Source organism: Klebsiella sp. ME-303 (assembly GCF_007910085.1).
GTDB lineage: Bacteria > Pseudomonadota > Gammaproteobacteria > Enterobacterales > Enterobacteriaceae > Klebsiella > Klebsiella michiganensis.
Genome location: NZ_VOJB01000057.1, coordinates 209,263 through 324,605 on the forward strand (window position 1 = coordinate 209,263; position 115,343 = coordinate 324,605).

The following is a 115,343-nucleotide window of genomic DNA, read 5'->3' on the forward strand; positions in this document are numbered from 1 at the left end:
TGCTCGGCGATTTTAATTGCGCCAGGACAGGCCCCATCGCACGCAGGATCCGCCGCCAGGTGAATAATCCCCGCCCGCGGCATCTCCCCGCGCTTAAAGACCTGCGTCTGCATCATAAAGTCGAGGATGTTTATCGCGCAGCGCTGAAGCTCACCGAGCGTTAGCTCGCCTGTCGCCAGCGCCGCCAGGGTATTATCTCCCCCCGCATTAACTTCCGCGCCGTTATTATTGACCACCATATAAAGGTCGTTCTGCGCGCGGATCATCGCCGCGGTGTTGTGGGTGCTCGCCGCGCCGCCATCGACGGGATCGTTCATCGTTGCCCACCAGTCGGTCATCACGATCCCGCGAAAGCCCCACTCCTCGCGCAGGACGGTGGTGGTGAGATCGTAGTTGGATGCGGCATGGTGGCCGTTGACCGGGTTATAAGCGGTCATTACCGCATTTGCGCCGCCGGATTTCACCGCATACTCAAAACCTTTGAGATAGATTTCACGCAGCGCGCGCTCTGACACCACCGAATCCGCTTTGGCTCTGGCGAACTCCTGATTGTTGCAGGCAAAGTGCTTGAGGGTGGCAATCCCGCCGCCGCTGCGAATGCCGCGAACCACCGCCGCCGCCATCATCCCGGTGAGCAGCGGATCTTCGGAAAAGTACTCAAAATTACGCCCGTTCAGCGGATGGCGCTGGATGTTCATCCCCGGCCCTAACAGCAGGTCGATACCGTTGCGCAGCAGCTCTTTGCCTTCCATCACGTATAAGCGTTCCACGAGGATCGGGTCCCAGCTGGAGGCCAATAATGTTCCGCTGGGAAGCAAAGTGGCCTTTGCGCCGTTATCCATGCGAATCCCGGATGGGCCGTCGGCGGTCGATGCCAGAGGAATACCTTTTTCCAGCAGGCTGTCGGCCACGCCGCCAAAAGCCGACGCGACGCCGGGCGTCACTTTGTGGCTACACATGCCTTCTCCGCGCACCAGGCAGGCCAGCTCCTCAACAGACAGCTGAGCAACAAAGGCATTCATCGTGGTACGCCCTTCAGCCACGTCGTTGAGGGTCAGTCCCTGGTTACCGGTAAGGGTGATAGCCTCTGGCAAACGCTCCTCAATGCGCGCGCGCAGATTAATCTCCCGCCGCGGCACGTCCTCCCACTCGATCTGATAGCGCCCATCATCGCCGTCCGCGACCGGTTTTATACGTACGAAAGGCACCGTCGGCGCCAGCACCTGCTGATGGCAGGAGAGGATCCGCAGCGTTTTCTGCGCGTACCCCGCCTCGCCGTCAACCGCCAGCGGCTGTACATCGCGCACGCTGTTACCAAGCAGCAAACGATAAAGCCCTGGCTCCATCACGTAACAGTGTGGATGCCCGGTCGCTCCGCTATCGTCCAGAGAAGCAAAGCGCTCCAGCGGAATTGATAACGTTAAGGTTTCGCTTTCCCCAGGTCGCAGCAGGCGAGTTTTGGCAAAAGCCACCAGCGCTTTGGCCGGTTTGCCGAGCGCGCCCTGCGGCGCCTGGAGGTAGATTTGCACCACTTCTTTGCCCGCGAAGCGCTCCCCGCGATTGGTCACGGTGACGGTCGCCTTGATCAGGTCGCCAAAAGTCTCCGCCCGCGCCGATTGCAGGGTGAAAGAGGTGTATGAGAGACCAAAGCCAAAGGGGAACTGCAGACGCTGCGGACAAAAGGTTTCGAAGTAGCGATAGCCGACGTAAATATCCTCCTGATAGAGGCTTTGCGCTTCCGCCCCCCAGCAGGGCGATGCCGGATGGTCGTCGAGAGAGATCGCGATGCTGCCTACCAGCTTGCCGGATGGCGTCACCTCACCATAGAGCAGCGAAGTGGCCGCCTGAGCGCCGTCGGCGCCGCCGTGCCAGACGTAGAGCAGCGCGCGAATGCGTTGACGCAGCCGCGGATCGTCAGCCCATGAGAGATCGATAAGCCCGGCGGTATTCAGCACCACCGCCACGTCATCAAATTCGCCGCAGACCTGATACAGCAGGTTCATTTCGTCGGCGGTGAGCCGATAGCCACCTTCCACGTCGGCGTTGTCCCGATCCTCTCCCGCGGTACGCCCAAAAACAATCACTGCCTGGCTGGAGAAAGCGCGCGCCTGACGAATCTGCTCATCGCTCAGCGGCATCTCCTGCTGGCACCAGGGTTCCGCTGCCCAGCCCCCTCCGCCGTTGTCGAAGGGGTGTTGTTCAACCCAGCGTTCGTAGAGTCCGGCCAGCTGCGTATTCAGCCTCATCCCGTTTCGCGCACGCATCGCCTGCAGCAAGGTTGTGCTGCTCACCACGTTAACCGCCCCACCGGAACCGGTACCGCTGCGATAGTAGTCAATCTGCGTTCGGCCAAATAACGATAGCGGCCGTTCGGGAGCGAGCGGCAACATTTGGCCATCGTTTCTCAACAGCACCGCGCCTTCGGCAGCGGCGGCGGCGGCAAATTCGGCAAACCCTTCCAGCGGCGTCCCCGCTTGACTGTCATACATGGTGTTGTCCTGTTAACTCATGCCCCGACAGGAGGCTTAATAGCATAATGAACAGAGCCCGCGAAATGCGGGCTCCGCTGTGCTCAGAAGAAATACTTGAAGCGCAGCCGGCCGCCGTAGCGGGAGTCTTCCTGGCCGTCGCCGTTGTTCGGGTGGGATTCAATCCAGGATGCGTAGGCGCCCAGATAGATGTTGAAGTTCTTCATATTCATCACGTTCGGAAACAGATACGACGCATGAATGGTGTGGATATCATATTTTCCCGGATCGGCGATCCAGCAGTTATCGTCGCAGTTAGCGATAAAGTTAGCGGTATTAAAGCTTTCAATCTTGTTATGCGCGTAAATGTAGCCCAGCTCAACACCGTGCCACAGGGAGTTCACCCCGGCGGTAAAGTCGGTTTCATCTTCGGCATCCATATAAGCGACGTTAAGGTTGGTCACCACGCCATCCAGCGGATCGGTTTTTTGCCCGTTCCACGTCATCGTATAGCCATAGCCGGTGCGGCTGGACTGGTCGACCCAGCGCCCTTTCGCATCGTGATAGCCATAGGCGTTATTCACCACGTTGCTCTCCATGGCGATGGCGGTGGAGAAGCGTCCGCTGTTCCACGCAATAACCGGGCGTAAATAGGCGACATTTTTCTCATTTTCCAGTTCAGTACCGTGATACTGCTGGTCCTGGAACAGCGTGCTGCCGTTTTCCAGCAGGGTATTGAGTTCAAAATACCAGTTATCAAGGGTTTTGCTCATCAGGAAGTTGCCGCCGCTGCTGCTGCGGCCGCGCCCTTCCTTCATCATGTAGATATAGCCGTAGCCGTCGCTGTAGAGATCGTTGGCGGTGTTCCCGGAGTATTCCACGAACGTATCCTGATTCAGCGGGAACATATCGTAGGCTTCGAAACGGCCGACCTTCACCTTCCAGTCGTTCTCCTGGCCAAAAAAGAATACCGCATCATCAAGATTCATTTTGCCGTTCAGGTCAGCCAGCGGCTGGACGGAAAAACCGGCAAAGCTGCGGTTATCCATTTTGCGCATACCGTCAAAACCTAGCAGCAGGCGGCCATTAATATCCCAGCGTTCGTTATTGCCCGGCGCCCAATCTTTATTCGCCGTGGTTTTTACCGAAGTCAGGCTACCGCTGCTGCTGGCGCCATCCATATTGAATTCCACATCGCCATAAAATTTGATATCCCCGTAGCCGGACAGCGTCAGTTTCGTCGGCTCCGCGCCCGGTGCGACGGGCTCGGCGGATTCCACTTTTACGGTTGGCGTACTTTTCGCCACAGCGGCCTGCTGCCGGGTTAAGGTCTGAATTTTCGCTTCCGCATCGGCCGCCCGTTGCTCAGCATTTATTAAGCGCTGTTCCAGCTGCGCTAAACGCTTTTCAATATCCGCAGGAGCATTATTTGTCGCTGCCCAAAGGCCAGAGGAGAACAGGCCACTAATAACCAGAGCTATATACTTTACTTTCATTATTAACATCCCTAATTACATTATTATTTGTTTCATCCAGGGTAAAACCAGGGCTATCCAGAGAAATAGTCTGTACAGCCCTTTAAATACGGTGTTGAATAATCAGGATTCAGCGAAGGTTCCGTGGTTTAAATCATCGACGATGCCGTTCATTCTCTTTTCCGTTAAGCCGTAGAATTTAATAGAGACGGCGGTAATAACATAAAAAACAGAAGGAACCAGGGTGAACAACAGCACCACGCCCTGCACCGCTGAAGCTGGCTGCACCGCGGTGTTAGCGGCGTAATGGTAATAGGCCAATATCCAGCCGAGGATCGCCCCGCCAACGGCGACGCCCAGCTTGATAACAAAGATATTTGCCGCAACGTTCATACCGGTAATACGCCGCTGGGTTTTCCATTCGCCATAGTTATTCACGTCGGTAATCATCGACCACTGCAGCGCGCCGTTGCCGCCCTGAATAATAGAAATCAGAATATGCACGCCGAGCACCGCAATCCAGAATTGCACCGGAACGATAAAGCAGACCACGCCCAGCGCGGCGGTGAGCAGGTTAATCCAGAAAGAGAGTCGGACCTTACAAAAACGCGTCCCGAAGGGCTTGGCCAGCACCGAACCCAGCATGGAGGCAAACATCCCGCCGAGCATGAATATCGTTATCACGTCGGCGCCTTTATGCAGCACGCTATTCACATAGTAGACGACGGCGCCACCGCGAATCACTACGGCGACCAGCATCATAAAATTGTAAACGGAAAGAATACGCCACTGATCGTTACGAAACAGTATTTTCACGTCCCGCGCTACGTTCAGGTTCTCTTCTTTAATCGGCTGCACGCGCTCTTTGGTGGTGGCGAAGCAGGTGATAAACATCAGGCAGCCGATAACGCCAAACAGGGCCATCGAGACCTGAATGCCGGTCGCGCGGTCGCCGGGATAGAGAAAGTCAGCCAGCGGTAAAATAAACGCGGTACCGAGCGCGCCGCCGATTGGGGTGATAGCGAAACGCCAGGACTGCAGCGAGAGGCTTTCGCGCGGATCGGAGGTCAGCGCCGCGCCCAGCGAGCAGTAAGGAATATTAATCGCCGTATACATCAGGGTCATAAATATATAAGCCGCCACGGCGTAGGCAATTTTTCCGGAGTCGGAGAAAGAGGGAATGGAATACACCAGCACGCAGCTCACCGCAAAGGGGACGCAGATCGCCAGCAGCCAGGGGCGGAAACGGCCCCAGCGGGTTGAGGTGGCGTCAGCAATCGCGCCCATAATCGGATCGGTAATCGCATCCAGCAGACGAACCAGCAAAAACATCGTCCCCATCACGGCGGGCGGCAGGCCATAAATATCGGTATAAAAATAAGCCAGAATAGCCACGGACGAGTCAAATACAATGTGACTGGCCGCGTCCCCCAGGCTATAGCCTATTTTCTCTCTGACAGAAATTTTGTCGCCAGCAGACATACACCACTCCTTTATGCAAAATGAAACCGGTTTCTGTAATGTCTGCATTTTTTACTTATCCGCTATGCGGGCGCCATTATGTTTTTTAATTAATTATTTATGTTTTTTAATTTATGTGATCCTGTCAGCCTTCAGTCATATTAATCCCGGGAATTCTGTCTGACAGATCACAGGTTTTCATCCTTTGCGCAATTTTTAAAAGGCGATAAATATGACCATTATTGTCACAGATAAACATCAGTTCCGTTTTCTATTTACTGGCATTACTATTGAACGGTGTTTTTTATTTGCGCAAAAACATTCATAACACAAATAACATCATGCCAGTTTCATATGATTAAGATTATAATATTGTGCTTAGCACAATAGTGCCGGTTGGCTGCCGGCCAGTGGGCGGTAAATACTCTGTTTTCACGTAAAATGTTACCTCGGACACGCGCAGCGGCGGATATTCGTCTAAGGTTTTCTGATGGCCGAATGCAGTGGCACATAGTCTGCAATGATAAGGAGAACAATCTATGACGAGTCCCGTTTCCCGTCGCCCCGCTACCCTGCCTTTTGCTCTTCGTCTGGCGCTAGGGGGCGCGTTTGTCGCCCTGGCGACGTTGACGGCTCAGGCTGAAGAAACCCGTCCCACCCCGCAATCACCCGATATCCTGCTCGGTCCGCTATTTAACGATGTGCAAAGCGCGAAACTTTTTTCTGACCAGAAAACGTTTGCTGACGCCATTCCGAACGGCGACCCGCTGATGATCCTTGCCGATTATCGTATGCAGAAAAGCCAGACCAGCTTTGATTTGCGGCACTTCGTCGAACTCAACTTTACCCTGCCTCGCGAAAACGACCAGTACGTTCCGCCAAAAGGACAAACGCTGCGCCAGCATATCAACGGATTATGGCCCGTACTGACCCGCAGTACCGTCGACGTCGAAAAATGGGATTCGCTGCTGCCGCTGCCAAAGCCCTACGTGGTGCCCGGCGGACGCTTTCGCGAAGTCTATTACTGGGACAGCTACTTCACCATGCTCGGCCTGGCTGAGAGCGGCCACTGGGATAAAATTGAAGATATGGTGACCAACTTCGCCGCGGAGATCGACGCCTGGGGCCATATACCCAACGGCAACCGCACCTACTATCTGAGCCGCTCGCAGCCGCCGTTCTTCCCGTTTATGGTTGAACTGCTGGCCACGCACGAGGGCGATGAAGCGCTCAAAAAATGGCTGCCGCAAATGGAGAAAGAGTACCAGTACTGGATGGATGGCGCTGAGGCGCTTGAGCCCGGCAGCGCCAGTAAGCGCGTGGTGCGGATGGCCGACGGCGCCCTGCTCAACCGCTACTGGGACGATAACGACACGCCGCGTCCGGAATCCTGGCTGGACGACGTCACGACCGCCAAAAACAATCCCAACCGACCGGCCACGGAAATCTACCGCGATCTGCGCTCCGCCGCGGCATCCGGCTGGGACTTCAGCTCCCGCTGGATGGATAACCCGCAGCAGCTCGGCACCATCCGCACCACCTCGATTGTTCCGGTCGATCTGAACTCGCTGATGTTCCACATGGAAAAAGCCATCGCCCGCGCCAGTAAAGCGGCAGGGGATAGCGCTAAATCCGCGCAGTATGACGCCTTAGCCAACGCCCGTCAGAAAGCGCTGGAGAAATATCTGTGGAACGATAAAGAGGGCTGGTACGCCGATTACGATCTGAAAAGTCATAAGGTGCGCAATCAGCTGACCGCCGCGGCGCTGTTCCCGCTGTACGTTAACGCCGCGTCCAGCGAACGCGCCGCGAAGGTCGCCGCCGCCACCGAAGCGCGACTGCTCAAGCCCGGCGGCCTGACCACCACGACCGTCAATAGCGGCCAGCAGTGGGATGCGCCGAACGGCTGGGCGCCGCTGCAGTGGGTCGCCGCTGAAGGCCTGCAAAAGTATGGCCAGCAGAAAATCGCAATGGAGGTGAGCTGGCGGTTCCTCAGCAACGTTCAGCACACCTACAACAGCGAACAGAAGCTGGTGGAAAAATATGATGTCAGCTCGACCGGAACAGGCGGCGGTGGCGGAGAGTATCCGCTACAGGACGGCTTTGGCTGGACCAACGGCGTCACCCTGAAGATGCTGGACCTGGTGTGTCCGAAAGAGAAGCCGTGTGACTCCGTCCCCACCGCGCGACCGGCGGCAAATGACGACAACGGCAAAGCGGCGGACGTCTCGGCGCAGCCTGCCGCTCAGCAGCCGGCTGCGGTAGAGGAGAAAAAAGTCGCGCCGTAAACCTCCGCGCGGCGGGGGCCCGCCGCGCGTCTTTATCAATTTGCAGTTCCAGAATCGGCCGGGCCGACGGCTCCCCGGCAAGTTGAACCTGCGGGGAGCGCCCTTTACATGGCGTCCAGCGCCTTCTGCAGCTTCCAGATATAGCGCGGCGCCTGCGGTGCCGGATGCTTTTTCACCACGTGCTCAAAGAAATCATCGGCGTCCATATCGTTAATCTCTTCAATCGCATCCTGGCGATTGGACGAGAATGTCCGCAGCAGCGCGCCCGCGCCGTTGGCATAGGAGACCACCACCGCATAGCGCATCACCTGCGGGTCTTTAATCCCCGCCAGCGGACCGTTTTCGAGGATGCTGAGGTAGGCCGCCCCCATCGAAATATTGCGCTCGGGATTCTTCAGCTCGCTCACCGAAGGATCCCCGCTCCAGCCCATCCGCCGGTAAACATCGCGACCGGAGGTCGAGGGCTTCAGCTGCATCAGGCCAACCGCGCCGGATTTGCTGACCACCGTCGGGTTACCGCCGGACTCAATGGCGATGATGGCGGTAATCAGCTGGGGATCGACGCCCCACGCCGCACCGGCTTTTTCGCTGATTGGCATCCACTGCATCGCCCGCTTAACCGGGACTTCCGGGTTCCACGGCGGGTTACGATAATCGTGTTTTGAACTACAACCGGCCAACAATACACATAAAAAAACACACCATCTCAATTTCACACATCTATCCTTATTGGCTGAAGTTTGCCGCACGGAGATGACAATAAACGCTCCAGGCGGCATGATAACCCTTTCATTCTTAGCAAGGAATTGTCATGTCTCAGTTTTATCTCGTCGCCCCTTCCGGTTACTGCATCAACCAGGAAGCGGCGTATCGCGGCGTGCAGCGTCTGCAGGAGGCCGGGCACCAGGTCGCACACCAGGAAGTCATTCCCCGCCGGGCGCTGCGCTTTGCCGGAACTGAGAATGAACGCCTTGCCGATATCAACCAGCTCGCCGCCCTCGCCGGTAAAAACCGCATCGTGCTGGCGGTACGCGGCGGCTACGGCGCGACTCGCCTGCTGCCGCAGATTGACTGGCAGGCGCTGATCGCGCGCCAGCAGCAGGATCCGCTGCTTATTTGCGGCCACAGCGATTTCACCGCCATCCAGCTGGGGCTGCTGGCAAAGGGTAGCATAATCACTTTTAGCGGGCCGATGCTGGCGGGAAACTTCGGCGCTGAAACGCTGAACGAATTTACCGAGCACCATTTCTGGCAGGCGCTGCGCAACCCGGCGTTTACGCTCGAATGGCACGGTGAAGGCCCGGACTGTCGCGCCGACGGCACGCTGTGGGGCGGCAACCTGGCGATGCTGACCTCGCTTATCGGCACCCCGTGGATGCCGCAGATTAGCGACGGAATTCTGGTGGTGGAAGATATTAACGAACACCCGTTCCGCGTCGAACGCATGCTATTACAGCTGCTCAACAGCGGTATTCTCGCGCGCCAGCGGGCGATTATCCTCGGCAGTTTTACCGGCGCAAACGCCAACGACTACGATGCCGGATACGATCTGCCTATGGTATACGACTACCTTCGCCAGCAGCTTAACATTCCGGTCATCAGCGGCCTGGATTTCGGTCACGAGCAGCGTACGGTCACCCTGCCGCTTGGCGCCAGAGCATTGCTGGTAAACAACGCATCCATCACCACGTTAAGCATCAGCGGCCACCCGGTTCTGGCGGAATAAAAATTCCTCTAACGCATATCCCGATCGGCGTCAGATTGTTAAAATGGTGTAGTTTTTAATTTATCTTCACGCCGGTAAGGAGTACGTCAACATTGGACGCCGCTGCGGTCATTAGTCTGTTTATCCTGGGTTCTGTTTTAGTAACCTGTAGTATTTTATTAAGTTCCTTTTCCTCACGCCTCGGCATCCCGATTCTGGTTATCTTCCTGGCGATTGGGATGCTGGCGGGCATTGACGGTATCGGCGGCATTCCGTTTGACAACTACCCTTTCGCCTACATGGTGAGCAACCTGGCGCTGGCGGTTATCCTGCTTGACGGCGGGATGCGCACTCAGGCCAGCTCTTTTCGCGTGGCGCTGTGGCCCGCCCTCTCGCTCGCCACGGTCGGGGTGCTAATCACCTCGGCCCTGACCGGACTGATGGCGGCCTGGCTGTTTCATCTCAACCTGATTGAAGGGCTGCTGATCGGCGCTATCGTCGGCTCAACCGATGCCGCGGCGGTGTTCTCACTCCTCGGCGGTAAAGGGCTGAACGAACGCGTCGGCTCGACGCTGGAAATTGAATCCGGCAGCAACGATCCGATGGCGGTGTTCCTGACCATTACCCTTATCGAGATGATTCAGCAGCACGAGACCGGCCTGAGCTGGATGTTCGCGGTGCATATCGTGCAGCAGTTCGGGTTGGGTATCGCTATCGGCCTCGGCGGCGGCTATCTGCTGCTGCAGATGATTAATCGCATTGTGCTGCCGGCCGGGCTTTATCCTCTGCTGGCGCTGAGCGGCGGGATCATGATTTTCGCCGCCACCACCTCGCTGGACGGCAGCGGCATCCTCGCGGTCTACCTGTGCGGATTCCTGCTCGGCAACCGGCCGATTCGCAACCGCCACGGTATCCTGCAAAACTTCGACGGCCTGGCGTGGCTGGCGCAGATCGCCATGTTCCTGGTGCTCGGCCTGCTGGTCACCCCGTCCGACCTGTGGCCTATCGCCATCCCGGCGCTCATTCTGTCGATGTGGATGATCTTTATCGCCCGTCCGCTGTCGGTGTTTGCCGGTCTGCTGCCGTTTCGCGGCTTCAACCTGCGCGAGCGGATATTTATCAGCTGGGTGGGCCTGCGCGGCGCGGTGCCGATTATTCTCGCCGTCTTCCCGATGATGGCGGGCCTGGAGAATGCGCGGTTGTTCTTTAACGTGGCCTTCTTCGTGGTGCTGGTCTCGCTGCTGTTACAGGGGACCTCGCTCTCCTGGGCGGCGAAGAAAGCCAAAGTGGTGGTGCCGCCGGTCGGCTCGCCCATCTCCCGCGTCGGGCTGGATATCCATCCGGAAAACCCGTGGGAGCAGTTCGTGTACCAGCTTAGCGCCGAAAAATGGTGCGTCGGCGCGGCGCTGCGCGACCTGCATATGCCGCCGGAGACGCGGATTGCCGCGCTGTTTCGCGACAACGTACTCCTGCACCCTACCGGCAGTACCCGGCTGCTGGAAGGCGATATTCTCTGCGTGATTGGCCGCGAACGTGACCTGCCCGCGCTGGGTAAACTGTTCAGCCAGTCGCCGCCGGTGGCGCTGGATCAGCGCTTCTTCGGTGATTTTATCCTCGATGCCAGCGCCAGATTTGCCGACGTCGCGCAGATTTACGGCATTGACGGGGGAGAAGAGTTTCGCGATCGCCAGCAGTCGCTGGGTGACGTCATACAGCACCTGTTAGGCGCCGCCCCGGTGGTCGGCGACCAGGTGGAATTTGCCGGGATGGTGTGGACGGTGGCGGAAAAAGAAGAGGATCACGTACTGCGGGTCGGCGTACGGATGGCGGAAGATGAGGCGGAGTGATCCGCCTCAGGCTAAGTTACACCGTCACAACCGGTACGCGCGGCGCGAGCGCGCACATTAATTCATATCCGACGGTGCCGCAGGCGGCCGCGACATCGTCAATTTTGATCTCTTTGCCCCACAGCTCAACCGGCGCGCCGATCCCTGCCTGCGGGCATGGGGTTAAATCCACGGCCAGCATATCCATTGAGATGCGCCCGACCGTCACGGTGCGTACGCCGTCAACCAGCACCGGCGTACCGCTCGGCGCCAGCCGCGGATAGCCATCGGCATAGCCGCAGGCAACGATGCCGATACGCCGCTCCTCCGCCGTGCGCCAGGTTGCGCCGTAGCCGACCGCTTCACCGGCTTTCAGGTTCTGTACGGCAATAATTTCGCTGCTTAGCGTCATCACCGGTTTCAGCCCGGTGTTGGCCACGTCCTGCCACAGGCCGGAAGGCGAGGCGCCGTACAGCACGATCCCCGGCCTCACCCAGTTAAAATGCGACTCCGGATGCCACAAGGTTGCCGCCGAGTTCGCCAGCGAGCGCGGGCAATCCAGCCCTTCCGCCGCCTGCTCAATGCGCCGCATCGGCTCGACAATGCCGTCCGGGTTTTCCGCTTCGGCGAAATGCGACATTAACGTCATTTCGCTGACGTTACCGAGCGCTCGCAGCTGCTGCCAGACGATGTGCAAACGGTCCGGCATAAAACCCAGCCGATTCATCCCGCTATTCACCTTGACGTAAATATCGAGGGGCGCGTGCAGCTTCGCCTGCTGCAGCGCCTTGATTTGCCAGTTACTGTGCACGCTGGTAGTCAATCGGTATTTATCAAACAGCGCCAGCTCATCGGCATGGAAGAAACCTTCCAGCATCAGTATCGGCCCTTTCCAGCCGAGCTCGCGCAGCAGGATCGCCTCTTCAAGATTGAGCATCGCGAAACCGTCCGCGGCGCTCAGCGCGTTCCAGACCCTTGCCAGGCCGTGGCCATAAGCATTGGCTTTGACCACCGCCCACAGGCGCGAGCCGGGCGCCGCGCGGCGAACAATGTGTTGATTCTGGCGTAAGGCTGACATATCAATGCTGGCCTTTACAGGACGAGACATGAAAGCTCCTTGTTAATTGTGAACGCCATGCAGATGCTGAGCGCGGGCCGGCGTAAAGCCGCGGCCGTAGCGGGCGACGGCAAGATCGTCATACGGGATCGCCGGCGTACGCCCGGAGATCAGATCGCTGATCAGCTGGCCTGAACCGCAGGCCATGGTCCATCCCAGCGTGCCGTGGCCGGTGTTGAGCCACAGATTTTTATACGCCGTGCGGCCCACCACCGGCGTACCGTCCGGGGTCATCGGACGCAGTCCGGTCCAGAAGGTTGCCTGTTCAACGTGGCCGCCGCGCGGGAACAGATCGCGCACCACCATCTCCAGGGTTTCACGCCGCGGCTGCAGCAGTTCTTTATTAAATCCAACAATTTCCGCCATTCCGCCAACGCGAATACGCCTGTCGAAACGGGTGATGGCGATTTTGTAGGTTTCATCAAGGATAGTCGAAACCGGCGCGCCGTCTTCTTGCGCGATCGGAATCGTCAGCGAATAGCCTTTCAGCGGGTAGACCGGAATATCCACCAGCCCTTTCAGCATGGCCGTCGAATATGAACCGAATGCCATCACGTAAGCGTCGGCTTTGATGATTTCAGCGCCGCACTTCACGCCGGAGATGAGATCCCCTTCATAGAGCAGTTCATCCACCGGTGTATTAAAACGGAAAGTCACGCCCGCCTGTTCCGCCATCAGGGCCAGACGCGTGGTGAAAAGCTGGCAGTCGCCGGTTTCATCATTGGGTAAACGTAAACCGCCCGTCAGTTTATGGCTCACTTCCGCCAGCGCCGGTTCAACGTCCAGCAGGCGGTTTGCCTCCAGCAGCTGGTAAGGCACGCCCGCCTCCTGCAGTACCGCGATATCGCGGGTCGCGTTTTCGAACTGCTTGTCGGTGCGGAAAAGCTGCAGCGTGCCGCCCTGCCGGCCTTCATACTGGATACCGGTGCTCTCGCGCAGCGCCTTCAGGCAGTCGCGGCTGTACTCCGCCAGGCGCACCATACGTCCTTTGTTTTCCATATAGTGGCGAGTGTCGCAGTTGCGCAGCATCTGCCACATCCATTTCAGTTGGAACGGCGTGCCATCCAGCCCGATAGCCAGCGGCGCGTGGCGCTGGAACATCCACTTAATCGCCTTCAACGGTACGCCCGGCGCCGCCCACGGCGCAGCGTAGCCGGGAGAGATCTGCCCGGCGTTAGCGGCGCTGGTCTCTTCGGCCGGCCCCGGCTGACGATCGATAACCGTCACTTCATGTCCTGCCTGGCTTAAGTACCAGGCGCTAGCGACTCCAACTACCCCACTTCCCAGTATGACGACGCGCATAGCGGCTCCGTAATCGTTAAAGAACAATCATCTGATTACAAATTGATAACTCAGATGAAAATATTATTCAACATACGCTTTATTTATGGTGACTTATCTCACAGGGTTCTGCGCCAGCTCTGCCCCCGTCGGTTTACCATCTCCTGCTGCGCCTCATTTTTCTACAGAATAAAATCCTGTTTAAACCGCAAAAAAACGCCTATAAGATTGTGAAATCGCGAAGAAAAGAAAATGTGGATGCACGCAGTTTGCGACGCCGTGTTCTATGCTTGTTAAGAGGTTTTCCGTACAGAGAGAACCATCAACAACGAGGGCGCGCTAATGGCTACGATTGATTCCATGAACAAGGACACAACCCGTTTAAGCGATGGACCCGACTGGACTTTTGAGCTGCTGGAAACCTATCTGGCAGAAGTCGATCGGGTGGCGAAGCTGTATCGTCTTGACACCTATCCGCACCAAATCGAAGTCATTACTTCCGAACAGATGATGGATGCCTACTCCAGCGTCGGGATGCCGATTAACTATCCGCACTGGTCGTTTGGTAAAAAATTCATTGAGACCGAACAGGCCTATAAGCACGGGCAACAGGGGCTGGCCTATGAAATCGTCATTAACTCCAACCCCTGTATCGCCTATTTGATGGAAGAGAACACCATCACCATGCAGGCGCTGGTGATGGCGCACGCCTGCTACGGGCACAACTCGTTTTTCAAAAATAACTACCTCTTTCGCAGCTGGACCGACGCCAGCTCCATCATCGACTATCTCATCTTCGCGCGTAAATACATCACCGAATGTGAAGAGCGCTACGGCGTTGATGAAGTCGAGAAGCTGCTCGACTCCTGCCACGCCTTGATGAACTACGGCGTTGACCGCTATAAACGCCCGCAGAAAATCTCGCTGCAGGAGGAAAAGGCGCGGCAAAAAAGCCGGGAAGAGTATCTGCAAAGCCAGGTGAATATGCTGTGGCGCACCCTGCCGAAGCGCGAAGAGGAAAAGACCATTGAAGCGGCGCGCCGCTATCCGTCTGAGCCGCAGGAAAACCTGCTCTACTTTATGGAGAAAAACGCGCCCCTGCTGGAGCCATGGCAGCGTGAGATCCTGCGTATCGTGCGTAAGGTCAGCCAGTATTTTTATCCACAGAAGCAGACTCAGGTGATGAACGAAGGCTGGGCGACCTTCTGGCACTACACCATCCTGAATCATCTTTATGATGAAGGAAAAGTCACCGAGCGCTTTATGCTGGAGTTTCTGCACAGCCACACCAACGTGGTGTTCCAGCCGCCCTATAACAGCCAGTGGTACAGCGGCATTAACCCCTATGCGCTGGGTTTTGCCATGTTCCAGGATATCAAACGTATTTGTCAGTCGCCGACGGAAGAGGACAGGTACTGGTTCCCGGATATTGCCGGATCCGACTGGCTCGAAACCCTGCACTTCGCCATGCGCGACTTCAAGGATGAAAGCTTTATCAGCCAGTTCCTGTCGCCGAAAATCATGCGCGATTTCCGCTTCTTTACCGTGCTCGATGACGATCACAACAACTATCTGGAAATATCCGCCATTCATAATGAAGAGGGATATCGTGAGATTCGTTCGAAGCTTTCAGCGCAGTACAACCTGAGCAACCTCGAGCCGAACATTCAGGTATGGAATGTGGATCTGCGCGGCGACCGTTCGCTCACCCTGCGCTACGTGCCGCACAACCGCGTGCCGCTGGATAAAGGCCGCCGCGAGGTGCTGAAGCACGTCCACCGCCTGTGGGGATTTGACGTTCTTCTGGAGCAGCAAAACGCCGATGGTAGCGTTGAGCTGCTGGAACGCACGCCGCCGCGGCCCAATCCGCTGTAGCGCGTAAAAAAGCAAAACGCCCGGTGACAGAACCGGGCGTTGTTTATTCGTGGGCGGGGTCTAGCGCATATTAATCGCCAGGTCACCCGGCAAATTCTTCTGCATACGATGCCAAATCTCCCCGCTGTCATGCCCGTAGCGGCGAACGATTTCATAAACCTGTTCATGAAGCCCTTCTTCACATACTTTCGCCAGCTGATGATAGAAGCCGAGCGCCAGGCTACGCGCTTCCGGGTTGGCAAAATAGTGACGACCTATGCGGGTGTACAGACCTTTCATCCCGTTGAGGATCAGGCCGTAGATGGGGTTACCTGAAGCAAAGGCCAGACCGCGGAAGATATTATAATCCAGCTCGGCAAACGCATCGGCGTGGTCTTCAATTTCACGCGCGCTCGCCAGAACCTCCAGCGCTTTATCCGGGTGCTGACGGAAAGCGGTGCGGATAAAAATAGTCGAAATATTGGTACGCACGGACAGCAGATTATCAATCAGCTGCGGAACGCTGTCGTGATCGAGACGCGCGAGGGTTTCGAGAATATTCAGACCTGACGTTTCCCAGAAGTTGTTCACCCTGGTAGGCTTACCGTGCTGAATAGTTAACCAGCCATCGCGGGCCAGACGCTGCAACACTTCACGTAAGGTTGTACGGGTAACACCAATCAGTTCAGAAAGTTCACGTTCAGCGGGAAGAATTGAACCAGGAGGGAAGCGGTTATTCCAGATACTTTCAATGATGTACTCTTCAGCGAAACCCGCAGGGCTTTGCGCCTTAATGACCATAATAAGATTTCCATTACACAGCGTTGCTATTCGACTCATCATACCAGAGCGACCATAAGGCAGATAGCGCCAGAAAGTAATTAAAAAGGGATCGCCGTTTCATTTTCAACTTTTCATTTCACACTTTCTGTGGCTAAAGAACGTGATGCGAAGAAAGTTGCGTCTCGTTTTGCGCAACTGGTAATCTTGCGTATAGTTACGCATAAAATCATGTTTCAGAATTTGACGGAGAAAGGATGTCTGTCGTGGAAATGTCGTATGGCCGCGCCCTGTGGCGCAACTTTCTTGGTCAGTCCCCGGACTGGTACAAACTCACTCTCATCATTTTCTTGATCGTTAATCCGCTGGTCTTTTATCTTCATCCGTTTATTGCCGGATGGCTGCTGGTTATCGAATTTATCTTCACCCTGGCGATGGCGCTTAAATGTTATCCGCTGCTGCCGGGCGGCCTGCTGGCTATTGAAGCGGTATTTATCGGTATGACCACGCCCGGGCATATTCGCGAAGAAGTGGCCAGTAATCTTGAAGTCCTGCTGCTGCTGATGTTTATGGTGGCGGGTATCTACTTCATGAAGCAGCTGCTGCTGTTCATCTTCACCCGTTTGCTGCTCGGCATTCGCAGCAAGATGCTGCTGTCGCTGGCGTTTTGCGTCGCGTCCGCTTTCCTCTCCGCCTTCCTCGACGCGTTGACCGTTGTCGCCGTCGTGATCAGCGTAGCCGTTGGCTTCTACGGTATTTATCACAAAGCCGCTTCGGCGCGGCCGGACGATGACAACATGCTCGACGACAGCCATATCGAGCAGCACTATCGCGATGTTCTGGAGCAGTTTCGCGGCTTCTTGCGCAGCCTGATGATGCACGCCGGGGTCGGCACCGCGCTCGGCGGCGTAATGACGATGGTCGGCGAGCCGCAGAACCTGATTATCGCCAAAGCCGCGGGCTGGCACTTCGGTGAATTCTTCATGCGCATGCTGCCGGTAAGCTTACCGGTGCTGGTATGCGGCCTGCTCACCTGCCTGCTGCTGGAGAAATTCCGCCTGTTTGGCTACGGCGAACCGCTGCCGCCAACGGTGCGCAAAGTGCTGCAGGAGTTTGACGATCGTAGCCGTCAGAGCCGCAGCCGCCAGGATCGCCTGCGCCTTATCGCCCAGGGGATTATCGGCGTCTGGCTGATCGTCGCGCTGGCGCTGCATCTGGCGGAAGTCGGCCTGATTGGCCTGTCGGTCATCGTTCTGGCAACGACTTTTTCCGGCGTCACCGACGAACACGCCATCGGCAAAGCGTTTACCGAAGCGCTGCCGTTTACCGCGCTGCTGACGGTCTTTTTTGCCGTCGTGGCGGTGATCATCGATCAGCACCTGTTTGCCCCGGTGATCGAATTTGTTCTCCAGGCCTCGCCGCACGCCCAGCTGTCGCTGTTCTATCTGTTTAACGGCCTGCTATCATCGATTTCGGATAACGTCTTCGTCGGCACCGTGTACATCAACGAAGTGAAAGCGGCCCTGGAGCATGGGACGATCGGCCTGCCGCAGTTTGAGCTGCTGGCGGTGGCCATTAATACCGGTACTAACCTGCCATCCGTCGCCACGCCGAACGGTCAGGCCGCGTTTCTGTTCCTGCTCACCTCCGCGCTGGCCCCGCTGATTCGCCTCTCCTATGGCCGTATGGTGTGGATGGCGCTGCCGTATACTCTCGTCCTGACCCTGGTGGGCCTGGCGTGCGTCGAGTTTACCTTGATGCCGGCGACCCAGTGGATGCTGGAGCAGGGTTGGCTGGTGACGCCTCAGCTGCTGAAATAAAAAGCAATACCCGGATCAAAAATCCGGGTATTCCATATTCGCTTACGTAATATTTTCAGACTAGCTGCTGGCGTCGCATCGGTTTTCGTTTACACTGCCATGATTTAGCATGTTCCAGGGAAATGATTATGTTGCGATATTTAAACCAGTGCTCAAGGGGACGCGGTGCCTGGCTCCTGATGGCGCTTACCGCGTTTGTTCTTGAATTGGTTGCTTTGTGGTTCCAGCACGTCATGCTGCTGCAACCCTGCGTACTCTGTATTTACGAACGCTGCGCGCTTTTTGGCATTATGGGTGCCGGTATTGTCGGCGCCATTGCGCCAAAATCGCCTCTGCGCTATGTGGCGATTATTATCTGGCTCTACAGCGCCCTGCGCGGACTGCAGCTGGCATGGGAACACACCATGATTCAGCTTCACCCATCCCCCTTCCAGACCTGCGATTTCGCCGCTCGTTTCCCCACGTGGCTGCCGCTGGATAAATGGCTGCCTCAGGTATTTGTCGCCACCGGTGACTGCTCCGTACGCCAGTGGGAATTCCTGACGCTGGAAATGCCGCAGTGGCTGGTCGGGATCTTCGCCGCCTATCTGGTTGTCGGCGCGCTGGTGCTTATCGCACAGCCGTTTAAACCTAAAAAGCGCGATCTGTTTGGTCGCTAAGAACGATTGCTGATAAAGCGCTCCTCCGGGAGCGTTTTTTTTGCCTGCACGTTGACGTCGGTCACATAAAGTTGCATATTAAATGCAACTTATCGATGTTAACTAAGGAGCACATGATGTCTCATTTGCGTATTCCCGCTAGCTGGAAGGTAAAACGCTCCACCCCATTCTTTACCAAACAGAACGTCCCTGCCGCTCTGCTGACGCACCACAACACCGCTGCGGGTGTTTTCGGCCAGCTTTGCGTGATGGAAGGTACGGTAACCTATTATGGTTTCGCCGACGAACAGGCGACAGAGCCTGAAGCAAAAGTCGTTATCAACGCCGGACAGTTCGCGACCAGCCCGCCGCAGTACTGGCACCGCATTGAGCTTAGCGACGACGCGCAGTTCAATATTAACTTTTGGGTTGCAGATGACGCCGACGGTGAAAGCGGGCTATTTCACGCGAAGAAAGGCTAACTGAGCGCCTACTGCGCCCAGTCTGGTTTATTCAGGATATGATCCTGCCAGTCAACCACCGTGGATTCTTTCACAGCAATATGGCGAACCGAGATGCGTTCGCCATGCATCGCCGCCTTCGAACCGGTTAACAGCGGGTGCCAGTGCGGCAGCGGTTGACCTTCCGCCAGCAGACGATAGGCGCAGGTCGGCGGCAGCCATTCAAACGTAGGCAGGTTGTCGCGGGTGAGCTTAATGCAGTCCGGTTCATATTCGAAACGGCGCTCATAGTTACGGCACTGGCAGGTTTTGATATTAAGCTGACGGCAGGCGACGTTGGTGAAGTAGATTTCGTCGGTATCCTCATCCATCAGCTTATGCAGGCAGCACTGTCCGCAGCCGTCGCAAAGTGATTCCCACTCCGCATCGCTCATTTCATCCAGTGTTTTGTGTTGCCAGAAAGGTTGTTCGCTCATTGGGATGTCCGTCATTGCAGTTCAGGGTGCACCTTATAACCAGTCTGGCACGCCGATGCAAGTTTTGCCGCCCGGAGAAGGCGGCAAGCGGTCGTTACAGCACGCGGGTGGTCAGCGAAAACCCGTTAAAACCGACTTCCAGCTCGTCGCCGCTGGCGAGCGGCCCCACGCCTTCCGGGGTGCCGGTCAGCACCACATCACCGGCTTTCAGGGTGAAGAAGCGCGACATATAGGCGATCAGCGGCACAATTTTATGAATCATGTCGGCCGTCGTGCCCTGCTGGCGCACCTCGCCGTTTACCTTCAGGCTCAGCGGCGTATTCTGCGCGTCGCCGTGAAATTCGCCGGCGGGAATAAACCCCGAAATCGGGCAGGAGTTATCAAAGCCTTTCGCCTTTTCCCACGGCTGCCCGGCTTTTTTCATTTTGCCCTGCAGATCGCGCAGGGTGAGGTCCAGCGCCACGCCATAGCCGGCGATGGCTTTGAGCACATGATCGTCCGTCGCCTGACGCAGCGTGCCGCCAATCAGCACCGCCAGCTCAACCTCGTGGTGCACCGACCCCAGCCCCTCAGGAAGCACCAACGGCTGGCGGATATCGCATAGCGCCGTCTCAGGTTTAATAAACAGCACCGGCTCTTCCGGCGTCGCACTGCCCATCTCCTTGATGTGTTTTGCGTAGTTGCTGCCCACGCACACCACTTTGCTTACCGGATAATCCAGTAGCGCACCCTGCCAGTTATGATGTTGGTACATTGTTTTCCCTCTGTGGGTTAATCAGATTTATTCCCCTGTTCCGCCAGGTGTTTCTTGAGTAAATTTTCAGACGGAGGAGGGAGCTGAAGGTAATAGCCCTGATCGGCCAGCGCCTGTTTCACTTTATCCAAATCGGCGTGGATGAGTTTTTTTCGCCCATCGAGCGGTAAAATCATTGCCAGTTTAGGCGTACCGAAGCTATACATTAATTCGTCAGGAACGCGGGAGAAATCGTCCTTTTTTTCGACATATAAATAGGTTTGCTCACGTTTAGTACTTCGATAGATCACACAAAACATAGTTTTACTCGGAATTAGACCTGTGGTCACTTGCCTCTATATATGAGTGACTATAACATGCCTTTTAGTCTTCGGAATATCACCGCACTTCAGCGAGTGATAAACAGCAAATTGAGTAAGGCCAGGATGTCAAATACGCCAATCGAACTTAAGGGCAGTAGCTTCACCTTATCTGTGATTCATTTGCACGATGCAAATCCCGAGGTTATTCGTCAGGCGTTAGAAGACAAAATCGCCCAGGCTCCCGCCTTTTTACGTCATGCCCCCGTGGTGGTGAATATCAGCAGCATTGAAGATGACGTCGACTGGCGCCCTCTTCATGAGGCTATCGCGGCTACCGGTCTGCGTATTATGGGCGTAAGCGGATGTAAACTTCCTCGGCTGAAAACCGAAATTGACCGCGCCGGGATCCCTTTATTAACCGAAGGGAAAGAAAAAATTACCCGTCAGGCCGCGCCAGAACCCGTTGCCCCGCCGCCAGCTGTTAATCAGATCACAAAAACGCGCTTGATCGATCAGCCGGTACGTTCCGGTCAGCGTATTTATGCGCCACACTGTGATCTAATTGTTACAAACCATGTGAGTGCCGGGGCTGAACTTATTGCCGATGGTAATATCCATGTATATGGCATGATGCGGGGACGTGCGCTTGCCGGCGCCGGCGGCGACAGAGACGCCCAAATATTTTGCAGCAACCTCTCGGCGGAACTGGTTTCCATCGCCGGGGAATACTGGCTGAGTGATAACATTCCGGCCGAATTTTATGGCAAAGCGGCCCGTCTACGTTTAGACGACAGCGCTTTGACGATTCAATCGTTGAATTAATCCCTTTTTAACAAGGAATTTCTATGGCACGCATTATTGTTGTGACTTCGGGTAAAGGAGGCGTTGGCAAGACCACCTCCAGCGCGGCCATCGCTACTGGTTTGGCCCAGAAGGGAAAGAAAACGGTCGTTATCGACTTCGACATCGGCCTGCGTAACCTCGATCTAATCATGGGCTGTGAACGCCGGGTCGTTTATGACTTCGTCAACGTCATCCAGGGCGATGCCACGTTGAACCAGGCGCTGATTAAAGACAAGCGCACGGAGAACCTCTACATCCTTCCGGCCTCCCAGACGCGTGACAAAGACGCCCTGACCCGCGAAGGCGTAGACAAAGTTCTCGAAGAACTGAAAAAAATGGATTTTGATTTTATCGTCTGTGACTCCCCTGCAGGCATCGAAACCGGTGCGCTGATGGCGCTGTACTTCGCTGATGAAGCCATCATCACCACCAACCCGGAAGTCTCCTCCGTTCGCGACTCCGACCGTATCCTCGGCATCCTGGCCTCCAAATCCCGCCGCGCGGAAAGGGGCGAAGATCCGATTAAAGAGCATCTGCTGCTGACGCGCTATAACCCAGGCCGCGTAAACAAAGGTGACATGCTGAGCATGGAAGACGTGCTGGAAATTCTGCGCATCAATTTGGTGGGCGTGATTCCGGAAGATCAGTCCGTGCTGCGCGCGTCTAACCAGGGCGAACCGGTTATTCTGGATGACGCCTCGGATGCGGGTAAAGCCTATGCCGATACCGTTGAACGTCTGCTCGGAGAAGAACGCCCTTTCCGCTTCGTAGAAGAAGAGAAGAAAGGTTTCCTCAAACGCCTGTTCGGAGGATAAATTATGGCATTACTCGACTTTTTTCTCTCGCGGAAAAAGAACACGGCCAACATTGCGAAAGAGCGCCTGCAAATTATCGTCGCGGAGCGCCGCCGCGGCGACGCTGAACCGCACTATCTTCCGCAGCTGCGCAAAGACATTCTCGAAGTGATTTGCAAGTATGTGCAAATCGACCCGGAAATGGTCAGCGTACAGCTGGAGCAGAGGGACGGTGATATTTCGATTCTGGAGCTGAACGTGACCCTGCCGGAAACTGAAGAGTCGAAGTCCTGAGCCTGAAGGTATAAAAAAACCGGCAACGCTGTGCGAAGCCGGTTTTTCACTATGCCGTTCGGCGCTAGCGCGGGTAGTCGCTCAATAGCGCATTCAGGCGATCGGCCATCAATTCTCCGCGCCAGCCGGAAACCAGTTCAGGCTGCCCGTTGCCGTTTTTAAGCCCCCAGTGCCAGTTCAGCAGCTGGTTAATCTGTCTTCTTGAGGCCAGCAGCTCCGCGCTGACGCCCTTCTCGGCGCTCACGGTCTGCACAAGCGCTTTAATATCCTTAAACAGCTTGCGGTAGCCCGGCATGTCGATCAGGTTCTGCAGCGGCTCTGGCAGCGCCTCTTCCGGCAGCGCCTGCGCTTTCTCGACAAGGCCGATCAGCGTCTTGCCGTGGAAACGAATTTCGCTGCCCGAGAGTCCGAGGCTGTCAAGCTCCCCGAGGCTGGTGGGCATATAGCGCGCCACGTTCCACAAATGCTCTTCCCGGATCACAAAGTTGACGGCCAGATCGCGCTCGCGCGCTTTGCGCAGACGCCACTCCGCCAGCAGCTGCAGGCTGCCCAGCTGACGAGTACGCAGCTGCCAGGCATTACCGATATCGCGCCACGCCTCGGCGGGATCCTGAATCTCCTGACGCCGCTGCTGCATCAGCTGACATTCATCCAGGGCGGCGGAGAGCCAGCCTGCGCTGTCGGTCTCAGCCATCAGCTTTCCGGCAATCGGCAGCAGGTACCAGACGTCGGCGGCAGCATAAATGCACTGGCGTTCGGTCAGCGGGCGCGCCAGCCAGTCGGTGCGGGACTCGCTCTTGTCCAGCGCCACGCCGGTAAACTCTTCCACCATCGACGCAAAGCCCCACGACATCGGGCGGCCGCAAAAAGCGGCGAGAATTTGCGTGTCGATCAGCGGCTGCGGCATCAAATGAAAAGCATTGAGGAATACTTCCAGATCTTCACTGCCGGCGTGCAGAAATTTGGTCACATCTTTATTCAGCAGCAGTTCACGCATCGGTTCCCAGTCGGTGATGACCAGCGGGTCAATCAGCGAAACCTGGCTGCCGTCGAACAGCTGGAGCAGACCGAGCTGCGGGTAGTAGGTACGAGTACGGACAAATTCCGTATCCAGCGCGATGGCGGAAACCGCGCTTGCCGCGTCGCAGACGGCGCGAAGGCCATCGTTGGTGGTGATCATCTGATAGTTCAAATCATACTCTCTTAACTTGCGCCCATAAAAAACGCCGGCTTAGCCGGCGTCTGGCGATTCACTCTTAGCTCAGGCTTTATTGTCTACTTTAGCACGGGCTTCGTCACGCAGTTCTCGACGTAAAATTTTCCCGACGTTGGATTTCGGCAGCTCATCGCGAAACTCCACCAGCTTCGGCACCTTGTAGCCGGTTAGCTGGCGACGGCAGAAAGCGATCAGCATCTCTTCCGTCAGCGCCGGATCTTTCTTGACCACGAAAATCTTCACCGCTTCACCGCTGCTGCCGGACGGCACGCCGACCGCGGCCACTTCCTGAACCCCGGCGTGCTGCATCACCACATCTTCGATTTCATTCGGATAGACATTGAAGCCCGAGACAAGAATCATATCTTTTTTGCGATCGACGATACGCAGGAAGCCCTCTTCATCCATCACCGCGATATCGCCGGTATGCAGCCAGCCGTCCTTGATAATTTCAGCGGTCGCGTCCGGACGCTGCCAGTAGCCCAGCATCACCTGCGGCCCTTTCACGCACAGCTCCCCCGGTTCTCCCGGCGCGACTTCATTATCGTCATCATCCACCAGCTTCGCTTCGGTGGAGGGCACCGGCAGGCCGATACTGCCGCTGTGATAATCGATATCGTGCGGATTGACGCTTACCAGCGGCGCGCACTCCGTCAGGCCATAGCCTTCCAGCAGATACTGCCCGGTCAGCTTAACCCAGCGCTCCGCCACCACCTGCTGTACCGGCATTCCGCCGCCGGCGGAGAGATGCAGTGAAGAGAAATCGAGCTGCTGAAACTCTTTGTTATTGAGCAGCGCGTTAAACAGGGTGTTGACCCCGGTCATCGCGGTGAAGGGATATTTCGCCAGCTCTTTGACCAGGCCTGGAATATCGCGCGGATTGGTGATCAGCAGGTTCTGCCCGCCCAGCTCTATAAACAGCAGACAGTTCATGGTCAGGGCAAAAATGTGGTACAGCGGTAGCGCGGTAACAACCAGCTCTTTACCGCGGTGCAGCAGCGGCCCGTAGGTGCCGTTGACCTGCTCAAGGTTCGCCAGCATATTACGATGAGTCAGCATCGCCCCCTTCGCCACGCCGGTGGTCCCGCCGGTGTACTGGAGAAAAGCGAGATCCTGAGAGACGATTTCCGGCTTAATGTACTGCATACGGTAGCCGTGCTGCAGCGCGCTGCGAAACGAGATGGCGTCCGGCAGATGATATTTTGGCACCAGCCGTTTGATGTACTTCACCACAAAGTTAACCAGCGTCCCTTTCGCCGTGGAAAGCTGATCGCCCATGCGGGTTAAGATCACGTGCTTGACCTGGGTTTTATCAACCACCTTTTCAAGGGTATGGGCGAAGTTGGAAACGATCACAATGGCGGCGGCGCCGCTGTCGTTGAGCTGGTGCTCCAGTTCGCGCGGGGTGTAGAGCGGATTAACGTTCACCACGATCATGCCGGCACGCAGGATACCAAACAGCGCCACCGGATACTGCAGCAGGTTAGGCATCATCAGGGCGACGCGGTCGCCTTTTTGCAGGCCTAACCCTTCCTGTAGATAAGCGGCGAACGCCCGACTGCGCTCCTCCAGCTTACGGTAGGTCATCACCTCGCCCATATTGATAAAGGCCGGCTGATCGGCATAGCGGCGGACGGCGTGTTCAAACAGTTCAACCAGGGATTGATAGCGGTCAGGGTTTATCTCCGCAGGAACGTCCGCGGGATAACGGTTTAGCCAAACCTTTTTCACTGCATCACCTCTGAAATAGTTATTCGTCGTCATCACAGCCCCTGATCAACAAACATTTTGTTAACATTATATTAACTCAGCGTACCAGTTTATTAATTAGCCGTTGTACAGGTTGCGAAGCGCGTCACTATTTATTTTTCTTATTTGACTGAAAACGAAGAAACAGCGGACCAGCCGCTGTTTCTTTTTGCTTACAAAGACTACAAAATCATTCGGTTACAACGTTTCTGACTTCGGCAGGACCGGGGTTATACCAGCCCCAGCCGCCGTACCCGTAGCCCCACGGACGCGGGCCGAACATCCACGGGTCCATCATCGGCTGCGGCGGCATGACCACCTGCTGGACTACGTTCCAGCGTTTGTAGCCGGTGGCGTTCATCAGCATGAATTTATACGGCGTATTGCCCACTTTACCGTCGACGACGCCGACGATCGGGCCAACCACGGTAACCAGCTGTCCGCGAAAATCCACCGGGTCGATAAAGCCGTTCACGTCGGCAAAAATACGCCCGCGCGACGCTTCGCCCAGCTCCGGACGCGCGGCGTCGTCAAGCTGAACGGTGGCAATTTCCAGGCGAGTTTTACCCTGCTGATTCTGCACGCTGACGACCTTACCGCCAAAACGCGCTTCCTGACCGACATACAGCTGCGGCGCGTTCATCACGCGGACTAAATCCTGCTGCGGCGTCGGGGTGGTGCCCTTAATGGCATCCGGCACCGAAGCGCACCCGCTCAGCGCAGCAACGACTGCTGCCGCGACTAACCAACGCACTACCCTTTTTTGACCCGCCATGACGCGACTCCTTCCTTCTTCTCAGACATATAGTTACTGAGATTCACTCGCGGCCAGGAAGTTTCTTCCACGCCACTTCATTACGTAAATAAACTGGCTCAGCGTGTTCGACGGCCACGGTTTTTCCCGCCGTAAACAGGTGGCAGGCCAGCGGCAGCATATCCTGCGCTTCAGGCAGCTGAATGTCGCCATCGACGAGCGTTAAACCGCAGTCGCGAGCCATATCCGGCCACGCCTGCCAGCCGGTGCCCACGGTGGCCCACTCGCCTTCCAGCCGCTGAAGCCGCTCGCGAACCGCTTCCGGCTTCAGCACCGCCTCGCTCTCTTCGCCGTGCCAGACGCCCTGCTCATCGCGCTGATATTCCGCCCAGTAGACTTCGCCCATTCTGGCGTCGATGGCCGCCAGCACGCGGGTGGCGCCGTTTTTCCGCCACGCGCCCTGCGCCATGGTCGCCAGCGTAGATACGCCGATCATCGGCAGCCCGGCCCCCAGCGCCAGCCCCTGCGCGATACCGATGCCGATACGCACGCCGGTGAAGCTCCCCGGCCCGCGGCCAAAGGCCAGCGCATCAAGCTCGGTCAATAGCGTTCCGCTTTCATTGAGGACATCCTGCACCAGGGGCAGGATACGTTGGGTATGTTCACGGGGGCAGATTTCAAAATGAGCACTGAGGGTGCCATCATTCCACAGCGCCGCGGAGCAGGCCTCCGTGGCGGTATCGATAGCTAAAATTCGCATGGGTTGTCGCGCTCTCGCTCTAGCAGATTGACAAAATGGCGCGCAGCTTACCACACTTTGCGCCGGATTACCTCGCCGGCGGCACCGCAAGAAAACGCACCGCCCGGCGGATATCGCGCGTGCGCGGCGCAGGCGGAAGGCTAGCGAGGAAGACCGCGCCGTAGGGACGCATCACCAGACGGTTGTCGCAGATAACCAGTACCCCGCGATCGTCGATGTCGCGAATCAGGCGCCCCACCCCCTGTTTAAGGGTAATCACCGCGTCCGGTAGCTGGACCTCGTCAAAAGGATCGCCGCCGCGCAGGCGACAATCTTCCATCCGCGCTTTGAGTAGCGGATCGTCCGGCGAGGTGAACGGCAGCTTGTCGATAATCACCAGCGAAAGCGCATCGCCGCGCACGTCCACCCCTTCCCAGAAGCTGCTGGTCGCCACCAGCAGCGCATTTCCGGCGCTGACGAACTGCTGTAAAAGCTGACCTTTGCTGGTTTCTCCCTGCAGGAGCACCGGCAGCGTCATGGTGGCGCGGAACTGTTCCGCCAGATCGCGCATCATGGCGTGCGAGGTGCAGAGCATAAAGCAGCGCCCGTCGTTGGCCTCAATCAGCGGTTTGAGCATCGCCGCCAGATGGCGCGCCGCGCCGGGCTGGTTCGGCAAAGGTAAATTGCGCGGTACGCACAGCAGCGCCTGATGGGCATAATCAAAGGGGCTGGGCAGCAGCAGCGTTTGCGCTTCGCCAATCCCCAGGCGATCGGTAAAGTGGTGCAAATCGTCATTGACCGAGAGCGTCGCCGAGGTAAAAATCCAGCTCCCCGATTTTTGCGCCATCACCTCTTTAAACTTATCCGCCACCGTCAGCGGAGTCAGCGCCAGAGTAAAATTACGCGAAGTGCACTCATACCAGTAGCTAAAGCCGGGCTGGTTGGTCTCTTTGAGCCGCTTCAGGCGGCCGCGGTAGACGGTGGCCCGCTCAAAGGCGGCGTCGAGCAGCGCCGAGCGCCCCAGCGACAGCTTTGCCACGTCGTAACAGAGTTCGAGCGCATCATCAAGCAGCAGCAGCGCGCGCTGAATGTTGTTATCCGCCAGCAGCTCGCGCAGGTTGCCGCGATAGCCGGGTTCCCCCAGCTGCAGGCGAAAATCCTGCGCGCTCTGGGCCAGTCGGTCGGCGCACTTCTGCAGCTGCTGGGTGTCTTTGAGTTCGGTGCGATAAGCAATGGTGATATCTTTCGCCAGGTCCAGCAGCTGGCGGCTGGAGAGCGACTGGCCGAAGTACTGGCTGGCGATATCCGGTAGCTGATGCGCTTCGTCGAAGATCATCACTTCCGCTTCGGGAATCAGTTCGGCAAAGCCGCTCTCTTTGACCACCATATCGGCGAGGAACAGATGGTGGTTGACGACGACCACGTCAGCATCCATCGCCTTTTTCCGCGCCTTCACCACAAAACAGTCTTTATATAACGGGCAGTCGCTGCCGAGGCAGTTATCGTTGGTACTGGTGACCAGCGGCCAGGCCTGGGAATCTTCGGCCACGCTAACGCAGGTGCTGATATCGCCATCGACGGTCTGGTTAGACCACGAACGCAGCAGAATGACATCGCTGAGGGTTTGCACCGGCAGGTCGCCGCCGGCGAGCGCCTGCTGTTCCAGCCGCTCCAGGCACAGGTAGTTCGAACGCCCTTTCAGCAGGGCCAGCTTACCGGTGTACTTCAGCGCTTTAGCGACAGTGGGTAAATCCCGACTGTAGAGCTGATCCTGTAGCGCTTTCGAGCCGGTGGAGATAATGACTTTCTTATTGGCGCGGAGCGCAGGCGCCAGGTAGGCGTAGGTTTTCCCGGTCCCGGTCCCCGCCTCAACCACCAGCGGACGGGTTTCTTCAATCGCGCTGGCGACGGCGAAAGCCATCTGACGCTGCGGCTCGCGTGGTTTAAATCCCGCAATCGCGCTGGCCAGCTGGCCGTCTGCTGCAAAATCGTCGATCACATTACCCCCTGGTTATTTGGACAGTGATTATGTCAGGGTGGAGTCGTTTTCGCCAGTGCGGGTAGTGACGCAGGTGAAACATTATGGCAGTCTTGCCGCAGCTTAATGAACCGGAACAAAGAGGAAATAAACATGACCATTACGCGTATTGATGCCGAAGCCCGCTGGTCTGATGTGGTGATTCACAACCAGACGCTGTACTACACCGGCGTGCCGTCCAACCTTGATGCCGATGCCTGCGCGCAAACCGCCGATACCCTGGCGCAGATTGACGCCGTGCTGGAGAAACAGGGCAGCAGCAAGTCGCGTATTCTTGATGCGACGATTTTTCTTGCCGACGGCGCAGACTTTGCGGCGATGAACCAGGCCTGGGATGCGTGGGTCGTCGCCGGTCATGCCCCGGTGCGCTGTACGGTGCAGGCGAAGCTGATGAATCCGAAGTACAAAGTCGAGATTAAAATCATCGCCGCCGTGTAAGACAGCCGTGGCCCCGTAGCCCGGGCACGCGCAGCGCCGCCCGGGAAAAAGCCGCGCCAAAGCCGTTATCCGGCGCATTCCCCGGATAGCGGCGTAAACGCCTTATCCGGCTACATAGCAGCCAGGCAGATCGGGCACAGCGCCGTCGGGAGGCAAGAAGCATTGTTCTATCAGCCCGGACACCACATCAGCTGTTCCTTCAGCTGCAGCGTCTCCTGCGGCACACATTTCAGCGCTTCACGATAGCTGGCAGATTGTTTTGCATAGCCCCGCACTGACTGCAGCAGCACGCGCAGCGCGCTATCCCACACGATTCCCTGCAGGTCGCTGTAGGGCCAGAGATCCGGTTCCCGGATAAACGGCACCAGGTAATCAATCCCCTGCTTCACGCCTCGCCCATCGCGGATGGCGTTCCAGCGATCGAACTCAACGTGTTCGGCGTAGCGGTTGAGCAGCAGATGCGCCTCCAGATTAAACAGCGAGTAGTGGAACGGAATGGTACGTTCCAGCTCCATCGTCTGCCTGCCGTCCTGGTCAATCTGCGCCGCCATCCGCTGGGTGATCCCCTGCTCGATGATCCGCGCCGCCAGCCCTTTATCGCCATAAAATAGCGCGTTAACCGTCCGCTGAGCGTCGTACCAGGTGCCGTGGTTGTTGTGCCAGACGTACTCAGAGTGGCCGATGTCGCTGTAGTACATCCAGTGGTTAAAGTCGCGGAACCACTGGTGCAGGCCGATGATATCGTCGGTATCAAGCACGCTCGCCGCGTTAATCAAACCGATGGTGTCCACCACCATCCACATTAAGCGGGTATCAATAAGCCCGGTACCGCGACCGGAAACAATCCCCGGGATCGCCTGGCCATAGTTCAGATGCGGGTTCATCCGCGTTTCCGCATCAAGGAACCAGCAGCGGATCTGCGCAGCCGCCGCCTGCGCGTACTGGCGCTGACCGGTGAAGTACCACGCCAGCCCGAGGGTCAGGCACCGTTCGCACATGCGGATAATGCGCGAGGTATCCGTGTCGTTGTTCTCACACTGCGGATTAATATGCCCGTCGCGGCGAATATAGGGCAGCCCGTTGGGCCGCCGCGGGTTTGGCCACCAGTAGGTCCCCAGGCTGTAGTAATCGTGCGCGTCGCCGCTCGCCGGGCGCAGCTTTTTATGTACCACGCTTTCCGGCGCTTCCCGACGCAGGATATCCGCCTCCGATACCAGCTTGCTTAGCGCCAGCTGCAGCGGCGAGAAGGGCTGCTTCAGGCCCGCCCGGGCGTTTTCCAGGCAGGTTTCGTCAAGGGTGTACAGCTTCATCGCCACCTTAATTTCCCTCCCGGCAGGCTATGCGCTGGCCGCTTTGCGCATCGAACAGGTGCACGCCGGCGAGCTTCGGCTGCAGCCAGATCTTATCGCCCTCTTTTACGGCCAGACGCTGTTTGAACACCGATGTAAACGCCCCGCCGCCGGTATCGCAGAAGAGCTGCATATCCGAGCCGGTGTTCTCCACCGCCGTCACCTTCGCCGCCAGCGCATCGTCCCGCGCTTCATGAACCACGTTGACCTGTTCGGGGCGAATGGCGTACACCACCTGCTGGCCGTCGGTGACCCGTAAACCGGCGGGCAAAGCCAACAGGGAGCCATCTTTCAGACGCAGGCTGGTGGCGCTACCGTTCAAGACCACGACGCCCGGCAGCTGGTTAATCTCCGGCGAGCCGATAAACCCGGCGACAAACAGATTCGCCGGCCGGTCGTACAGTTCCAGCGGGGTCCCCGCCTGCTCTATTCGCCCGTCGCGCAGCACCACAATCATCTGCCCCATGGTCATGGCTTCAATCTGATCGTGGGTGACGTACACCGAGGTGGTTTTCAGCCGACGATGCAGTTCGCGGATCTCGCCGCGTACCTGGGTTCGCAGCTTGGCGTCAAGGTTGGAGAGCGGTTCATCGAACAAGAACACCTGCGGCTTACGCACGATCGCCCGCCCCATCGCCACGCGCTGGCGCTGGCCGCCGGAGAGATCTTTGGGCAGGCGCTCCAGCAGCGGCTCCAGCCCCAGTAGCGCCGCCGCTTCATTCACCTTCTGGCTGATTTCCGCTTTCGGCAGCTTAGCCATCTTCAGGGCAAAGCCCATATTTTCACGCACGGTCATCTGCGGGTAGAGCGCATAGCTCTGGAACACCATCGCAATGTCGCGCAGCTTCGGCTCCACCTCGGTAACGTTACGCTCGTTGATATGCACTTCGCCGCCGGAGATCTCCTCCAGCCCGGCAATCATGCGCAGCAGCGTGGATTTGCCGCAGCCGCTGGGGCCAACGAGGACGCAGAACTCGCCGTCCGGAATCGTCAGCGACACATCTTTAATGACGTGGGCATCCCCGTATGATTTGCGCACGCTATTTAATACAACCGATCCCATCGTTAACCCCTTATCCTTTGACCGCGCCGGACATAATCCCGCGATTGAAATGTTTTTGCAGACCCAGATAGACGATGATGCTGGGCAGCATCGCCAGCAGCGTAATGGCGATAAAAATGTTCGGCGTGATGCTCTCATCGGTACGCAGCGTACCGAGGATCACCGGAATGGTATTCAGGCTGTCCTGGTTGACCACAATCAGCGGCAGCAGGTACTGGTCCCAAATCATAATAAAGCCGAAGGTCACCACCGTGCCGAGCGCCGGTTTTACCAGCGGCAGAATGACGTGGAAGAAAATCTGCCATTCGTTGGCGCCGTCAATCCGCGCCGCCTCCTCCAGCTCTTTCGGTATCGCTGACATAAATTCGGTCAGGACAAAGATGGAGAACGCCCAGCCGACGACCGGTAAAATCATTCCGAGATAGCTGTTGTAGAGCGAGGCGTCGATCAGCGGCAGCCGCCAGTTGATAATCATGTACAGCGGAATGGCGATGACCTCTTCCGGCAGCATCATGGTGGACAAAATCACCAGGCTCACCAGCGCTACGCCGCGAAACTTCTTCCGCGCCAGGGCGTACGCCGCCAGCGCGCTGACCGACACCTGCAGAACGGTGCCGAAGAACACCACCAGAATGGAGTTCAGCAGATACTGCCAGACGCCGATATCCATCCACGCGAAGATGAAGTTTTCCAACGAGAACTGATGCGGCCAGGCCAGCAGCTCGCCCGGCTTCACAGGCGCGCCGCTGAATGCCGTGGCGACGATGCCCCAGAACGGCCCGACAAAGACAATCAGCAGCAGCGCGTAGATGCACCAGCGCCCTGCTGTATCCCAACGTTTGCTTAACATCGCGGCTCCTTAGTAACGGGCGATACGTTTTTTCAGCGTCAAATGACAGATGGTTAAGATTACGGTGAAGGTAAACAGCAGGAACGACACCGCCGAAGCGTAGCCATAGTCAAACTGCTCAAAGCCCAGCTTGTAGATGTGGGTCATGACCATTTCCGTGGCGTTAGAAGGTCCCCCGCCGGTGGTGGCGTACACCTCGGCAAACACGCGGAAACCGCGAATGAAGGAGAGCATCAGTACCACCGAGAGCGCCGGGATCATGCCGGGCAGCGTGACGTAGCGCAGGCGGTTCCACCAGCTGGCGCCGTCGACGTTCGCCGCATCGTATAAATCGCGGCTGATTCCCGCCAGGCCGGCAATAAAGATCACCATGTTGTAGGGCACCGCTTTCCAGATATGCAGCAGCATGATGACGCCCAGCGCCTGATCGGAGCTGGCAAGAAAGCCCTGGTCGGCGACGCCAAACCAGCTGAGGATGTGGTTAACCACGCCGTTGGGCGTCGGGTTAAACAAAATGCGCCACATTTCGGCGACGATCGCCGCGCTGGTAACCGCCGGTAAAAAGATGGCGGTTCGAATAAAGCGCAGATGGCGCGCCGGGCCTTCCAGCAGCATGGCGAGGAAAAACGCCAGGATAGCCGCGGCGAACATCGTTACCACCACGTAAAGCAGGGTATTCACCACCGCCGCGTGCAGCTCTGCGTCGGCAAAAGCGCGGGTGAAGTTATCGAGCCCCACCCACTCGTTGGGCTGATTAAAGTTAACCTTGTAAAAGCTCATCACCAGACCCTGAATCATCGGGATAAACTTAAACCAGCTAAAGATAATCAGCGCAGGCGCTAAAAACAGCCACGGGATCAGCGCCCGCTTACGCTTTGCGCTCAGCCATCCGGTCGAGTCAGGCGAAGCGGCCTGCTTTATCGGCGAGGACTTCGTCTCATGCAGCGTCATAACCTATGTCCTCAGTTAGCCAGCACATTTTGTTTTTTCAGCTCAGCGTTCACCTTGCCGTCGAGCGTCTTCAGCTCGCCGGGAATATCGCTGCCGCAGTCGGCAAAAATCCGGTTAAAACCGTCGGCGGCCACCTGACGCACCGGCGTCCAGTTGGGAATTTGCGGCACGTAGCGTCCCTGTTCATTGTAAAGTCTGGCGAAAGTTTCCCAGCGCGCGTCCTGATACACGGCTTTGACGTCGACGTTCTTATTCACCGGCAGACGCACTACCGGAATATGCTGACTGCCTTTACCCATGCCGATCTCCTGGCCTTCCGCAGAGATCATAAATTCGATAAATTTTCGCGCCGCCTCTTTCTGTATGCTGCTCTTCATCATAAAGACCGTGGTGCCCTCGGCGAGGGTGGCTTCGCCTTTCGGCCCCGCCACCGGGATCACTTCGAAGTTGTCTTTACCGGGGTCTTTATCGAACAGCGCGATATGGTACGGCCCGCTGAAGAACATGCCGCTTTGCCCGGAGCGGAAGGAGGGAATAACGTCGGCGGTGGTGGCGTTAATCGCGCCCGGCTGGGTGACTTTGTCGCACATCATGGTGCGCATAAAGGTCATCGCCTGAGCCACTTCCGGCGTATTGAGCGAAGCGCTGAATTTTCCGTTCTCTTCTTTAACGAAATCACCACCCGCCTGCCAGATAAAGCTGCTCATAAACCAGCTGGCGTAGCCGCGCGTCGTGGAAGCGGGAACGATAAAGCCGTAGGTATCATTTTTGCCGTTACCATCGGGATCCTGAGTGGTGAAGGCTTTCGCCAGCGTCTGGATATCATCCCAGCTCTTAGGCTGCGGTAGCCCCAGTTTTTCACGCCAGTCTTTACGCACGAAGAGCGCGAAAGTTTGCGCCGAGGTCGGCACGCCGTAGTACTTACCGTCGATATAGCGGGTACTCTTCCATGCCGTCTGGAATAGCTGGTCGCCGCCCGCGATCGTCTGCGGGTCAATTTCTTCGGCAATACCCAGCTGGATGAACTGCCCCAGCGACGCCGCATCGTTAAAAATCAAATCGGGTAAGGCGTTGCCCGCCGTGGCGCGCGCCAGCCGCTGTTCAAAGTCGGTGGTGGCGTTGAAATACGCGATTTTGATACCGGTTTTTTCTTCAAATTTTTCCGCCTCCTGTTTGTAGATATTCTTCGAGTCATTGCTGGCGCGGATCCAGACGTTGAGAGTGGTGGCGGCGTAACTTTGACTAACGCCGAGCCCGAGTGCGGTGAGAAGTAACAGTGAACGTAATTTACAGGCAGACATGATGGCATATCCTTTATTGTAGGGCACAAAGGTAATTAAATTCTCAATTAATACACGAAAAAGAATTTGAATATCGCTCAGGCGTTAATACAGCTGGCGCAAGAATTATTTCCATTCATTAGATAGAAATGTATTTCCTAATACAACCGTATAAAAAAGAAATTGCGTTTCAAAAACAAGAAAATTGAGACAGATCACACATGGAAGTGACAAAAAAAGTGACAAAAAATAAATAACCATATAAATCAATTGATTATAATTTTACTAATTTTGTTAATAGATTCAAAAAACAGAGAAAAACGGCAAAAAACGTGATGTACGCTGCATTAAAAGCGTCATTATTTATCCAAAACGTTAAACTTGAAGGACATCACAAAAAAAATCACTTTGTCTTTTACACTGCTCGCCATCGAATATTTAAATATATTGTTTTTAATTACACCGCCTGTTTCACGCGTTCTTTAAATACGCGTCAGGTATAATTCTGTTGTTATCTTTTCTCATATTTGCAGAAGGGTTATCACGATGAACTCAATACCTCGCCGAGGTTTGTTAGGCATTGCGCTGTTTTGTTCCGGCCTGAGCGCCGCCTCGTATGCCGCCGAGCCATATACGCTAGACGGAAAGGATTTAGCCTTTAGCCGGCAGCAGATCGCCGCGAAAGATCCGCTATTTGTTCAGGCGCAAGCGGCGCTGCTAAAAAAAGCCGATCTGGCGCTCAATCATCCGCTGTTCTCGGTGATGGATAAAACGCTGGTCGCCGCCAGCGGCAATAAGCACGACTACTACAGCTTTCCGCCTTACTGGTGGCCGAATCCCGATACCAAAGACGGGCTTCCTTATATTCGCAAAGATGGGCAAACCAACCCTGACGCCAATAGCGACGCCACCGATAAGAACCGGCTGGTGAAGATGAGTAACGACGTGTCAACGCTGGCGCTGGCGTGGTACTTCTCTCACGACGAACGCTACGCGCAAAAGGCGGCGGCGCAGTTAAAGACCTGGTTCCTCGATCCCAAAACGCGCATGACCCCCAACCTGCAGCATGCCCAGGCCATTCCCGGCATCAATACCGGACGCGGTATCGGCATTATTGATAGCCGCGCGCTGGTTGACGTCGTTGACGCCATCGCCCTGCTGCAATCCTCCGATGCGCTGAGCGAAAACGACGTTAGCGCATTGAAGCAGTGGTTTGGTGACTATTATCACTGGATGACCACCAGCCAGAACGGCTTTGAAGAAGAGAACTGGCATAACAATCACGGCAGCTATTTCGATATGCAGGCCGCCGCCTTCGCCCTGTTCAGCGGGAAAACCGACGAGGCGAAAAAGCGCCTGTACATCACCCAGCTGCGGCGTATTGCGGGACAATTTGATATTGAAGGCCGCCAGATGGCCGAACTGGAGCGCACGCGCCCGTGGCACTACAGCAATTTTAACCTTGAAGCCTACAACCGCCTGGGAAGGCTCGGCGAGAAGGCGGGCGTCGATATCTGGAACTTCACCCTCGACGACCATAGCCTGCGCAAAGGCTATCAATACATCGCCGGGTTTATTAACAGCGATACGCCGTGGCCCTGGAAGGACCTGGATAAAATGGATGACAAGAAAGCGCTGCGCAATATCGCCACCGCCGCGCACGCCTGGCCGGAAGATCCGCTGTTCCGTGACAAAGCGCAGTGGCTGCGGGCGAAATACCCCGACGATATCACTACGCTCATCGCCCCGCTTTCCGCATCGTCAGAGGTCAGGGATAACCGCTAATGAAACAATTCTCCGGGCTCTGGCCCGACATTGTCGGACGTGCAGCCGCGAATAGCGGACTGCTTGAACGGCTGGTGAAGGATGCTCAGCCGGTATTAGATGCAGCGGTTCGCATTCCGCAGTCAGGGATCGCCAGCTGGAATCTCTACTACTTTTGTCCGCGCCACGGCGTGCGCCTGGCGTGGCGGGCGGATACGCCCCACCAGCATGCCTGCCCGGTCGATGGGGAAATATTTAGCGGTGAACCGTGGGATGGCGCATGGTGGCGCGAGATGAATGGCCGTAACGCCAGCGCCTGTCAGCAGCTTGGCCTGTTATGGCGGCTGACCGGCGAAACGGCGTATCGCGATAAAGTTCGCACGCTGCTGATGGGCTACGCGGATGTCTATCCCGGCTATGAGATCCACGGCGATATTCCCAACAACGGACCGGGCAAGATGAACGCCCAGACGCTGTGCGAAGCCAACTGCATTCTGGAAATGGCGCTGGGTTATGACTTCATTCGCGACAGCCTGGCGCCCGGCGAGCAGCGGCACATCAGTGAAAACCTGCTGCGCTGCGCGGCAGCGTTTTTGCGCAACCATCGTAGTCCGCAGATCCATAACCATGAGGTTAAAATCAGCGCGGCGCTTGGCGTACTGGGTTTCATCCTCGAAGATGAGACGCTGCTGGAGTTTGCCGTGAACCAACCGTACGGCCTGCGCTGGCAGCTGGAAAATGGCCTGCTGGCGGAGGGGCTATGGTTTGAAGGCTCCGTTCACTATCACTACTACGCGCTGCAGGGCTTTCTGGCGTTTGAGAAGCTGGCGCGCGGCACCCGCTGGAGCCTGCTGGACGGCCCGTGGTATCAGGCGATGCTGACGTTCCCGCTGTCGCTGCTGCTGCCGGACGGCACCTTCCCGCGGCTTAATGACTGCCTCGCCGGGCAGGAGAAGCTCAACCATCGGGATCTTTACGAGTTCGCCTGGTTTATCTGGCGTGACCCGCAGTACGCCGCGGTGCTGCAGTTTACCGAAACGACGCCCGACGAGCGTGAAACCTTACTGTGGCGCGAACACCCCCTGCCGGAAACGCCCCTGCCGCTGATCCCGCAGCAGTCGCTGTTTGCGCCCGGCGCCGGCCTGACGTTATGGCGGCGACCGCAGCAGGCGCTGCTGATTAAGCACAGCCCCTGGGGCGGCGAGCACGACCATTACGACAGGCTGGGGCTGATGCTCTGGCATCGCGACGGCTGGCTGCTCACGGATATGGGCACCACCGGCTACGGTGCGAAAATGCACTATGACTATTACAAAAACAGCGCCACCCACAATACGCTTTCGGTCAATCAGACCAACCAGCCTCCGGCCAATCCGCAGGTGCTAGGCTGGCATATGGATAGCGACTCTCTGTGGCTGGATAGCGAGGTTGACTGGGGGAAGCCGCCGCCGGAGCTCAACAGCCATAGCCGCGTAGAGTGGGACGCGGCGGCCTGGCGAGGCGTGCGCTTTCGCCGTCGCCTGCTGTGGCTTGAAGAGGTACTGATCGATCTCTCTACGGTGGAAAATCCGCATCGCCAGCAGCTTGACTGGACACTGCACCTGGCGGCGCGGGCGCTGGACCAGAGCGGTACGCCGCAGCCTTTTTCGCTCAGCGGACCGCTGCGGCATATGGCCAATGCCACCATGACCCCGCTGAACGGCTGCCAGCCGCGCCACTTTGCGCGCGACAAAGACACCGTTGCGCTCTGGCTTTCCGGCGATGGTGAACTCTGGCAAGGGCTGGCGCCCGATAACCCGGCGATTCGCGATCTCAGCTATCTGGTGATGCGCAATCACCTGCCGCAGGCGCGTTTCGTCTGCCTGTGGGATTTCGCTAACCGCGCGCCGCTGACGGAGGTGAATGTGCACCATACGCCAGCCGGTACGCACATTACCTTCTGGCGCGGCGATCGCGTCACGCACGTGACGCTGTACGACGATCCCGGGAAACGACCTGATGCGATCCTTCCGCTCCCGGAAAGCGGCATCTGATCGCAACGGGGGATTTACTCGTCTTCATCCTCAAAGCGCGCCACAATCCGATCCCCGGTATGCGAGGCGCGCAGTTCATCCGCCACTAAAGCAATCGCCTGGCCGCTGCTCATGCCCTGCGACATCAGCTCCTGAATTCGTTCCACTGCTTTTTGCTGCTGCTCGTGGCTCAGCGAAGGTAAACCTGCAAACATGACTGACTCCTGCTACATTGTGGGGCGTAATTATTTCACGCCGTCCGCGCGTATACCAGCGGACGGTAACGATCAGGATTGAAGAAGACGATGTTGTCCCCCGCAATGATTTCCCTGCCCTGGCGCCCGGATGCCGCTGAATACTATTTTAGCCCGTTAAGTTCCCAGCCCTGGGCGATGCTGCTGCATTCCGGTTTTGCCGAACATGCGCATAACCGTTTTGACATCATTGTCGCCCAGCCGCGCGCCACGCTGGTGACTCACGGTCAACTAACCACCCTACGCGAAGGGGAAACCGTCTCAACCTCCGCCGCCGATCCGCTTACGCTGGTGCATCAGCAGCTGGCGCACTGTAACCTGCAGCCGCAGCCTCATCCGCATCTGCCGTTTCTCGGCGGCGCGCTGGGACTGTTCGGCTACGATTTGGGTCGTCGTTTTGAACATCTGCCGGCGCGGGCCGACGCGGATATCGAACTGCCGGATATGGCGGTAGGTATTTATGACTGGGCGTTAATCGTCGATCATCAGCGCCGGGAGGTATCGTTATTCAGCTATGACGATCCGCAGGCGCGCCTGGCGTGGCTGGAAGCACAGACTGCGCCTGTCGCTGCAACCTTTACCCTGACCTCAGCGTGGCGCGCTAATATGAGCCGCGAGGAGTATGGCGAGAAGTTCCGCCAGATTCAGGCTTATCTGCACAGCGGCGACTGCTATCAGGTCAACCTGGCGCAGCGGTTTACGGCGAGCTATCGCGGGGATGAGTGGCAGGCCTTCCGTCAGCTTAACCGCGCCAATCGCGCGCCGTTCAGCGCCTTTATTCGCCTGGATGAAGGGGCCGTATTAAGCCTGTCGCCCGAGCGTTTTATTCAGCTCCGGCAAGGCGACATTCAGACCCGGCCCATCAAGGGGACATTACCCAGGCTGGCCGACCCTGAGCAGGACGCGCTGCAGGCGCAAAAGCTGGCGAACTCGCCAAAAGACCGCGCCGAAAATCTGATGATCGTCGATTTAATGCGTAACGATATTGGCCGGGTTGCGGAACCCGGTAGCGTTCGCGTTCCTGAGCTGTTTGTGGTGGAGCCCTTCCCCGCCGTGCATCATCTGGTGAGCACCGTCACCGCCAGGCTGCCCGCTCATCTGCACGCCGCCGACCTGCTGCGCGCGGCCTTTCCCGGCGGCTCAATCACCGGCGCGCCGAAGGTCAGAGCGATGGAGATCATCGATGAACTGGAACCGCAGCGGCGCAACGCGTGGTGCGGCAGCATCGGCTATCTCAGCTTCTGCGGCAACATGGATAGCAGTATCACTATCCGTACGCTGACGGCCTGGCAGGGACACCTCTACTGCTCCGCCGGCGGCGGAATTGTGGCCGATAGCGAAGAGGCAGCGGAATATCAGGAAACTTTTGATAAAGTTAATCGTATCCTGCATCAACTGGAGAGCTAGAACATGGCGGACAGCGCCCTCGAACTTGACGATTTCCTCTCGCGTTTTCAGCTTCTGCGTCCGCAGCCCACGCGCCACGCGCTCAACCAGCGCCAGGCCGCGGTGCTGGTACCGATAGTTCGCCGCCCGCAGCCGGGGCTGCTGCTGACCCAGCGTTCGCCGCTGATGCGCAAGCATGCGGGTCAGGTGGCCTTCCCCGGCGGCGCGGTAGATAACAGCGATGCAACGCTAATCGCCGCCGCGCTGCGTGAAGCGCAGGAAGAGGTGGCGATCCCGCCGGAGTCGGTTGAGGTGATTGGCGTTCTGCCGCCGGTCGATAGCGTGACCGGCTTTCAGGTTACTCCGGTGGTAGGGATTATCCCACCCAATTTGCACTATCACGCCAGCCAGGATGAAGTGGCCGCGGTCTTCGAAATGCCGCTGGCCGAAGCGCTGCGCCTGGGGCGCTACCATCCGCTGGATATCCATCGCCGCGGCAATTCGCATCGCGTCTGGCTCTCCTGGTACCAGCATTATTTTGTCTGGGGAATGACCGCCGGCATTATTCGCGAGCTGGCGCTACAGATAGGCGCCCGTCCTTAGCTATACTCAAACTGAGACGGCGTTCTCAGCATTAGTAAATCCGCGGTTATCCATTAGTTTAATTCATGTGAATAGATAAGCTGATGACCCGGTTCCCTCTTACACTATGCGCAGTGATTACATCGTTGTCGCACCCGCGACAACCCTGTCAGGAGTGTTAGCGTGATTAGTATATTCGACATGTTCAAGGTGGGGATCGGCCCCTCATCTTCCCATACTGTAGGGCCGATGAAGGCCGGTAAACAGTTCGTCGATGACCTGGTCGAAAAGGGATTGCTTAATGAAGTGACGCGCGTGGCGGTTGACGTCTACGGCTCACTGTCATTAACCGGCAAAGGCCACCATACGGATATCGCCATTATTATGGGACTGGCGGGCAATCAGCCCGATACGGTCGATATTGACGCGATACCGGCATTTATCCGCGACGTTGAAACGCGCGGTCGCCTGCTGCTGGCCCAGGGGCAGCATGAGGTCGACTTCCCGCAGAATGACGGTATGCGTTTTCGCAGCGACAACCTGCCGCTGCATGAAAACGGCATGACCATTCATGCCTGGGCTGGCGAGAAAGAAATCTACAGCAAAACCTATTACTCCATCGGCGGCGGTTTTATCGTCGATGAAGAGCATTTCGGCAAAGAGAGCGCCAGCGAACTCGCCGTACCCTATCCGTTTAAATCCGCTCAGGAAATGCTGGGCTACTGTAAAGAGACCGGCATGTCGCTCTCCGGCATGGTGATGCAGAATGAGCTGGCGCTGCACAGCAAAAAAGAGATTGAAGACTATTTTGCCAATATCTGGCAGACCATGCGCGCCTGTATCGATCGCGGAATGAATACCGAAGGCGTTCTGCCCGGCCCGCTGCGCGTGCCTCGTCGCGCCTCGGCGCTGCGGCGGATGCTGGTTGCCAGCGATAAACTCTCCCACGATCCGATGAACGTGGTGGACTGGGTCAACATGTTCGCGCTGGCGGTCAACGAAGAAAACGCCGCCGGTGGCCGCGTGGTGACGGCACCGACGAACGGCGCCTGCGGCATCGTACCGGCGGTGCTGGCTTACTACGACCACTTTATCGAGTCCGTCAGCCCGGATATCTATATTCGTTACTTCCTGGCGTCAGGGGCTATCGGCACGCTGTATAAAATGAACGCGTCCATTTCCGGCGCGGAGGTGGGCTGTCAGGGCGAAGTGGGCGTGGCCTGCTCGATGGCCGCTGCGGGCCTGGCGGAAATCCTTGGCGCCAGCCCCGAGCAGGTCTGCGTGGCGGCGGAAATCGGCATGGAGCACAACCTCGGCCTCACCTGCGACCCGGTGGCCGGCCAGGTACAGGTGCCGTGCATCGAACGTAACGCCATTGCCTCCGTCAAAGCGATCAACGCCAGCCGGATGGCCATGCGCCGCACCAGCGAGCCGCGCGTCTCGCTCGATAAAGTCATTGAGACCATGTACGAGACCGGTAAAGACATGAACGCCAAATACCGGGAAACCTCGCGCGGCGGCCTGGCGATTAAAGTTCAGTGCGACTAATCCGTGTCCTACAGAATGCGCCCCCGGGCGCATTCTTCTTTTTCCACGCTATATTATTATCTGCGCCCACTACACTTGCTCTATAACGGCTGTTACTCTCATTAACACTTTTAGCCGACAGGGCGTCGCGCATGCAGACTGCACAAAAAGTTATCACAACCTACCGCAGGAAACGTATCCTGGTTTGCTTGCTGGTCGCGCTACTGACCCTGACGACAACATTAGTGATACGATTTATTTCGCAGCGTAGCTTAAATCAGCAGCGCGTCCAGCTCAGCACCAATAAAATGGTGGCCGCAATGGATAATATTCTGCGGCCCCTGGCGGCCCAGCACGCCACGCTGCTGCAACTTGTGAACCAGCCCTGTCAGGACGTCCACCTCACGTTACGTAAGCTGGCAGCATCGCTGCAAACGGTACGTTCCATCGCGCTGGTCCAGTCTGACCTGCTCTATTGCTCGAGTATTTTTGGCCAACGAAATATTCCGGTTCACCAGTTACAGCCGGCGCTCCCCGCCAACCACGCCCTGCTTACCTTCAGCTACGACGCATCGCTGCTTAAAGGGACGCCGGTACTTATCCAGTGGTATCCCGCTTCGCTTAGCGGCGCCGACGGTGTGCTGCTGGTGATCAATATCGAGCTGCTGGGCGAGTTAATTTTTAACGCAAAATCGCCATTAATTACCGGAATTGGCCTCAGCGTTGGCGATAAAAGCTTTATTAGCGGTTCCGGGCTGATTAAACAGGAATCCTTGCCTGGCGAGCAAATCATCTACCGCCAGTCGTCGACGCAGTTTCCCTTCACCATTAACGTCAGCGGGCCGGGCGCCTCAGCGGTCGCCCTCAATGAGCTACCGGGCGAACTGCCGCTGGCGCTGATAATCAGCCTGTTAATGACCGGCATCGCCTGGCTGGCGACCGCGGGAAGAATGAGCTTTTCCCGGGAAATTAATCTCGGTATTGCCGCCCACGAGTTCACGCTTTGGTGCCAGCCCCTGCAGGACCTGCGCACCCGTCAGTGCTGCGGCGTGGAAATACTGCTGCGGTGGAATAATCCACGCAGAGGCGCTATTTCGCCGGAGGTGTTTATCCCCATAGCCGAAGGTTATAATCTGATCGTTCCCCTCACCCGCTATGTCATCTCCCAAACGGCCCACAAATTAGCCCTTTTTCCGCAGGACACACATTTTCACATCAGCATCAACGTCGCCGCCCGCCATTTCGCCAACGGCGAACTGCTGCGCGATCTGCATCACTACTGGTTTAGCGCCCATCCGGTACAGCAGCTGGTGGTTGAGCTCACCGAACGCGACGTACTCCAGGATGGCGATCACCATATGGCCGAACATCTCCATTTTAAGGGAGTAAAGCTGGCCATCGACGATTTCGGCACCGGCAACAGCTCCCTTTCCTGGCTGGAAAAGCTGCGTCCTGACGTATTGAAGATCGATAAATCCTTCACCAGCGCAATTGGGATTGATAGCGTCAACGCAACGGTGACCGACATGATCATTGCTCTCGCCCACCGGCTGAAGATTGTGACGGTCGCGGAAGGGGTAGAGACCCGGGATCAGGAAGAGTATCTGCGCGGCAACGGCGTCGATTTATTGCAGGGATTTTACTACGCCCGGCCGATGCCGGTAGAGGACTTTCCGCAGTGGCTGGCGGCGGAAAAGCATCGGGAGCTGAACGCTTAAAAATGCCCGGCGGCCCGAGGGCCGACGGGCATCAACCGTTACTCTTCTTCGTCGTTATACTGTCGCAGCTTGACGACCCGTACCAGATCGACGCGATAGTCGTTGGCTTCAACAATCGTGAACTGCAAAGGTGACAGTTCAAGCACGTCGCCCGGACGCGGAATATGGCCGTTGACGGCAATCACCAAGCCGGCAACCGTGGCAATATCTTCGTCCTCATCGACCAGATCGTCTACCCCCAACGCCTGCTGCAACGCATGCACGTCGGTTGAACCTTTCACCAGCCAGCCGTCGCCGTCGATGACAATTTCCGGCGTTTCGTCAGCGTCCGGGAACTCGCCGGCAATCGCCTCCAGTACGTCCAGCGGCGTAACCAGCCCCTGTACGACGCCAAACTCGTTAGTCACGATGACAAAGCTACCGCGGGCGCGGCGCAGCACGCCCAGCAGATTGATCGGGTCCAAAGTTTCCGGGACCACAATCGCCGGCGAGGCGGAAGCCAGAGCGGCAACGTTGTCACCCGCTTCCAGCGCCACCAGCATCTCTTTCGCCCGCACGATACCGATGATTTCATCCAGCTCGCCGCGGCAGACCGGGAACAGGCTGTGCGGTGAAGAGAGCAGCTGACGGCGAATTTCCTCTTCGCTTTGCTCGGCGTTTACCCAGCTAATTTCCCCGCGCGGGGTCATAATGCTGCGCAACGAACGCTGGGCCAGGGTCAGCACGCCGTTAATCATGTAGCGCTCTTCTTCCGCAAACGCGCCTTCGGGGATCGGCACGACGGACGCGCTATCGCTATCATGCGCCGCGGCGCTTTGCTTACGCCCGCCCATCAGACGGAGGATCGCATCGGCAGTGCGCGCGCGCAGAGGCAGGGTCGATTGATGACGAATAAAGTTACGGCGCGCAATCTGGTTAAAGAACTCGATGGTTATCGAGAAGCCAATCGCGGCGTACAGGTAACCTTTCGGTATATGGAAACCAAAACCTTCAGCCACCAGGCTCAGGCCGATCATCAGCAGGAAGCTCAGACAGAGCACTACCACCGTCGGATGCTGGTTGACAAAATTAGTCAACGGCTTCGAAGCCAGCAGCATCACCGCCATCGCGATCACCACCGCCGCCATCATCACCGGCAGGTGGTTAACCATCCCGACCGCGGTAATCACGGCGTCCAGCGAGAACACGGCGTCCAGTACCACGATTTGTAGTACCACCACCCAGAAGCTGGCATAGCCTTTACCATGACCGGAGTCATGCTGGCGGTTCTCCAGCCGTTCATGCAGTTCGGTGGTCGCCTTAAACAGCAGGAATATCCCCCCGAGCAGCATGATCAGGTCGCGTCCTGAAAACGAGAAATCGGCAACGCTGAAAAGCGGTTTCGTCAGGGTCACCATCCACGAAATAACCGACAGCAGACCCAGGCGCATAAACAGCGCCAGCGAGAGGCCGATCAGGCGCGCCTTGTCCCGCTGCTTTGGCGGCAGCTTGTCGGCAAGGATGGCGATAAACACCAGGTTGTCGATACCCAGTACGATTTCAAGGACGACAAGCGTCAGCAAACCGGCCCAAATAGAGGGATCCATTAAGAATTCCATGAGCAGCTCCAGTTAACGGCAGGCGTAGTCATCGCTGTGTCATGCACAGACGAGACACTTGTTGCTGGTGAAAAGACGTAGCAGGTGGCGGCGGCAAACGCGTGCCGGAAGGTGAAAAGACGTCGGTGACGGTCCATATAGCGGGCTATGCCCTATACTCCTGAGTAATTAAACGGAACGTAAACATAGCAAAATATAGAGCATAATTGGAAAAAATTTACCTGTCTTTGCAATAGCTAAGAGTATTTTTTGCGCTGCAAAATAATTACCAACAGATGCATAATTAGCGGAGCTTCATCACATTAATTATTTTTTCACTGTCTAAAATAATTCGCTGTAGTAATTACTTTATATCTTACACCCTTACTGAATCGATTTTGTTCGCAAGAGTGATTCAGGATGTATCAGAACAGATGATGCATTCACGATTATAAAGGAGGTAGCAAGTGACGATTGCTATTGTAATAGGCACACATGGTTGGGCTGCAGAACAGCTGTTAAAAACGGCAGAAATGCTGCTGGGCGAACAGGAAAACGTTGGCTGGATTGATTTCGTCCCTGGCGAAAACGCGGAAACGTTAATCGAAAAGTACAACGCTCAGCTGGCAAAGCTGGATACAGCAAAAGGCGTGTTATTTCTCGTCGATACATGGGGAGGCAGCCCGTTTAACGCGGCCAGCCGCATTGTCGTCGATAAAGAACATTATGAAGTCATCGCGGGCGTTAATATTCCGATGCTGGTCGAAACGCTGATGGCGCGTGACGACAACCCGTCGTTCGATGAGCTGGTTGCCCTGGCGGTAGAAACCGGTCGCGAAGGCGTTAAGGCGCTGAAAGCGAAGCCGGTGGAAAAGGCCGCCCCTGCTCCGGTTCAGGCGGCTGCCCCGAAAGCGGCTGCGCCATTGAAGCCAATGGGTCCAAACGACTACATGGTTATCGGGCTTGCGCGTATCGATGACCGTTTAATCCACGGCCAGGTCGCCACTCGCTGGACTAAAGAAACCAACGTTTCCCGCATTATCGTCGTCAGCGACGAAGTTGCGGCGGATACCGTACGTAAAACGCTGCTGACTCAGGTTGCTCCTCCGGGCGTTACCGCCCACGTTGTAGACGTCGCGAAAATGATCCGCGTCTATAACAACCCTAAATACGCAGGCGAGCGCATTATGCTGCTGTTCACTAACCCAACGGACGTTGAACGCGTGGTTGAAGGCGGTGTGAAAATCACCAGCGTCAACATCGGCGGCATGGCTTTCCGCCAGGGTAAAACGCAGGTGAACAACGCCATTTCGGTCGATGAGAAAGATATCGAAGCGTTCAAAAAGCTGAATGCCCGCGGTATCGAACTGGAGGCCCGCAAAGTTTCCACCGACCAGAAACTGAAAATGATGGATCTGATCGCCAAGGTGAAATAAGTCACCCCGCGGATCGCAACGCAATTTTCAACTTAAGACTTAATCAACAGGAGAAGTACAATGGAGATTACCTTTCTTCAGATTGTGCTGGTGTTCATCGTCGCGTGTATTGCGGGTATGGAGTCGGTACTTGATGAATTTCAGTTCCACCGTCCTCTGGTGGCCTGTACGCTGATTGGCGCCGTTCTCGGGGATATGAAAACCGGTATTATTATCGGTGGTACCCTGGAAATGATCGCCCTGGGCTGGATGAACATCGGTGCGGCCGTTGCGCCGGATGCCGCCCTTGCTTCCATCATCTCTACCGTTCTGGTTATCGCCGGCCATCAAAGCATCGGTGCCGGTATCGCGCTGGCAATCCCGCTGGCCGCGGCAGGCCAGGTTCTGACCATTATCGTTCGTACCATCACCGTTGCCTTCCAGCACGCGGCGGATAAGGCCGCGGAGAATGGAAACCTGACGGCCATATCCTGGCTGCACGTTTCATCGCTGTTCCTGCAGGCCATGCGTATCGCTATCCCTGCCGTTATCGTGGCGATTTCCGTCGGCACCAGCGAAGTACAGGGTATGCTGAACGCCATTCCAGAAGTGGTTACCGGCGGTCTGAACATCGCGGGCGGCATGATCGTGGTCGTCGGTTACGCGATGGTCATCAATATGATGCGCGCAGGCTACCTGATGCCGTTCTTCTACCTGGGCTTTGTTACCGCCGCGTTCACCGATTTCAACCTGGTTGCTCTGGGTGTAATTGGTACCGTGATGGCGGTGCTCTACATCCAGCTGAGCCCGAAATACAACCGCGTAGCGGGTGCGCCTGTGCAGGCTGCTGGTAATAACGATCTCGACAACGAACTGGACTAACAGGTGAGCGAAATGGTTGATATGACTAAAAATACCACCGAGAAAAAACTGACTCAGAGTGATATTCGTGGCGTGTTCATTCGTTCTAACCTGTTCCAGGGTTCATGGAACTTCGAACGTATGCAGGCGCTGGGCTTCTGCTTCTCCATGGTGCCGGCTATTCGTCGCCTGTATCCGGAGAACAACGATGCGCGTAAACAGGCGATTAAGCGTCACCTTGAGTTCTTTAACACCCATCCCTACGTTGCGGCGCCGGTTCTCGGCGTAACGCTGGCGATGGAAGAGCAGCGTGCTAACGGCGCAGAGATCGACGATGGTGCTATCAACGGTATCAAAGTTGGTCTGATGGGCCCGCTGGCCGGCGTGGGCGACCCTATCTTCTGGGGTACCGTTCGTCCGGTGTTCGCCGCGCTGGGCGCAGGTATCGCCATGAGCGGCAGTCTGCTCGGGCCTCTGCTGTTCTTTATCCTGTTTAACGCGGTGCGTCTGCTGACCCGTTATTACGGCGTAGCGTACGGTTACCGTAAAGGTATCGATATCGTTAAAGATATGGGCGGCGGCTTCCTGCAGAAACTGACCGAGGGGGCGTCAATTCTCGGCCTGTTTGTCATGGGGGCATTGGTTAACAAGTGGACGCACGTGAACATCCCGCTGGTGGTTTCCACCATCACCGGTCAGGATGGCCAGACGCGCGTGACCACCGTGCAGACTATCCTTGACCAGCTGATGCCGGGCCTGGTGCCGCTGCTGCTGACCTTCGCCTGTATGTGGCTGCTGCGCAAGAAAGTTAACGCCCTGTGGATCATCGTTGGCTTCTTCGTCATCGGTATCGCGGGCTACGCTGTCGGCCTGCTGGGCCAGTAATCTACACGCTGTGCGCCGGGGGCTTGCCCCCGGCTTTTTTATTTGGAGGATGGATGACAATCACGGACCTGGTGTTAATCCTGTTTATTCTCGTTCTGCTCGCGTTTGCGATTTACGATCAGTTCATCATGCCGCGCCGCAATGGCCCCGTTTTGCTGGCTATCCCCCTGCTCCGCCGCAATCGCGTCGATGGCATTATCTTCGTCGGCCTCATTGCTATCCTGATTTATAACAATATTGCCAGCCAGGGCGAACTTATCACCACCTGGCTATTATCTGCCCTGGCCTTGATGGGGTTATATCTTTTCTGGATCCGTTCACCCAAAATCATCTTCAAAAAAGAAGGCTTTTTTTTCGCCAATATCTGGATCGAATATAAGCGTATTAAAGAGATGAATTTATCGGAAGATGGCGTGCTGGTCATGCAATTAGAGCAGCGTCGCCTGCTAATTCGCGTACAAAATATCGACGACCTGGAAAAAATATACAAACTTCTCATTTCAACTCAATGAGTTACAAATATAGCCTGCGCTATATTTTGTCATTCCCCGGCGAATGGAATATAGCCGCGGCTATATTCCATTCGTTTAATTCGCCGATATTTATTAACGAATTATTCACTTCTAAATTTAAATGAAAATCGTTATCATTTGGTTAGCAAAATAACCTGACTCCGTTATTGTTTTATATTCTAAAATTATGTTAAGGTTGCGCCCGTCGTTGGGGAGTAGCCAATTTTCTGCCTGCCAGAAAATGTACGTGTCAACATACTCGTTGCAAAACGTGGCACGTACGGGTTGAAGAAGAACGTCTTCAATCAGGCGAGACCATAGACGCATCGCTGCTGTACGCGGCGCCTCATCTTCAGGATGGGCTGCGTATTTTTACTGGGGGCGGCGATGTGTCATATGGATTATCCCCGGTCAGGACGCTCTCATGAATGTATCCGCTACAATTCTTCTTGCCTTCGGCATGTCCATGGACGCCTTCGCGGCCTCTATTGGCAAAGGCGCCACTCTCCATAAACCTAAATTTTCTGAAGCCCTGCGCACGGGTCTCATCTTTGGCGCTATCGAAACGCTCACGCCGCTGGTCGGTTGGGGAATGGGGATGCTTGCCAGCCAGTTCGTTCTCGAGTGGAACCACTGGATTGCCTTTGTGCTGCTGGTGTTTCTCGGCGGTCGAATGGTTATCGAAGGGTTTCGCGGCGGCAACGACGACGACTGCGAAACTCCGCGACGCCACGGTTTCTGGCTGCTGGTGACCACCGCATTCGCTACCAGCCTTGACGCCATGGCCGTCGGCGTTGGCCTGGCGTTTCTGCAGGTCAACATTATCGCCACCGCGCTGGCTATCGGCTGCGCCACGCTGATAATGTCGACGCTCGGTATGATGGTGGGACGTTTTATCGGCCCGCTGCTCGGCAAACGGGCGGAAATCCTCGGCGGTATCGTGCTGATTGGCATCGGCGCCCAGATCCTCTGGAGCCATTTCGCCGGCTGATCCTCAGGCGTCGCGCTGCCAGCAGTGAATGGCAAAATCGGTCTGGCAGCCGAATCCCACCTGTTGACGCAGCGCTTCCCGAACCGGCGGCTTAGCCCGCCACGCAAACGGCGTCATTTGCAGTAAAGCTTCCGCCTCGCTGCCGTTAAGCTGCATCGGATAGGCCAGCTGCTGCTGGTGACGTAGCGTAAACCCTGCCATCTCTTCCGCGTTTTGCTCGTGCAAACGCACTTCGTCGTATATCAACCCTTTCAGCTCCATCAGGTGACGAGGCCCCGGCGTCGCGGTGATGACCCAGCCGCCGGGGCGGACAACGCGCGCCAGCTCAACGGCATTGCAGGGGGCGTAAATACGTACTATCGCATCCAGGCTTGCATCCTCAAACGGTAAACGCTGGCTGGAGGCGACGCAAAAGTTGACCTGCGGGTACCGTTTTGCCGCCGCGCGGATAGCGGATTTCGACACGTCCAGACCCCAGCTGCGGCTGGCGATGGCGGCAAAAGCGTGCGTGTAGTAGCCTTCCCCGCAGCCGATGTCCAGTAAATCGGTCGGAGCGAAAGTGTGCAGATAAGCGCAGATCGCGTCGCGAAGCGGCTGATAATGACCCGCATCGAGAAACGCCCGCCGGGCCTGCATCATTTCAGCGCTGTCGCCCGGATCGCGGGAGCGCTTAAACTGCACCGGCAGTAAATTGACGTACCCTTCCTTCGCCAGATCGAACTGATGCCGCTGCGGGCAGATAAAGCTATTATCGCGGCGCTCAAGCGGCGCGTGGCAAAGTGGGCAACTGTAAGACATGGCAACTCCGGTGTGCTGAAAGGGCGAAAGTGTAGCGCTATTCGCCCCTCCAGGCCACCGTTACAGCGCAGGCGGCAGCACGCCGTCATGATGCATGACGATCAGGTTTTCAGAACCCTGCGGCATCCCATCTGGCATCACGTTTTCCAGGCGCAGGACATCGCCCATGATCTGGCTGAATACCGGCGCCGACACTGCTCCACCGTAATACGAACCGTTGCTGGGGTCGTTCATCACCACTACCAGCGCAAATTTTGGGTTACTGGCGGGCGCCACCCCTGCGGTATAGGCCACGTATTTGTCGATATATTTCCCGTCAGGGCCAATTTTCTTGGCGGTACCGGTTTTTACCGCCACCCGATAGTCGCGCACCGCCGCTTTGGTGCCCCCGCCGCCCGGCAAAGCAACGCTCTCCATCATATGTTCGACTTCATGCACAATCTGCTCCGGCATCACTCGGGTGCCCATGACCGGCGGATCGATACGCGTGATCGATAGCGGACGCTCAATACCGTAGCTGCCGATAGTTGCGTAAACGTGCGCCAGCTGAAGCGGCGTAACCATCAGGCCGTAACCGAAGGCGAATGTCGCCCGGTCCAGCTGTCCCCAGTAGCGACGCTGCGGCATCAGCCCGGCGCTTTCACCGGTTAATCCCAGACCGGTAGAGTCGCCGAAACCGAACGCTTTATAGGTATCGATAAGATGTTGAATCGGCATGGCCAGCGACAAATGTGAAACGCCGGTATCGCTGGATTTTTGCAGAATGCCGGTGAGGGACAGCTCAGGGTAGTAACCGACGTCGCGAATACGATGACCGTCGAGGGTAAACGGATGGGTATCCACCACGCTATCCGGCTGAACAATGCCCTGCTGGAGCGCGGTCATCAGCACCAGCGGCTTAACCGTCGACCCCGGCTCGAAAGTATCGCTAATCGCGCGATTGCGGAAATCATCCAGCTTCGCGTCATCGCGATTGTTAGGGTTGAAATCGGGGTAGCTGGCCATCGACAGGATTTCCCCGGTATCAATTTTAATTAATACCGCCGCCCCTGATTCCGCTTTGTTCCAGCGCACGGCGTTATCCAGCGCGTCCTCGGTCACCGTTTGCAGACGCTCATCGATACTGAGCTGCAAATTGTGGGCCGGGACCGCCGGGACTTCGGTGATATTTTCGATGACGTTGCCGTGCCGGTCTTTGCGCACCAGACGGCGCCCGGGCTGACCGGTTAGCTGGGCATTAAAGCTTTTCTCTACCCCCTCGATCCCCTGATTATCGATATTGGTAAAGCCCAGCAGATTAGCCGCAACGTGCCCCGCGGGATAAAAACGACGCGACTCATCGCGCAGATTAATCCCCGGCAGGTGCAGCTTGTCGATCCACTCCGCCTGCTCCGGGTTTATCTGACGCGCCAGATAGAGAAAACGCGCATGAGGATGCGCCTGCACGCGATGGGCAAGCTCGCTAAGGTTGAGGTGTAAAGCTTGCGCCATCGCCTGCCAGCGCGGGCCATACCCGACGCCGCCTTTTGCGAGAGTTGTTTGCGGATCGATCCAGATGGCGCTCACCGGCACGCTAACCGCCAGCGGGCGGCCCTCGCGATCGCTAATCATGCCGCGCTGCACGTCGATAGGCTCTTCGCGCAAGGAGCGCATATCTTCTTGTTTAACCAAATTGTCGGGAGAGACAATTTGCAGCCAGCCTACCCGGGCCAGCAGCAGACCCATACAGCAAAGAATGGCCACGCATAACAACCCAAACCGTAAAGGGGTAAAGTTAGCGGCTGACTTAAGTTTGTTCTTTTGCACCTTAGCTCCATCATTATTTTGCAACCACCTGATTTAACAGATATATACAAAACAGGTTGCTAAACAGTGCTAATAAGGATGTTGTTTTGCAACAAAGCGCAACAGAGGGAGGAAAAATGACATGATTTGCAATAAAGACTAAAAAGCCCCGCGGCTGCGAGGCTTTCTTACAAGATTCAGTGGTCTAAATCAGATAGCAGTTACGTTAACTGCAGCTGGACCTTTCTGGCCGTCCTGAATTTCGAACTCAACGTTCTGGCCTTCAGCCAGAGTTTTGAAGCCGTTACCCTGGATAGCGGAGAAGTGTACGAACACATCTTTGCTGCCATCAGCCGGAGTAATGAAGCCAAAACCTTTAGACTCGTTGAACCACTTAACTTGACCTTTAATCTTTGCCATTTGCAAAATTCCTTAGACTGTTTTCTTCGCCCGTGGGGCACTTACATAGATAAAACTGACACATGACTGCATGAGGCACTAATATAAGGTTCGGCAGAGAAGCGGTATTCAACGACAACGTGTTTACTCAGGACTTCTTTACTGAAAATGCCACACATAAACAGAACTGTACCTCGTTTAACCCGAAAGGTGTTATCACATACTACGTAAATAATGGCAAGCCATTTTTAGACGGCTCTCGATCGCTCGCACAAATTATAAGGGAATCATTTGATCACCTGCACATTTATGCGACTTTGCTTCCTCTGGCTTATCCTTCTCCCTCCGCGCTGGCGCCGCTGAGACGGCCCCCTGCCTGGGAGTTTATCCGCCATTGCTCAATGACTTCAGCTTGCCGGGCCCCGCGTAGAGCCAAACTGCCAATTTTAGGGGGAGTCAGAAATCATTGCATAAAGATGCATTTAAAAGCTCATATCGATAGTTGAAAAATTGCTTTACCGGCCCATGGCATAATATCGAAGCGCGTTAATTGAAGTACTTAAAATATTGTCTATACTTCACGGCAATAATGAACGCCTGATGACAGTCAGGTCTTTCCTGTTCTTTTATTTGATGAATTAAACAAACTAATTAAAGAGAGCATAAACGCGCCGCCTCCGCTTGCCGGTGGGCAGGTTTACGGTCGGAAGAGAATTTATCGATAAGGATACGTTATACACCGGGGGAGATACAGGCGCACACCGTCACGATGTACACCTGACAATCAGATTAGCGCTCTGCGACCAGACGAATGAAGTCGTCGTCGCCTTTCCCCTTCTCGGCGATGGAAGGTTCTGCGGCACTCTCCTTCTCTGGCTCATTGGCCTCGCAGAGACGGCGCAGCAGCGCGTTTTGCCGCTTTTGCTGATCCAGCAGCGCCTGCAGCAGCGCTATCTGCTCATTAGCGCGCGAGCTGGCGCGATTAACAAAAAACCATAACAACAGGCCGACAAGCAACAGCACAACTGAAAGCGCCACGGATGCCAGGCTTACAATCCCAGGATTTAGTAACTCACTCATTTCACCACCTCAAAGAGAAGGCGTTTATTCTACCACCCGCGCGGCAGAAGAAAATCAGTCATATTAAAAATGTCTTACCAGGGAATAAATTTATTGATAGTGCAGATGCCGCTGAAGAACTGTACATCCTGATCGCACATTACGTTAAGCATCTGAGTCCATAGCAGTAAACAACCTGCGATGATGACTATCAGCAAAACCCAGCGTAATTTTTTCACTCCACACTCCGCATCAGTACCAGATGTCGCCAGGATAACATGACCTTCTTAAACCGCGGCTAACTGTAATACGAAAGGCAAGTTTAGGAATCATAGACTTGTTTCAAACGATGTTCATGCCAGAATGGACGCAAGGATAATACAAATAATGAGGCAACAATGCGATTGATCATTCGTACCATTGTGGTGCTGGCTATCTTGTGGATTGGCGTATTATTAAGCGGCTACGGCGTATTAATGGGCAGCAGTGAGAATGCCGGGGGGCTGGGATTGCAGTGTAAATATCTCACGGCTCGCGGCATCAGTACCGCACAATATGTTCATTCCAGCAGCGGTATTATCGGCATTACCGATTGCCCTATCCTGCGAAAAAGCGCCACGGTAGTCGATAACGGCTAGTCACGATCGGGCTACAGACGCTGTAGCCCGATTTACGCACAAGGTCAGAACGGATAATCGTTGTAGCCCATCTGTTCTGAAATTTTACGCGCCGCCGTGTGCAGCATCGCCACGTACTCGTTCAGGCGCTCCTCCGAGAAACGCAGCGTCGGGAAAGAGATACTCAGGCCCGCGATAACCACGCCGAAGCGGTCGAAAACCGGAACCCCGATGCAGCGCAGCCCCTCTTCCTGCTCTTCGTTATCTTCGCCATACCCCTGCTCGCGGACCTTATCGAGAACCGCCAGCAGCGCTTCGGTGCTGGTGATAGTTCTGTCGGTGCTGCGTTTGTACTCCACCCCTTCCAGAATCTGCTCAACCTCGGCACGATCGCGCCAGGCCAGCAGCACTTTACCGATCGCGGTGCTGTACAGCGGGTTACGACGCCCGATGCGCGAATACATGCGCAAATTGTACATTGAGTCGATTTTGTGGATGTAAACAATACTGTCTTCATCCAGGGCGCCCAGGTGGACGGTCTCTTTCGTCAGGCGTGAAAGCTCGCGCATCTGAATATCAGCGCTGCGCACCAAATCAACGTTCTGCAAAGCCCGCGCGCCAAGTTCGAAGAGTTTCAGGGTCAGAGAATATTTCTCGGATTCGCCTTCCTGAGCTACGTATCCCAGCGATTTCATGGTCTGCAAAAAGCGATAAACGGTGCTTTTTGACATCATGACGCGCTGGGACAGTTCGGTAATGCCAATTTCACGCTCTTCGCCAAGCGCCTGCAGAATGCCAAAAACCTTCAATACCGAAGAGACAGAATCTGGCTGTTTATCCAAATCTGCAACTGCCATTTATCACCTCATCGCAACTGTTTTATAAAAATTAGAACCGGTTTTTATTATAAATTCGCATCCCGTTACCCGCAATCGTTCTTCTGCCGATTCGTTACAAATCTGCGACATGCCGCTGAATAATCAATGCTAAAATTATTAACCAGTTAATAGTTCCCGATAAGATACAGACTTCACATGGATAAAAACATCTCCGATGGGCTGCCTTTACCGCAGCGTTACGGCGCCATTCTGACCATTGTATTAGGCCTGGCGATGGCGGTGCTGGACGGCGCTATCGCCAACGTCGCCCTGCCGACCATCGCCAGCGATTTAAACGCATCCCCGGCCTCTTCAATCTGGATAGTCAATGCCTACCAAATCGCTATCGTTATCGCGCTGCTGCCGCTCTCTTTCCTCGGCGATATGGTCGGCTACCGGCGTATTTATAAAATCGGCCTGGTGCTTTTTACCTTTACCTCACTGGCCTGCGCGCTCTCCAGAAGCCTGGAAATGCTGACCCTGGCGCGCGTGGCGCAGGGGCTCGGCGGCGCGGCGCTGATGAGCGTGAACACTGCGCTGATTCGCCTGATTTATCCTCAGCGCTTTCTCGGCCGCGGGATGGGGATCAACTCTTTCGTGGTGGCCGTCTCCTCCGCGGCGGGGCCGACCATCGCCGCCGCGATTCTCTCAATGGCCTCATGGCAATGGCTGTTTCTGATTAACGTTCCGCTGGGGATTATTTCACTGCTTCTCGCGATGCGCTATCTGCCAGCTAACACCGGCCGCAGCAAGGTTACCCGCTTCGACCTGCCGAGCGCCATCATGAATGCCCTCACTTTTGGCTTACTGATTACCGCCCTCGGCGGGTTCGCTCAGGGCCAGTCAGGCGCGCTGGTTGCGGCGGAGGTTATGGCCATGCTGGTTGTCGGGTTCTTTTTTGTCCGCCGCCAGCTCAAAATGCCGGTCCCCCTGCTGCCGGTTGACCTGCTGCGCATTCCGCTATTCTCTCTGTCAATTTGTACGTCGATATGCTCTTTTTGCGCCCAGATGCTGGCGATGGTTTCGCTGCCGTTCTTCCTGCAGTCAATGATGGGGCGTAGCGAGGTGGAAACCGGTCTGCTCCTGACGCCGTGGCCGCTGGCCACTATGGTGATGGCGCCGCTGGCGGGATATTTGATTGAGAAAGTTCACGCCGGGCTGCTGGGCGCGATGGGTCTAATCATCATGGCCTGCGGCCTGTTCGGCCTGGCTTTACTGCCCTCCGCGCCGTCGGACCTGGATATTATCTGGCGAATGGCGCTCTGCGGCGCGGGCTTTGGTCTGTTCCAGTCCCCCAACAATCACACCATCGTCTCGTCAGCGCCGGCTCATCGCAGCGGCGGCGCAAGCGGCATGCTGGGGACCGCGCGCCTGCTTGGACAGAGCACTGGCGCCGCGCTGGTGGCGCTGCTGTTTAACCTGCTGGGCGATAGCGGAACCCACACCGCCCTTTTGCTGGCCGGAACGTTTGCCGTCGTCGCGGCCGCCGTCAGCGGGCTACGCGTCACGCAGCCGCGCGTCAGGCTGTAACGCAAAACCGGCATAAAAAAATCCGCAGCCCGAAGGTTGCGGATTTTTGTTTTCAGGGCCAGACGCGACGGTTATTTCAGGTATTCGCCGCTGCGCAGGGCTTCAATACGTTTATCCAGCGGCGGGTGAGTCATAAACAGCTCGCTCATGGATTTCGCTTTGCCGTTAATGCAGAACGCCATCATGCTGCTGGCCTCCTGCGGCTCATAGCTGGTTTTCAGACGCTGCAGCGCGGCGATCATTTTCTCACGCCCTACCAGCTTCGCTGAACCGGCGTCCGCATGGAACTCGCGGTAGCGGGAGAACCACATGGTGATGATGCTGGCCAGAATACCAAATACCAGCTCCAGCACCGTGGCTACCGCAAAGTAGATCAGCGGGTTGCCGTTGCTGCTTTCACCTTCATCGCGGTTGCCGCCGAGGAAGCCCGCCGCAATCTGCGCGATAACGCGCGAGATAAAGATAACGAAGGTGTTCACTACCCCCTGGATCAGCGTCATGGTGACCATATCACCGTTGGCGATGTGGCTAATCTCATGGGCGATAACCGCTTCCGCTTCATCACGGCTCATGTTCTGCAGCAGCCCGGTACTGACCGCCACCAGCGACGCATCGCGGCGCGCGCCGGTCGCGAAGGCGTTAATATCCGGCGCATGGTAGATAGCGACCTGCGGCATAGCGATACCCGCCTGGCGCGCCTGCTGCGCGACGGTATTCATCAGCCAGCGCTCGGTTTCGTTACGCGGCTGCTCAATGACTTCCCCACCCACCGATTTCAGCGCCATCCATTTCGACATCAGCAGCGAAACGATTGAGCCGCCGAAACCAAACAACAGGGCCATGATCAGCAGCCCGGTCATGCTGCTTGACTGAATTCCCGTCAGGCTCAGCACCAGCCCGAACACCACCATCACTGCCAGGTTGGTCAGCAGGAAAAGCGCGATTCGCATCATAATTTTCTTTTAACCTCGATTTAACAAAACGCACTATGCGATTACCCACATGGTATGGGTAGAACGCCAATTTTCAACCATCAGGCCCTGCTAAGTCACGAGAAAGACACAACTTTACATTTTGTAGCATATTGCTGACGCTGGGCAAAAGCGTTGACATTTTGTTGAAATCAGGCAATGAACGTTGGGAAAGGCGAGAAAGAAAAACGGGCACAACTTAGTGTGCCCGTTGGGGGATTATTTACTGGCCGGAGGCTCTACCGCAGGCCGATCCTTTTCCTCATGGGCCAGGTCGAGCGCAATATGAACCGTTTCATCAAGATACGGGTCAGGCTCCTGGTAATCCTTCGGCAGATCTTCCAGTTTTTTCAGTAGCGGCTTGCCTTCGCGTTTCAGGCGATCGTTAACGCGGGCCAGACGAATCGCATCATCTTCTTCATTCTCCTTTTCACGCTGCGCGTAATTCAGGGAGACGATGTTACGTTTGTCTTTCATCGCGTTATAGCGAGCAATGTCCTTCATGATGTACTGGAACTCAGGATCCTTGGCGATACGGGCATCGTGGCGCTTCAGCAGCTCGGGTCCGAACGGCGTCAGGTCACCATACTTCACGAAAGTTGCCGCATTGACGCTATCCCACGGCAGCGCGTTATCTTCATACTGCTCGCCGGTTTCACGCTCTTCGGTTCCGGTCGGCATCATGATGTCTGGCGTCACACCCTTGCGCTGAGTACTGCCGCCGTTAATACGGTAGAATTTCTGGATGGTGTACTGTACGGACCCCAGCGCCGGCCAGTCAGGGCGCAGCATCTGATCGTAAATGCGGTTCAGCGAACGATACTGCTGGACGGTCCCCTTGCCAAAGGTCGGCTCACCGACGATCAGCGCTCGGCCATAGTCCTGCATCGCGGCGGCGAAAATTTCAGAAGCCGAGGCGCTGAAACGGTCGACCAGCACCACCAGCGGGCCTTTGTAGTACACCACGCCGTCGGTATCGCTGTCTTCACGCACCTTACCGTTATTATCGCGAACCTGGACAACCGGGCCGGATGGAATAAACAGGCCAGAAAGCGAAACCGCTTCGGTCAGCGCCCCGCCGCCGTTGCTGCGCAGATCGATAACGATGCTGCTAACGTTCTGTTTCTCCAGTTTCTGCAGCTGAACCTTGACGTCGTCCGTCAGGCCAACATAGAAACCCGGAATATCCAGCACGCCAACCTTCTCTTTGCCGACGGTTTTGACTGACATCTTAACCGCGCGGTCTTCAAGACGAATGCGTTCGCGCGTGAGGGTCACAATCCGCGTTTTCGCGCCTTTACCCGCCGGGAGAATTTCCAGACGAACCTTGCTGCCCTTGGGACCTTTAATCAGCGCCACGACATCATCAAGACGCCAGCCGATGACATCAACCATGCCTTTACCCGGCTGCCCAACGCCAACGATACGGTCGCCCACGCTGATGGATTTACTCTTCGCCGCAGGACCACCGGCCACCAGTGAGTTGATCACCGTGTAGTCGTCATCCATCTGCAGTACCGCGCCGATACCTTCGAGAGACAGGCTCATTTCGGTGTTGAACTGTTCGGTATTGCGCGGAGAGAGATAGTTCGTATGCGGGTCGATTTCACGCGCAAAGGCGGTCATCGCCAGCGAGAAAACGTCTTCACTATTGGTTTGCGCCAGACGGCGAATGGCAAACTTGTAGCGACGGGTTAGGGTCTCGCGAATCTCTTTATCATCTTTGCCAGCCAGCTTGAGGCTGAGCTGATCAAACTTCACCTTGGCATCCCACAGCGCATTCAGCTCGGCCTCATCTTTCGGCCAGGGAGACTTGCTGCGGTCAAGGTTGAAGTTGTCATTGCCGGTAAAGTCCATCGGACGTTCCAGCACTTTCAATGCATATTGATAACGCTCAAATCGACGCTTCTGCGCCAGGTTATACAGGTCGTAAAAAACGTCCAGCTTCCCGCTGCGCAGCTCATCGCCGATTTGATTCTTTTTCGCGGCAAACTGGGCCACGTCGCTGGCTAACAGCACGTTATGGCTGTAGTCGAGCAGGTTCAGGTAGCGATCGAAAATTTTTGCCGAAAAGGCATTATCAAGATCGAACTGCCGGTAGTGAGAGCGGGTAAAGCGCGATGTGACGCGCTCGCTCACCGTCGCGTGCTGCGGCTCTTCTTTCAGCACGGGGATTTGATCGATCCGGGTGATATCGTCCACGGCGAATGACTGGCCTGCGATTACCAGCAGGCCCGCCAACGCGGTGAGCTTAAAGAATTTGTTCATGCCTGGCCCGGCCTCCGTTTCAGAACACCAGGTGTTCTGCGCGTACAATCATTGACATACCAGAAGTCAGCTGTACACGAACGCCATCTTTGGTGATTTCCAGGACGGTGGCGTCCATTGCATTATTGCCTGCTTTCACCTTCAGTGCCTGGCCAACGGTCAATACAGACACATCTGATACAGGGGTATGACGCTCTTCGCGCGGCGCTTTGGCTGCTGCTGCCGGGCGAGGTTTACGCTGCTCAGCGCCGTCTTTACGACGCGCCTGAGGCTGAGGACGTGGTTTACGCTCGCGACGTGCCCCCTCTTCCGGCTGGCCTGCTGCGGCAGCGGCTTCGCGTTTTTTGGCCTGCTGCGCTTCGCGCTGCGCCTGGACGCGGGCTTTTGCTTCTTCAAGCTGCTGACGGGCATGAGCGACGTGCTGCTCTTCCAGTTCGCCGCACGGGTTGCCGTCAAGGTCAACGCGGACTGCGCCAGGCTTAACGCCGTACAGGTAGCGCCAGCTCGAAGTATAAAGACGCAAAGCAGCGCGAAGTTGGGTTTTGCTGAGATTCATCTCTCCGCCAACGCGCTCAACGAGATCCTGAAAAATACCGACTTTCAGGGGGCGAGCTTCGCCTTCAGCGCTAAAACACTGAGGGAAACGTTCGGCCAGAAACGCAATGACTTCTTTACTGCTATTCAACTTAGGTTGATTTTCCATGAAATTTCCTGATTACAACGGACGTAGCCAACAAGCCGCAGGCATGAACAGGCGTCATTATAATGACGTCATCGGTAAATGCTACGTTATCCGTTGATTATCCTGCGACGCGGGTGAATATTTTTTGATAATCAGTCGCAGAAATGAGTTTTTCCAGATGCGCGACCAGTTCTGCCAGTCCCTGCTCATCTTCAGCGGTGAAGCGGGAATGCGCCGTGCTATCGATATCCAGGACGCCGATAGTTTGATTGTTCACCCGTAACGGGAAGACAATTTCCGAATTACTGGCGGCGTCACAGGCGATGTGCCCATCAAACGCGTGAACATCCTCTACCCGCTGCACGCGATTCTGCGCGACGGCAGTCCCGCATACGCCGCGTCCGACCGGAATCCGCACGCAGGCCAGCTTGCCCTGGAACGGGCCAAGCACCAGCGTGTCACCTTCCAGAAGATAGAAACCGGCCCAGTTCACGTCGGTCAGCCGCTCGAACAGCAGCGCGCTGGTATTTGAAATCATCGCCAGAAAACTGGTTTCGCCTGCCATTAACGCCTGAAAATCGCGGTTCAAATCCGCGTAGAATTCTGATTTGTTCATTATTTGGTCGCTTAGTTGTCTTACTACCTTACACTTACAGCCTAATAAAATAAGCTTTAAATGCATTCATGCTCAAGATGAATTCATTCCTGAGTTAAGATAGAGAGATACACTCATTTCTGTAAGCTATAAATGCCACTAAAAACACCCAGGATTACGCCAGCAAAAAAAATGATCGTCTACTCGGTCAGCGCCCCCGTTGAGCACGCTCACTATCAGCGCTGTCCGCAGTGCGACCTGCTGTTTCGTTTACCGGTCCTTAAAAAGAATCAAAGCGCCTGGTGTCCCCGCTGCAACGCCAAAGTGCGCGATGGCCGCGACTGGTCGCTTACCCGGCTGGGCAGCATGGCAATCGCGATGCTGCTGCTGATGCCTTTTGCCTGGAGCGAACCGCTGCTGCGTTTGCATCTGCTGGGCGTGCGTATCGACGCTAACGTCCTTCAGGGCATCTGGCAAATGACCGGCCAGGGCGATCCGCTCACGGCGGCGATGGTGCTATTTTGCGCGGTCGTGGCGCCGGTGCTGCTGGTGGTCTCAATCGCCTATCTGTGGCTGGGCAACGTGCTGGGCATGAATCTGCGCCCGATACTGCTGATGCTGGAGCGGCTCAAAGAGTGGGTGATGCTGGATATTTACCTGGTCGGCATCGGCGTCGCCTCCATTAAGGTGCAGGATTACGCCTTCCTGCAGCCGGGCATCGGGCTTATCGCCTATATCTCCCTCACCCTGCTCAGTATCCTGACGCTTATCCATATGAACGTGGAGGAGCTCTGGGAGCGTTTTTACCCCCAGCGCCCGGCGCTGCGGCCGGATGAAAACCTGCAGGTTTGCCTCGGCTGCCATTATACCGGCCATCGCGATTCGCGCGGCCGCTGCCGTCGCTGCCACACTCCCCTGCGCCACAGACGCCGCCAGAGCCTGCAAAAGAGCTGGGCTGCGCTGATTGCGTCAATGGTTTTCCTGCTGCCTGCCAACCTGCTGCCGATCTCGATTATCTACGTCAACGGCGCGCGTCAGGATGACACCATCCTTTCCGGCATTATGTCGCTGGCCAGCAGCAACGTCGCTATCGCCGGCGTCGTGTTCATCGCCAGTATTCTGGTCCCATTCACCAAAGTAATTGTATTGTTTACGCTGCTGGTCAGCATACAATTCAAGTGTGAACAGGGGTTACGTACCCGCATCCTGCTACTGCGGCTGATTACCTGGATCGGCCGCTGGTCTATGTTGGATCTTTTTGTCATCGCATTAACCATGTCGCTGATCAACCGCGATCAGCTCCTCGCGTTTACGATGGGGCCCGCCGCGGTCTATTTTGGCGCCGCGGTAATATTAACTATCCTTGCTGTTGAATGGCTGGACAGCCGCTTACTTTGGGACGCACATGAGTCAGGAAACGCCCGCTTCGCCGACTGAAGCCAAAATTAAAACTAAACGCCGTATCTCGCCATTTTGGCTGCTGCCGGTCATCGCGCTGCTGATTGCCGGCTGGCTGATATGGACCAGCTACCAGGATCGCGGTACGACGATCGTTATCGACTTCCAGTCCGCTAACGGTATCGTCCCTGGCCGCACGCCTATCCGCTATCAGGGGGTAGAAGTCGGTACGGTGGAGAACATCTCGCTGAGTAAAGATCTGAGCAAAATTGAGGTTTCCGCCAGCGTCAAGGGCGATATGAAAGATGCGCTGCGCAAGGAGACGCAGTTCTGGCTGGTAACGCCGAAGGCTTCTCTCGCCGGCGTGTCCGGCCTGGATGCGCTGGTGGGCGGTAACTATATCGGCATGATGCCCGGCCAGGGCGAGCCCGAGGATCACTTTGTCGCCCTCGATACCCAGCCGAAGTACCACATCAACAACGGCGAGCTGATGATTCATCTCAAGTCAGCGGACTTGGGTTCGTTAACCAGCGGCTCGCTGGTCTATTTCCGCAAAATTCCGGTCGGCCGGGTATATGACTACGCCATTAATCCGAACAATCAGGGCGTCACCATTGATGTGCTGATCGAGCGGCGTTTCACCAACCTGGTGAAAAAAGAGAGCCGTTTCTGGAACGTATCCGGCGTGAAGGCGGACGTCAGCCTGAGCGGAGCGAAAGTCCAGCTGGACAGCCTCTCGGCGCTGGTGAACGGCGCTATCGCCTTTGATTCCCCGGATGATTCTCCACAGGCTCAGCAAAACACGGATTATCACTTATACGAAGACCTGGCGCACAGCCAGCGCGGCGTGGTGGTTAAACTGGATCTCCCGGATGGCGCAGGCTTAAAAGCGGGCTCTACGCCGCTGATGTACCAGGGCCTGGAGGTCGGCCAGCTCAGTAAGCTGAATCTCAATGCCGACGGGAAAGTGACCGGCGAAATGACCGTCGACCCGAGCGTCGTCAGCCTGCTGCGCGAGAAGACGCTGATTCAGATGAAGAAGCCAAAAATCTCGCTGGATAACCCCAGCGTCAGCGCCCTGCTGACCGGCACCACCTTCGAGCTGGTCCCCGGCGAGGGTGAACCCCGCAACCAGTTTGCGGTGCTGCCTGCCGATAAATCCATTCTGGAAGAGCCGGATGTCGCGACCGTCACGCTCACCGCGCCGGAAAGCTACGGCATCGACGCCGGGCAGCCGCTGATTCTGCACGGCGTGCAGATTGGCCAGGTTCTGGAGCGCAAGCTGAACGCCGATGGCGTCACGTTCCAGGTGGCGGTGATGCCGGAGTACCGTTCTCTGGTACGCGGCGATAGCAAATTCGTGGTCAACAGCCGCATCGACGTTAAAGTCGGCATCGATGGCGTGGAGTTCCTCGGGGCCAGCGCCAGCGAATGGGTCAGCGGCGGGATCCGCATTATCCCGGGCGACAAAGGGGCGATGCAAAGCCGCTATCCGCTGTACGCGAACCAGGAAAAGGCGCTGGAAAACAGCATGAGCGATCTGCCGACCACCACGCTTACGCTCTCAGCCGAGACGCTGCCGGACGTGCAGGCAGGCTCCGTGGTGCTGTACCGTAAATTTGCGGTCGGGGAAATCATCACCGTGCAGCCGCGCAAGAACGCCTTTGAGATCAATATCCATATCAAGCCGGAATATCGCCATCTGCTGACCAGCAACAGCGTGTTCTGGGCCGAGGGCGGCGCGAAAGTGCAGCTTAACGGTAGCGGCCTGACGGTGCAGGCATCCCCGCTCTCCCGCGCGCTGAAGGGCGCGATTAGCTTTGATAACCTCAGCGGCGCCAGCGCTAGCGCGCGGATCGATAACAAACGCGTGCTGTATGCGTCAGAAACCGCCGCCCGCGCGGTGGGTGGGCAGATAACCCTGCACGCCTTCGACGCCGGTAAAATCGCCGAAGGGATGCCAATTCGCTACCTGGGGATTGATATTGGCCAGATCCAGTCGCTGAATTTAATTACCGCGAAAAACGAAGTGCAGGCGAAAGCGGTTCTTTACCCGGAATACGTCAATACCTTTGCCCGCGCCGGGACGCGTTTCTCGGTAATTACGCCGCAGATATCCGCGGCGGGCGTCGAACATCTGGATACCCTTTTCCAGGCCTATATCAACGTCGAGCCGGGACGCGGTGCGCCGCGCCGTGATTTCGAAATTCAGGAAACCACGATCAGCGATTCACGTTATATCGACGGCCTGAGCATTATCGTCGAAGTACCGGAAGCGGGTTCGCTGGGTATCGGCACGCCGGTGCTGTTCCGCGGGCTCGAAGTCGGCACGGTGACCGGTCTGATGCTCGGTTCGATGTCGGATCGCGTGATGGTACAGCTGCGTATCAGCAAGCGTTATCAGTATCTGGTGCGCAACAACTCGGTGTTCTGGCTGGCTTCCGGCTATAGCCTCGACTTTGGCCTGATTGGCGGGGTGGTGAAAACCGGTACCTTTAATCAGTTCATTCGCGGCGGCATCGCGTTTGCGACGCCTCCGGGTACGCCGCTGGCGCCGAAAGCGCAGGATGGCAAACACTTCCTGCTGCTGGAGAGCGAACCGAAAGAGTGGCGCGAATGGGGCACCGCCCTGCCGCGCTAAGCATAACAGGCTCCGGTGTCCGCCGCCGGAGCCTTTATGGTAAACTACGCCCCCTTTTTTCGTTGTGGTGCGCTCCCCGTGGCTCAAAACGCTGTCTATCTTCCTGAAGAATTCCTCGCTCAAATGCGTGCGGCAATGCCGACGCATCTCTCTTTTGACGACTTTATCGCCGCCTGCCAGCGCCCGCTGCGGCGAAGCATTCGCGTCAATACGCTGAAAATCACGGTGGCTGATTTTTTGCAGCTGGTCGCCCCCTACCGCTGGCAGCTCACGCCGGTTCCGTGGTGCGAAGAGGGTTTCTGGATCGAGCGTGAAGATGAAGACGACCTGCCGCTGGGCAGCACGGCCGAGCACCTTAGCGGGCTGTTTTACATTCAGGAAGCCAGCTCCATGCTGCCGGTCGCCGCGCTGTTTGCCAACGGACAGATGCCGAAGCGGGTGATGGACGTCGCCGCCGCGCCGGGTTCTAAAACCACGCAAATCGCCGCCCGCATGGGTAATGAAGGCGGCATTCTGGCCAATGAATATTCCGCCAGCCGGGTTAAAGTCCTGCACGCCAACATCAGCCGCTGTGGAATCAGCAACGTGGCGCTGACCCATTTCGATGGTCGGGTATTCGGCGCCGCGCTGCCGGAATGCTTTGACGCGATCCTGCTCGACGCCCCCTGCTCCGGCGAAGGGGTAGTACGTAAAGATCCCGATGCGCTGAAAAACTGGTCGCCGGAAAGCAACGCGGAAATTGCGGTGACCCAGCGCGAGCTGATTGACAGCGCGTTTCACGCCCTTCGCCCCGGCGGGACGCTGGTTTACTCCACCTGTACCCTGAACCGGCAAGAAAACGAAGAGGTGGTCAACGGGCTGCTGGCGCGCTATCCGCAGGCGGTAGAAGTCGTGCCGCTCGGTTCACTGTTCCCGCAGGCCAGCGAAGCCCTCACCGAGGAGGGCTTCCTGCACGTCTTCCCGCAGATTTTTGACTGCGAAGGGTTCTTCGTCGCCCGTTTACGTAAAACCGCGGCCATCGATCCGCTTCCGGCGCCGGGTTATAAAGTGGGGAAATTCCCCTTCACGCCGCTTAAAACCCGCGAATCCGCCGCCGTGATTGCCGCCGCCGCCGCCGTCGGTTTGCAGTGGACCGCCGACCATACGCTCTGGCAGCGCGATAAAGAAATCTGGTTATTCCCACAGGCGCTCGAAGCGTTATTCGGCAAAGTGCGCTTTTCCCGCATCGGCATCCGGCTCGCCGAAACCCATAACAAAGGCTACCGCTGGCAGCACGAAGCGGTGATTGCGCTTGCCGCGCCGGCCGCTCCCCTGGCGCTGACGGAGGCCGAAGCGGAAGAGTGGTATCGCGGTCGCGATATCTATCCTGAAACGCTCCCGCAGAAGGATGATGCGATTGTCACCTATCAGGGCGCGCCGATCGGGCTGGCGAAAAAAGTCGGGTCGCGTTTAAAAAATAGCTATCCCCGCGAACTGGTGCGTGACGGTAAGCTTTTTAGCAAAAAAGCGTGATGGCGCGTCGAAAAACAGCATTTTTTCACTGGCGCTTTACGCCCGTTTGTCTACGCTGAAAAATGGCGGCCTTAACTGGTCGTACCACAACTCAGCAGACAAACGGGGTGAATTTATGGCCAAAACTAACGTACGTATCGGCGCGTTTGAGATAGACGACGCCGAACTGCACGGCGAACAGCAGGGAGAGCGAACGTTAAGCATCCCCTGCAAATCCGATCCGGATTTATGTATGCAGCTTGATGCATGGGACGCGGACACCAGCGTACCCGCCATACTTGATGGTGAACATTCCGTCCTCTACCGTAAGCACTACGATCGCCAGTCCGATGCCTGGGTCATGCGCCTCGCCTGACTCAATTGAACCCGTCGCCTGAGACGGGTTATTTATTTCCCCGCTTCTCCGTCATCTCCTACACTTAACGCTATGTTTTTCAGGATATGAGGCTCGGATGTTTGCCTTAGTGCTGTTTATTTGTTACCTGGACGGCGGCTGTGAAGATATCGTTGTCGATGTTTACGATAACGAGCGGCAGTGCACAACGGCCATGGACGATCAGCGGATACGCCACGGCGGCTGCTTTCCGGTAGAAGATTTTATCGATAGTTTCTGGCTTCCCGCCCGAGAATACAGCGATTTTTAGCCTGCCAGCTGTAGCGCCACCAGGGTTAGCTCTCCACCAAACACGGCCCCCGTATCGATATAGTGCTGGTTATCGCTGTCGTAGCGTCGTTTCAGCGGCGTATGGCCGAACCAGAAATGGTCTGCGCCGGCAATCGCGCCGTGACGCCCGGCGAGGTGGTCGGTAAGACGCTGCCGACGCCACAGCACCTGGTGCTCATCGACAGCGCGCTGCCAGCGATAAACCGCGGCGGGGTAATCAGCGTGGGCAATCACGTGCACCTGCTCACCGCTGTGGAGTTCAATAATCAACGGCAGTCGGCGGCAGCGGGCAATAAGCGCCGTAAGGCGTTGCTTTTGGCTCGCCGCACGCTGCGTATACCAGTCGCCTCCGTTCATCTCCCAGAGCCTCATATCGCCGTCGGCAAGCGCCTCCAGCGCCATCTGTTCATGGTTTCCACGCACCGCGTAAACCCAGCGATAGCGCAGTAAATCCAGACACTCCGCGCTTTGTGGCCCACGATCGATCAGATCGCCCACCGAAAGAAGCAGATCCTGGTAAGGGTCAAACTTGCGCTCACGAAGGGCCGCCATCAGGCGTGCGAAACAGCCGTGCAGGTCGCCCACCAGCCAGATATTACGCCAGTCGCAACCGTAAATACGCTGATACATATTTCGTCCTCCTCGCATAATTATAGGAAAACCCTGCGGCTTCACCGCCCGTAAATTGGCACCTCAATCGATTTTAAACGAAAGCCAAATATAGTCCGGCCGGGCATTAAGCTCCCCACGATATATCCATAGAATAGAGGCTAAATAACACCGAGGTATTCATCGTGACGGATAACAGCCTGCATTCAGCCAGCGTAGTTGAGCGACGCCCAAATCTCATTGCCGATCTGGTGATGGGCCGGATCACCCCCGCCCCCATCTGGCAACAACGTCATTACCGGCTTAAGTTTTTACTGCGCACGGCATTATTTTATGCGCCAACGCGCGGCATGCTGGAGAGCCTGTCAGCGCGTGCGGATTTTAATCAGCTGCTCGCCGCTCAGGTGACGCTGCCGGGCAAAGTCCATCGCCAGTATTTAACCCGCGGGTTAAACGCCAGCCAGCGCGCTCAGGCCATTATCAGCCACTATCAGTTCGTTGATTCCCTGGGCGCCTCGCGCCTCGCCGGGGCCATGACCGCAGCGAAAGATGTGCCGCTGCTTGAGCTGACAGGCAAAGACGACAGCCGGTTTACGCTCTCCGCTTCCTCGGCGGGCAAAGCCGAACGCGAGGGCGAAACGACGCTGTGGCTGCGCGATAGCGATGAGATTGTGCTTGCCAGCGCGACCTTTAGCGTCACCCGCCAGCAGGAGCAATGGCAGTTGACTATCGGCGGCCTGCAGGGGCCGCGCAGCACCGTTCCGCACGAAGTGATTAAACGGGCGACCCGCGCCTGTTACGGCCTGTTCCCGAAACGCCTGCTGATGGAATTTATCTGGTTAATGGCGGCGCGTTGCAACATTCATCACATTTACGGGGTCAGCGACAGCGGCCACGTCTTCCGCGCGCTGCGCTATCGGCTGAGTAAAGGGCGCCATTTTCACGCCAGCTATAATGAGTTCTGGCACTCTATCGATGGGGTCGCCGACGGCGCCTGGCGCTGGCGCCTGCCGCTGCAGCTGGAAAGAAAGACGCTTGAGAGCATCGCCAGTAAGAAACGCGCCGAATATCGTCGCCGCTTCCAGCTGCTGGATGATATGGCCGCTCAGATGGCGATACTCATGGATTAGCTCTCCCGCCGCTTCGCCAACGCCGTTTAGCACAACGGCGTTTGCATCTTCAACGGCGCTTTAGTTACTATCATAACTTCGTTGTACTCCTTGCGGACGGCTAGTGAAGTTATGAGCAAAACAGAATTACTCCTGCTGGCTATCCTGTTGATTATTTTGACCGCTGCTCTGTGGTTTATTTTTAGCGGACAAATATGGTTTCTGGTGAGCTTTCTGGAAACATGGCTGTACCCCTCTTTTGTGGCGCCAGAATAAATCGTTGCCCATTATTTTCACGCCGCCGTTCGCCCCCTTCGCCTCCCTGACAATAACCCATAGCGCGGTCAGAAGAATAACCGCCAAAAAAGTGAAAAACCGTCTCTTATCTATTATTTCATTTGTCATACAAATGTGTATACTGGGTCACTTCCGATGTTGGCCCGTAAAGTTCACCTGCACTATGGGCCTGATTTTGTGCAGGTGTTTTCTCCTCGCCCTTGCTCAACGGCGCCTCCAGTGTCTATACCCGCCTTTTTGTCCAGATTTTTTGTTGCAAACTTTGCGCCAGATTGTGATTTAAGAAAAAATCGCCCTATTTTCACGCCCCTTCAAAACACAATTAAAAAACATAACACCAACAATTAATTAACAAAAAGAGTTTGCATCCACATAAAAGGCATAAACACAGAACAACAATCCAATAAAAAACACATAACCAGCCATAAATACAAAATTACACATATCTTGCAGGAGTAGTTATACGTTAACCAACAAAACCGCGGCACTTAATCGGTGACCAACGTCTATCGCTACATTGTTGTTTTTCTTCAGCGGCTTTCCACTAAGAGGTTCTCTATGAACGTCACAACGATCTCGCGCAGTCTCCTGGGCGGCTTACTGAGCGCCATAGTCATTCTTCAACCGGCTTCTGCAGCGGGAACCTTAAGCGGCCAGATTGGCGTCCAGGTGACGCTCGGCAGCGGATGCAGCGTATCGAATGTCCGCAATGGCGAAAACAACCGCTGGGGCAACATTAATTTCGGCTCCTATGGCGATTTAGCCAACTCCATTGATGCGGAGATCACCGGCAGCGGCGGCGGAAACGCCCTAACCGTGACCTGCACCGAGGATCTTGCCTCGACCCTGACGCTTGACGGCGGCCAGTCTGGCGATGCTGCGCTGCGCTATATGAAAAACGCCGGTGGCACCCAGCAGATTGCCTATCGGCTCTATTCGGATGCCGCCCGCAATAACGAAATCCTGCCTGGCGGCACGATACCTATCATTGGCACAGGGAATCCACAGGCGATTCCTGTTTTTGCCCGCATTCGCCCCGAAGACCAGAGCGTCAACGCGCCGACAGCCGATGTGTATGACGACATTGTCACCGCGACCTTAGCCTGGTAACCGCATAAGGAAAATGGGCTTCATGCTTCGACCAGAGTGGCTTACATTACTTCTGCTTTTTACCTCGGGCGCCCATGCCGCCGTTGCCCAAAAGACGTTCAAAGTCTCCGCGCAGATAACCGCAGGCTGCGCGCTGGGCGCCGGGGACGGCTCCCAAACGACGGACTTCGGCACGCTGAATTTTGGCACCCTGTCATCGCTTTACAGCAACGTGGATGTCGCGAGTACCGCCGGCGCAGGTTCCATCATCGTGACCTGCACGCCCGGCACCGCTATTTCAATCGCCCTCGACTATGGCGTCAACGGCGGCTCAGCCACTCAGCGCTACATGTCGAACGGCAACAGCAGCACGCTGGCGTACCAGCTTTATCAGGACGCCAACCGCGCTAACGTTTGGGGCAGCAGTACGCTGGCCCTGAGCGTCGCATCCTTTCCGAGCACCACGCAAACCTACACGGTTTATGGCCGCCTTTTTGCCACGAATGGCTTCCCGGCGGTGGGCTCCTATACCGACACGGTCACCGTCACGCTGACCTATTAGATAATTCACAGGTTAACTATGATTCGCTGTAGATTTGCGCCGTTTATATTCGCTTTATTGCTTCCCTCATCCGTGCTGGCCGCCAGCTCCGTTCTGGTATGGCCGATATTTCAAACGATCGAAAGCCACGAAACAGGGTCTGAACTGTGGCTGGAGAATCGCGGCAGCGCGCCGGTTAATTTGCAGCTGCGCGTGTTTGCCTGGGATCAAAAAGCGTCAGCGGACGTCTACGCCGATCAGCGGGATGTTGTCGCCAGCCCGCCTTTTACCACGGTAGCGCCGGGGCAGCGCCAGCTGGTGCGGCTCATGCGCGTCGCCCCCATCGCAAACGGCAAAGAGCACTCCTATCGCATTGTTATCGATGAGATCCCTGCCGCGCAACCCGCGGCGCAGACGGAACAGAACGCCGCCGGGCTGAAAATGCGCATGCGCTATGTCCTGCCGCTGTTTACCTATGGGCAGGGCGTTACGCCGCTAAAGAACGCGGGTTCAGTCGAACCGGTAAGGGCCACGCTGCGCTGGTCGCTCTCGCAGCAAAATAACCGCCAGACGCTGTGCATCGAAAACAGAGGCAATCAGCACGCGCGCCTCAGCGCGGTTTACTGGGCGAACGCGAACGGTAAGGGGCGCATTCCCCAGGCTAATGGTCTTCTCGGCTACGTTCTGGCGCAGAAAAAGAGCTGTTTCCCGAGCGCCGGAAACGCTTCCGTGCCGTCAGGAATGCATCTGTTCGCGAAATTAACGGATAACGGTCAGGCGGTGGAAATTCCGGCGAATCGTTAAAAATGAGAGATCTGAAAAGGACGGCGTCCGGGGGGCTGCTGGCGATGGCGTCGGTAACGGCCTGCGCCGCGACCTATGATTCCCTGCCTGCGCCTGCGGCATCCTACGGCGAAAAGCAGGAGTACGAGCTGTACCTCAGCGTATCGGTCAACGGCAATATTCTTGCCGGCGCCGTTCCGGTAAAGGTCAACGCTGGCCACTACTGGATCGCGGCCAGCGTGTTGCAGCAAGCGCATATTCCCCTGCAAACCGGCGACGCGCTGGTTGATGTGACGACGCTCCCCTCGGTGAAAGTGGAATATGACCAGCCGGGTCAGATCCTCAAGCTCCAGGTTCCGGACAAATGGCTCCCCGAGCAGCACATCGGGGGGACCACGGAACAACCTGGCCAGACCGCGATAAGCAGCCCGGGAATTTTATTTAACTACGACGCTTACAGCCTCTTTTCATCCGGCGGTTCGCAAACCACCAGCACCTTCACCGAAACGCGCCTTTTCGGCCCGCCGGGCGTCCTTTCCAATAACGCCGTGATTCGGCAAAACTGGTCTTCGACGGGCTACGAGCAGCAGGGCTATATGCGCTACGACACCCTGTGGAAGTACAGCGATAGCGACCAAATGATTAGCTACCAGGCCGGGGACGTGGTCAGTAACGCCCTGACGTGGAGCAGTTCCGTGCGCATGGGGGGGCTACGCCTGAGCCGCAACTTCAGCGTTCGCCCGGATCTGGTGACATATCCGCTGCTTAACTTATCCGGCAGCGCGGCGGTTCCTTCGAGCGTCGATCTGTTTATCAACGGCTATAAGAGCAGCTCTGCGCAAATCAATGGCGGCCCCTATACGCTGACCAACGTTCCCTGGATCAGCGGCGCCGGCGAAGCCACCGTAGTGACCACCGACGCTCTGGGTCGCCAGGTCTCCACCAGCATCCCTTTTTATGTCTCCAATACCCTGCTGCGGGAAGGACTGAGCGATTTTGATTTCACCCTCGGCGCCCTGCGCAACAACTACGGTATCAGGAGTGCCGATTATGGCGCCGGCGCGGTAAGCGCTATTTATCGCTACGGATTCAACAACTGGCTCACGCTTTCTACGCATACCGAAGACCGCGAAGGGTTAACCAATGCCGGCATTGGCAGCGATATCGGCGTGGGGAATCTGGGCACCCTCAGCCTGTCGGGCAGCGCCAGCCGTGGCGAGGGAGACGGAAACCAGTTCACCTCGGGTTACTCTTACTATGGCAGTAGCTGGGGAGTGAGCTATCAACATATCCGCCGCAGCGCCAGCTACGACAACCTCAGCACCTATGGGTCTACCGCCACGCTCAGCCGTCAGTCAGACCAGGCCACGCTGAGCCTGAGTCCGTGGGGACGAACCCTCGGTTCTTTTAGCATTGGCTACTTTGATATCAAAGCCGAGGATAATTCGCGCACCCGGCTGCTGAACCTCTCCTGGAGCCGCGGCCTGTGGCTCAGCAGCAGCCTCAGCCTGAGCGTCAACCGCGATCTGCAGGAAGGTAGCTACGCCAGCATGCTGCAGGTCATCATCCCTTTCGATTCGCAAACCTCCGTCCAGCTAAGCGGCCAGCGCGCCAGCGCCGGACAATGGGGAGAAAATATCAGCGTCAGCCGCTCTGCTCCGGCAGAAGGCGGGCTGGGCTGGAACCTCGCCCATTCGATCGGCGGCGATAACTATAGTCAGGCGGATCTGACCTGGATCAACCGCGTGTCAACGCTGAGCGGAGGCTACTACGGGTCGCGCGACGATCGTCACAGCTGGTTTGAGGCCGCGGGCTCGGTGGTGCTGATGGATAACAGTCTGTTTTTCGCCCGGCAAATTAACGACGCCTTTATCGTCGTCTCCACCGGCAACTACCCGAATATTGCGGTGAATTATGAAAATCGCAAAGTCGGCGTGACCGATAAAAATGGTCATCTGCTGATCCCGTGGGCGACGGCGTGGTATCCGGGGAAAGTCACCCTCGATACGCTACCGCTGCCAACGGACACCGAAGCTCTGACGGTGGAGAAACGCATCGCCGTGCGCGAAGGCAGCGGAGCGCTGGTCGATTTCCCGGTGAACCGCGTGCGCTCGGCAACCCTCGTCTTCGTCGATGCCAGGGGGCAACCGCTGCCGGTCGGTACGCCGGTCGAGGAGGTTAACAGCAAGCAGCGCGGCCTGGTGGGCTATGACGGCGTGGTCTGGTTCTCGCACCTTGGACGCCACAACGAAGTCAAAATAAACGCCGGAGAGCTTCGTTGCAGCATTCAGTTCGAACTTCCGTCCTCAACGCCGGTTCCGCAGCGGATAGGTCCGGTCAGCTGCCCCTCTTAACAGCGGAGATAACGTTGAAAAGTATTATCCTCGTATTCGCGATGCTCTTAGCGCTCGGGCAAGCCAGCACCGCGCTGGCCGCCTGCAGCATCAAAACCAGTGCGCCAGCGATCGGCCCGGTGGATTCCTTTGCGCTCAACAGCGCGCCTCAGGGCGTGATGGCCGGCGCGGGGTTTTACTGCACCCCGGAACTGGTGGCGCTCAACTCAACCAATACGTTAAGCGCCACTCTGGCGTCGGCCAACAAGAGCAACGGCGTTCCGCGGCTGCTTAATGGCGCGGGCGATGCCATCCCTTATAGCGTCTGTTCTGACGCCTCGTGCTCGCCGGCCTATCAGGACGGCGGCGTGATTAGCTGGTCCAGAACAACGCTGCTCGAACTGCTGGGTTTATTTAACTCAGGCGATGGCACCATGCCGCTCTACTTCAGAACCACGCCGGGAGCCAACGTCCCCGCCGGTACCTATACCGATGTGTTAACCATCACCTGGGTGTACCGATTCTGCTACGTCGGGCTCGATCTGCTGGGCATTAAGATATGTATTCCGAATAACGGAACCCTGACCTCTACGGTCAACGTGTCGGTGAAGGTGACCAATGTTTGCTATATCGACAGCGCGCCGGACGTCGAATTTGCCTCTGCCGCTCTTCCGTCCGGTTTTAGCCACTACAGCGGCCAGCTTGCCATCCGCTGCACTAAAAACGCGGCCTACACCGTCAACCTCGCCAGCACTAACGCCAGCGTCGGCGACTGGCGGCAGATGAGCCAGCCCATTGCGAACCAACCAACCGCCTGGCTGCAGTATCAGTTTTACCAGCCCAACGGCAGCGCCTGGACGGAAAGCAACAATCTCAGCGTAACCGGCTCCGGCGCCGCGCAGTCCGCGAACTACACCCTCAAGATTAACCCGACCCAGAGCAACCAGCCTGCGGGAACCTACAGCGATACCGTACTGGTGACCGTGAGCTACTAAAACGTTAGCAGACGATTTTTTGTAAAAGAAATGTTTAGGAAATTATTGTTGTGGTATAAGAAAAAAGCCCCGAAAAAAGCGACTGGGGTTTTGCAATGGAATCTGCGGTTTGTGAAAAACAGATAAAAAGAGACCGAACACGATTCCTGTATTCGGTCCAGGGAAATGGCTCTTGGGAGAGAGCCGTGCGCTAAAAGTTGGCATTAATGCAGGCTAAGTCGCCTTGCCTTATAAGAATAGTTTACCGTGTCAGGTTTTCCAGTCCGCGACAAAAGTGGACGAATAATTCGTATCAAAATTGCTGATGCCAACAAAAAACCGCCACGCCCGGTATCGGGGGATGGCGGTTTTTTTCATGTAAATACAGCGGGATGCAGGCGGCGATCAGCAGAGCTTCTGCGCGCGCTCAATAAAGGGCGCCAGGCTCATTTTTTGTCCCGGCTGCTGCGGATCGTCAATCTGGATCACAGAAATCGGCTGCGCGTTGGTTTTACCGTCTTTCATCTGCTGTTCGGCGATGTCGTTTAGCGGGTACTGCACCAGGGTACTGGGATTAATGGCGAACAGCGCGTTGCCCGGACGGCAGGTCAGCATCACCTCTTCACGGTTAAACGCCCAGCTCTCCTTACCCACCTCAAAGCGGCTTACGGTAATCACCTGCGGTGCCGCCAGCGCAGCGCCAGAACTTGCCAGTAACAACATTGTCAGAACGATTTTTTTCATGATTTAACCAGTTTATTCAGAAAGGTTCCCAGGTGGCAAACAGGCTGACGGCAAACAGCGCCAGCGCCCCCAGCGCAATTTCTATCTGCGTAGTGCGCACGATGAGCTGCTCCGCTCGCGTTCCGCCTGCCGACATGCGTGGCACCAGAACATACCGGTTCACCAGCGCAATTGCCACCATTGCCGCCACCAGCGCACATTTGAACAACAGCATACGCCCCCAGGGCGAGGCGCTGATAAGTCCGCCCTGGATCAGCAGCGCATTTACCACGCCGCTGGCGATGGCGCCGGCAACCGCCAGATGCCCGTAGCGCGAAAAACGCATCATGGTGCAGATGGCCGCCTGCCGCCAGCGACCGTGCGCCAGGCGAAGACAGTAGATAAACGGCAGCAGACCGCCAAACCAGCTGGCCACGCAAAACAGATGAAGCGCATGGTTGGTTCGCTGCACTATCCCCAGCCAGCCATCGTTCATTGCGGCATGCCCGACGCCGGCCAGCAGCAACAGCTGAGCGCAAAACAGCACCAGCAGCAAACGTCCCGGTCGCCGGGGCTTCAGCCAGACCACCGCCAGCGCCACAAAGGCGAGTAAAATTTGCCATACCCACACGCCGCCAAACTGCGTCCCGGCCACCGCCTGCCAGATAGCCGGCTGCCAGACGTCCGGCCAGCCGTTGCCCATCAAGCCGCCCTGCGCCATCAGCATCAGCAGCGCCGACAGCGCGCTTGCTGATAATAAATAGCGCATCAGCGGATAGAAGCGCTGCATCATCAAACGACGTAGGGCCACCGGCGCCCACCATGCGCCGTAGAGGACGCAGCCGAAAGCGACGATCAGCGAAATGAAATGGATAAAGCGTAAGCTGACATAGACTCCACTCAGCATTGGCTTACTTCACGGTAAAGGTGTATTGCCCTTTCGTCTTGTGGCCATCTACGGAGACCACGTGCCAGTTAACGGTATATTCGCCCGGCGTCAACGCCTGCTCAACCGGTACCGTCAGCTGAGCCTTATTGCTGTCGCTGCGGACGGGTTTACCGAGGGTGATGGTCTTCTGCTGCGGCCCGGTGAGGGTTACGCCGCTAAACTGCGTTTCGATGCCTTCGGAGAAGTTCAGCGTCAGCGCCTGCGGTGAAGCGTTCACCACGGTATTGGCCGCCGGAAGCTGTTGTTGTAGATGGGCGTGGGCCGATGCGCCTGCTGCGGTCAGGCAACCGGCGAGAAACAGAGACAGACGCAGCGCGCGCCCGGCGATGATTGGCATAGTTGTCATTCCTTTTTGTTATGTATGTAGCACAGAGAATAACCCTGTATAATGGCGCAGTCGAGCTAAGCGTCTGAGACTTGCCTTTTTGCCGCGTGCTTAGTACTTTTTGCGGCGTTATCAGAGGAGAAACCGATGGAAAAGAACCTGGCTAAACTATCCCAGGAGGAGATGGACAAAGTGAATGTCGATCTCGCCGCGGCGGGCGTCGCGTTTAAAGAACGCTACAATATGCCGGTGGTGGCTGATTTAGTCGAAAGAGAACAGCCCGAGCATCTGCGCGGCTGGTTTCGCGAACGTCTGATCGCCCATCGACTGGCCTCCGTTTCGCTCTCTCGCCTGCCCTATGAACCGAAACAGAAATAATTCCCGTCCCCTGCGGACATCCACGTTGGCAAGACCCGCGCATTCTATTACGCTGGTTTCTTTGGCCTGGAGCGAGCCATGCTGCGCGTAATCGATACAGAAACCTGCGGATTGCAGGGAGGCATTGTTGAAATCGCCTCGGTAGATATTGTCGACGGACACATCACCAATCCCATGAGCCACCTGGTTCGCCCCGACCGGCCTATCAGCCCGCAGGCGATGGCGATTCACCATATCACCGAAGAGATGGTCGCCGATAAGCCGTGGATCGAGGAGATTGTGCCGCTGTATATGGGCAGTCCATGGTATGTCGCCCATAACGCCAGCTTTGACCGCCGGGTGTTGCCGGAAATGCAGGGCGAGTGGATCTGCACGATGAAGCTGGCGCGCCGCCTGTGGCCAGGCATCAAGTACAGCAATATGGGGCTGTATAAATCGCGCAAGCTCAGCGTCGCGACGCCACCGGGACTGCATCATCACCGGGCGCTGTACGATTGCTATATCACCGCGGCCCTGCTGCTCGATATCATCAACACCTCCGGCTGGACGCCTGAGGAGATGGCGACCATTACCGGCCGCCCGGCGCTGCTCTCCACCTTTACCTTCGGCAAATACCGCGGCAAGCCGGTCTCGGAAGTGGCGGAAAACGATCCTGGCTATTTACGCTGGCTTTTTAATAACCTGGATCGCATGAGCCCCGAGCTGCGCCTGACGCTGAAGCACTATCTCGGGGAGTAATCGGCGCTATACCTCCGCCTGGCCCGGCAGCGTCCCCTGCGCCAGGCCAATCAGAAACGCATACTCCAGCGCCACGCCTTCATAGCTTTTGAAGCGGCCGGATTTACCGCCGTGGCCGGAATCCATATCGGTACACAGCAGCAGCAGGTTATCGTCGGTTTTCAGCTCGCGCAGTTTTGCCACCCATTTTGCCGGCTCCCAGTATTGTACCTGCGAATCATGCAGGCCCGTGGTGACCAGCAAATGCGGATACGCCTGAGCCTGCACGCCGTCGTACGGGCTGTAGCTTTTCATATAGCGGTAATAGGCTTCATCCTGCGGATTCCCCCACTCTTCAAACTCGCCGGTGGTCAGCGGAATCGACTCATCGAGCATGGTGGTGAGGACATCGACAAAGGGAACCTGGGCCACCACGCCGTGGAAGAGCTCCGGCCGCTGGTTCACCGCGACGCCCATCAGCATACCGCCGGCGCTGCCGCCCATGCCGTAGCAAAAACGCGGATCGCCGTAGCCCTGCGCCAGCAGCGCATCGCAGACGTCGAGATAATCGTTGAAGGTATTTTTCTTGCACAAAAACTTTCCGTCTTCGTACCACTGCTGTCCCAGCTCGCCGCCGCCGCGAATATGGGCGATAGCGAACACAAAGCCGCGGTCGAGCAGGCTCAGGCGGCTGGCGCTGAAATCCGCATCCATGCTTGCGCCATAGGAGCCGTAGCCGTACACCAGCAGAGGGCTGGCACCTTTGCGGAAATGTTCGTGACGGTAGACCAGCGAGACCGGGACTTCGACGCCGTCGCGGGCGTTGATCCACAGATGCTCGCTGCGGTAGTGGCTGGCATCGAACCCTTTGACTTCCTGCTGTTTCAGCACCCGCCGCTCGCCGGTATTCATATCCAGCTCAAACAGCGTATCCGGCGTCGTCATAGAGGAGTAGCCGTAGCGCAGGCGGGCGGTTTCCGGCTCCGGATTATAGGCAAGCCAGGTCACATAGGCCGGATCGTCAAAGGCAATGCCCTGGGACTCTCTTGTCTTACGATTGATCTGACGCAGGCTGGTCAGCCCGCGCTGGCGCTCTTCCACAACCAGCCAGTCGGTAAACAGGGTAAATCCTTCCAGCATGACTTCGTGCCGCGGCGCGATCAGGGTCTCCCACTGCTGCTCATCGCGCAGGGTAGTGCGATAAAGGCCGAAGTTCTTACCCTCACGGTTAGAGCGCAGATAGAAAGCGTGCTGATAGTGATCGAGGCTATATTCATGATCTTTACGCCGCGGTAGAAAACAGACCGGCTCGGCGTCGGTCATTTCCGCATTGAGCAGCAGCACTTCGCTGGTGGTCGCGCTGGCCAGATAGATCACCACAAACTGCTGGGAAGTCGTTTTGTGCACGCTGACGTAAAAAGTATCGTCCTGCTCTTCATACACCAGAACATCCGCACTGGCCGGCGTCCCCAGACGGTGGCGCCAGACCTGATACGGCAGCAGCGTGGTGGGATGTTTGCGCACGTACCACAGGGTCTGCGAATCGTTACTCCAGGCAAAAGCAGGCGAGACGTTCTCCAGCACTTCCGCAAATTGCCGGTCGTCGTTTAAGGGAAAGAAGCGCAGGCTATACTGGCGTCGGGAGAGATAGTCTTCCGCCACCGCCATCAGGCTGTTGTCGGGCGAAACGCCTAATCCGCCGAGGGTATAGAATTCGCTGCCGGCCGCACGCTGGTTGCCGTCAAGCAGGACGTCCCATTCATCCCACTCCTCTTTGACTACCGGCTGGCGTTGATAAATCGCGTACTCGCAGCCCGGCTCGTAGACCTGACGGTAGCGATAGCCATTTTTGCTGTAGGGGGCTGACACTTCGCGCTGCGGAATACGGTCGATAATCTCCTTGAGTACCCTGTCCTGCAGGCTACTTTGCGAAGACATCACTTTTTTGCCGTACTCATTTTCCTGGCGCAGATAATCCAGCACTTCCGCCTGCGAGCGATCGTCATCGCGCAGCCAGTAGTAATTATCGATTCGCGTGTCGCCATGTAATGTCATGGCATGGGGGATCCGTTTCGCTTTTGGTGGCATCTGCTTATTCTTCTGCGGCTTGTATTGAGTACTAAAATTTTCAGGCTGCTTCAAAGCAGCCTGAAGGGTGACGTGACTACACAATATATAAGGGTGGCAAAAGTCGCCAGCGATGCAAGCGAAACGTGCGGATTTAGAGCGTTACGGCCTGTTTTTGCGCCTGAATATCCCGTTCGATATCTTCACGCACTTCCTGCGGGAGCTTCAGCGCTTCGCCGAGGGCGTTCAGATAGCTGCGTTCCATAAAGTGGTCAATATCAATGACCGCGCAGCTGATATAGTAAACTTCAAGCGCCTCTTGCTCGCTGCTGATGCCCTGCGCCAGGCTCTGCGGGTCGAGGGGCTGCGCCAGCGCCCGGTCAATTAACACCCGGGCCTGGACGTCGACGTTTGCCGCACGCAGCTGCTCTTCGATATTTGCCCGCTCGCGTTCGTCAATATGTCCATCGCTTTTGGCGGCGAAGACCAGCGCCATAATCAGCCGTTCGCTGCGGGCGTCGAGTTCGGCCGGTGCGGGAGATGGCGCCTGTGCGGGCGCGACATCAGCCGATGCCTGCTGCGCGCTGGCGCGCATCTTCTGCTGATATTTATTCCATAAAACGCTGCCCGCAACCGCGCCGCCGCCGACCAGCAGCGCACCGGTGCCGTATTTGGCTAACAGCTTGCGCGATGATTTGCTGGCGACCAGCAGCCCGGCCAGCCCGCCGAGCGCGCCCGGCAGGAGTAAATTTTTGCCGCTTGATTGATCGTCAGATGAAGAAGACCGCCCCTGCTGACCCAGCAGAGACTGCAGTTGATTAAGCCAGTTAGCCATACATTTCCTCGTTGCGCGATAAGCGATACCACCAGCCTAAACGACGCGACGTCAGGAAACGTTATCGGCAGCTAAAGATGAGCAAATGTCGCGCCGGGAAGCGCGGGAGCCTGCCGCCAGAACCGCTGGCGGCGGCAGCGTAGCTCAGGCCGCTTTCGCTTTGCGCGGCTTCGCCGGCGCCGGGGCTTCAGATTCGACGACGTCGTCGGTCTTGTCGCCCTCTTCTGCTTCTGCGCGATCGGCTGGCGCCTCGGCGGCCACCTCGGCTTCCGGCAGCTTACCGGAGCGCAAAATATGGTTTAGGGTGTCTTTACGTTCGGCCAGCCACATCGCCATGCTATCGCGCTGCTCTTCATCGAGCGTTAGCGGGCATTCAACCAGCCAGTCGTTCAGTACTTCCGCCAGATCGAGCATTTTGTCATAAGCATCGGCCTCTTTTTTGCTGGCAAAAGACATTTTTTCCTCACCTTCGCGAATCACTACATATTTAATTTCAACCGCCATGATGCAGCCTCTCAGTACTGTATTTTTATACAGTATATCAAATTTCTTCCCCGAACTCAAATGACGCGCATAAAGACATGCGCAAACGTTTTCGTTTATAATGCGGCGCATGTTTTTTTACTGCGGAAGAGAGTTATGACTGTATTAGGTACGGCGCTGCGCCCTGCGGCAACAAAGGTAATGCTGTTAGGTTCCGGCGAACTGGGTAAAGAAGTGGCCATTGAATGCCAGCGCCTGGGAATTGAGACCATCGCCGTCGATCGTTACCCTGACGCTCCGGCCATGCAGGTCGCACACCGTTCGCACGTCATCAATATGCTGCACGGCGAAAAGTTGCAGGCGCTGATTGAGCAGGAAAAGCCTGACTTTATCGTGCCGGAAATCGAGGCCATCGCCACCGATACACTGGTCGCGCTGGAGCAGGCCGGGCAGAAAGTCGTCCCCACCGCGCGCGCGGCAAAGCTCACCATGAATCGCGAAGGGATCCGCCGCCTGGCCGCTGAAGAGCTGAAGCTACCGACCTCCGCCTACCGTTTTGCCGACAGCGAACCCGCCTTCCGCGAAGCCGTCGCCGGGATAGGCCTGCCGTGCATCGTCAAGCCGGTAATGAGCTCATCGGGTAAAGGCCAGAGCTTTATTCGTTCCAGCGAACAGCTGGCTGACGCCTGGCAGTATGCGCAGCAGGGCGGCCGCGCCGGAGCCGGACGCGTTATCGTTGAAGGCGTGGTGAATTTTGATTTCGAGATTACCCTTCTCACCGTCAGCGCCGCGGATGGCGTACACTTCTGCGCGCCGGTCGGTCATCGCCAGGAAGATGGCGACTATCGTGAATCCTGGCAGCCGCAGCAGATGAGCGCGCTGGCGCTGGAACGCGCGCAGGAAATCGCCCGTCAAGTGGTGCTGGCGCTGGGCGGCTACGGCCTGTTCGGCGTCGAACTGTTCGTCTGCGGTGATGAGGTGATTTTTAGCGAAGTCTCGCCGCGCCCGCACGACACCGGTATGGTCACGCTGATTTCACAGGACTTATCCGAGTTCGCCCTGCACGTTCGCGCCTTCCTCGGCCTGCCGATTGGCACGATTCGCCAGTACGGCCCGGCGGCCTCGGCGGTGATCCTGCCGCAGCTAACCAGCCAGAACGTCACTTTCAGCAATATTCAGGCCGCGGTCGGCGCGGGGCTGCAGCTGCGTCTGTTCGGCAAGCCGGAAATTGACGGTTCGCGTCGTCTGGGCGTGACGCTGGCGATAGCCGATAACGTTGAGGAAGCGGTTGCGCGCGCCAAAGCGGCGGCGGCGGCGGTCGTGGTCGCAGGATAAAAAAAAGCCCGGTCGCAGACCGGGCCTCTGGTGAGTGCGCGAAGATTACTTCGCGCCTTCTACCGCCTCACGAGCCAGTTTGGTGATACGGTCGTAATCACCGGCTTCCAGCGCATCCGCCGGCACCAGCCAGGAGCCGCCGATGCACAGTACGCTGTTCAGCGCCAGATAGTCGCGATAGTTCGCCGGAGAGATGCCGCCAGTCGGGCAGAAGCGAATGTGCGCGAACGGGCCGCCAATCGCCTGCAGCGCTTTCACGCCGCCGTTTGCTTCCGCCGGGAAGAATTTGAACTCTTTCAGGCCATACTGCATACCCAGCATCAGCTCGGATACGGTGCTGATCCCCGGGATCAGCGGAATAGTGCCTTCGCCGGTCGCCGCTTTCAGCAGGGATTCGGTCAGGCCAGGGCTGATAGCAAACTGCGCGCCCGCTTCGGTCACTTCTTTCAGCTGCTCAACGTTAGTGACGGTACCGGCACCGACAATCGCTTCCGGGACTTCTTTGGCGATCGCGCGGATAGCGTCCATCGCGCACTCGGTACGCAGGGTCACTTCCAGTACGCGTACGCCGCCTGCAACCAGCGCTTTCGCCATTGGCACAGCGTGTTCTAGCTTTTTCACCACGATTACCGGTACTACCGGACCGGAGGTGAGGATTGCTTCTGCAGTTGTTTTCCAGTTTTTCATCAGATTTTCTCTCGCCAGATCTATAAATCGAATCGTCTTAAAAATTGATGCAGGTTGCGCCCTGTTCTGCTCCGGAGAGTTTCTCACGCAGCGCACCGAACATTTCCCGGCCGGTTCCCACGCGCGAACCGCTCAGGTCAGGAATATGCGCCTGACGCGCGGCCAGCTCTGCGTCATCGACCAGCAGCGTTAGCTCGCCCGTCTGGCCGTTGACGCGGATGATATCGCCATCGCGTACCTTCGCCAGCAGGCCCCCATCGTACGCTTCGGGCGTCACGTGGATCGCCGATGGCACTTTGCCTGATGCGCCGGAGAGACGACCATCGGTTACCAGCGCAATTTTGAAACGGCGGTCCAATAATACACCAAGTGGCGGCATAAGTTTATGTAATTCTGGCATGCCGTTCGCTTTTGGCCCCTGATGACGGACGACAACCACGCAATCTTTGTCGAGCAGCCCCGCTTCAAAGGCGGGCAGTACGTCATGCTGGCTCTCGAAAACCACCGCAGGAGCTTCAATAATCTGGTTTTCAACCGGCACGGCGGAGGTTTTCATGACCGCGCGTCCGAGGTTACCGCTCAGCACTTTGGTGCCGCCGTGGCGAGAGAACGGTTTGTCAAACGTGGCGATAACCTGTTCGTCCAGCGGCGCGGTCGCCCCTTCGCGCCAGTCAAGTTCGCCGTTATTAAGCCAGGGCTCCATGGTGTAGCGAGAGAGGCCGAAGCCGGCCACGGTGTGAACATCTTCATGCAGCAGGCCGCCTTTCATCAGCTCGCGCACCAGCACCGGCACGCCGCCAGCCGCCTGGAAGTGGTTAATATCCGCCGGGCCGTTCGGGTAGAGGCGCGCCAGCAGCGGCACCACGTCAGAGAGATCGGAGAAATCATCCCAGTTAATGATAATCCCTGCCGCCCGCGCCATAGCCACCAGGTGCATGGTGTGGTTGGTAGAGCCGCCGGTTGCCAGCAGCGCGACAATCCCGTTGACCACCACTTTTTCATCAAACATTTTGCCCAGCGGCATCCACTCGTTACCGTTGCCGGTCAGGCGGGTCACCTGGCGGGCGGCGGCGGCGGTCAGCGCTTCGCGCAGCGGCGCATCCGGATGCACGAATGACGATCCGGGCAGCTGCATCCCCATAAACTCAACCACCATCTGGTTGGTATTGGCGGTACCGTAGAAGGTACAGGTGCCAGGCGCATGGTAAGACGCGGCTTCGGACTCCAGCAGCGCCATACGATCCACTTTGCCTTCCGCATAGAGCTGACGAATGCGTACTTTTTCTTTATTCGCCAGGCCGCTGGCCATCGGCCCGGAAGGAATAAAGATGGACGGCAGGTGGCCGAACGACAGCGCAGCCATCGCCAGGCCGGGGACAATTTTATCGCAGACGCCGAGGTAGAGCGCGCCGTCAAACATGTTGTGCGACAGGCCAATCGCGGCGGACATGGCAATCACTTCGCGGCTGAGCAGCGACAGCTCCATCCCGTCCTGCCCCTGCGTCACGCCATCGCACATCGCCGGAACGCCGCCGGCGACCTGGCCTACCGCGTTCGCAGAGTGCAGCGCTTTGCGGATAATTTCCGGATAGCGCTCATAGGGCTGGTGGGCGGACAGCATATCGTTGTAGGAGGTAATGATGGCGATGTTATTGCGCAGCATGCTTTTCAGCGAGGCTTTGTCATCCGCCTGGCAGGCGGCAAAGCCGTGGGCCAGGTTACCGCATGCCAGCTGGGCGCGATGAACGGTGTCGGTTTTGGCCTGGTTAATCCGGGCGAGGTAGGCTTCGCGGGTATCGCGCGAGCGTTCGATGATGCGATTTGTTACCCGTAACATTTCAGAATTCATAAAGGCTCCTCAAATTTCATCTGTCCGGCCGCAGCGCTTTAGCGGTACTTTTAGGGGTTTAGGGCACCAGTACTGGGGCTCAGGGGCAAAATATCTGCAGGCAGTGTAATAAAAAAAGCCCCGGGGGTGAATCCTCCGGGGCTTAAAAGATTAAAAATTACGCGACTTGCTGCGTCAGATCATGTTACCGGTAAAATAACCCTGACGGAGGAGCTGGCGATTACTCAAACTCGTTCCACGAACGACCATCGCGGGTGATCATCGCCACGGAGGCAACCGGCCCCCAGGTACCCGCCTGATACGGTTTCGGCGAATCGCGATCGGCAGCCCAGGCTTCAGTGATGGAGTCGACCCACTTCCACGCCTCTTCCACTTCATCACGACGGACGAACAGCGCCTGGATACCGCGCATCGTTTCCAGCAGCAGGCGCTCGTAGGCATCCGCCAGGTGGGTTTGATTAAAGGTTTCCGAGTAGCTCAGATCCAGCTTGGTGATCTGCAGGTTATGCTTGTGGTCAAGTCCGGGAACTTTGTTCAGCACCTGGATATCCACCCCTTCATCCGGCTGCAGACGAATGGTCAGCTTATTCTGCGGCAGCTCTTGCCAGGTCTCTTTGAACAGGTTCAGCTCCGGCGTTTTGAAGTAAACCACGACTTCGGAACACTTGGTCGGCAGACGTTTACCGGTACGCAGGTAGAACGGTACGCCCGCCCAGCGCCAGTTGTCGATATCCACGCGGATCGCCACGAAGGTTTCTGTATGGCTGGACTTGTTGGCCCCCTCTTCCTCGAGGTAGCCCGGCACTTTTTTGCCCTGGGCAAAACCGGCGGTGTACTGGCCGCGCACCGTTTTTTCACGCACGTTGGTGCGGTCAATGCGGCGCAGCGATTTCAGCACCTTCACTTTTTCATCGCGGATGCTATCGGCAGTCAAATCTGACGGCGGGGACATGGCAATCATGCACAGAATTTGCAGCAGGTGGTTCTGGATCATGTCGCGCATCTGCCCGGCCTGATCGAAGTAGCCCCAGCGGCCCTCAATGCCCACCTCTTCCGCCACGGTGATCTCGACGTGATCGATGGTGCGGCTGTCCCAGTTATTGACGAACAGCGAGTTGGCAAAGCGCAGCGCCAGCAGGTTCAGCACCGTCTCTTTACCCAGATAGTGGTCGATACGGTAGACCTGGCACTCTTCAAAGAACTCACCCACCCGATCGTTGATCTCGCGGGAGGTTTCCAGGGAGGTACCCAGCGGTTTCTCCATCACCACGCGGGCCGGCTTGGCGTTCAGCTTCGCTTCACCCAGACCTTTGCAAATCGCGCCAAAGGTGCTCGGCGGCATGGCGAAATAGTTAATGGTCACCCGCTCTTTTTGATCGAGCATTTTGCCCAGACGAGTAAACGCTTTGGTATCGTTGACATCAAGGTTACAAAAATCCAGACGCCCGCTCAGGGTCTCCCACAAACCTTCATCGATTTTCTCCTTCATGAAGGTTTCCATCGCTTCACGCACTACCTTGGTGTAAGCGTCTTTGTCCCAGTCGGCGCGACCGACGCCGATGATGCGGGTGTCAGGGTGGATCTGGCCCGCTTTTTCAAGCTGATACAGGGAAGGCAGCAATTTACGTCGCGCCAGGTCACCCTTCGCGCCGAAAATGACCAGATCGCATGCCTGGGCCGTTTGCGTTACCGCCATGTCATTCTCCTTAGTTGATAGCCCGGTGCTTATGCCAGACTATAGTTGTATTTGTAATTTTCTTTCACTGCATCGTACTGTGTTTACGAATTTCCCGAAACCCTCAGCGGCCGTTCCCGCTGCTAAATCGCACAGGGTGGAAAACAGAGGCTGAGATTTTGGGCATGCGGCTAATATTGTTCGTTGTTTCGACCGATTATCAGTTAGTAAAATACGACTCTGATCATGTAATGAAAAAAAACAACATATTTTCAGGTCATTCCTCACCGTTTCCGACTACGGAGGGGTATATTCTTGCTATAACGCCTGATGATTTCACCCATTAATGAAATCGCTTCCATTGATGAGCGCCCGATTACCCATGAATATGCTGGAAAAAATCCAGTCCCGGCTGGAACACCTTAGCAAATCTGAACGCAAAGTGGCGGAAGTCATCCTTGCTACCCCCGCGCAGGCCATTCATTCAAGTATTGCCGCCCTGGCGCTGGAAGCCGGCGTCAGCGAGCCCACGGTTAACCGTTTCTGCCGCAGCCTGGAAACGCGCGGTTTCCCGGATTTCAAACTGCATCTTGCACAAAGCCTGGCGCACGGTACGCTCTATGTTAACCGCAACGTCGATGAAGACGACAGCGTTGAGTCCTATACGGGAAAGATATTTGAGTCAGCCATGGCCAGTTTAGATCAGGTCCATCATTCTCTCGACATGTCGGCGATCAATCGCGCGGTTGACCTGCTCACGCAGGCGAAGAAAATCGCCTTTTTTGGCCTGGGCTCTTCGGCCGCCGTCGCCCACGACGCGATGAACAAGTTTTTCCGTTTTAACGTGCCGGTGATCTATTCCGACGACATCGTCCTGCAACGCATGAGCTGTATGAACTGTAATGACGATGATGTGGTGGTGATCATCTCGCATACCGGCAGGACTAAAAGCCTGGTGGAGCTGGCGCAGCTGGCCCGCGAAAACGATGCGATGGTGATCGCGATTACCTCCCCCGGCACGCCGCTTTCCCGGGAATCAACGCTGGCGATTACCCTGGACGTACCGGAAGATACCGATATCTATATGCCGATGGTCTCCCGCTTAGCGCAGCTGACGGTAATTGATGTCCTGGCGACCGGCTTCACCCTGCGGCGGGGAGCAAAATTCAGAGATAACTTGAAGAGGGTCAAGGAAGCGCTCAAGGAATCGCGCTTTGATAAAGAGCTCAGCGTACACAGCAATGACCAATAAAAGTAGAAACAAAGCACTATCCTATTACACCGTCGGTAATGTTCCGGTATAGCGACTTTGCTCGTCGGCGCTACCGAATCCATGTTCACGCAACACCAAAGTTGTTTCAGTCAACGGAGTATTACATGTCCAGAAGGCTTCGCAGAACCAAAATCGTGACTACCTTAGGCCCGGCTACCGACCGCGATAACAACCTTGAGAAGGTTATTGCCGCAGGCGCTAACGTGGTACGTATGAACTTCTCTCACGGCACCGCGGAGGATCATCAGATCCGCGCGGATAAAGTCCGTGAGATTGCGGCGAAACTGGGCCGTCATGTCGCGATTCTCGGTGACCTACAGGGGCCGAAAATCCGCGTTTCCACCTTCAAAGAAGGCAAAATTTTCCTCAATATCGGCGATAAATTCCTCCTCGACGCAAACCTGGGTAAAGGCGAAGGCGACAAAGAGAAAGTCGGCATCGACTATAAAGGGCTGCCGGCTGACGTGGTTCCGGGCGACATTCTGCTGCTGGACGACGGCCGCGTACAGCTGAAGGTCCTGGAAGTTCAGGGCATGAAGGTGTTCACCGAAGTCACCGTCGGCGGACCGTTGTCCAATAATAAGGGGATTAACAAGCTGGGCGGCGGCCTCTCTGCCGAAGCGCTGACGGAGAAAGACAAAGCGGACATCATCACCGCCGCCAAAATTGGCGTCGATTACCTGGCCGTCTCCTTCCCGCGCTGCGGCGAAGACCTGAACTACGCTCGTCGCCTGGCGCGCGATGCCGGCTGCGATGCCAAAATCGTCGCCAAAGTCGAGCGCGCGGAAGCGGTATGCGATCAGGACGCGATGGATGACGTGATCCTCGCCTCCGACGTTGTCATGGTGGCCCGCGGCGACCTCGGCGTGGAAATCGGCGATCCGGAGCTGGTCGGCATCCAGAAGGCGCTGATCCGCCGCGCCCGTCAGCTGAACCGCTCGGTCATTACCGCGACGCAGATGATGGAGTCGATGATCACCAACCCGATGCCAACCCGCGCCGAAGTCATGGACGTGGCGAACGCCGTGCTGGACGGCACCGACGCCGTGATGCTGTCGGCAGAAACCGCCGCGGGCCAGTATCCGTCTGAGACCGTTGCCGCGATGGCGCGCGTCTGCCTCGGCGCGGAAAAAATCCCCAGCCTCAACGTCTCCAAGCACCGCCTGGACATTCAGTTCGATAACGTGGAAGAAGCCATTGCGATGTCCGCCATGTACGCGGCGAACCACCTCAAGGGCGTCACCGCTATCATTACTATGACGGAATCCGGTCGGACCGCGCTGATGACTTCCCGCATCAGCTCCGGCCTGCCGATTTTCGCGCTGTCTCGCCACGAGCGCACGCTGAACCTGACCGCGCTGTATCGCGGCGTGACCCCGGTGCATTTCGATAGCGTCAATGACGGCGTAGCCGCTGCGCACGACGCGGTAACGCTGCTGCGTGATAAAGGCTATCTGGTGACCGGCGACCTGGTTATCGTCACTCAGGGTGACGTGATGAGCACCATCGGTAGCACCAACACCACCCGCATTCTGACCGTCGAGTAAGCCTCTCCACCTACCTGCCAGCGCCGCAGCTGGCAGGTATTTTTTTGCCTCCTCGCCCGCTAAACTACGCAAGCCAGCTCAACAATAGCGTGGCGGTAATCACCGTCGACGCGCCGCCGATACGGGTGGCTATCTGGGCAAAAGGCATTAATCCCATTCGGTTTGATGCCGAGAGAATGGCAACGTCTCCCGTCCCCCCCAGCCCGCTGTGGCAGCTGGTGACGATGGCCGCTTCGACCGGGTACATATTCAGCCGAGAAGCGATAAGAAAGCCGCTTAGCGCCATCGCAATGACGATTGAGCCGCAAACCACCACGTAGCCAACCGAGAAGACCGCGACCACGCTTTCCAGAGGAACATACAGCATTCCCAGGCCTATCATCAGCGGCCAAACCAGCGCGGCGGAGACGAACTTGTAGCAGCTGTGCGCCCCCAGCTCCATCGCCGCCGGGATAACCTTCGCGTATTTGCAAAATACCGCGGCCAGAATCATCAGCACCGGCCCCGGAATATGCACCACCTTTTCCAGCAGACCGCCGACGATAAAAAACGCGCAAATCATTAATAATCCGGCCCCCATCAGTTGGAAATCCGTGGGCTGCGCGCGCTGATTTTGCGCAAAGACGCTGTTATCTTCATGGCTGCGGATCAGCATTCCGCTGCCGGAGAGCGAAGGACGTCGCGTCCCCATGCGCGCCAGAAAACCGGCGCAGATGATGGCGAAAATGTTGCCCACCACGGCAGCCGGCGCCAGCTGCGCCACGTAAACGTCGGGCGTTTGCCCGAGAATGGCTGAATAGGCCAGCGATAGAGGCAGGATCCCTTCACCGATACCGCCGCCGATGATCGGCACGATAATAAAGAAAAAGGTGTGGTAGAAACTGTAGCCAACCAGGCTGCCCACCAGCAGGCCGGTTAAGATCGCCGCCCCGGTCCCCACCACCAGCGGGACAAACATACGTACCATTCCCTGAATCAGGATGGTTCTGTTCATGCCCAGAATGCTGCCGACGACCAGGCAGGCGATGACAAAATAGAGGAGATTGGCCTCTTTCATCAGCAAGTGCACGGTATCGAGGGTATGCGCTTCGAACATGCCGAAATAGACCAGCACCGACGGCGTCATCAGGCACAAAATGGCCGGGCCGCCAACCTCCTTGAGGATTGGCACCATCCGGCCAATTTTAGCCAGCGCGAACCCCAGGGTCATGATTACCGCCAGACCGCCAATCATGTTCTTCGGCAGCAGGCCTGCGGTCGCGGAGATGGCAACAATTGCGGCTATCCCGATAAATAGCGCCAACGGCACGGCGCCGACCTCAATATTGGATAAAAGTCGTGGCGCCTGCCCGCTCGGCAGCGTTTTATCTATCGGGTGGTTGAGTGAGTTATTTTCCATATTTTTACCTGAATAATGATGTCACGTAGGGTATCGACGCAATATAAAAAGCGCGCAATCAAATAAATAAAAAAGTGCCAGGCAAAATACCAATGAAACAAAAAAACGTTAGCACAGGACGTTAACATTAAAAATAAAATCCAGGTTTTACTGTCGTGCTTTGTGACTAAAGCATAATATTTATTTTAAGTAATTTAATTTATTATCCGGAAACTAAAGTTACCGGCATCGGTATAGTTGAATAGCAGAGAGATAAAGTGATGATTCTGTCCTTTTTTCTCTATTTGTAAGTAAAGTATTTAAGGCGAAATTATTTAAACCCCAGCGACTGTGATGACTATCACCTTTTAAATATTATGGGATCGCTAGATTAAAAAAACACAACGTAGCCGATAATATATTTTCAGGACATCTTATGCCTTCACTGCTCTTAGAATCCCTTTTTCCCCTGGTGTTTATCATGCTGCTCGGATGGCTAAGCGGTAAGCTGGGCTATACCCGCCGCGAGGATGCGTCCGTACTGGCCACGGTGGTCATTCGTTTCGCGCTTCCCTTCCATCTTTTTATCGGCGCACTGAATACTCATCCCGATAAGATAAAAAACTTCACCTTTATGGCGGTGTTAGTCATCGGTCTGATGGGGTCATATATCCTCACGCTCCTGATCTCACGCTATGTTTTTCGTCATGATATTAAAACCAGCGCGATTCAGTCCCTGGTGTGCGCGTTCCCCGACATGGCCTACTTTGGCGCTCCCGTGCTTGCGGTGCTGATTGGTCCGGAGGGTTTTCTCGGCGTGCTTATCGGTAACCTGGTGACCAGCGTATTGATGATCCCCCTGACCATCATCCTGATTCGCATGGATGACAAGCGCGGCCGCGCTGACGCGGAACAGCCTAATCCGCTGCGGCTTATCCTGCAAAACCTGTTTAAAGCCGTCCGAAACCCGATTGTCTGGATACCGATTTCCGGGGTACTGCTCAGCCTTGCCGGAGTACAGCTGCCGCACATGCTGAGCATGCCCATTGAGATGGTGGGAAAAGTGGCGGGCGGCCTCTCCCTGTTCGCCCTTGGGCTGCTATTTTACGGCGAACGTCCTACGGTCAATATTCAAACCTGTACCAATATCAGCATCAAGAATCTGCTCCAGCCGGCCATGATGGCCGTAGCCGGCCTCGCCTTCGGGCTCAGCCATAGCCTGATGCAGCAGGTCATTATCATCGGCGCGACGCCTTCCGCCATTGCGGCAGGGATGTTTGCCCTGCGCAGCGATACCTATATCGAGCCCGCCTCTTCCTCTATTTTGCTCGGTACCGCAGTGGGCGTCGTCACTGAAGGATTCATGATTTATTTAATCTCTTAATCACTGAAATAAAGCCCGAAGAATTCCGGCAATTATTTATTATGATATTCAGGAGTCATCAAATGTTAGCCACAGAAACCTTATATACGCCCTATAACGGCGCCGTGCTGCTGGAAAACCCGTTATTAAATAAAGGTCTCGCGTTTACTGAAGGTGAACGGACCGCGTTTAATCTTCAGGGTCTGCTGCCGCATAATGTCGAAACGATTGAAGAGCAAACCGCACGCGCGTGGGGGCAGTTTTGCCAGTTTAAACGGGATATTTCACGCCATATCTACCTGCGAAATATTCAGGATACTAACGAGACCCTATTCTATAATCTGCTGCGCAGCCATATGAAAGAAACGCTGCCAATCATCTATACCCCAACGGTAGGTGAAGCATGTGAACACTTCTCTGAAATTTATCGCCGGGGACGCGGTCTGTTTATTTCATGGCCTAACCGTCACAACATTGATGAGATGCTGCAGGGCTTTTCCCGCAATGATATCAACGTTATTGTGGTGACCGACGGCGAGCGCATTCTTGGCCTCGGCGACCAGGGGATTGGCGGCATGGGGATCCCGATTGGTAAACTCTCGTTATATACCGCCTGCGGGGGTATACACCCGGCATCAACGCTCCCCATTATGCTGGACGTGGGCACCAACAACGCCCAGCATCTTGAGGACCCGCTGTATATGGGCTGGCGTCATCCGCGTATAAGCGACGAGCAGTACATGGAATTTATGGACATGTTTGTCCATGCCATCACGCAGCGCTGGCCCAATGTGCTACTACAGTTCGAAGATTTTGCGCAAAAAAACGCCACCCGGCTTCTTAACCGCTATCGTCACCAGCTGTGCTGTTTCAACGATGATATTCAGGGCACGGCAGCCGTGACCTCAGGCACGCTGATCGCTGCCGCCGCTGCCGCCGGTACGCGGATCCGCGATCAGCGCGTGGTGTTTCTCGGCAGCGGATCGGCCGGATGCGGGATAGCGGAAAAAATCATTGCGCTGATGGTTGATGACGGGCTCTCAGAGCAGGAAGCGCGCAATCGCATCTTTATGGTCGACCGCCCAGGCCTGTTGACCGATGAGATGCCGGATTTGCTGGATTTCCAGCAGGACCACGTCACGCCGCGGAAAAATCTCACCCGCTGGGATACCGATGCGGCCCACCTGTCGCTGATGGATGTTGTACGCAACGTCCATCCCACCGTGCTGATTGGCGTATCCGGCCAGCCGGGACTGTTCAGCGAAGAGATTATCAAAGAGATGCACCGGCACTGCCCGCGTCCGATTATTATGCCGCTGTCCAACCCGACCTCCCGCGCCGAAGCCCAGCCGAAGGATCTGCTGGAATGGACCCGGGGGAATGCGCTAATTGCCACCGGCAGCCCGTTCGCGCCCGTATTCTATGACGGTAAGACCTACGATATCGCCCAGTGCAACAACGCCTATGTTTTCCCCGGTCTGGGGCTGGGGATTCTGGCCAGCAAAGCGGCGCGCGTGACCGAAGGGATGCTTATCGCCTGCAGTAAAACCCTGGCCGCCCACTCGCCTTTGGCCACCCGCGACGCCGGCGGATTACTGCCGCCGGTCGACGAGATTGAGATGATTTCCCGGGCAATTGCCGCAGAGGTCGCACGCGCGGCTCAGCAGGATGGCGTCGCGCCGCAGATTGACGAGGCTCAGCTGGCCGCGAATATCGATAAAATGTTCTGGCGAGCGCGCTACACCGCGTATAAACGATCGCCATTTTGATCGCCATCCCAGACACATATTACGGGAAGCGCGCCGGCTTCCCGCCGCACCGGGAAACCCCGCATGATTAATGTGCTGATTGTCGATGATGATTCCATGGTGGCCGAGCTGAACCGGCTGTTTCTCAGCCGGGTGGCGGATTTCCACTGCTGCGGCGTGGCCCCCACGGTCCGCGAAGCCAGGGAGATGCTTAGCCATTTGGCGCAGGTCGATCTGGTGCTGCTGGATGTCTACATGCAGCAAGAGAACGGGCTGGATCTGCTGCCCGCGCTACGCGCCGATGCGCGAAATATTGATGTCATTATGATTACCTCCGCTGCCGATAGGTGCACGGTTCAGACGGCGCTGCATTATGGCGTGGTCGATTACCTGATTAAACCGTTTCAGTTTCCGCGCTTTGAGGAGGCGCTGTTGTCATGGCGTAAAAAGCGCGATCTGAAGTATGCGAAATCCAGCTACGCCCAGGCCGATGTGGACAGCCTGCTGCGCAGCGGGGTTCAGCAGCAGGAAAGCGCACGCCGCTTGCCGAAAGGACTTACGCCGCAGACGCTTCGTCTGGTGTGCCAGTGGATTGACGCCTGGCAGGAGCGTGACTTTTCGACCAATGAACTGGCCGCGGCGCTGCAGATATCCCGGGTCTCATGCCGCAAATATCTGATTTGGCTGGAGCAGATAAATATCCTCTACACCACCAACCATTACGGCATCACCGGTCGTCCGGAATATCGTTACCGGCTCGTTGCCGATCATTTGGCGCTACTCAAACAATACGGCCAATGAACCCGGTGAGCCCATTGGCTGCGATTTTCACCCCTGATGCGGCTTCTTCTTGGGGTACAGCTCTTTACGCTTGTAGGGCTCGATTTCACCCGGCTTGCGCGTTTTCAGCAGCTTGAGGATCCAGGTGTACTGCTCGGTATGCGGCTTCACGAACACTTCCACCTCTTCGTTCATCCGCCGGGCGATAGTGTTATCGTCCGCTTCCAGCAGATCGTCCATCGGCGGGCGCACCAGCACCGTCAGACGATGCGTTTTACCATCATAGACCGGGAACAGCGGTACGACGCGGGCGCGGCAGACTTTCATTAAACGGCCGATCGCCGGGAGCGTCGCCTTGTAGGTGGCAAAGAAATCAACAAATTCACTGTGCTCGGCCCCGTGATCCTGATCCGGCAGATAGTAGCCCCAGTATCCCTGACGCACCGACTGAATAAACGGTTTGATCCCGTCGTTGCGCGCGTGCATACGACCGCCGAAACGACGGCGCACGGTATTCCAGACGTAATCGAATACCGGGTTGCCCTGGTTATGAAACATCGCCGCCATTTTTTGCCCGCCGGACGCCATCAGCATCGCCGGGATGTCTACTCCCCAGGCATGAGGAACCAGGAAGATCACTTTCTCGTTGTTGCGCTGCATTTCATCGATAATTTCTTTGCCCTGCCAGTCGACGCGAGAAAGAATCCGCTGCGGATCGCGCAGGCCTAACTCCGCCATCATCACCATCGCCTGCGGCGCGGAGGCATACATGGCATCAATTATTTCTTCACGTTCCTGCTCGCTTTTTTCCGGAAAGCAGTACAGCAGGTTAATTTGCGCCCGGCGGCGCGAACTCTTTGCCAGACGACCAACAAAACGCCCCAGTTTACCCAGGATCGGATCGCGGAAAGACGCGGGCGTCAGGGCAATTGCGCCGAAGGCAAAAACGCCGAACCACGCGCCCCAGTAGCGCGGCAGTAAAAAGGATTTTTCAAATTTTGGAATAAATTCAATATTATTTTTTTTCGTTTCCATGCCCAATCCGCAGAATTTCCGCTTAATAAAGATAATGGGTTAGTTTAGCGATACGTTGAGTAACGTACAAAAGAAAAAGCCGGCGCACAGCGTGCACCGGCTTTAACTGACGGAAGGTTAGTCAAACCGCAGCTGCGGAATCACCTGTTTTGCCTGCGCCAGATAATCGGTACGGTCGGAACCGCTGAGCCCTTCCGTACGCGGCAGTTTCGCCGTTAGCGGGTTGACCGCCTGCTGGTTGATCCACACTTCATAATGCAGATGCGGACCGGTAGAACGGCCGGTGTTGCCCGACAGCGCAATACGATCGCCGCGTTTCACCTTCTGCCCGGGTTTGACCAGCAGCTTACGCAGGTGCATATAGCGGGTGGTATAGGTGCGACCATGACGGACGGCGACGTAATAACCTGCCGCACCGCTACGTTTAGCCACCACCACTTCGCCATCCCCTACCGACAGCACCGGCGTGCCCTGCGGCATCGCAAAATCGACGCCACGATGCGGCGCGACGCGGCCGGTCACCGGGTTCAGACGACGCGGGTTAAAGTTCGAAGAGACGCGGAACTGACGTGCGGTCGGGAAGCGCAGGAACCCCTTCGCCAGGCCGGTACCGTTGCGATCGTAGAATTTGCCATCCTCAGCGCGGATCGCGTAATAGTCTTTGCCATCCGAACGCAGGCGTACGCCAAGCAGCTGGCTTTGCTCGCGCTTACCGTCGAGCATTTCACGCGACATCAGTACGGAAAACTCATCGCCTTTTTTCAGCTTACGGAAGTCCATCTGCCACTGCATGGCTTTGATCACCGCGCTAATTTCGGTGCTGGTCAGGCCGGCATCGCGAGCGCTGGCGACAAAGCTGCCGCCCACGGTACCTTTCAGTACGTTATTGACCCAGTCGCCTTTTTGCAGCTCGCTGCTCATTTTGAAACCGTTTGCAACCCGGTCATAGGTGCGGGTTTCGCGGCGCGACATCTCCCAGGTCAGGCTTTGCAGGTCACCGTCCGCCGTCAGGGTCCAGGAGAGCTGTTGGCCGATTTTCAGATTACGCAGCTCTTTATCCGCCGAGGAGAGCCGGGCGATATCGCCCATATCAATACCGTACTGATTAAGAATGCTGCTGAGCGTATCGCCGGTCGACACCACATATTCATGGCCGCCGGAATCGCTGTCCGCTTTATCATCCAGCTCATCCTGAGGGATAGCTTCTTCTTCCTGAGGCGCCTGATCGATGGGTTCCGAAGCCTCTGGCAGCAGCGAACGAATTTCGCTTTGTTCCAGCTCGATGGTTCTGGAGATGGGAGCCGTTTCGGGATGGTGGTAGATGTAGGGTCGCCAGACGGCGACCGCTAAGGTAAGAACGCTAAGCGACCCCAGCATAACGCGGTGAGGTCGTGGCAGATTGTTAAATGCCTGAGTGACAGCGCGGGCTATCTGTTGCACGTATTCACTTCCTCGTTATTCTCCTTTCAGGCAGCTGGAATACTGATTCGCCATCTGGCTCAGGAATTGCGGGTAACTCTCTTTACCCAGCTTAATTCCGATTCCAAGTGGATCCAGGGTTCCCATGCGCACGGACGTTCCCCTGGCAACAGCTTCGATGACCGCTGGCCTGAACTGTGGCTCAGCAAAAACGCAAGTTGCTTTTTGCTCAACCAGCTGTGTTCTGATTTCGTGTAAACGCTGCGCACCAGGCTGGATTTCAGGGTTGACAGTAAAATGGCCCAGTGGGGTCAAACCGTAGTGTTTTTCAAAGTAGCCGTAGGCGTCATGAAAAACGAAATATCCCTTCCCTTTCAGCGGTGCCAGCTCGGTCCCAACCTGCTTGTCGGTTGCGGCTAATTTTGCCTCAAAATCCTTCAGGTTGGCGTCAAGTTTGGCTCGACTCTGCGGCATAAGTTCCAATAATTTATCGTGGATTGCAACCGCCGAAAGGCGCGCTATCTCTGGGGAAAGCCACAGATGCATGTTATAGATGCCGTGATGGTGATCGTCGTCACTATTTTCCCCGGCGCCATGGTCGTGACCGTGATGGTCGTCGTCGTCGTCGGTGCCTTTCATGAGTAACGGTTTCACGCCGTCAAGCTCGGCAATCGTCACCTTTTTGTTCGGCGCAATGCTTTGCGTTGACTTATCCATAAACGCCTCCATCTCTGGACCAATCCAGACCACTAAGTCTGCGTTCTGTAAGCGTTTTGCATCCGATGGCCGCAGCGAATAGTCATGCTCAGAGGCCCCGTCCGGCAGCAGTACCTGGGTCTCGGTTACCCCATCAGCGATCGCTGATGCGATAAAGCCCAGTGGCTTAAGGGAAGTGACAACCGCGGCGCTGGCCAACGGCGCATGGGCGAACAAAAAAGCGGCGCTAAGTCCAGCGCAAAGAAGCGTATTTTTATGTAACATAATGCGTCTAATCATCGTATAGAATGAGAGAGATGTGATATTATAACATTCACTGGCTTGTGCAACCTCTAATTTGATATGACAAATCTTGTAACTCTGGAAAACGTCGCGGTCGTTTATGGCCAAAGGCGCGTGCTGTCTGACATTTCGCTAACGCTAAAGCCGGGCAAAATTTTAACCTTACTGGGGCCGAACGGCGCCGGTAAATCGACCCTCGTGAGAGTGGTTCTGGGGCTGGTAGCACCCTCGGAAGGGATTATCAAACGCGACGGGCATCTGAGGATCGGCTATGTGCCGCAAAAGCTGCACCTTGATGCTACCCTGCCGCTGACCGTCAGCCGCTTTATGCTTTTACGTCCGGGAACGCACAAACGCGACATTCTGCCAGCGCTTAAGCGCGTGCAGGCCGGGCATCTGATCGACGCCCCTATGCAGAAGCTTTCCGGCGGAGAGACCCAGCGGGTACTGCTGGCGCGGGCGCTGCTCAATCAGCCGCAGCTGCTGGTGCTCGACGAGCCGACGCAGGGCGTTGACGTCAACGGCCAGGTGGCGCTTTACGATCTGATTAACCAGCTGCGCCAGGAGCTTGATTGCGCCGTACTGATGGTTTCTCATGACCTGCATCTGGTGATGGCCAAAACCGACGAAGTGCTGTGCCTGAATCAGCATATTTGCTGCTCCGGCGCGCCGGAAGTGGTCTCTATGCACCCGGAATTTATCTCGATGTTCGGCCAGCGCGGCGCGGAACAGCTAGGGATCTATCGCCATCATCATAACCACCGCCACGACCTGCAGGGGCGGATTGTACTGCGTCGGGGAAATGACCGTTAATGATTGAACTACTGCTCCCCGGCTGGCTGGCCGGAATGATGCTCGCCTGTGCGGCGGGTCCGCTGGGATCGTTCGTCGTCTGGCGCCGGATGTCTTACTTCGGTGATACCCTGGCCCACGCCTCTCTGCTCGGCGTGGCTTTTGGTTTACTGCTCAACGTCAATCCGTTCTATGCGGTCATCGCGGTGACGCTGCTGCTGGCGGGCGGCCTGGTGTGGCTGGAGAAACGCCCCCACCTGGCGGTAGACACGCTACTCGGCATCATGGCGCACAGCGCGCTGTCTCTGGGCCTGGTGGTGGTCAGCCTGATGTCGAACGTGCGCGTCGATCTGATGGCCTATCTGTTCGGCGATCTGCTGGCGGTGACGCCGGAAGATTTGATCTCCATTGCGATTGGCGTGGTTATCGTGCTGGCGATCCTGCTCTGGCAATGGCGCAACCTGCTGTCGATGACCATTAGCCCGGATCTGGCGTTTGTTGATGGCGTTAAGCTTCAGCGGGTCAAGCTGCTATTGATGCTGGTGACCGCGCTGACCATCGGCGTGGCGATGAAGTTCGTCGGGGCGCTGATTATCACGTCGCTGCTGATTATTCCCGCCGCCACGGCCCGCCGCTTTGCCCGTACGCCGGAGCAAATGGCGGGAGTGGCGGTTGGCGTGGGAATGATTGCGGTGACCGGAGGATTGACCTTCTCGGCGTTCTACGACACGCCAGCGGGGCCTTCCGTGGTGCTGTGCGCCGCGCTGCTGTTTATTTTCAGCATGAGCAAGAAACCGGCCGCCTGACGCTTATGCGCCCGCGTCAGCCGCCATCAAAACTCGGCTGACGGCTATGGGCTCACGGCCGTCTGCGAACGTTGTAGCCCGGCTAAGGCCTTCACGCCGCAAGCCGGGACATCAAACCGCAATACCGCTTCAGCTATTTCCCCGGCTTGCGCTCCGCTTAGCCGGGCTACTGGCCCCTGAGGTCTGCTGTTTTATAGCCGGACAACGATTACGGCATTTCCGGCGGCGTAATACCGAAGTGGGTCCAGGCCCGTACCGTCGCCATTCGCCCGCGCGGCGTACGCTGTAAAAAGCCCTGCTGGATCAGATACGGCTCCAGCACATCTTCAATGGTTTCCCGCTCTTCACCGATGGCCGCAGCCAGGTTATCCAGGCCGACCGGCCCGCCAAAGAATTTATCGATGACCGCCAGCAGCAGCTTACGGTCCATATAATCAAAGCCTTCGGCATCCACGTTGAGCATATCCAGCGCCTGAGCGGCAATCTCCTCAGAGATACGCCCGTCGTAGCGAACCTCGGCAAAGTCACGCACCCTGCGCAGCAGGCGGTTGGCGATTCGCGGCGTACCGCGCGCGCGGCGCGCGACCTCCAGAGCCCCCTCTTCGCTCATCTCCAGTCCCATATAGCGGGCGCTGCGGCTGACAATATGCTGCAGGTCCGGGATCTGGTAAAACTCCAGGCGCTGAACGATGCCAAAACGGTCGCGCAGCGGTGATGTCAGCGAGCCGGCGCGAGTGGTCGCGCCAATCAGGGTAAACGGCGGCAGATCGATTTTTATCGAACGCGCCGCGGGCCCTTCGCCAATCATGATATCCAGCTGATAATCTTCCATTGCCGGATACAGGACTTCTTCGACCACCGGCGACAGGCGGTGGATCTCGTCGATAAACAGAACGTCGTGGGGCTCAAGATTGGTCAGCATCGCCGCCAGATCGCCCGCCTTCTCCAGCACCGGGCCGGAGGTGGTGCGCAGGTTAACGCCCATCTCGTTGGCGACGATGTTCGCCAGCGTGGTTTTCCCGAGCCCCGGCGGGCCAAAAATCAGCAGGTGATCGAGCGCGTCGCCGCGCAGCTTCGCCGCCTGGATAAAGATCTCCATTTGCGAACGGACGTGCGGCTGGCCCACGTACTCTTGCAGCAATTTAGGACGAATTGCGCGATCGGCCGCCTCTTCAAAACCGCTGCTGTCCGCCGATACCAGCCTGTCTGCTTCAATCATCCCTTACCTCACAACGCGGCGCGGAGCGCTTCGCGAATTAGCGTTTCACTGTTGGCATCCGGGCGTACGATTTTGCTGACCATCCGGCTGGCCTCCTGAGGTTTATAGCCCAGCGCCACCAGCGCGGCAACCGCTTCCTGTTCAGCGTCATCGTCAGACGGGCCAGCCGGCGACGTCAGGACCAGATCCGCTGCCGGCGTAAACAGATCGCCGTGCAGTCCTTTGAAGCGGTCTTTCATTTCGACAATCAGGCGTTCCGCAGTTTTCTTGCCGATCCCTGGCAGTTTGACCAGCGCCGCCAGCTCTTCACGCTCAACGGCATTGACAAACTGCTGCGCCGACATGCCGGAAAGGATCGCCAGCGCCAGCTTTGGACCGACGCCGTTGGTTTTAATCAGCTCTTTAAACAGCGTGCGCTCCTGCTTGTTATTAAAGCCATACAGCAGCTGTGCATCTTCACGGACGATAAAGTGGGTGAAAATGATCGCCTCTTTACCCACGTCCGGCAGCTCATAGAAGCAGGTCATCGGCAGATGAACCTCATAGCCTACGCCTCCCGTTTCAAGTAAAACCAGCGGGGGTTGTTTTTCGAGAATGATGCCTCTGAGTCTGCCTATCACATGGAGCTCCTGGATTAAGGGCCGAAAGTCTAATGCGGTATCATAAAAAAAGGCTGGATAGATATCCAGCCTGATTTCAGGTTATCGTAAGCGTCCGCGCGCCAGGTTCAGGCGGCTTTCGCCGATCTGAGCTGCGTTCTGGCTGACGTGGCAATGGGTGATGGCGATGGCTAAAGCATCTGCCGCATCCGCCTGCGGGTTAGCCGGCAGCTTAAGCAACGTGCGCACCATGTGCTGCACCTGGCTCTTTTCCGCGCTGCCGATGCCGACAACGGTCTGCTTTACCTGCCTGGCGGCGTACTCAAAGACCGGTAGGTCCTGATTCGTCGCCGCGACAATCGCCACGCCGCGCGCCTGGCCGAGCTTCAGCGCCGAGTCGGCGTTCTTTGCCATAAACACTTGTTCGATGGCGAAGTAGTCCGGCTGGAACTGGGTGATAATTTCCGTCACGCCCGCATAGATAAGCTTCAGGCGAGACGGTAAATCATCCACTTTCGTGCGAATACAGCCGCTGCCCAGGTAGCTCAGCTGGCGTCCAACCTGGCGGATGACGCCATAACCAGTGACGCGCGACCCCGGGTCAATGCCGAGAATAATGGCCATCACGCGCCTCCGGTTAGTGGTTTAACGGTCGGCAACATTAGAGCGTTGCGGCGACCTCATCAGAGATCTCGCCGTTATGATAAACTTCCTGCACGTCGTCGCAATCTTCCAGCATATCGATCAGACGCAGCAGTTTCGGCGCAGTTTCCGCGTCCATGTCCGCTTTGGTTGACGGGATCATCGAGACTTCAGCGGCGTCCGCTTTCAGGCCGGCGGCTTCCAGCGCATCGCGTACCGCGCCCATCTCTTCCCAGGCGGTATAAACGTCAATCGCGCCGTCGTCATAGGTCACAACGTCTTCCGCGCCCGCTTCCAGCGCCGCTTCCATGATCGCATCTTCGTCGCCTTTCTCGAAGGAGATAACGCCTTTTTTGCTGAACAGGTAGGAAACGGAACCGTCGGTCCCCAGGTTACCGCCGGTTTTGGTGAAGGCATGACGTACTTCCGCCACGGTACGGTTGCGGTTGTCGGACAGACATTCAACCATTACCGCCGTGCCGCCAGGACCGTAACCTTCATAGATGATGGTTTCCATGTTCGCATCATCATCGCCGCCGACGCCGCGCGCGATAGCGCGGTTCAGGGTGTCGCGGGTCATGTTGTTGCTCAGCGCTTTGTCGATTGCCGCGCGCAGACGCGGGTTAGAGCCCGCATCGCCGCCGCCCAGACGCGCGGCGGTGACCAGCTCGCGAATAATTTTCGTAAAGATCTTACCGCGCTTGGCATCCTGTGCCGCTTTGCGGTGCTTGGTGTTGGCCCATTTACTATGACCTGCCATAAAAAACTCTCCAAAAAAAAGCGCGCCCTTTCAGGCGGCGTTAATTACAAATTCTTCAATCGCCTGCCGGTTGCTCCAGGACTTGGTCAACGTGGCGGCTTCCGCCGCGTCAACCCAGCGATAGTCCAGATGTTCCGTAAAGACAATCTGGCGTTCATGGGGGAGCGCGAGACGGAACCAAAACTCCGTATTGCGCTCAACGCCCGGCGCATAGCGATGACGTAAATGAGAAAATATCTCGAATTCTACCGTACGCTGACAATCAACCAAAGCCAGCTGCTCGCAGGCAACATCGATAGCGACCTCTTCCATAACTTCACGCGCGGCAGCCTGCGGCGCGGTTTCTCCCTCTTCCAGGCTGCCGGTAACCGACTGCCAGAACGCGGGATCGTCGCGCCGCTGCAACATCAGCACCCGCTTCGTATCTTCGGCGTAAATCACCACCAGTACGGAAACGGGGAGCTTGAATGACATCTTACTTATTCTCCAGAGACTCTTTTGCCTCTTTCGCCACCACCTGAATACCGAGTTCGCTCAGCGATGCCGGGTTAGCGAAGCTTGGCGCTTCGGTCATCAGGCAAGCGGCTGCGGTCGTTTTCGGGAAGGCGATAACGTCACGGATATTATCGGTACCGGTCAGCAGCATGGTCAAACGGTCGAGGCCAAAAGCCAGACCCGCGTGCGGCGGGGTACCGTATTTCAGCGCGTCCAGCAGGAAGCCAAACTTCTCGCGCTGCTCCTGCTCGTTAATGCCCAGGATGCCGAACACGGTCTGCTGCATCTCACCGCTGTGAATACGCACGGAACCGCCGCCCACTTCATAGCCGTTGATGACCATATCGTAGGCGTTGGCCACCGCGTCTTCCGGCGCGGCTTTCAGCTCGGCGGCGGACATGTCTTTCGGCGAGGTGAACGGATGGTGCATCGCGGTCAGGCCGCCTTCGCCGTCGTCTTCAAACATCGGGAAGTCGATCACCCACAGCGGCGCCCATTTGTCTTCGTCGGTCAGGTTCAGGTCTTTGCCCAGCTTCAGACGCAGCGCGCCCAGCGCGTCGGCGACCACTTTTTTGTTATCCGCGCCGAAGAAGATCATATCGCCATCCTGCGCGCCGGTGCGCTCAAGGATCGCTTCAACGATGTCGGCGTTGAGGAATTTAGCCACCGGGCTGTTGATGCCTTCAAGGCCTTTCGCCCGCTCGGTTACTTTAATATAGGCCAGCCCTTTCGCGCCGTAGATCTGGACAAACTTACCGTATTCGTCGATTTGCTTACGGGTCAGCGCAGCGCCGCCCGGTACGCGCAGCGCGGCAACGCGCCCTTTGGCGTCGTTAGCCGGGCCGGCGAAGACGGCGAATTCCACCGCTTTCACCAGATCGGCGACGTCCACCAGCTCCATCGGGTTACGCAGGTCTGGTTTGTCAGAACCGTAGCGGCGCTCGGCTTCGGCGAAGGTCATGATCGGGAAATCGCCCAGATCCACGCCCTTCACTTCCTGCCACAGGTTGCGCACCAGCGCTTCCATGACTTCGCGCACCTGCCCGGCGGTCATGAAGGAGGTTTCCACATCGATCTGGGTAAATTCCGGCTGACGGTCGGCACGCAGGTCTTCGTCGCGGAAGCATTTAACGATCTGATAGTAGCGGTCAAAACCGGACATCATCAGCAACTGCTTGAACAGCTGTGGAGACTGCGGCAGCGCGTAGAATTTCCCTTTATGCACGCGGGATGGGACCAGGTAGTCGCGCGCGCCTTCCGGCGTGGCTTTGGTCAGCATCGGCGTTTCGATGTCGAGGAAACCGTGGTCATCCATAAAGCGGCGCACCAGGCTGGTGATTTTCGCACGGGTCTTCAGGCGCTGCGCCATTTCCGGACGACGCAGGTCCAGATAGCGATATTTCAGACGCGCTTCTTCGGTATTGACGTGGTTGGAGTCCAGCGGCAGCGCTTCAGCGCGGTTGATAATCGTCAGATCCGATGCCAGCACTTCGATGGCGCCGGTGGCCATATCACTATTGATGTTTTTTTCGTCACGCGCGCGCACGGTACCGGTGACCTGGATGCAGAACTCATTACGCAGTTCAGAGGCCAGCTTTAATGCGTCGGCACGATCCGGATCGAAAAACACCTGTACGATGCCTTCGCGGTCACGCATATCGATAAAGATAAGGCTACCGAGATCACGACGACGGTTGACCCAACCACACAGAGTCACTTGCTGCCCTACGTGGGACAGACGAAGCTGCCCGCAATATTCTGTACGCATGAGATATCCCTTAACTTAGCCGCAGGCGGATTGTTGCCTGTCTTGCAGGCGACGAGGTCGCAGCTTTAGCTGATGTCACAACTGAATGAAAAAAGGCGGCTATTATACTGGAAATTATGGCGCACGATAAGCCCGGCGCAGCGCGCAGCGTTGCTTTGCTGCGCGCTTATTGCTTGTACTCACAAAAATTAACAAAATTTGTTACCCTCGGGCGAGATCGGCAACGGTATTGTAGCGACCTGACAACAGAAGAAGATACGGGGATATCATGTTAGAACTCAATGCAAAAAAAACCGCGCTGGTGGTTATAGACCTGCAGGAAGGCATTTTACCGTTTGCCGGCGGCCCGCATCGGGCTGACGACGTGGTTGAGCGCGCCGCGAGTCTGGCCAAAAAGTGCCGCCAGCAGGGTTCCCCGGTGGTCATGGTTCGCGTTGGCTGGTCGGCGGATTTCGCCGAAGCGCTGAAGCAGCCGGTCGATGCCCAGGCAGGCGCCCATACGCTACCGGAAAACTGGTGGACCTATCCGCTGGCGCTGGAAAAGCAGGAGAGCGACATCGAAGTCACCAAACGCCAGTGGGGAGCCTTTTACGGCACCGACCTGGAGCTGCAGCTTCGCCGTCGCGGTATCGATACGATTATCCTGTGCGGTATCTCAACCAATATCGGCGTCGAATCGACGGCGCGCAACGCCTGGGAGCTGGGCTTCAATCTGATTCTCGTTGAAGACGCCTGCAGCGCAGCAACGGCTGAACAGCATCAGGGCAGCATGACGCACATCTTCCCGCGTATTGCCCGCGTGCGCAGTACCGAGGAGGTACTTGCCGCGTTATGATCTATATTGGGCTTCCCCAATGGGCGCACCCGAAGTGGGTGCGCCTGGGTATCACCAGCCTTGAAGAGTATGCCCGCCATTTTAACTGCGTGGAGGGCAACACGACCCTGTACGCTTTACCAAAAGCTGAGATTGTCAGCCGCTGGTATGAACAAACCCACGATGATTTTCGCTTCTGCTTCAAGTTTCCGGCCACCATTTCGCACCAGGCATCGCTGCGCAACTGCGACGACTTAAGCCACGAGTTTTTCACCCGCCTGGCGCCGCTGTCATCGCGCATTGGCCAATACTGGCTGCAACTGCCGGCCACGTTCGGCCCTCGGGATCTTCCCGCGCTCTGGCAGTTCCTCGACAGCCTGCCGCGCGAATTCAGCTACGGCGTTGAGGTAAGGCATCCGGAGTTTTTCGCCAAAGAGGAAGCGGAACAACAGCTCAATCGCGGGCTGCATCAGCGAAACGTCAACCGCGTGATCCTGGATAGCCGTCCGGTTCATAGCGCCGTCGCCCGCAGCCCGGCGATGCTCGATGCACAAAGAAAGAAGCCAAAAGTCCCCGTCCATGCGCTGGTGACGGCCCACCATCCGATGGTGCGTTTTATCGGCAGCGATGACATGGCGCAAAATCGTGAGCTGTTTAGCGTGTGGTTACGCACGCTGCCAAAATGGGCGCAGACAACCACGCCGTACTTATTCCTCCATACCCCGGATATCGCCCAGGCGCCGGAACTGGTCGACACCCTGTGGAGCGATCTGCGCGCCGCCCTACCGGAAATAGGGGCGGCACCTTCAATTCCGCAGCAAACCTCTCTTTTCTGATATCCTGCTATCCTCAATTGAGCCACCGGAAGCGATAAAAGGGAGTTTTGAGTATGGTCAGCGCGCTGTATGCGGTTTTAGGTGCGTTATTGCTTATTAAGTTTTCCTGGGACGTTGTACGACTGAGGACGCAATATCGCGTTGGCTACGGCGACGGCGGTTTTAGCGAACTGCAGGTTGCTATACGCGTGCACGGGAACGCGGTGGAATATGTTCCCATTGGCCTGATTCTGCTGCTGTTTATGGAAATGAACGGCGCGCAGACCTGGATGGTCCACGTCTGCGGTATTTTACTGATCGCCGGGCGCCTGATGCACTCCTATGGCTTTCATCATCGTCTCTACCGCTGGCGTCGTTCCGGCATGAGCGCGACGTGGTGTTCGTTGTTGCTGATGGTGCTGGCGAACTTCTGGTATATGCCCTGGGAGTTGGTTTTCTCCGTCCGTTAGCGCACAATACGCCGTTTTCGATTTTTCGGGTTTAACGTTATGTCTCACCGCGATACGCTTTTTTCCGCGCCGATTGCCAGTCTCGGCGACTGGACCTTTGATGAACGGGTTGCTGAAGTCTTCCCGGATATGATCCAGCGCTCTGTTCCCGGCTATTCCAATATCATTTCCATGATCGGCATGCTGGCGGAACGTTTCGTTCAGCCGGATACCCAGGTTTACGATCTCGGCTGCTCGCTTGGCGCAGCCACGCTGTCCGTGCGCCGCAATATTGCGCATGCCGGCTGCAAAATCATCGCCGTTGATAATTCGCCGGCCATGGTCGAACGCTGCCGTCGCCATATTGACGCCTATAAGGCGCCGACGCCGGTCGAAGTGATTGAAGGCGATATTCGCCACGTCACGATAGAAAACGCCTCGATGGTGGTGCTGAACTTCACCATCCAGTTTCTCGAACCGGGCGAACGCCAGGCCATTCTTGATAAGGTCTATCAGGGGCTCAATCCGGGCGGCGCGCTGGTGCTGTCGGAAAAATTCAGCTTCGAAGATGACAACGTCGGCGAACTGCTGTTCAACATGCATCATGATTTCAAACGCGCCAACGGCTATAGCGAGCTGGAAATCAGCCAAAAGCGCAGCATGCTGGAAAACGTGATGCTCACCGATTCCGTCGAAACCCACAAAGCGCGCCTGCGCAAGGCCGGTTTCGAACATGCCGAACTGTGGTTCCAGTGCTTTAACTTCGGATCGTTAATCGCCGTAAAATCCGGGGACCAGGCATGATTGATTTCAGCAACTTTTATCAGTTGATTGCCAAAAGCCCGCTGTCGCACTGGCTGGAGACGCTGCCCGCTCAGGTGGCGGCCTGGCAGCGTGACGCGCTGCACGGGAAATACCGGGAATGGGAGCGGGCCGTAGAGTTTCTGCCCGAGTTTTCGCCCTACCGACTGGATCTGCTGCATAGCGTTACCGCGGAGAGCGAAACGCCGCTGGGCGACGGTCAGCGTCTGCGGATTGAAAACCTGCTGAAGAATCTGATGCCGTGGCGTAAAGGACCCTGGTCGCTTTACGGCGTGAATATCGACACCGAATGGCGTTCCGACTGGAAGTGGGAACGCGTACTGCCGCACCTTTCCGACCTCACCGGACGTACCATCCTTGATGTCGGCTGCGGCAGCGGATACCACATGTGGCGGATGATTGGCGCCGGGGCTCGTCTGGCGGTGGGCATCGATCCCACCCAGCTGTTCCTTTGCCAGTTTGAAGCGGTGCGAAAGCTGTTGGGCAACGATCAGCGCGCGCATCTGCTGCCGCTGGGCATTGAGCAGCTTCCGGCGCTGAACGCCTTTGATACCGTCTTTTCGATGGGCGTGCTGTACCACCGCCGCTCCCCGCTCGATCACCTGTGGCAGCTCAAAGATCAGCTGGTTCCCGGCGGCGAGCTGGTGCTGGAGACGCTGGTCGTCGAGGGCGACGAAAATACCGTGCTGGTGCCGGGCGATCGCTATGCGCAGATGCGCAACGTCTACTTTATCCCTTCTGCCGCCGCGCTAAAGCAGTGGCTGGAGAAATGCGGGTTTATCGATGTACGCATCGTCGACGCCTGCGTGACGTCCACCGAAGAGCAGCGCCGCACCGAGTGGATGACCACCGAGTCGCTGGCCGACTTCCTCGATCCGCAGGATAGCAGCAAAACCCGCGAAGGCTACCCTGCCCCGCTGCGCGCGGTGCTTATTGCCACCAAACCGGAAACAGAACAGTCGCTGGCGGCGAAAAAGCGGGCCGACAAGCAGCCTGGCTAACGCGTTTTCAGGATAAAAAAAGGCCCCTGTTTAATGGGCAGGGGCCTGGTACGGGCAATCATCATATTGGGCGACATGATGTGCAGCAAAAAACGGTTTATCCCCGTCATACTTCAAGTTGCATGTGCGTTGGCTTTGTTACTCGGCTCATCCATGAGCCTCGCCCTTACGGGCCGCCGGGATACGGCGTTCAAATCTGTTCCAGACAGATTTGTCGCTCACCCCAGTCACTTACTTGAGTAAGCTCCTGTGGATTCCCTGCGTCGCCGCCTTCTCGCAACTCGAATTATTTAGGGTTTTAATCTCTCTGTGCGGAAATAATCTTCTTCATTTCCGCTACCGCTTCGCCATTGACGGCGTAGCGTAAGTATTCATCTGCTTCGGCATCCGTAGACATCGACAGCCCGGGATTGCGAAAGCGCATCGGGGACGGTAACCACTGGCCTGCCGAGGAGTGCACCTCTTTTACCCCTGCCTGCAAAAATAGCGGCAGGTTGGCGGCGCGGACGCCTGCACCGGCCATAATAATAGGAGTATCGCTTTGGGAAATAAGTTCCCTGATTAATGAAATTCCTTTTTCGGCTGAAGACTGCTGGCCCGAAGTCAGGATACGCTGAACGCCGAGTTCAGCCAGCTCAGCGCTGGCCTGGCGCGGGTCGGCGCACATATCAAAGGCCCGATGAAAGGTGACGGCCAGGGTTCCCGCCGCCGCCATTATTTTTTTCATTCGCGCCCTATCCACCCGACCGTCGGCGTCCAGAACGCCGATCACCATGCCGGGAAAACCGAGATCCTTCACCGCGGCCACATCATCAAGCATCGCGGCAAATTCGCCGGCGGTATAGCAAAAATCACCGCCGCGCGGGCGAATAATCGGATGAACGGGAATGGTCACCGCTTCACGCACCGATTTCAGTACCCCCAGCGAAGGCGTCAGCCCTCCCTCCTGCGGCGCGGCGCATAGCTCGATGCGATCGGCGCCCCGGCGCTGGGCCTCCAGCGCGCACTCCATGCTGTAACAACAGACTTCCAGTAAGGTCATTCTTCTCTCCGTCGATAGGGCAGGCACTACAGAATGTCACGATTTCTTCCGGCAGACGCCGCGTCGCTTCACACTGTTATCGTTCAGCGTGTTCGCTGGCGACAATTTGCTCAATCGACCACGGGTGAAATTTGATCGTCACTTTGCCATCCGTTACCGCCAGGGTCGGATTCGGTAAACGCTCACGCTCTCCTTTCGGCGCGCTGGTCTTCACAAAAATGCCCGGCTGGCCCAGCCCTTCATCGGAAAGCAGCGCCAGCGCGCGGGTATTGAGCGTTTCAGGATCGCCCGGCAGAACGATTTCAATATGCTCCCAGCCTTCATGCGGATAGCGCTTTTCGCCCGGCCACGGCAGTTCAACAACGCTAAAACGCCAGTGCGCCACGACCACCGGCTCATCCAGCCTGAACAGGCAGATGGGTCGACCGTTAATAACATTTTCCGACAGCAGAGTAGCGCATTGTTCAAAGCCGCGACGCCAGCGCTCCACCGTAGCGTTCTGGTGACAGCGCAGGGAAATATGGTCGGCGTCATGGGGCGTAATATCGAGACCGAGCCGGTGAGCAAGCGCGTTCAGCGCCTCGGTAAAGCGCGGCAGGTCCGCGGAAATATCGTTCAGTTCATCTATCTGCTGCCAGTTCGCCATCGTAAGCCTCGGTACTCGCTAAAAAGCGCTAATCTATCGCGTTTTCCGCGACCGACCAACCGGCAATCGCCGGCAGCGTCCCGCGAACGGTTATTCGTTGAGCGCGAGGCTCAGCAACCTCCGCGCGGTGCTGACGCGTGGGTGCAAATGCAGTATACTCCTGCCCTAATTTGTCCACATTCCCGCGCCGCCCCATCAGGGTGACGGCGTGTTAACGTAAGGTGTTTCGGTGAATATTCAGGCTCTTCTCTCAGAAAAAGTCAGTCAGGCCCTGATCGCGGCAGGCGCGTCTGCCGATTGCGAACCTCAGGTCCGCCAGTCAGCAAAAGTCCAGTTCGGCGACTATCAGGCCAACGGCGTGATGGCCGTTGCCAAAAAACTGGGCATGGCGCCGCGACAACTTGCAGAGCAGGTACTGTCTCATCTCGATCTGAGCGGGATTGCCAATAAGGTAGAGATCGCCGGCCCTGGCTTTATTAATATTTTCCTCGATCCGGCCTTCCTCGCGGAAAACGTCAGCAGCGCGCTGAAATCGGAACGTCTGGGCGTGGCTCAGCCGCAGGCGCAGACGGTGGTCGTCGATTACTCCGCGCCGAACGTGGCGAAAGAGATGCACGTAGGCCATCTGCGTTCCACCATTATTGGCGACGCCGCGGTGCGTACGCTGGAGTTTCTCGGCCATAAAGTGATCCGCGCTAACCACGTGGGCGACTGGGGCACCCAGTTCGGCATGCTCATCGCGTACCTGGAAAAACAGCAGCAGGAAAACGCCGGTGAAATGGCGCTGGCCGACCTCGAAGGTTTCTATCGCGAAGCGAAAAAACACTACGATGAAGATGAAGCCTTCGCCGAGCGCGCGCGCAGCTATGTCGTTAAGCTGCAGGGCGGCGACGAGTACTTCCGCGAAATGTGGCGCAAGCTGGTCGACATCACCATGTCGCAAAACCAGTTAACCTATAACCGCCTCAACGTTACCCTGACCCGCGACGACGTGATGGGTGAAAGCCTCTATAACCCGATGCTGCCGGGTATCGTTGCCGATCTGAAAGCCAAAGGTCTGGCGGTAGAAAGCGAAGGCGCGACCGTGGTGTTCCTTGATGAGTACAAAAACAAGGAAGGCGAACCGATGGGCGTTATCATCCAGAAGAAGGATGGCGGCTATCTCTACACCACCACCGATATCGCCTGCGCAAAATACCGTTACGAAAACTTGCATGCTGACCGCGTGCTTTACTACATCGACTCTCGCCAGCACCAGCACCTGATGCAGGCGTGGACCATCGTGCGTAAAGCCGGCTACGTACCGGATTCCGTCCCGCTGGAGCACCACATGTTCGGCATGATGCTCGGCAAAGATGGCAAACCGTTTAAAACCCGCGCCGGCGGTACCGTGAAGCTGGCCGACCTGCTGGACGAAGCGCTGGAGCGCGCACGCCGTCTGGTGGCGGAGAAGAACCCGGATATGCCCGCCGATGAGCTGGAAAAACTGGCGAACGCGGTCGGGATCGGCGCGGTGAAATATGCCGACTTGTCTAAAAACCGCACCACCGACTACATCTTTGACTGGGACAACATGCTGGCCTTTGAGGGCAATACCGCGCCTTATATGCAGTATGCCTATACCCGCGTGCTCTCCGTGTTCCGCAAGGCGGATATCGATGAAAGCGCGCTGGCGGCGGCGCCGGTGGTCATCACCGAAGAGCGCGAAGCCCAGCTGGCGGCCCGTCTGCTGCAGTTTGAAGAAACCCTGACGGTCGTCGCGCGTGAAGGCACGCCGCACGTGATGTGTTCTTACCTGTACGATCTGGCGGGTCTGTTCTCCGGCTTCTACGAGCACTGCCCGATCCTGAGCGCCGAAAGCGAAGAGACGCGCAACAGCCGCCTGAAGCTGGCGCTGCTGACGGCGAAAACGCTGAAGCTGGGTCTGGATACCCTGGGTATCGAAACCGTAGAACGGATGTAAAAACAAACCCGGCGAAAGCCGGGTTTGTTTTATAACGCCTGATGGCGCCACGCTCATCAGACCTGCAGCATCATTGTAGCCCCGGTAAGCGTAAGCGCCACCGGGGAAATTCCGCCCTTCTCAGAAATACTTCCGCAGATACTCCGTCAGGCACAGGATCGCCATCGCCTGGCCATACGGCATCGACGTCAGCGGAATGTCGCGATAAAAATCCAGATTCGAACCCATGCCGGTACCGAACGACGTTTGCAGCAGCTCCCCTTGCGCTGAAATATTCTGCACGATGCCGCGAATCGCTTTTTCCGCAACCTCCGCATACGCCTGGCTCACGTAGCGCTTGCGCACCGCTTTGAGGATCCCATAAGCAAAACCGGCGGTCGCCGACGCTTCCAGATAGGAGTCAGGATCGTCAAGCAGCGTATGCCACAGGCCGCTATCGTCCTGACAGCGTGCCAGCGCCGCAATCTGCGCATTCAGCACCTGCACCAGATAACGCCGTACCGCGCTGTTCTCGGGTAAATCCACCAGCTCCAGGAAATCCGGAATAACGATAGTCAGCCAGCTATTGCCGCGGGCCCAGCGAGCGTGGGCGAAATTATGCCGCCCCTCATAGCTCCAGCCGTGAAACCACAGGCCGGTCTCACGGTCCATCAGATTCTGCACGTGCAGCAGAAACTGATATACCGCTTCCTCTACGTATTGCGGACGATTAAGCAGCTTGCCGATTTTCGCCAGCGGCAGAACCGTCATCATCAGCGTGTCGTCCCACATCTGCTGATGATTCTCTTCCGCCAGGGTGATGTGCTGCATGCCGCCAGACTCAGTGCGCGGCATTTCGTTCATCGCCCACTCCGCCCAGCTATCGAGCCAGGGCAGATACGCGGGGTTGCCCGTCTCTTCGTAGCGGTAAGCCAGGGTGAGAAACGGCGCCATGGTGTTAACGTTTTTGGTGGTCGCGCCTTCGGCAAAGCGGTCGGCAAACCAGCCATCAATAATGTCGCGCATCGCCGTATCGCCGGTCTGCTGGTAATACTGATAAATACCGTACAGGCCGACGCCGTGAGT

Annotated in this window: 107 protein-coding genes, 1 pseudogene and 1 riboswitch (2 of these 109 only partly in view); of the genes and pseudogenes, 52 read left to right on the top strand and 56 right to left on the bottom strand. The window is 56.8% G+C overall.

Annotated features, from left to right (window positions below; all coding sequences use genetic code 11):
• The 3 genes from FQK12_RS04380 to FQK12_RS04390 all read right to left on the bottom strand — a co-directional run.
• Window positions 1-2,489: the 5' portion of a glycoside hydrolase family 3 protein gene (locus tag FQK12_RS04380; RefSeq protein ID WP_014229795.1), read on the bottom strand. It extends 292 nt beyond the left edge of the window; the window shows 2,489 of its 2,781 coding nt (coding positions 1-2,489); its start codon is at window positions 2,487-2,489; its stop codon lies beyond the left edge, outside the window.
• An 83-nt stretch (window positions 2,490-2,572) separates the two neighbouring features.
• Window positions 2,573-3,964, bottom strand: a complete 1,392-nt coding sequence (locus FQK12_RS04385) for a carbohydrate porin (RefSeq protein WP_014229796.1) — start codon at window positions 3,962-3,964, stop codon at window positions 2,573-2,575.
• Between the two features lie 102 nt (window positions 3,965-4,066).
• Window positions 4,067-5,425, bottom strand: a complete 1,359-nt coding sequence (locus FQK12_RS04390) for a glycoside-pentoside-hexuronide (GPH):cation symporter (protein WP_014229797.1) — start codon at window positions 5,423-5,425, stop codon at window positions 4,067-4,069.
• A gap of 518 nt (window positions 5,426-5,943) precedes the next feature.
• Here FQK12_RS04390 and FQK12_RS04395 point away from each other — a divergent pair.
• Window positions 5,944-7,692 carry an alpha,alpha-trehalase gene (locus FQK12_RS04395; protein ID WP_014229798.1) on the top strand — a complete coding sequence of 583 codons (1,749 nt, stop codon included), beginning with the start codon at window positions 5,944-5,946 and terminating at the stop codon, window positions 7,690-7,692.
• 104 nt (window positions 7,693-7,796) lie between these two features.
• Here the strand turns inward: FQK12_RS04395 and emtA are convergent, their stop codons facing one another.
• Complete coding sequence (gene emtA / locus FQK12_RS04400; protein ID WP_009651970.1) at window positions 7,797-8,408, bottom strand: membrane-bound lytic murein transglycosylase EmtA; 612 nt, start codon at window positions 8,406-8,408, stop codon at window positions 7,797-7,799.
• Window positions 8,409-8,503: 95 nt separating this feature from the next.
• Between emtA and ldcA the strand changes: the two genes are divergently transcribed.
• Together ldcA and FQK12_RS04410 are read left to right on the top strand one after the other, a co-directional pair.
• Window positions 8,504-9,418 carry a muramoyltetrapeptide carboxypeptidase gene (gene ldcA / locus FQK12_RS04405; protein ID WP_014229799.1) on the top strand — a complete coding sequence of 305 codons (915 nt, stop codon included), beginning with the start codon at window positions 8,504-8,506 and terminating at the stop codon, window positions 9,416-9,418.
• A gap of 92 nt (window positions 9,419-9,510) precedes the next feature.
• Window positions 9,511-11,244 carry a potassium/proton antiporter gene (locus FQK12_RS04410; RefSeq protein WP_004851981.1) on the top strand — a complete coding sequence of 578 codons (1,734 nt, stop codon included), beginning with the start codon at window positions 9,511-9,513 and terminating at the stop codon, window positions 11,242-11,244.
• A 16-nt stretch (window positions 11,245-11,260) separates the two neighbouring features.
• Here the strand turns inward: FQK12_RS04410 and dadX are convergent, their stop codons facing one another.
• Both dadX and FQK12_RS04420 read right to left on the bottom strand, forming a co-directional pair.
• On the bottom strand, window positions 11,261-12,331 hold the full coding sequence (dadX, locus tag FQK12_RS04415) for a catabolic alanine racemase DadX (protein ID WP_014229800.1): 1,071 nt from the start codon (window positions 12,329-12,331) through the stop codon (window positions 11,261-11,263).
• Between the two features lie 12 nt (window positions 12,332-12,343).
• Window positions 12,344-13,642, bottom strand: coding sequence for a D-amino acid dehydrogenase (locus FQK12_RS04420; protein ID WP_014229801.1), 1,299 nt, complete (start codon window positions 13,640-13,642; stop codon window positions 12,344-12,346).
• A gap of 321 nt (window positions 13,643-13,963) precedes the next feature.
• On the opposite strand from FQK12_RS04420, the gene FQK12_RS04425 reads away from it, so the two are divergent.
• The gene (locus FQK12_RS04425; RefSeq protein WP_004138526.1) at window positions 13,964-15,496 is read left to right on the top strand and encodes a SpoVR family protein; all 1,533 of its coding nucleotides are present in this window, start codon (window positions 13,964-13,966) and stop codon (window positions 15,494-15,496) included.
• Between the two features lie 60 nt (window positions 15,497-15,556).
• On the opposite strand, the gene fadR is transcribed toward FQK12_RS04425, so the two are convergent.
• Window positions 15,557-16,276 carry a fatty acid metabolism transcriptional regulator FadR gene (gene fadR / locus FQK12_RS04430; RefSeq protein ID WP_014229802.1) on the bottom strand — a complete coding sequence of 240 codons (720 nt, stop codon included), beginning with the start codon at window positions 16,274-16,276 and terminating at the stop codon, window positions 15,557-15,559.
• Between the two features lie 245 nt (window positions 16,277-16,521).
• Here fadR and nhaB point away from each other — a divergent pair, with 245 nt between their 5' ends.
• From nhaB to FQK12_RS04445, 3 genes are all read left to right on the top strand, one after another.
• Entirely contained in the window at window positions 16,522-18,075 is a 1,554-nt protein-coding gene (gene nhaB / locus FQK12_RS04435; RefSeq protein ID WP_014229803.1) for a sodium/proton antiporter NhaB, read from the top strand.
• 128 nt (window positions 18,076-18,203) lie between these two features.
• Complete coding sequence (gene dsbB / locus FQK12_RS04440) at window positions 18,204-18,734, top strand: disulfide bond formation protein DsbB (RefSeq protein ID WP_014229804.1); 531 nt, start codon at window positions 18,204-18,206, stop codon at window positions 18,732-18,734.
• Window positions 18,735-18,850: 116 nt separating this feature from the next.
• Window positions 18,851-19,195 carry a DUF1971 domain-containing protein gene (locus tag FQK12_RS04445; RefSeq protein ID WP_004103255.1) on the top strand — a complete coding sequence of 115 codons (345 nt, stop codon included), beginning with the start codon at window positions 18,851-18,853 and terminating at the stop codon, window positions 19,193-19,195.
• An 8-nt stretch (window positions 19,196-19,203) separates the two neighbouring features.
• On the opposite strand, the gene FQK12_RS04450 is transcribed toward FQK12_RS04445, so the two are convergent.
• The 3 genes from FQK12_RS04450 to FQK12_RS04460 form a co-directional block, all read right to left on the bottom strand.
• Window positions 19,204-19,650 (bottom strand): YcgN family cysteine cluster protein, encoded by a 447-nt coding sequence (locus FQK12_RS04450; protein ID WP_004851995.1) that lies wholly within the window; start codon window positions 19,648-19,650, stop codon window positions 19,204-19,206.
• A gap of 94 nt (window positions 19,651-19,744) precedes the next feature.
• Window positions 19,745-20,404 (bottom strand): fumarylacetoacetate hydrolase family protein, encoded by a 660-nt coding sequence (locus FQK12_RS04455; RefSeq protein ID WP_004851997.1) that lies wholly within the window; start codon window positions 20,402-20,404, stop codon window positions 19,745-19,747.
• Window positions 20,405-20,421: 17 nt separating this feature from the next.
• Window positions 20,422-20,703, bottom strand: coding sequence for a YcgL domain-containing protein (locus tag FQK12_RS04460; protein ID WP_004138522.1), 282 nt, complete (start codon window positions 20,701-20,703; stop codon window positions 20,422-20,424).
• Window positions 20,704-20,829: 126 nt separating this feature from the next.
• Here FQK12_RS04460 and minC point away from each other — a divergent pair, with 126 nt between their 5' ends.
• Genes minC through minE form a run of 3 tightly spaced genes read left to right on the top strand, consistent with a single transcriptional unit; the run spans window position 20,830 to window position 22,637 of the window.
• Entirely contained in the window at window positions 20,830-21,528 is a 699-nt protein-coding gene (minC, locus tag FQK12_RS04465) for a septum site-determining protein MinC (RefSeq protein ID WP_004852000.1), read from the top strand.
• Between the two features lie 23 nt (window positions 21,529-21,551).
• The gene (gene minD / locus FQK12_RS04470; RefSeq protein WP_004103267.1) at window positions 21,552-22,364 is read left to right on the top strand and encodes a septum site-determining protein MinD; all 813 of its coding nucleotides are present in this window, start codon (window positions 21,552-21,554) and stop codon (window positions 22,362-22,364) included.
• 3 nt (window positions 22,365-22,367) lie between these two features.
• The gene (gene minE, locus FQK12_RS04475; protein ID WP_002910902.1) at window positions 22,368-22,637 is read left to right on the top strand and encodes a cell division topological specificity factor MinE; all 270 of its coding nucleotides are present in this window, start codon (window positions 22,368-22,370) and stop codon (window positions 22,635-22,637) included.
• Window positions 22,638-22,701: 64 nt separating this feature from the next.
• Here the strand turns inward: minE and rnd are convergent, their stop codons facing one another.
• The 5 genes from rnd to FQK12_RS04500 form a co-directional block, all read right to left on the bottom strand.
• Window positions 22,702-23,817: a ribonuclease D gene (rnd, locus tag FQK12_RS04480; protein ID WP_162097202.1), complete on the bottom strand. Its 1,116-nt coding sequence runs from the start codon at window positions 23,815-23,817 to the stop codon at window positions 22,702-22,704.
• 81 nt (window positions 23,818-23,898) lie between these two features.
• Window positions 23,899-25,584, bottom strand: coding sequence for a long-chain-fatty-acid--CoA ligase FadD (fadD, locus tag FQK12_RS04485; protein WP_014229806.1), 1,686 nt, complete (start codon window positions 25,582-25,584; stop codon window positions 23,899-23,901).
• A 208-nt stretch (window positions 25,585-25,792) separates the two neighbouring features.
• Window positions 25,793-26,377 carry a Slp family lipoprotein gene (locus tag FQK12_RS04490; protein ID WP_004852007.1) on the bottom strand — a complete coding sequence of 195 codons (585 nt, stop codon included), beginning with the start codon at window positions 26,375-26,377 and terminating at the stop codon, window positions 25,793-25,795.
• A 43-nt stretch (window positions 26,378-26,420) separates the two neighbouring features.
• Entirely contained in the window at window positions 26,421-27,116 is a 696-nt protein-coding gene (gene tsaB / locus FQK12_RS04495) for a tRNA (adenosine(37)-N6)-threonylcarbamoyltransferase complex dimerization subunit type 1 TsaB (protein WP_004852009.1), read from the bottom strand.
• Window positions 27,117-27,183: 67 nt separating this feature from the next.
• Window positions 27,184-29,094: an ATP-dependent DNA helicase gene (locus FQK12_RS04500; RefSeq protein WP_014229807.1), complete on the bottom strand. Its 1,911-nt coding sequence runs from the start codon at window positions 29,092-29,094 to the stop codon at window positions 27,184-27,186.
• Between the two features lie 132 nt (window positions 29,095-29,226).
• Between FQK12_RS04500 and FQK12_RS04505 the strand changes: the two genes are divergently transcribed.
• The gene (locus FQK12_RS04505; RefSeq protein WP_004113724.1) at window positions 29,227-29,571 is read left to right on the top strand and encodes a RidA family protein; all 345 of its coding nucleotides are present in this window, start codon (window positions 29,227-29,229) and stop codon (window positions 29,569-29,571) included.
• A gap of 170 nt (window positions 29,572-29,741) precedes the next feature.
• On the opposite strand, the gene FQK12_RS04510 is transcribed toward FQK12_RS04505, so the two are convergent.
• The 5 genes from FQK12_RS04510 to FQK12_RS04530 are packed head-to-tail and all read right to left on the bottom strand — an operon-like array spanning window position 29,742 to window position 35,085.
• On the bottom strand, window positions 29,742-30,881 hold the full coding sequence (locus tag FQK12_RS04510) for an alginate lyase family protein (RefSeq protein ID WP_014229808.1): 1,140 nt from the start codon (window positions 30,879-30,881) through the stop codon (window positions 29,742-29,744).
• A gap of 7 nt (window positions 30,882-30,888) precedes the next feature.
• Complete coding sequence (locus tag FQK12_RS04515; RefSeq protein WP_014229809.1) at window positions 30,889-31,983, bottom strand: ABC transporter ATP-binding protein; 1,095 nt, start codon at window positions 31,981-31,983, stop codon at window positions 30,889-30,891.
• Window positions 31,984-31,993: 10 nt separating this feature from the next.
• Window positions 31,994-32,833: a carbohydrate ABC transporter permease gene (locus tag FQK12_RS04520; RefSeq protein ID WP_009651976.1), complete on the bottom strand. Its 840-nt coding sequence runs from the start codon at window positions 32,831-32,833 to the stop codon at window positions 31,994-31,996.
• Window positions 32,834-32,842: 9 nt separating this feature from the next.
• Window positions 32,843-33,784 carry a carbohydrate ABC transporter permease gene (locus tag FQK12_RS04525; RefSeq protein WP_004852022.1) on the bottom strand — a complete coding sequence of 314 codons (942 nt, stop codon included), beginning with the start codon at window positions 33,782-33,784 and terminating at the stop codon, window positions 32,843-32,845.
• Window positions 33,785-33,795: 11 nt separating this feature from the next.
• Window positions 33,796-35,085 (bottom strand): ABC transporter substrate-binding protein, encoded by a 1,290-nt coding sequence (locus tag FQK12_RS04530; protein ID WP_014229810.1) that lies wholly within the window; start codon window positions 35,083-35,085, stop codon window positions 33,796-33,798.
• 525 nt (window positions 35,086-35,610) lie between these two features.
• On the opposite strand from FQK12_RS04530, the gene FQK12_RS04535 reads away from it, so the two are divergent.
• Window positions 35,611-36,849: an alginate lyase family protein gene (locus FQK12_RS04535; RefSeq protein ID WP_032721098.1), complete on the top strand. Its 1,239-nt coding sequence runs from the start codon at window positions 35,611-35,613 to the stop codon at window positions 36,847-36,849.
• Entirely contained in the window at window positions 36,849-38,861 is a 2,013-nt protein-coding gene (locus tag FQK12_RS04540) for a heparinase II/III family protein (protein WP_014229812.1), read from the top strand. The genes FQK12_RS04535 and FQK12_RS04540 overlap by 1 nt, the downstream gene beginning before the upstream one ends.
• Window positions 38,862-38,875: 14 nt before the next feature.
• Here the strand turns inward: FQK12_RS04540 and FQK12_RS04545 are convergent, their stop codons facing one another.
• A complete protein-coding gene (locus tag FQK12_RS04545; RefSeq protein WP_004103292.1) occupies window positions 38,876-39,055 on the bottom strand; it encodes a YoaH family protein in 180 nt (59 codons plus the stop codon).
• A 90-nt stretch (window positions 39,056-39,145) separates the two neighbouring features.
• Between FQK12_RS04545 and pabB the strand changes: the two genes are divergently transcribed.
• The 4 genes from pabB (at window position 39,146) to FQK12_RS04565 (ending at window position 44,307) form a co-directional block, all read left to right on the top strand.
• Window positions 39,146-40,501 (top strand): aminodeoxychorismate synthase component 1, encoded by a 1,356-nt coding sequence (gene pabB, locus FQK12_RS04550; RefSeq protein WP_038423137.1) that lies wholly within the window; start codon window positions 39,146-39,148, stop codon window positions 40,499-40,501.
• Between the two features lie 3 nt (window positions 40,502-40,504).
• Window positions 40,505-41,083: a CoA pyrophosphatase gene (locus FQK12_RS04555; RefSeq protein WP_004852034.1), complete on the top strand. Its 579-nt coding sequence runs from the start codon at window positions 40,505-40,507 to the stop codon at window positions 41,081-41,083.
• A 162-nt stretch (window positions 41,084-41,245) separates the two neighbouring features.
• Window positions 41,246-42,610 (top strand): L-serine ammonia-lyase, encoded by a 1,365-nt coding sequence (sdaA, locus tag FQK12_RS04560; RefSeq protein WP_014229814.1) that lies wholly within the window; start codon window positions 41,246-41,248, stop codon window positions 42,608-42,610.
• Window positions 42,611-42,741: 131 nt separating this feature from the next.
• Window positions 42,742-44,307, top strand: a complete 1,566-nt coding sequence (locus tag FQK12_RS04565) for an EAL domain-containing protein (protein ID WP_014229815.1) — start codon at window positions 42,742-42,744, stop codon at window positions 44,305-44,307.
• 38 nt (window positions 44,308-44,345) lie between these two features.
• On the opposite strand, the gene yoaE is transcribed toward FQK12_RS04565, so the two are convergent.
• Window positions 44,346-45,905: a CNNM family cation transport protein YoaE gene (yoaE, locus tag FQK12_RS04570; protein WP_004852040.1), complete on the bottom strand. Its 1,560-nt coding sequence runs from the start codon at window positions 45,903-45,905 to the stop codon at window positions 44,346-44,348.
• A gap of 446 nt (window positions 45,906-46,351) precedes the next feature.
• Here yoaE and manX point away from each other — a divergent pair, with 446 nt between their 5' ends.
• The 5 genes from manX (at window position 46,352) to mntP (ending at window position 50,548) form a co-directional block, all read left to right on the top strand.
• A complete protein-coding gene (gene manX, locus FQK12_RS04575) occupies window positions 46,352-47,320 on the top strand; it encodes a PTS mannose transporter subunit IIAB (protein WP_004103303.1) in 969 nt (322 codons plus the stop codon).
• 60 nt (window positions 47,321-47,380) lie between these two features.
• The gene (gene manY, locus FQK12_RS04580; protein WP_004103305.1) at window positions 47,381-48,181 is read left to right on the top strand and encodes a PTS mannose transporter subunit IIC; all 801 of its coding nucleotides are present in this window, start codon (window positions 47,381-47,383) and stop codon (window positions 48,179-48,181) included.
• A gap of 12 nt (window positions 48,182-48,193) precedes the next feature.
• Complete coding sequence (locus tag FQK12_RS04585) at window positions 48,194-49,045, top strand: PTS mannose transporter subunit IID (RefSeq protein WP_004103307.1); 852 nt, start codon at window positions 48,194-48,196, stop codon at window positions 49,043-49,045.
• A 53-nt stretch (window positions 49,046-49,098) separates the two neighbouring features.
• Window positions 49,099-49,557: a DUF986 family protein gene (locus FQK12_RS04590; protein WP_004852044.1), complete on the top strand. Its 459-nt coding sequence runs from the start codon at window positions 49,099-49,101 to the stop codon at window positions 49,555-49,557.
• A 198-nt stretch (window positions 49,558-49,755) separates the two neighbouring features.
• Window positions 49,756-49,910, top strand: a riboswitch (yybP-ykoY riboswitch).
• A gap of 71 nt (window positions 49,911-49,981) precedes the next feature.
• Entirely contained in the window at window positions 49,982-50,548 is a 567-nt protein-coding gene (gene mntP / locus FQK12_RS04595; RefSeq protein WP_014229818.1) for a manganese efflux pump MntP, read from the top strand.
• A 3-nt stretch (window positions 50,549-50,551) separates the two neighbouring features.
• Here the strand turns inward: mntP and rlmA are convergent, their stop codons facing one another.
• From rlmA to mgrB, 6 genes and pseudogenes are all read right to left on the bottom strand, one after another.
• Window positions 50,552-51,346, bottom strand: coding sequence for a 23S rRNA (guanine(745)-N(1))-methyltransferase (gene rlmA, locus FQK12_RS04600; RefSeq protein WP_014229819.1), 795 nt, complete (start codon window positions 51,344-51,346; stop codon window positions 50,552-50,554).
• Window positions 51,347-51,406: 60 nt separating this feature from the next.
• A complete protein-coding gene (ftsI, locus tag FQK12_RS04605) occupies window positions 51,407-53,152 on the bottom strand; it encodes a peptidoglycan glycosyltransferase FtsI (RefSeq protein WP_014229820.1) in 1,746 nt (581 codons plus the stop codon).
• Window positions 53,153-53,341: 189 nt separating this feature from the next.
• Window positions 53,342-53,551, bottom strand: coding sequence for a transcription antiterminator/RNA stability regulator CspE (gene cspE / locus FQK12_RS04610; protein ID WP_001062678.1), 210 nt, complete (start codon window positions 53,549-53,551; stop codon window positions 53,342-53,344).
• A gap of 12 nt (window positions 53,552-53,563) precedes the next feature.
• Window positions 53,564-53,709 (bottom strand): annotated as a pseudogene (locus tag FQK12_RS04615) (DUF2627 domain-containing protein).
• A 610-nt stretch (window positions 53,710-54,319) separates the two neighbouring features.
• Window positions 54,320-54,610 carry a YebO family protein gene (locus FQK12_RS04620; RefSeq protein WP_004103312.1) on the bottom strand — a complete coding sequence of 97 codons (291 nt, stop codon included), beginning with the start codon at window positions 54,608-54,610 and terminating at the stop codon, window positions 54,320-54,322.
• A 74-nt stretch (window positions 54,611-54,684) separates the two neighbouring features.
• Entirely contained in the window at window positions 54,685-54,828 is a 144-nt protein-coding gene (mgrB, locus tag FQK12_RS04625) for a PhoP/PhoQ regulator MgrB (protein ID WP_002911375.1), read from the bottom strand.
• A gap of 159 nt (window positions 54,829-54,987) precedes the next feature.
• Here mgrB and FQK12_RS04630 point away from each other — a divergent pair, with 159 nt between their 5' ends.
• Window positions 54,988-55,227 (top strand): YobH family protein, encoded by a 240-nt coding sequence (locus FQK12_RS04630; RefSeq protein WP_004122000.1) that lies wholly within the window; start codon window positions 54,988-54,990, stop codon window positions 55,225-55,227.
• Between the two features lie 44 nt (window positions 55,228-55,271).
• Here FQK12_RS04630 and kdgR read toward each other — a convergent pair whose 3' ends face one another.
• The gene (gene kdgR, locus FQK12_RS04635) at window positions 55,272-56,063 is read right to left on the bottom strand and encodes a DNA-binding transcriptional regulator KdgR (protein WP_014229821.1); all 792 of its coding nucleotides are present in this window, start codon (window positions 56,061-56,063) and stop codon (window positions 55,272-55,274) included.
• A gap of 177 nt (window positions 56,064-56,240) precedes the next feature.
• Here kdgR and FQK12_RS04640 point away from each other — a divergent pair, with 177 nt between their 5' ends.
• Window positions 56,241-57,614 (top strand): MFS transporter, encoded by a 1,374-nt coding sequence (locus tag FQK12_RS04640; protein WP_014229822.1) that lies wholly within the window; start codon window positions 56,241-56,243, stop codon window positions 57,612-57,614.
• 71 nt (window positions 57,615-57,685) lie between these two features.
• Here the strand turns inward: FQK12_RS04640 and htpX are convergent, their stop codons facing one another.
• The 4 genes from htpX to FQK12_RS04660 form a co-directional block, all read right to left on the bottom strand.
• A complete protein-coding gene (htpX, locus tag FQK12_RS04645) occupies window positions 57,686-58,567 on the bottom strand; it encodes a protease HtpX (protein WP_014229823.1) in 882 nt (293 codons plus the stop codon).
• 237 nt (window positions 58,568-58,804) lie between these two features.
• Window positions 58,805-60,853 (bottom strand): carboxy terminal-processing peptidase, encoded by a 2,049-nt coding sequence (gene prc, locus FQK12_RS04650; protein WP_014229824.1) that lies wholly within the window; start codon window positions 60,851-60,853, stop codon window positions 58,805-58,807.
• A 19-nt stretch (window positions 60,854-60,872) separates the two neighbouring features.
• Complete coding sequence (gene proQ / locus FQK12_RS04655; RefSeq protein WP_004852059.1) at window positions 60,873-61,556, bottom strand: RNA chaperone ProQ; 684 nt, start codon at window positions 61,554-61,556, stop codon at window positions 60,873-60,875.
• Between the two features lie 97 nt (window positions 61,557-61,653).
• Window positions 61,654-62,151 (bottom strand): GAF domain-containing protein, encoded by a 498-nt coding sequence (locus FQK12_RS04660; protein WP_014229825.1) that lies wholly within the window; start codon window positions 62,149-62,151, stop codon window positions 61,654-61,656.
• Between the two features lie 132 nt (window positions 62,152-62,283).
• Between FQK12_RS04660 and yebS the strand changes: the two genes are divergently transcribed.
• From yebS to FQK12_RS04685, 5 genes are all read left to right on the top strand, one after another.
• Window positions 62,284-63,567, top strand: a complete 1,284-nt coding sequence (yebS, locus tag FQK12_RS04665; protein ID WP_014229826.1) for a membrane integrity lipid transport subunit YebS — start codon at window positions 62,284-62,286, stop codon at window positions 63,565-63,567.
• Window positions 63,536-66,169, top strand: coding sequence for a PqiB family protein (locus FQK12_RS04670; RefSeq protein WP_014229827.1), 2,634 nt, complete (start codon window positions 63,536-63,538; stop codon window positions 66,167-66,169). Before yebS ends, FQK12_RS04670 begins: the two co-directional genes overlap by 32 nt.
• Before the next feature lie 78 nt (window positions 66,170-66,247).
• Complete coding sequence (gene rsmF, locus FQK12_RS04675; RefSeq protein WP_014229828.1) at window positions 66,248-67,681, top strand: 16S rRNA (cytosine(1407)-C(5))-methyltransferase RsmF; 1,434 nt, start codon at window positions 66,248-66,250, stop codon at window positions 67,679-67,681.
• Between the two features lie 115 nt (window positions 67,682-67,796).
• Window positions 67,797-68,036 carry a YebV family protein gene (locus FQK12_RS04680; RefSeq protein WP_004852069.1) on the top strand — a complete coding sequence of 80 codons (240 nt, stop codon included), beginning with the start codon at window positions 67,797-67,799 and terminating at the stop codon, window positions 68,034-68,036.
• Between the two features lie 97 nt (window positions 68,037-68,133).
• A complete protein-coding gene (locus FQK12_RS04685; RefSeq protein ID WP_004122014.1) occupies window positions 68,134-68,325 on the top strand; it encodes a YebW family protein in 192 nt (63 codons plus the stop codon).
• Here the strand turns inward: FQK12_RS04685 and pphA are convergent.
• The gene (gene pphA, locus FQK12_RS04690; RefSeq protein WP_014229829.1) at window positions 68,322-68,975 is read right to left on the bottom strand and encodes a protein-serine/threonine phosphatase; all 654 of its coding nucleotides are present in this window, start codon (window positions 68,973-68,975) and stop codon (window positions 68,322-68,324) included. The two genes, FQK12_RS04685 and pphA, sit on opposite strands and share 4 nt — an antisense overlap.
• A gap of 164 nt (window positions 68,976-69,139) precedes the next feature.
• On the opposite strand from pphA, the gene FQK12_RS04695 reads away from it, so the two are divergent.
• The 7 genes from FQK12_RS04695 (at window position 69,140) to FQK12_RS04725 (ending at window position 76,101) form a co-directional block, all read left to right on the top strand.
• A complete protein-coding gene (locus FQK12_RS04695) occupies window positions 69,140-70,084 on the top strand; it encodes a VirK/YbjX family protein (protein ID WP_014229830.1) in 945 nt (314 codons plus the stop codon).
• Between the two features lie 111 nt (window positions 70,085-70,195).
• Window positions 70,196-70,339: an Ecr family regulatory small membrane protein gene (locus FQK12_RS04700; protein ID WP_009651986.1), complete on the top strand. Its 144-nt coding sequence runs from the start codon at window positions 70,196-70,198 to the stop codon at window positions 70,337-70,339.
• A gap of 579 nt (window positions 70,340-70,918) precedes the next feature.
• Window positions 70,919-71,470 (top strand): spore coat U domain-containing protein, encoded by a 552-nt coding sequence (locus tag FQK12_RS04705; RefSeq protein WP_014229832.1) that lies wholly within the window; start codon window positions 70,919-70,921, stop codon window positions 71,468-71,470.
• A gap of 22 nt (window positions 71,471-71,492) precedes the next feature.
• Complete coding sequence (locus FQK12_RS04710) at window positions 71,493-72,011, top strand: spore coat U domain-containing protein (protein ID WP_004852079.1); 519 nt, start codon at window positions 71,493-71,495, stop codon at window positions 72,009-72,011.
• A gap of 18 nt (window positions 72,012-72,029) precedes the next feature.
• Window positions 72,030-72,794, top strand: coding sequence for a molecular chaperone (locus FQK12_RS04715; protein WP_014229834.1), 765 nt, complete (start codon window positions 72,030-72,032; stop codon window positions 72,792-72,794).
• A gap of 2 nt (window positions 72,795-72,796) precedes the next feature.
• A complete protein-coding gene (locus tag FQK12_RS04720) occupies window positions 72,797-75,127 on the top strand; it encodes a fimbria/pilus outer membrane usher protein (protein WP_014229835.1) in 2,331 nt (776 codons plus the stop codon).
• Window positions 75,128-75,141: 14 nt separating this feature from the next.
• Window positions 75,142-76,101 carry a spore coat protein U domain-containing protein gene (locus FQK12_RS04725; RefSeq protein ID WP_014229836.1) on the top strand — a complete coding sequence of 320 codons (960 nt, stop codon included), beginning with the start codon at window positions 75,142-75,144 and terminating at the stop codon, window positions 76,099-76,101.
• A 384-nt stretch (window positions 76,102-76,485) separates the two neighbouring features.
• Here FQK12_RS04725 and FQK12_RS04730 read toward each other — a convergent pair whose 3' ends face one another.
• Genes FQK12_RS04730 through yobA form a run of 3 tightly spaced genes read right to left on the bottom strand, consistent with a single transcriptional unit; the run spans window position 76,486 to window position 78,089 of the window.
• On the bottom strand, window positions 76,486-76,824 hold the full coding sequence (locus tag FQK12_RS04730; protein ID WP_004103344.1) for a YebY family protein: 339 nt from the start codon (window positions 76,822-76,824) through the stop codon (window positions 76,486-76,488).
• Between the two features lie 16 nt (window positions 76,825-76,840).
• On the bottom strand, window positions 76,841-77,710 hold the full coding sequence (copD, locus tag FQK12_RS04735) for a copper homeostasis membrane protein CopD (protein ID WP_014229837.1): 870 nt from the start codon (window positions 77,708-77,710) through the stop codon (window positions 76,841-76,843).
• Between the two features lie 4 nt (window positions 77,711-77,714).
• Window positions 77,715-78,089, bottom strand: a complete 375-nt coding sequence (gene yobA, locus FQK12_RS04740; protein WP_014229838.1) for a CopC domain-containing protein YobA — start codon at window positions 78,087-78,089, stop codon at window positions 77,715-77,717.
• A gap of 135 nt (window positions 78,090-78,224) precedes the next feature.
• On the opposite strand from yobA, the gene FQK12_RS04745 reads away from it, so the two are divergent.
• The gene (locus FQK12_RS04745; protein ID WP_004103351.1) at window positions 78,225-78,455 is read left to right on the top strand and encodes a DNA polymerase III subunit theta; all 231 of its coding nucleotides are present in this window, start codon (window positions 78,225-78,227) and stop codon (window positions 78,453-78,455) included.
• Between the two features lie 78 nt (window positions 78,456-78,533).
• Window positions 78,534-79,193 carry an exodeoxyribonuclease X gene (exoX, locus tag FQK12_RS04750; protein ID WP_014229839.1) on the top strand — a complete coding sequence of 220 codons (660 nt, stop codon included), beginning with the start codon at window positions 78,534-78,536 and terminating at the stop codon, window positions 79,191-79,193.
• A 6-nt stretch (window positions 79,194-79,199) separates the two neighbouring features.
• Here the strand turns inward: exoX and ptrB are convergent, their stop codons facing one another.
• The 3 genes from ptrB to FQK12_RS04765 all read right to left on the bottom strand — a co-directional run bounded on the left by ptrB (window position 79,200) and on the right by FQK12_RS04765 (window position 82,578).
• Window positions 79,200-81,260, bottom strand: a complete 2,061-nt coding sequence (gene ptrB / locus FQK12_RS04755; protein WP_014229840.1) for an oligopeptidase B — start codon at window positions 81,258-81,260, stop codon at window positions 79,200-79,202.
• 133 nt (window positions 81,261-81,393) lie between these two features.
• Window positions 81,394-82,074: a tellurite resistance TerB family protein gene (locus tag FQK12_RS04760; RefSeq protein WP_014229841.1), complete on the bottom strand. Its 681-nt coding sequence runs from the start codon at window positions 82,072-82,074 to the stop codon at window positions 81,394-81,396.
• A 144-nt stretch (window positions 82,075-82,218) separates the two neighbouring features.
• On the bottom strand, window positions 82,219-82,578 hold the full coding sequence (locus FQK12_RS04765) for a YebG family protein (RefSeq protein WP_014229842.1): 360 nt from the start codon (window positions 82,576-82,578) through the stop codon (window positions 82,219-82,221).
• Window positions 82,579-82,713: 135 nt separating this feature from the next.
• Between FQK12_RS04765 and purT the strand changes: the two genes are divergently transcribed.
• A complete protein-coding gene (gene purT / locus FQK12_RS04770) occupies window positions 82,714-83,892 on the top strand; it encodes a formate-dependent phosphoribosylglycinamide formyltransferase (protein ID WP_014229843.1) in 1,179 nt (392 codons plus the stop codon).
• A gap of 45 nt (window positions 83,893-83,937) precedes the next feature.
• Here the strand turns inward: purT and FQK12_RS04775 are convergent, their stop codons facing one another.
• The 3 genes from FQK12_RS04775 to zwf all read right to left on the bottom strand — a co-directional run bounded on the left by FQK12_RS04775 (window position 83,938) and on the right by zwf (window position 88,124).
• Window positions 83,938-84,579 carry a bifunctional 4-hydroxy-2-oxoglutarate aldolase/2-dehydro-3-deoxy-phosphogluconate aldolase gene (locus FQK12_RS04775; RefSeq protein WP_004103368.1) on the bottom strand — a complete coding sequence of 214 codons (642 nt, stop codon included), beginning with the start codon at window positions 84,577-84,579 and terminating at the stop codon, window positions 83,938-83,940.
• A 37-nt stretch (window positions 84,580-84,616) separates the two neighbouring features.
• On the bottom strand, window positions 84,617-86,428 hold the full coding sequence (gene edd, locus FQK12_RS04780; protein ID WP_014229844.1) for a phosphogluconate dehydratase: 1,812 nt from the start codon (window positions 86,426-86,428) through the stop codon (window positions 84,617-84,619).
• A gap of 220 nt (window positions 86,429-86,648) precedes the next feature.
• Window positions 86,649-88,124, bottom strand: a complete 1,476-nt coding sequence (gene zwf / locus FQK12_RS04785; protein WP_004122041.1) for a glucose-6-phosphate dehydrogenase — start codon at window positions 88,122-88,124, stop codon at window positions 86,649-86,651.
• Between the two features lie 325 nt (window positions 88,125-88,449).
• Between zwf and FQK12_RS04790 the strand changes: the two genes are divergently transcribed.
• Together FQK12_RS04790 and pyk are read left to right on the top strand one after the other, a co-directional pair.
• Complete coding sequence (locus FQK12_RS04790) at window positions 88,450-89,355, top strand: MurR/RpiR family transcriptional regulator (RefSeq protein WP_161505349.1); 906 nt, start codon at window positions 88,450-88,452, stop codon at window positions 89,353-89,355.
• A gap of 125 nt (window positions 89,356-89,480) precedes the next feature.
• Window positions 89,481-90,923, top strand: coding sequence for a pyruvate kinase (pyk, locus tag FQK12_RS04795; protein WP_014229845.1), 1,443 nt, complete (start codon window positions 89,481-89,483; stop codon window positions 90,921-90,923).
• A 64-nt stretch (window positions 90,924-90,987) separates the two neighbouring features.
• Here pyk and FQK12_RS04800 read toward each other — a convergent pair whose 3' ends face one another.
• A complete protein-coding gene (locus tag FQK12_RS04800) occupies window positions 90,988-92,322 on the bottom strand; it encodes a 2-hydroxycarboxylate transporter family protein (RefSeq protein ID WP_014229846.1) in 1,335 nt (444 codons plus the stop codon).
• A 415-nt stretch (window positions 92,323-92,737) separates the two neighbouring features.
• On the opposite strand from FQK12_RS04800, the gene FQK12_RS04805 reads away from it, so the two are divergent.
• From FQK12_RS04805 to dcuR, 3 genes are all read left to right on the top strand, one after another.
• Window positions 92,738-93,685 (top strand): AEC family transporter, encoded by a 948-nt coding sequence (locus FQK12_RS04805; RefSeq protein WP_014229847.1) that lies wholly within the window; start codon window positions 92,738-92,740, stop codon window positions 93,683-93,685.
• 62 nt (window positions 93,686-93,747) lie between these two features.
• A complete protein-coding gene (locus FQK12_RS04810; protein WP_014229848.1) occupies window positions 93,748-95,433 on the top strand; it encodes an NAD-dependent malic enzyme in 1,686 nt (561 codons plus the stop codon).
• A gap of 63 nt (window positions 95,434-95,496) precedes the next feature.
• Entirely contained in the window at window positions 95,497-96,213 is a 717-nt protein-coding gene (gene dcuR, locus FQK12_RS04815) for a two-component system response regulator DcuR (protein WP_014229849.1), read from the top strand.
• 27 nt (window positions 96,214-96,240) lie between these two features.
• On the opposite strand, the gene lpxM is transcribed toward dcuR, so the two are convergent.
• From lpxM to znuA, 3 genes are all read right to left on the bottom strand, one after another.
• Window positions 96,241-97,227, bottom strand: a complete 987-nt coding sequence (lpxM, locus tag FQK12_RS04820) for a lauroyl-Kdo(2)-lipid IV(A) myristoyltransferase (RefSeq protein WP_014229850.1) — start codon at window positions 97,225-97,227, stop codon at window positions 96,241-96,243.
• Window positions 97,228-97,344: 117 nt separating this feature from the next.
• Entirely contained in the window at window positions 97,345-98,667 is a 1,323-nt protein-coding gene (gene mepM, locus FQK12_RS04825) for a murein DD-endopeptidase MepM (RefSeq protein ID WP_014229851.1), read from the bottom strand.
• Between the two features lie 15 nt (window positions 98,668-98,682).
• A complete protein-coding gene (gene znuA / locus FQK12_RS04830; RefSeq protein ID WP_014229852.1) occupies window positions 98,683-99,627 on the bottom strand; it encodes a zinc ABC transporter substrate-binding protein ZnuA in 945 nt (314 codons plus the stop codon).
• 78 nt (window positions 99,628-99,705) lie between these two features.
• Here znuA and znuC point away from each other — a divergent pair, with 78 nt between their 5' ends.
• Both znuC and znuB read left to right on the top strand, forming a co-directional pair.
• Window positions 99,706-100,458, top strand: coding sequence for a zinc ABC transporter ATP-binding protein ZnuC (gene znuC, locus FQK12_RS04835; RefSeq protein WP_014229853.1), 753 nt, complete (start codon window positions 99,706-99,708; stop codon window positions 100,456-100,458).
• Window positions 100,458-101,243 carry a zinc ABC transporter permease subunit ZnuB gene (gene znuB, locus FQK12_RS04840; protein WP_014229854.1) on the top strand — a complete coding sequence of 262 codons (786 nt, stop codon included), beginning with the start codon at window positions 100,458-100,460 and terminating at the stop codon, window positions 101,241-101,243. Before znuC ends, znuB begins: the two co-directional genes overlap by 1 nt.
• Window positions 101,244-101,451: 208 nt before the next feature.
• On the opposite strand, the gene ruvB is transcribed toward znuB, so the two are convergent.
• The 6 genes from ruvB to aspS form a co-directional block, all read right to left on the bottom strand.
• Entirely contained in the window at window positions 101,452-102,462 is a 1,011-nt protein-coding gene (ruvB, locus tag FQK12_RS04845; RefSeq protein WP_004852130.1) for a Holliday junction branch migration DNA helicase RuvB, read from the bottom strand.
• 8 nt (window positions 102,463-102,470) lie between these two features.
• Window positions 102,471-103,082, bottom strand: a complete 612-nt coding sequence (gene ruvA, locus FQK12_RS04850) for a Holliday junction branch migration protein RuvA (protein ID WP_004103390.1) — start codon at window positions 103,080-103,082, stop codon at window positions 102,471-102,473.
• An 81-nt stretch (window positions 103,083-103,163) separates the two neighbouring features.
• Window positions 103,164-103,685, bottom strand: coding sequence for a crossover junction endodeoxyribonuclease RuvC (gene ruvC, locus FQK12_RS04855; protein WP_014229855.1), 522 nt, complete (start codon window positions 103,683-103,685; stop codon window positions 103,164-103,166).
• A gap of 37 nt (window positions 103,686-103,722) precedes the next feature.
• A complete protein-coding gene (locus FQK12_RS04860; protein WP_004122063.1) occupies window positions 103,723-104,463 on the bottom strand; it encodes a YebC/PmpR family DNA-binding transcriptional regulator in 741 nt (246 codons plus the stop codon).
• 30 nt (window positions 104,464-104,493) lie between these two features.
• Entirely contained in the window at window positions 104,494-104,937 is a 444-nt protein-coding gene (nudB, locus tag FQK12_RS04865; RefSeq protein WP_004852138.1) for a dihydroneopterin triphosphate diphosphatase, read from the bottom strand.
• A gap of 1 nt (window position 104,938) precedes the next feature.
• The gene (aspS, locus tag FQK12_RS04870; protein WP_004852140.1) at window positions 104,939-106,726 is read right to left on the bottom strand and encodes an aspartate--tRNA ligase; all 1,788 of its coding nucleotides are present in this window, start codon (window positions 106,724-106,726) and stop codon (window positions 104,939-104,941) included.
• A 268-nt stretch (window positions 106,727-106,994) separates the two neighbouring features.
• Between aspS and FQK12_RS04875 the strand changes: the two genes are divergently transcribed.
• From FQK12_RS04875 to cmoB, 5 genes are read left to right on the top strand one after another with little or no spacing between them, the layout of a single operon-like run.
• Window positions 106,995-107,561, top strand: coding sequence for a hydrolase (locus FQK12_RS04875; RefSeq protein WP_009652068.1), 567 nt, complete (start codon window positions 106,995-106,997; stop codon window positions 107,559-107,561).
• Window positions 107,558-108,376 (top strand): DUF72 domain-containing protein, encoded by an 819-nt coding sequence (locus FQK12_RS04880; protein ID WP_014229856.1) that lies wholly within the window; start codon window positions 107,558-107,560, stop codon window positions 108,374-108,376. The genes FQK12_RS04875 and FQK12_RS04880 overlap by 4 nt, the downstream gene beginning before the upstream one ends.
• 53 nt (window positions 108,377-108,429) lie before the next feature.
• Window positions 108,430-108,825: an MAPEG family protein gene (locus FQK12_RS04885; protein ID WP_004122068.1), complete on the top strand. Its 396-nt coding sequence runs from the start codon at window positions 108,430-108,432 to the stop codon at window positions 108,823-108,825.
• Between the two features lie 39 nt (window positions 108,826-108,864).
• Complete coding sequence (gene cmoA / locus FQK12_RS04890; RefSeq protein WP_009652021.1) at window positions 108,865-109,608, top strand: carboxy-S-adenosyl-L-methionine synthase CmoA; 744 nt, start codon at window positions 108,865-108,867, stop codon at window positions 109,606-109,608.
• The gene (gene cmoB, locus FQK12_RS04895) at window positions 109,605-110,627 is read left to right on the top strand and encodes a tRNA 5-methoxyuridine(34)/uridine 5-oxyacetic acid(34) synthase CmoB (protein ID WP_004852151.1); all 1,023 of its coding nucleotides are present in this window, start codon (window positions 109,605-109,607) and stop codon (window positions 110,625-110,627) included. Before cmoA ends, cmoB begins: the two co-directional genes overlap by 4 nt.
• Before the next feature lie 298 nt (window positions 110,628-110,925).
• Here the strand turns inward: cmoB and cutC are convergent, their stop codons facing one another.
• Window positions 110,926-111,669, bottom strand: coding sequence for a copper homeostasis protein CutC (cutC, locus tag FQK12_RS04900; RefSeq protein WP_014229858.1), 744 nt, complete (start codon window positions 111,667-111,669; stop codon window positions 110,926-110,928).
• Between the two features lie 76 nt (window positions 111,670-111,745).
• Window positions 111,746-112,315, bottom strand: a complete 570-nt coding sequence (locus FQK12_RS04905; RefSeq protein ID WP_014229859.1) for a VOC family protein — start codon at window positions 112,313-112,315, stop codon at window positions 111,746-111,748.
• Window positions 112,316-112,544: 229 nt separating this feature from the next.
• On the opposite strand from FQK12_RS04905, the gene argS reads away from it, so the two are divergent.
• The gene (argS, locus tag FQK12_RS04910) at window positions 112,545-114,278 is read left to right on the top strand and encodes an arginine--tRNA ligase (protein WP_009652018.1); all 1,734 of its coding nucleotides are present in this window, start codon (window positions 112,545-112,547) and stop codon (window positions 114,276-114,278) included.
• Window positions 114,279-114,398: 120 nt separating this feature from the next.
• Here the strand turns inward: argS and FQK12_RS04915 are convergent, their stop codons facing one another.
• Window positions 114,399-115,343, bottom strand: partial view of a glycoside hydrolase family 105 protein gene (locus FQK12_RS04915; protein WP_014229860.1) — the 3' portion only. Its footprint extends 195 nt past the window's final position; 945 of the gene's 1,140 nt are visible here — the last part of the coding sequence; its start codon lies beyond the right edge, outside the window — the gene reads right to left on this strand; its stop codon occupies window positions 114,399-114,401.

Coding starts and splice junctions, on each gene's coding strand:
- FQK12_RS04385 (WP_014229796.1), bottom strand. CDS start 3,964: ATGAAAGTAAAGTATATAGCTCTGGTTATTAGTGGCCTGTTCTCCTCT.
- FQK12_RS04390 (WP_014229797.1), bottom strand. CDS start 5,425: ATGTCTGCTGGCGACAAAATTTCTGTCAGAGAGAAAATAGGCTATAGC.
- FQK12_RS04395 (WP_014229798.1), top strand. CDS start 5,944: ATGACGAGTCCCGTTTCCCGTCGCCCCGCTACCCTGCCTTTTGCTCTT.
- ldcA (WP_014229799.1), top strand. CDS start 8,504: ATGTCTCAGTTTTATCTCGTCGCCCCTTCCGGTTACTGCATCAACCAG.
- dadX (WP_014229800.1), bottom strand. CDS start 12,331: ATGTCTCGTCCTGTAAAGGCCAGCATTGATATGTCAGCCTTACGCCAG.
- FQK12_RS04420 (WP_014229801.1), bottom strand. CDS start 13,642: ATGCGCGTCGTCATACTGGGAAGTGGGGTAGTTGGAGTCGCTAGCGCC.
- FQK12_RS04425 (WP_004138526.1), top strand. CDS start 13,964: ATGGCTACGATTGATTCCATGAACAAGGACACAACCCGTTTAAGCGAT.
- fadR (WP_014229802.1), bottom strand. CDS start 16,276: ATGGTCATTAAGGCGCAAAGCCCTGCGGGTTTCGCTGAAGAGTACATC.
- dsbB (WP_014229804.1), top strand. CDS start 18,204: ATGTTGCGATATTTAAACCAGTGCTCAAGGGGACGCGGTGCCTGGCTC.
- FQK12_RS04445 (WP_004103255.1), top strand. CDS start 18,851: ATGTCTCATTTGCGTATTCCCGCTAGCTGGAAGGTAAAACGCTCCACC.
- FQK12_RS04450 (WP_004851995.1), bottom strand. CDS start 19,650: ATGAGCGAACAACCTTTCTGGCAACACAAAACACTGGATGAAATGAGC.
- FQK12_RS04455 (WP_004851997.1), bottom strand. CDS start 20,404: ATGTACCAACATCATAACTGGCAGGGTGCGCTACTGGATTATCCGGTA.
- FQK12_RS04460 (WP_004138522.1), bottom strand. CDS start 20,703: ATGTTTTGTGTGATCTATCGAAGTACTAAACGTGAGCAAACCTATTTA.
- minC (WP_004852000.1), top strand. CDS start 20,830: ATGTCAAATACGCCAATCGAACTTAAGGGCAGTAGCTTCACCTTATCT.
- minD (WP_004103267.1), top strand. CDS start 21,552: ATGGCACGCATTATTGTTGTGACTTCGGGTAAAGGAGGCGTTGGCAAG.
- minE (WP_002910902.1), top strand. CDS start 22,368: ATGGCATTACTCGACTTTTTTCTCTCGCGGAAAAAGAACACGGCCAAC.
- rnd (WP_162097202.1), bottom strand. CDS start 23,817: ATGATCACCACCAACGATGGCCTTCGCGCCGTCTGCGACGCGGCAAGC.
- FQK12_RS04490 (WP_004852007.1), bottom strand. CDS start 26,377: ATGGCGGGTCAAAAAAGGGTAGTGCGTTGGTTAGTCGCGGCAGCAGTC.
- tsaB (WP_004852009.1), bottom strand. CDS start 27,116: ATGCGAATTTTAGCTATCGATACCGCCACGGAGGCCTGCTCCGCGGCG.
- FQK12_RS04505 (WP_004113724.1), top strand. CDS start 29,227: ATGACCATTACGCGTATTGATGCCGAAGCCCGCTGGTCTGATGTGGTG.
- FQK12_RS04510 (WP_014229808.1), bottom strand. CDS start 30,881: ATGAAGCTGTACACCCTTGACGAAACCTGCCTGGAAAACGCCCGGGCG.
- FQK12_RS04515 (WP_014229809.1), bottom strand. CDS start 31,983: ATGGGATCGGTTGTATTAAATAGCGTGCGCAAATCATACGGGGATGCC.
- FQK12_RS04520 (WP_009651976.1), bottom strand. CDS start 32,833: ATGTTAAGCAAACGTTGGGATACAGCAGGGCGCTGGTGCATCTACGCG.
- FQK12_RS04525 (WP_004852022.1), bottom strand. CDS start 33,784: ATGACGCTGCATGAGACGAAGTCCTCGCCGATAAAGCAGGCCGCTTCG.
- FQK12_RS04530 (WP_014229810.1), bottom strand. CDS start 35,085: ATGTCTGCCTGTAAATTACGTTCACTGTTACTTCTCACCGCACTCGGG.
- FQK12_RS04535 (WP_032721098.1), top strand. CDS start 35,611: ATGAACTCAATACCTCGCCGAGGTTTGTTAGGCATTGCGCTGTTTTGT.
- FQK12_RS04540 (WP_014229812.1), top strand. CDS start 36,849: ATGAAACAATTCTCCGGGCTCTGGCCCGACATTGTCGGACGTGCAGCC.
- FQK12_RS04545 (WP_004103292.1), bottom strand. CDS start 39,055: ATGTTTGCAGGTTTACCTTCGCTGAGCCACGAGCAGCAGCAAAAAGCA.
- pabB (WP_038423137.1), top strand. CDS start 39,146: ATGTTGTCCCCCGCAATGATTTCCCTGCCCTGGCGCCCGGATGCCGCT.
- FQK12_RS04555 (WP_004852034.1), top strand. CDS start 40,505: ATGGCGGACAGCGCCCTCGAACTTGACGATTTCCTCTCGCGTTTTCAG.
- FQK12_RS04565 (WP_014229815.1), top strand. CDS start 42,742: ATGCAGACTGCACAAAAAGTTATCACAACCTACCGCAGGAAACGTATC.
- yoaE (WP_004852040.1), bottom strand. CDS start 45,905: ATGGAATTCTTAATGGATCCCTCTATTTGGGCCGGTTTGCTGACGCTT.
- manY (WP_004103305.1), top strand. CDS start 47,381: ATGGAGATTACCTTTCTTCAGATTGTGCTGGTGTTCATCGTCGCGTGT.
- FQK12_RS04585 (WP_004103307.1), top strand. CDS start 48,194: ATGGTTGATATGACTAAAAATACCACCGAGAAAAAACTGACTCAGAGT.
- FQK12_RS04590 (WP_004852044.1), top strand. CDS start 49,099: ATGACAATCACGGACCTGGTGTTAATCCTGTTTATTCTCGTTCTGCTC.
- mntP (WP_014229818.1), top strand. CDS start 49,982: ATGAATGTATCCGCTACAATTCTTCTTGCCTTCGGCATGTCCATGGAC.
- rlmA (WP_014229819.1), bottom strand. CDS start 51,346: ATGTCTTACAGTTGCCCACTTTGCCACGCGCCGCTTGAGCGCCGCGAT.
- cspE (WP_001062678.1), bottom strand. CDS start 53,551: ATGGCAAAGATTAAAGGTCAAGTTAAGTGGTTCAACGAGTCTAAAGGT.
- FQK12_RS04620 (WP_004103312.1), bottom strand. CDS start 54,610: ATGAGTGAGTTACTAAATCCTGGGATTGTAAGCCTGGCATCCGTGGCG.
- FQK12_RS04630 (WP_004122000.1), top strand. CDS start 54,988: ATGCGATTGATCATTCGTACCATTGTGGTGCTGGCTATCTTGTGGATT.
- kdgR (WP_014229821.1), bottom strand. CDS start 56,063: ATGGCAGTTGCAGATTTGGATAAACAGCCAGATTCTGTCTCTTCGGTA.
- FQK12_RS04640 (WP_014229822.1), top strand. CDS start 56,241: ATGGATAAAAACATCTCCGATGGGCTGCCTTTACCGCAGCGTTACGGC.
- htpX (WP_014229823.1), bottom strand. CDS start 58,567: ATGATGCGAATCGCGCTTTTCCTGCTGACCAACCTGGCAGTGATGGTG.
- prc (WP_014229824.1), bottom strand. CDS start 60,853: ATGAACAAATTCTTTAAGCTCACCGCGTTGGCGGGCCTGCTGGTAATC.
- proQ (WP_004852059.1), bottom strand. CDS start 61,556: ATGGAAAATCAACCTAAGTTGAATAGCAGTAAAGAAGTCATTGCGTTT.
- FQK12_RS04660 (WP_014229825.1), bottom strand. CDS start 62,151: ATGAACAAATCAGAATTCTACGCGGATTTGAACCGCGATTTTCAGGCG.
- yebS (WP_014229826.1), top strand. CDS start 62,284: ATGCCACTAAAAACACCCAGGATTACGCCAGCAAAAAAAATGATCGTC.
- FQK12_RS04670 (WP_014229827.1), top strand. CDS start 63,536: ATGAGTCAGGAAACGCCCGCTTCGCCGACTGAAGCCAAAATTAAAACT.
- FQK12_RS04680 (WP_004852069.1), top strand. CDS start 67,797: ATGGCCAAAACTAACGTACGTATCGGCGCGTTTGAGATAGACGACGCC.
- FQK12_RS04685 (WP_004122014.1), top strand. CDS start 68,134: ATGTTTGCCTTAGTGCTGTTTATTTGTTACCTGGACGGCGGCTGTGAA.
- pphA (WP_014229829.1), bottom strand. CDS start 68,975: ATGTATCAGCGTATTTACGGTTGCGACTGGCGTAATATCTGGCTGGTG.
- FQK12_RS04700 (WP_009651986.1), top strand. CDS start 70,196: ATGAGCAAAACAGAATTACTCCTGCTGGCTATCCTGTTGATTATTTTG.
- FQK12_RS04705 (WP_014229832.1), top strand. CDS start 70,919: ATGAACGTCACAACGATCTCGCGCAGTCTCCTGGGCGGCTTACTGAGC.
- FQK12_RS04710 (WP_004852079.1), top strand. CDS start 71,493: ATGCTTCGACCAGAGTGGCTTACATTACTTCTGCTTTTTACCTCGGGC.
- FQK12_RS04715 (WP_014229834.1), top strand. CDS start 72,030: ATGATTCGCTGTAGATTTGCGCCGTTTATATTCGCTTTATTGCTTCCC.
- FQK12_RS04720 (WP_014229835.1), top strand. CDS start 72,797: ATGAGAGATCTGAAAAGGACGGCGTCCGGGGGGCTGCTGGCGATGGCG.
- FQK12_RS04730 (WP_004103344.1), bottom strand. CDS start 76,824: ATGAAAAAAATCGTTCTGACAATGTTGTTACTGGCAAGTTCTGGCGCT.
- copD (WP_014229837.1), bottom strand. CDS start 77,710: ATGCTGAGTGGAGTCTATGTCAGCTTACGCTTTATCCATTTCATTTCG.
- yobA (WP_014229838.1), bottom strand. CDS start 78,089: ATGCCAATCATCGCCGGGCGCGCGCTGCGTCTGTCTCTGTTTCTCGCC.
- FQK12_RS04745 (WP_004103351.1), top strand. CDS start 78,225: ATGGAAAAGAACCTGGCTAAACTATCCCAGGAGGAGATGGACAAAGTG.
- exoX (WP_014229839.1), top strand. CDS start 78,534: ATGCTGCGCGTAATCGATACAGAAACCTGCGGATTGCAGGGAGGCATT.
- ptrB (WP_014229840.1), bottom strand. CDS start 81,260: ATGCCACCAAAAGCGAAACGGATCCCCCATGCCATGACATTACATGGC.
- FQK12_RS04760 (WP_014229841.1), bottom strand. CDS start 82,074: ATGGCTAACTGGCTTAATCAACTGCAGTCTCTGCTGGGTCAGCAGGGG.
- FQK12_RS04765 (WP_014229842.1), bottom strand. CDS start 82,578: ATGGCGGTTGAAATTAAATATGTAGTGATTCGCGAAGGTGAGGAAAAA.
- purT (WP_014229843.1), top strand. CDS start 82,714: ATGACTGTATTAGGTACGGCGCTGCGCCCTGCGGCAACAAAGGTAATG.
- FQK12_RS04775 (WP_004103368.1), bottom strand. CDS start 84,579: ATGAAAAACTGGAAAACAACTGCAGAAGCAATCCTCACCTCCGGTCCG.
- edd (WP_014229844.1), bottom strand. CDS start 86,428: ATGAATTCTGAAATGTTACGGGTAACAAATCGCATCATCGAACGCTCG.
- zwf (WP_004122041.1), bottom strand. CDS start 88,124: ATGGCGGTAACGCAAACGGCCCAGGCATGCGATCTGGTCATTTTCGGC.
- FQK12_RS04790 (WP_161505349.1), top strand. CDS start 88,450: ATGAAATCGCTTCCATTGATGAGCGCCCGATTACCCATGAATATGCTG.
- pyk (WP_014229845.1), top strand. CDS start 89,481: ATGTCCAGAAGGCTTCGCAGAACCAAAATCGTGACTACCTTAGGCCCG.
- FQK12_RS04800 (WP_014229846.1), bottom strand. CDS start 92,322: ATGGAAAATAACTCACTCAACCACCCGATAGATAAAACGCTGCCGAGC.
- FQK12_RS04805 (WP_014229847.1), top strand. CDS start 92,738: ATGCCTTCACTGCTCTTAGAATCCCTTTTTCCCCTGGTGTTTATCATG.
- FQK12_RS04810 (WP_014229848.1), top strand. CDS start 93,748: ATGTTAGCCACAGAAACCTTATATACGCCCTATAACGGCGCCGTGCTG.
- dcuR (WP_014229849.1), top strand. CDS start 95,497: ATGATTAATGTGCTGATTGTCGATGATGATTCCATGGTGGCCGAGCTG.
- lpxM (WP_014229850.1), bottom strand. CDS start 97,227: ATGGAAACGAAAAAAAATAATATTGAATTTATTCCAAAATTTGAAAAA.
- znuA (WP_014229852.1), bottom strand. CDS start 99,627: ATGTTACATAAAAATACGCTTCTTTGCGCTGGACTTAGCGCCGCTTTT.
- znuC (WP_014229853.1), top strand. CDS start 99,706: ATGACAAATCTTGTAACTCTGGAAAACGTCGCGGTCGTTTATGGCCAA.
- znuB (WP_014229854.1), top strand. CDS start 100,458: ATGATTGAACTACTGCTCCCCGGCTGGCTGGCCGGAATGATGCTCGCC.
- ruvB (WP_004852130.1), bottom strand. CDS start 102,462: ATGATTGAAGCAGACAGGCTGGTATCGGCGGACAGCAGCGGTTTTGAA.
- ruvC (WP_014229855.1), bottom strand. CDS start 103,685: ATGGCCATTATTCTCGGCATTGACCCGGGGTCGCGCGTCACTGGTTAT.
- FQK12_RS04860 (WP_004122063.1), bottom strand. CDS start 104,463: ATGGCAGGTCATAGTAAATGGGCCAACACCAAGCACCGCAAAGCGGCA.
- nudB (WP_004852138.1), bottom strand. CDS start 104,937: ATGTCATTCAAGCTCCCCGTTTCCGTACTGGTGGTGATTTACGCCGAA.
- aspS (WP_004852140.1), bottom strand. CDS start 106,726: ATGCGTACAGAATATTGCGGGCAGCTTCGTCTGTCCCACGTAGGGCAG.
- FQK12_RS04875 (WP_009652068.1), top strand. CDS start 106,995: ATGTTAGAACTCAATGCAAAAAAAACCGCGCTGGTGGTTATAGACCTG.
- FQK12_RS04880 (WP_014229856.1), top strand. CDS start 107,558: ATGATCTATATTGGGCTTCCCCAATGGGCGCACCCGAAGTGGGTGCGC.
- FQK12_RS04885 (WP_004122068.1), top strand. CDS start 108,430: ATGGTCAGCGCGCTGTATGCGGTTTTAGGTGCGTTATTGCTTATTAAG.
- cmoA (WP_009652021.1), top strand. CDS start 108,865: ATGTCTCACCGCGATACGCTTTTTTCCGCGCCGATTGCCAGTCTCGGC.
- cmoB (WP_004852151.1), top strand. CDS start 109,605: ATGATTGATTTCAGCAACTTTTATCAGTTGATTGCCAAAAGCCCGCTG.
- cutC (WP_014229858.1), bottom strand. CDS start 111,669: ATGACCTTACTGGAAGTCTGTTGTTACAGCATGGAGTGCGCGCTGGAG.
- FQK12_RS04905 (WP_014229859.1), bottom strand. CDS start 112,315: ATGGCGAACTGGCAGCAGATAGATGAACTGAACGATATTTCCGCGGAC.